The sequence below is a fragment of the Acinetobacter sp. PK01 genome (genome assembly GCF_022819285.1).
GTDB lineage: Bacteria > Pseudomonadota > Gammaproteobacteria > Pseudomonadales > Moraxellaceae > Acinetobacter > Acinetobacter tandoii.
Genome location: NZ_CP094643.1, coordinates 2,883,572 through 2,998,914, shown reverse-complemented (window position 1 = coordinate 2,998,914; position 115,343 = coordinate 2,883,572). Strand labels below are relative to the sequence as shown.

The window sequence follows — 115,343 nt, the reverse complement described above, 5'->3', positions numbered from 1 at the left end:
TGACCGCAACTTGTGTGCCTTGTGTGTTTTCTGTATTAAGCAACGGGTAATCTTCGGCAGGCAAAGTCCCCAATACAAAACGGCTGTTCCCCGATTTCAGAATACAGCGCTGATCTTCGGTAATTTGAATATCGATTAAGGCAGAACTTGGTAAAGATTTACAGATATCCATCAGTTTACGTGCAGGTACTGTCGTTTCACCCGCTTGTAAGCACGCACCTTCCATTAAATTGGTACTCGCAACCAATTCAACTTCTAAATCTGAACCTGTAATCGCCAAAGCATTTTGACTCACTTGTACTTTAACATTCGATAAAATGTTTAAGGTGTGGCGACGTTCCACCGCTCCTACTACATGTGAAAGAACATTAAGTAAACTTTCTTTGGCGATTTTTAAACGCACGATGCATTCCTCGAAAAAACTGAAGATGAAATATAAATAAATGTGTTTTTAGCAGTGTACTATGCGGCAGAATATACCGCATTGCAAGAATAGAATTTGATCAATATAGATTAGCTTTGCAGCAGGCGTTGCAAGTTTTTGTAATCCTCATTAAAGATCGGATCATCCTCTCTGAGGCTTTGTACTTTTTCACACGCATGCATGACAGTGCTGTGGTCACGACCACCAAATGCCATACCAATTTCAGGAAAACTGTCCCCAGTCAGTTCACGTGCCAAGCCCATTGCCAATTGACGAGGGCGTGCATAAATACGCGTCCGTTTAGGACCAATTAACTCTTTCAATGGAATACGGAAATATTCGCTTACCACACGTTGAATGTTTTCTGTACTGATGGTTCGAGCACGAATCGCCAATACATCTTTCAGTGACTCGCGCACCACATCAAGATCAATCGATGTACCTTTAAACCGTGAAATAGCGACGACTTTATTGAGTGCACCTTCTAACTCACGGACATTGGCAACCACTTGTTGTGCAATAAATAACGCACAATTACGTGGTAAATCTACGCCACTACTTTGAGCTTTCTTCAATAAAATCTCAATTCGCGTTTCAATATCAGGAGGTTCTACACCAACCGACAAGCCCCAAGAAAAACGCGAAACTAAACGGGCATCGAGTTCCGTCAATTCTTTAGGATAACGGTCCGAAGTTAAGATAATTTGCTTCGATTCATCCAGTAAGGCGTTAAATGTATAGAAAAACTCGACCAAACTGGCTTCTTTTCCAGCCAATAAGTGAATATCGTCCACCAGAAGTAAGTCTAAAGAACGACAGTTTTTCTTAAATTCTTCAACTTTGCCTTGTTGTAAGGAACTGACAAAATCTTGCACAAAGCTTTCAGCGGTCATATACATCACCCGTGCATTTGGCTTGGCTTGTAATAAAGCATTTCCTACCGCTTGCATTAAGTGAGTTTTACCTAAACCTGTCGGGCCATATAAAAACAAAGGGTTATGCTGAGAAGCCCCCAATTGAGTCAATACTTTACGGCAAGTTTCAGCGGCCATTTGGTTGGAACGACCTTCAACAAACAGTGAAAAAGTAAATAAGGGATTTAGCAATCGCTTTTTGTTTTTTAGCGACGAATCATCTTTTTCTTTCTTTGGCTTTACCGCTGGTACAGGGGTTGAAGTTTCCAAGGCTGCTGTTGTTGTAGCAGGTTGTTCACTTGGAGATAAAATTGCACCTGGGCGAGAATCCACCATGATTTCCACATGACGTACTCGTCCTTCTGACAATTGCTCTGCCAAAATAGTAATAAGTTCTAAATGATGTTCTTGAATATAACGCGTCCAATATGGATTAGGCGCATATAGTCGCAAAGTGTCTTCTAACTCTTCAGCAACTAAAGGGCGAATCCACATTGTAAAAACATTTCCAGAGAGCTCTTGTCGCAAGCGAGTTAAGCAGTCTGTCCAAAGCATGTGAAACCCCTATTCATCCATTTTTAAATTTAAAAACACCACTGTCCGCCAAAGCGGGTCGCCATTCTAACCAAGTTATCCACATCTGTCATGAAGAATTCTGCAAAATTTGCTCAAAAAAGAAATAAACAATCTAAATTTAAATTCAAAACCTCATGTGGATAAAAGTATTCGCAAACTATGGATAAAAATAATCACCAAGTTATCCACAATTGATTAAAATCTTAAAAACACAGATATCCACAGGCTTAAGTCTTGTTTTTATATATTAAAAATAGCTTTTCCACAAAAAAAGTGCCTCCTAATAAGAATAAATTTAAATTTTAAAATTTGAATTTATTTATTAAAGCTCACTTTCATTGGGGATAACTTGAGTAAAAGAATAAATTTAAATTTAAACCACCAATTGTCTATCAATGTGTGGATAAATTTGTGAATAATATTGTTTATAACTTATTTTCTATTATTTAACAACTTATTATGGTGTGAATACTTTTTAATTGAGTGAATAGAACAATTGAGCTATTTGTAGACAAGCTGATTTGGTTACAAGTTTATTTGGTCTGAATGAGTGTTTTTGATTGACAGCTCAAGCAATGAACACTAAAATCGCGGACCTTTATAGAAAGATCAATTTTTGGAGTTTCGATATGAAACGTACATTCCAACCATCTGAATTAAAGCGTAAACGCGTTCATGGTTTCCGTGCTCGTATGGCTACTAAAGCTGGTCGTCAAGTATTAGCTCGCCGTCGTGCAAAAGGTCGTCACAGCTTAACTGTTTAATCTGTTAACGCTTAAACGATTTTGGGTGTTATGACACTTTATGACTTCGGCGCAGAGCGGCGTCTTCGCTGTGCTGCCGATTATAAAGTTGTATTTGATGGTGCGCTTTTTAAAGTGCATCAACCCCATTTCTTGTTTCTTGCCACACATTCCAAGCAACCTAACAGTCGTTTGGGAATTGTTGTTGCCAAGAAAAAAGTGCGCCGTGCGCATGAAAGAAATAGAGTAAAACGACTTGCTCGCGAAAGCTTTCGCCTGCATCAAATGCAACTGGATGCCTTGGATATTGTTGTTATGCCTAAAGTTGGTATAGAAACAGTCGCCAATTCAGAATTGCATCAGCAATTACAATTTGCTTGGCAAAAGCTGCAACGCATTGCCAAAAAGCATTCAAAAATAGCTCCCTCCCCACAGAAGTAGAGAAAGCCAATGGTACGTGTGCTGCATTGGTTCATTCGATTCTATCAGATCGCGATTAGTCCTATGTTGGGACCACGCTGTCGTTATATACCTACATGTTCTCAATATTCATTGGAAGCAATCCATACGCATGGAGCTGTACGGGGTGTTTGGTTGGCTGCAAATCGTATTTGTCGATGTCATCCATGGGGCGGCTCAGGTTATGATCCTGTTCCTGCAAAAGCAATTCGTTTTATTTCATTTCAGCAAATCGATTCTCAAATGCATCTCGTTGCTGTACCCTTTCGTGGATGTTTATGGAATCAAAATCACTCTAACTTTTTGGGGTAATAGATATGCAACAATGGGCCAGGATTGCAATTCTAGGAGCCATGTTTGTCGTCGCATATTTGCTTATTTTGGCATGGCAAAAGGACTATGGTCATAATGAAACTCAACAACAGCCACAAAAAGCTGCTGTCGTTTCACATGAAGTCTCTGCTGACTTGCCAAATGGACAGACAGCTACGGCTGCTTCTGATGTGCCACAAGCAAATAGTACTGCTCAGCAAACTACAGAATCGACTGCGGCAGCAAGTCAACAGCTTATTTCAGTTCAAACTGACCTTTATCATCTTTGGATTAGTCCAAAAGGTGGTGATATTGTTCGTGTTGAATTACTCAATCATGATAAAAACAAAGATAGCGATGAACCGTTTGTTATGCTGGAAAGCGATGCCAAACGTACGTATGTTGCACAATCTGGTTTAATTGGTCTAAATGGACCTGACAGTAGTCGTAATGGTCGTCCTGTCTATGAAATTGAGAAATCTGCATATACTTTAGCTGATGCAAAAGCAGCGAAAGATAAAGACGGCAAGTCAGTTAAAGTACTTTCTGTTCCGATGGTCTTTAAAACGGCTGACGGTGTAGAAATTATTAAAACATTTACCTTCACTCAAGGTGAATATCCAGTTGTGGTCAATCACAAAGTGGTTAACCGCAGCGGTCAAAACTGGCAAGGCCAGATGTTTGGTCAGCTCAAACGCGATAATTCAGAAGATCCAGGAAAATCGGATCAAGGAATTTTCACTTTGGGTACCTTCTTGGGTGGTGCTTGGGGTACGCCTGAAGAACATTACAACAAGCTTAAATTTGCCAACTTTAACGATGAAAAGTTAAATGTTGAAGCAAAAGGCGGCTGGGTTGCAATGGTTCAGCATTACTTTGTCAGTGCTTGGATTCCAGGCGAGTTGAAGTTGACTCAGGCCAATGGTCAAGCTTATAGCGCTAAATTAGAATCGCGTAAATCGAGTGATGATATGAACATCCTCAGTTTTACTTCACCGACCATCAATGTACCTGCAGGTACTGTGGCAGAGGTTGACGCGACGTTCTATTCAGGTCCTAAAATTCAATCTGAATTGAAAGATTTGGCTGTAGGTTTAAATCAGACCGTTGATTATGGTTGGTTATGGCCAATCGCGAAATTATTGTTCCTAGGCTTACAATTCTTCCATAACTTGGTCGGGAACTGGGGCTGGTCAATCATTTTATTGACTGTATTGGTTAAACTCATTCTGTGGCCATTGTCGTCTAAGAGCTATCGCTCAATGGCGAAAATGCGTGTAATTGCACCAGAAATGCAGCGTATGAAAGAAGAATTCGGTGAAGACCGTATGCGCTTCTCTCAAGAAATGATGGCATTGTACAAGCGTGAGCAAGTCAATCCACTTTCAGGTTGTTTACCATTATTATTGCAAATGCCGATCTTCTTGGCTTTGTATTGGGTACTAATGGAAAGTGTGGAATTGCGCCATGCACCTTGGATGCTCTGGATTCAAGACTTATCAGCAATGGACCCGTGGTTTATCCTGCCATTATTGATGGGTGCGACCATGTTCATTCAGCAAATGTTGAACCCACAACCTGCTGATCCAATGCAGGCGAAAGTGTTCCGCATTATGCCAATTATGTTTACTGTATTTATGTTGTTCTTCCCTGCAGGCTTGGTTCTGTACTGGATTGTGAACAACACGATTACCATTACACAACAATGGTTTATTAATAAATCAGTAGAAAAAGCACGTAGCTCGAAAGAAGCCGCATAACGCAGCTTCTCACAGCAACTAGCTGATTAAATCCGCTTAAGATGGTAATCTTAGGCGGATTTTTCTTTGGGTTCGATTGGGACTAACGTCAGGTGAATTGTATGCAACATCAAACCACTATCGCAGCGATTGCTACTCCTCCAGGTCGTGGTGGTGTGGGAGTGATTCGTCTTTCTGGTCCACAAGCTTATGCAATTGCAGAACAGTTGACGCAAAATGCATTACCAAAAGCACGCATGGCTGGGTTCCGCCAGTTTCTTGATTTTGAAAATGAAGTACTGGATGAAGGTTTGGTAATTTTTTTCCCAAATCCAAACTCATTTACAGGTGAGGATGTAGTAGAGTTACAGGGACATGGTGGACCTGTGATTCAAAATGCTTTGCTCGCGCGGTGCTTAGAATTAGGTGCAACTGCTGCTAAGGCAGGTGAATTCTCCATGCGTGCCTTTGAAAATGGCAAACTGGATTTGGTCCAAGCCGAAGCGATTGCCGATTTGATTGATGCGACTTCGCAGGCCGCTGCACGTTCGGCTGTGCGTTCTTTGCAAGGTGCCTTTTCCCATAAAGTGAATACGGTGCTGGAAAAGTTGATTCATTTACGTCTACATGTGGAAGCCGCAATCGACTTTCCTGAGGAAGAAATTGATTTCTTGGCTGATGGTAAGATTTTAACTTTATTGGAAGATGTGCAGCACTCGGTTGCTGCGGTGCAACAATCTGCTCGCCAAGGGCAATTGCTGCGTGAAGGTTTGCAGGTAGTGATTGCAGGTAAACCGAACGCAGGTAAATCTTCCTTACTCAATGCATTAGCAGGCATTGAACGTGCGATTGTAACGGATATTGCAGGCACTACCCGTGATGTATTACATGAAAAAATTAGCTTGAATGGTTTGCCGATTACGTTAACCGATACCGCAGGATTGCGTGAAACGGGCGATGTGGTGGAAAAAGAAGGTATTCGCCGTGCGATTAAGGAAATTGAACAAGCTGATTTGCTGTTATTGGTCTATGACTTGAGTCAAGGCGAAGATCCTCTGCAATTGGCACGTGAATATTTTGAACACCATCTTGAGCCTAAGCGTCTAATGTTGATTGGGAATAAGTGTGATTTGACTGGTGCAACTGTTCAAATTGGCGATTTTCACGGTTTCCGTCATATTACGGTTTCAGCTAAACAGGAAACAGGTGTTCAATCGCTTATAGAAGCGATTACGGCGCATGCAGGCTTCCAGCCAGAGGAAGACACCTTTATTGCACGAACTCGTCATCTAGATGCAATGAAGCGCACTCAGCACTATCTTGCAGAAGCACATGAACAGTTGGTGGTGTTTCATGCAGGTGAATTGGTTGCCGAGTCATTACGCCTTGCTCAAAATGCTTTGGGAGAAATTACGGGTGAATTTAGTGCGGATGACTTGCTTGGGAAAATTTTCGGCTCATTCTGTATTGGAAAGTAATTTAGAACTTAAGTGTTGTTGAATAAGCTGCAATAAATTCTATTTATAAAATAAAAAGCATTCAGTTCACAATGACGGAATGCTTTTTATTGTTCTATGGGGTTTCATCATTTGACTTTACAATAAATCGAGTTGAAATAGCAGGAAAGTTTTTAATCTCGTAAAGGCATTTTCTATGAGATCATGCCCTCATCTATTTCTTTATTTTATATATCCTGAGTTACTTAAGCATTGGTTGTCTTGAGTTAAGCAAAGTCATTTTTTCGCAATGATTTGTGCCAGGACAATCCTTCCCTCTTGTAGGTTTTTTCCTTGATTCTGCGCCATGATTTTAAAATCAGCCCCCAGTAGTATGTGAAACCCCAGGGAGGGTAAGCCTTCCTTTTGTATCTTTTCAGCCAGAGACACAAACCATGTACGTGCACTTTCGGTTGTATCTAACCAGTCAGTAATTGTAAAACCTGCTTCTTGGAGTAGCTGACGTAGCTCATTTGGCTGTACCAGAAAGCTGGTATTTGCTGTGCGTGCCCATGGCACCGGAAAAAGGACAGGACCCGATGGGCCTGCAAGAACATCATAAATTGCTAGTGTGCCATCTGGTTTTAGCACCCGATACATTTCCTGATACAGACGAGCTTTATCCAAGATATTCATTGCCACATGTTCTGTCCAGACGACGTCAAAGGTCTGATCGGGAAATGGAAGTTGGGTCGCATCTCCTTGGTGATAATCAACTTGGTGCGCAAGACCAATCTTGGTAGAAAGCATTCTCGCAGCACGACAGTATTCTTCTGTGAGGTCAATGCCTGTGACGTGACAGCCGAATTCTTTTGCAAGACAACGCGAAGTTCCACCAATACCGCTACCGACATCCAGTACATGTTTTGTTGCATCAAGTCCAGCAGCATGGGCCAGCTCCAGAGTGGCTATCCGTCCTCGGATATGAAACTCATCAATCGGTGCCAGATCTTCGGGTGTTAGCTGGTTGATGTTCTTACCTGCTTTTTCCAGTGCGTTCAGGATGATGTCTCCCAAATCGGGACGTGTATAGTGCATTTGGATTGTTTGATTGACACGAGATTGCATAAATATGATCCTCCTCGTGTTGACTGTAAGTGATAGGACATATTGACTCTATGACTGAAGAAAGGTGTGAAAATATCTGTTTTATTCAGTATTTAATTGTGCTTATTTGATTATGCTAGTCGGGCGAGTATTCAATATGTTGTCATTAATTCGCGTTTTGTACCACAATCATAACAAATCACAAGATCTGAAAATAGGGACATACATCGTGCCACTGTATCTAATAGTTACCAGTCTCAGATTGCCATTGAGTCTAATGAAAAAAACAGTAAAGAAGATGTTGAGTGATATTAGCGGAACTTTAATACGTGAGTGATCGCTTTGTTGGTCGTTGCTGAATTTGTGATTGATTTTGATTACATCATAATGATGTACATTAAGCAGGCAGTTTGCAAAGTGTTAAGGCATGATTGTTGAATAATGAAAAAATTTATTCAAAGTGGTTTTAAATTTGGAGGTTATTTTTATTCTGCCAGAACAATAATGTGAAACATAGAAGTGCCATAGCCATACCAAAACCGCTCACTGCCAAATTTAAGCCCCATAGATCGGCACTGTAACCGACTGCAATAATCGGTACGATAGTCCCCAAATAACCTATAAACAAATATGTCGAAATGACCGCAGCACGATTGTGTGGGGTGGTCATTTGATGAATCAGACCAAAAGACCCCATGATACCCAAACCATGCCCCAAGCCAACGCCAATATCACTGATAAAAAACAAAAGACTCCAATGCGTTTGCATACAGATGGCTAAAAGTAAACAACTTCCCATCATCAGAATCAAACCATAATTTAAGCTACGTGCCGCGGGTAACGATTTGGCAAAAAACTGAACCAGTGCAGAAATAAACAGAATGCTGGAAATGGCCAGACCACTGACCAAAGGACCATGCCAAGGAATTAGGTCTTTGACAAAAGATGCTGACAGTGAAGCAAACAGACTGAATGCGCCAAAAGCACAAAATGCAGTTAAACCTGCAATAAAAAAATGAATACGTGCTGAGGCGACAGGAAGTTCCAAATGTGGTGCAATCGAAAAGGCTTGTGCTTGAAAAGTCGGTGGCTTTAAGCAAAAGAGACCGATCAAACAGAGCATTGCCCCCGCAATCACTGGGAGATAAGGTACCAGTAATGGCAATGCTGAAAATTGAGCAATTACACCACCAATCAAGGGGCCTAAAGCAAAGCCGATGACAGTAATAATGGAACTTATCTGAGGTGCATGAGGTTTATAACGGTCTGGAATAGTGAGCATTAGGCCTAACATGGCGGAAGTACTGATCAGTCCTGATGCAATCCCAATAATAAAACGTCCTAAGCCGAGCGAAATCGCTGTATGGGCAAAAGCAGAAAGGACTAATCCCGTAATGACAAATCCTAAACCGATTTGTAGCGTGCGCAAAAAACCAAAGCTGTTACTGGCGCGGCCGAAAAACAACAGTGTTGCTAAACAACCAAACATATAAGCAACGAAAATATAGGTAATCTGACTGGGCAATAAATGCCACAGTTCTTGATAAATCGGATACAGCGGGCTGGCTAAAGCTGTACCGATAGTTCCCATAATCAAGGCAAGGCTGACCATGATAAATGGACGCCAAGTTTGAGAGTTTGTCATGAAGCCAACCACAAATGAGTGCATATTGCCATGCTATAAAAAGCTAACAATGAGCAAAGAGAAGATGTTATTGGCAGTGTACTGGTGATGTGCTTCTGCGGTCAATTTATCTAATCTAATAAAAACTTAGCTATAACGTTTAAGTAACTTCATAAATTCAGCCAGTTCTTGTTCATTAACCTCTGCATGCTCCCCAATAACATGATGGCGTAGATGTGCTTCGATTAATTCGTTCATCAGACCGTTAACAGCACCTTTAATTGCAGCAGCTTGTTGTAATATTGCGATACATTCTGCATCGGGCTGCTGTAATGATTGTTCCACAGCATTCAATTGGCCTTGTAGACGCTTAACGCGGTTTAAAATCTTTTTATCCTGATGCAAATGGCCCACACGCTGCTCCAAAAATAAATATACTATGGGGGAGTATATTTAAAATGACCTAAAATGAATATTTTCCCATCTTCACGCAGTCACACCCATCAATTTGATGAAGGTAATCCGCTCGCACAAAAACGTATTTTACTGGCCACTATTCTAACTGCAGTCATGATGTTATTAGAAGTCATTGGCGGCTGGATTTTTAATTCGATGGCATTACTCGCCGATGGTTGGCACATGAGTTCGCATATGTTGGCATTGGGTCTGGCTTATTTTGCCTATCGCGCGGCTCGTCATTATGCCCAAGATCATCGTTTTAGCTTTGGTACGTGGAAAATTGAAATTTTAGCGGGATATAGCAGCGCAATTTTACTGTTAGTGGTTGCAATTTTTATGGCATTTCAGTCGGTAGAACGCCTGATTTATCCTGTGGATATTCAATATAATCAAGCAATTCCGATTGCAATTTTAGGTTTGGTCGTGAACTTGATTTGTGCATGGTTGTTACATGATGGTCACCATCACCATCACCATCACGAGCATGATTTGAATCAAAAAGCAGCTTTTTTACATGTGGTTGCCGATGCCGTGACTTCGGTCTTTGCGATTGTTGCTCTTTTTGCTGGGAAATACATGGGGTGGTCATTCCTTGATGCTTTATTAGGGATTTTAGGGGCAATTTTGGTCGCACGTTGGGCTGTGGGACTGATGCGGGACACGGCGAAAACCCTATTAGATGCAGAAATGAATCATCCTGTCGTGGAGGAAATCCGTGAGGTGATCCATGATTTGCCAGTTGTTGTTGAAGTGACCGATTTACATGTCTGGAAAGTCGCCAAAGGTAAGTTTGCCTGTATTTTGGCATTGAACAGCCCTTCTCCATTAACAGCGGATGAAGTGCGTGCCGCTTTATCAATTCATGAAGAAATTGTACATATCTCGGTAGAAATTAATTCATTTGATGTTGCCGTTTAAGTTCCACGTGAAACACTCAGGTATTTGTTTTACCAAATACCTGATAAAAATTATTAATCAGCATCATAATTCGGATTAAACTGATTCACTTTTATAACTTACGTGAACGAGCAGAATTCATGTTGAAAAGAACAATGGTTGCGATGCTGGCAGGTTTCATTTCTTGGTCTAGTTTTGCGAGTGTCGAGACTGTAAAAACCAATTTAGCCAAACAACATCCAGATTTGAAAATTGAGAATATTCAAAGCACGGAAATGCCAGGTATCTATAGTGGTTCTATGGATGGTCAAGTGGTTTATGTTGGAGAAAATGCCCAACATATTTTAGTGGGATCGATGATTCGGTTGAAAGATCAGCACAACCTGACCAAAGACTTAATTGTAAAACAGAACTCGGTTGATTGGAAAAAATTGCCATTACAAGATGCGGTGAAAACGGTGCGGGGTAATGGTAAACGCCAATTGGCGATCTTTTCTGACCCAAATTGCCCGTATTGTAAGCAACTTGAGGCTGAATTAAAAAAACTGGATAACGTGACCATTTATACTTTTATTTATCCAATCAAGCCACAATCGGTTGCGCCGTCTAAAGCGGTGTATTGTGAAAAAGATCAAAGTTATGCTTGGGAAAACTTGATTGCTAAAGGGATTGCTCCTACGGGTAATAAAAGCTGTGCCAATCCCATTGAGCGTAATTTGAAATTAGGTCAATCTCTTGGTGTAAATGGTACACCTACGTTGATTTTCTCGAATGGTTTTAAAGCGGCGGGTGGCTTCCCTGCCGAGCAAATTGAACTCATTTGGAAAGAGTTTGGTTTGTAATGAGATAGAAATTAATTTAAAAAAAAAGCCTTTTCATGGTTCACATGAACAGGCTTTTTTGTGCGAAAAATTAAGCGCGGGATTTTTTCATAATAAGATTATAAATAAACAAAATAATAATCGCGCCAATCACTGAGGCAATAAAGCCAGCAGCTACATTGTCGGCATACAACCCGAGCATGCGTCCACCGTAAGTTGCGAGTAAAGAACCTGCGATCCCTAACAGGGTGGTAACGAAGAAGCCTGCCTTATCATCGCCAGGATGAAGTGCACGGGCAATCAGACCTGCAATAAAACCTACCACAATTGCAACAATGAGTGACCACATAAGTATTCTCCTTGTTCTTGTTTTGAATCAATGATTTTGACGTACTGCTTATTATTTTGGAGAAAAGGGTTGGAATTAAACAGAAGATCTGCAAAAAACTGTGGTGTTTTTGTGTGAGGGATTTATAGCAAAAAGACATAAAAAAACCTTCTAAACCCCGAGCAATGCGGGAGATAGAAGGCTGAATATTGGGTTATTCGACGCTAAGCTTAGAGACCAATTTCACCAATAAAAGGAATATGGCGATATTTTTGATCGTAGTCGAGACCATAGCCGACAATAAATTTATCTTCGACTTCAAAGCCTAAGAATTTTACCTCTAAATCAATTTCACGGCGTGAAGGTTTGCTCACGAGTGTACACAATTCAATTGAGTTGGGTTCACGTGTTTGCAAGATTTCAAGCACTTTGCTTAAGGTATGCCCTGAGTCAATAATATCTTCAACAACAAGGACATCTTTACCACGAATTTCGCCATCTAAGTCTTTTAGAATGCGTACATCACGGCTTGAAACGGTTGATTTGCCATAGCTCGAAACTGTCATAAAGTCGAGTTCATGTGGTTTTTCAATTGTTCGGCATAAATCAGCCATAAAAATAACGGAACCACGTAATAAGCCTATTAAGACAAGTTCTTTATCACTTTGGGCATAGTGGGCATTAATTTTAGCACCAAGCTCTTGCACTTTTGCTTGGATCTCTTCAGCTGAAATCATTACGCTCATTTGAACGGTCATGGGCAGATACCTAAAAATCAAAAATAAAAAAGGCGTTGACCTGCAACACCTCAAAATATGCGTTTATTTTAATACATCTTCTATCGAGATGCATCTTTTGTTGTATGTTTTTTGCTCGCACCATGACTGTCGTGTCGAAGTATGATCGTGCCTGCAAGCAGCAGCAGGCACAGTTTTAACTTGGATATTGGAGGTGTAATGGCGTTATTTTGGTTGGACATACGCCGCTTGACCATATACATAAGTTGCGTGAATATTACGGTCATCCCCCATCGTCATGAGGGCAAATAAAGCATCTTCAATGCCTTTGGCATGTTGTTGACGCAATGCCTGCAAGGCAGTTGCTTGTAGGTCGAGTACGATAAAATCAGCTTCTTTGCCGATATCAAAATTACCTAATTGCTGTTCAAGGCTTAATGCTTTGGCCCCCCCTAACGTGGCGTGGTAAAGCGATTCAAAAGCAGACAGTTTGTTGCCTTGCAATTGCTGTACCTTATAGGCTTCATTTAGCGTCTGGAGTTGGTTGAAGGATGTTCCTGCACCAATATCGGTGCCCAAACCGACTTTCACTTGTTTTTCCCATGTCTTCTTCAAGGGGAATAAACCACTACCGAGAAACAGGTTGGAGGTTGGACAAAAAGCAATAGCTGAATCCGTGGCATGCATGCAATCCCATTCACTGTCTTCTAAATGCACGCAGTGAGCAAAGACCGAACGTGAACCTGTCAGTCCATAATGATGATAAACATCCAGATAACCTTGCTGTGCAGGGAATAATTCTTTGACCCATGCAATTTCATTCTTATTTTCACTTAAATGGGTATGTACATAGACATCTGGATATTCGGCTTTAAGTTGCCCAGCGAGTTGTAATTGTTCAGGTGTGGAGGTGGGTGCAAAACGAGGTGTAATTGCGTATAGCGCACGCCCCTGCCCGTGCCATTTTTCAATCAGTGCCTTAGAGTCTGTATAAGCACGTTCAGGCGTGTCGCATAAAGCTTCGGGTGCATGGCGGTCCATCATGACTTTGCCTGCAATGAGACGCATCTGGTGGCGTTGTGCAGCTTCAAACAGAGCATCTACCGATTCAGGATGCACGGTACAAAACACCAACGCTGTAGTTGTGCCATTTTTTAATAGTTCTTGCACAAAGAATTCAGCAATTTTTGCAGCATATTCAGGGTTTTGAAACTGCATTTCGGTAGGGAAAGTATAGGTGTTGAGCCATTCAAGCAGTTGCTCACCATAGGCACCCACCATTTCCGTCTGCGGAAAATGGATATGGGTATCAATAAAACCTGGCACAATCAACTTTTCAGGATAATGTTGGATTTCGACACCTTCTGGCAAATGTGCTGCTGCATCTTGCCAAGCACCAAACCATTGAATTTTTCCAGCTTCACTGATTAGCACGCCATCTTCTATATAACGTACTTGCTCGGCGATGTCCGCGGCTTGCGTAACTAAATTTTGGATATCTAAAAAACGACCACGAACGACGGTGGTCTGCAACAATGAAGACATGGAAAAACCCTATAACTTTTACTTTTTTCGGTTGATTGTACCTGAAAATGACCGACTAAACTGTATAACCTTTACGGCATCCTTCTTGGCTAAAATACAACGAGGAAGTTTTTTTGCAGCCGAAGTCCAAATGAAGTGAAGGGAAAAAGCCGTTTGAATTTTGAGTTTTGCAGAAGTCGAAAAGACAGATTCAGCGAACTGAATCTGTCTTCTTGAAAATCAATTCATCAGGCTTAAGCCGATGGATTTTCTTGTTTTTTATTGTGGCGAATTGACAGCCATGCGGTAATGCTTAAAACAATCACGATAAAACCGAGTGAAATCCAGATTGGCATATGGAAGACATCCAGCATCAACATCTTAAAGCCGATGAATAACAGGATAATCCCGAGACCATATGGGAGGTAATGCATCTTCGATGCAGCGCCAGAGAGCAAGAAGAACATGGCACGCAGACCTAAAATGGCCATCAGGTTTGCCGTTAACACAATAAACGGATCACTGGTCACTGCAAAGATGGCAGGAATCGAATCCACTGCAAAAATTACATCAGACGCTTCAACCAGTACCAACACCAAGAATAATGGGGTAAACCACAACACGCCATTTTGACGAACAAAGAATTTATCGCCTTGCAGTTGGGGTGTAATACGCAAATGCTTACGTAACCATTTCAATAATGCCATGTTCTCGATATCGGGTTCGTCATCCTGCCCTTTCAGGAACTTAAAGCCCGTGTAAACCAAGAACGCGCCGAACAGATATAGAATCCAAGAGAATTCTTGGACAAACCATGCACCAATAAAAATAAAGATGGTCCGCAGTACAATTGCACCGAGTACACCGTAGAGCAAAATTTTACGTTGTAATGCTGGTGGAATTGCAAAAGCCGCAAAAATCATGAGCCAAACAAAGACATTGTCAATCGCAAGGGATTTTTCCAGTAAATAACCCGCGATATATTCCATGGTTTTTTGGTTGGCAATTGCAACCCCCACAGTTTGTTGTAAATACAGCCAGAGACCGCCTGCGAATAACATCGCCACACTGACCCAAGCAATACTCCAATAGGCTGCGGTTTTAATGGCAACTTGTTGCCCTTGTTTTTGTTTAAATCCGAGAAAGTCGATCAACAGCATGATAATTACAATGCCGAAGAAGACCAAATACAGCCATAAATTGCCGATAGATTCCATAAAAATCCTCCACATCTGGCAATTGGCCACAAAAAAACCTTGACCTGTTGCCAGATGAAATAAACATCTGTGTCAACATGATCAAGGTCTTGCCTACATTACCTTGGGTAATGCTCAGATACCGACTTTTTTCAAAGTGTAATGACGATATTCTGACACGTCAGCACAGAGTACTGTAGCTGACGTCTGGAGGAGGCTACTCCCCTTGTTCAAATTCTGTATTGGATTGAATCCAAATGATGTGGCAAGAATCGCATATTTTATATAAAAGTGCAAATTTAACGCGAATGTGATCGATGTAAATTATGAGATGCCTGACCCGAAGTTGAAAGAAAAGTTTATTCTTTATCTTCGGTTTAAAGTTTAGGGTCTAAATGGAACTGTGTTGTCATATTGAGCGATCACTTTGGCCAATAACGAACCACAGAGCATTAATACGAAATAAATTAACATGCCACTACTCCTGTGCGTACCATCTGTTTAGCATAGAAATAAATAAGCGTGAGCTTCATCCCTTGAACTAGGGATTTCCTGCTTAAGGTGTAACCAGATTTTAAACTTTGGTCGAAAAATGGCTGTTTTTTCTACGGTGCTTATGGCATGTTAACTGCAATGCATCTACTTAGAGGAAAGCGCAGTATGCAATTTCAACACCATAATAATGCCGAAAAAGGTGAGTTTTTTCTAAATGATGCTGAGGGGCAACGTATTGCTGAAATTACCTATGTTTGGCGTGATGCATCTACGATTGTTGCTGACCATACTTGGGTAGATGATTGTTTACGTGGTCAAGGTGTGGCACGTCAGTTGTTGGATGTCTTGGTCGAATACGCACGCGAAAAACAGTTAAAAATTGTGCCAGTGTGTAGTTATGTTGATGTGATGTTTAAACGTGATCAAAGTTTGTTGGATGTGGCGGCTTAATATAGTCATCGTATTTTATTGTACTTTAAGGATTACAACTTAATGAGAACAACATGGTTGTGTTGCCTGAACAGTGTGTTTAAGACAGTTGAATTGAAGTAAATGAAGAAGCTTTTATCTCTTGTCTTATGTAGTTTGCTTTCCCCTTTAGTATTTGCCGAAGATTGTGCAAAACTTGAGGAAAAGGCAGGACAAAAAGAAGTCCAGATGATTCCCCGTTGGGGCATGAAAGTGATTGCCCCATCACGTGTCTATTTTCACTCTGCACCCAGTGATGCCTGTAAAATCAAGGATCTGTTCATTATAAAAAATGATTTTATTACCGCTTATAGCACTTATGATGATGGCAAAGAACAATGGGTTTCGATCATGTATATCAGCAAGCGTTTGGGTGACACAGTACAAGGTTGGGCAAAACTAAAAGACTTTGAATATACGGGCACGATGTCCGCTTTTTAGTTGGATAATCTTAAAAAAAACCGCAATCTAATGTGCGGTTTTTTTTCAGAGCTTTAAGCGTTTATTCTGCATTTAAAGCACGAATCAATTTTTGGTGTAAGCCACCAAACCCACCGTTGGACATAATCACCACGGCATCGCCCTCACCTGCTTCAGTCACCACGGTTTGAATAATATCTTCAAGGGAACGCGCCACAATCGCTTTGTTAGATGCTGCATCAATCACGGGTTGTAAGTCCCAATCCAAACCTTCAGGTTGATACCAAATCACTTCATCTGCCAGCCGTGCCGAATATGCCAGTCCATCTTTATGGCTACCCATACGCATGGTGTTTGAACGTGGTTCAATGATTGCCCAAAGTTTACGTTCACCTAAACGTTTACGTGCACCTTCCAGTGTGGTGTCAATTGCAGTTGGATGATGGGCAAAGTCATCGTAGACTTCAACGCCACGTACAGTCCCTAAGAGTTCCATACGACGCTTTACACCGCCGAAGTGAGACAGTGCTTCACATGCAGTTTCAATGCTTACACCCACGTGTTCAGCCGCAGCAATAGTAGCCAAAGCATTTGCCACCGAATGTTGCCCTGTCATGTTCCATTTCACTTCGCCTTTGACTACACCGTGTTGCAATACTTTAAAGTGTGAGCCATCTGCCGAAAGCTGTTCCGCAGACAGTGCCGCATCAGCATGCGCATCTAAAGATGTGCGTACCACAGGTGTCCAACAGCCCATTTCCAATACTTCATCAATGTTGCTTTCAGTAATTGGGGCAATAATGCGACCTTCACTTGGGATGGTACGGACTAAATGATGGAATTGTTTTTGAATGGCAGCCAAATCATCAAAAATGTCGGCATGGTCAAATTCAAGGTTGTTTAAAATGGCAGTTTTTGGATGGTAATGCACAAACTTGGAACGTTTGTCGAAAAATGCCGAATCGTATTCATCCGCTTCAACACAGAAATATTTTCCGCCACCTAAGCGAGCACTTTCAGAGAAACCTAAAGGCACACCGCCAATTAAAAAGCCTGGTTCTAAGCCTGCCTGATCCAATACCCATGCCAACATGGTGGTGGTGGTGGTTTTACCATGAGTCCCAGCAACTCCAAGGACATGTTTACCTTGCAAGACATGATCTGCAAGGAATTGTGGCCCTGAAATATAGGGTAAACCTTCATTGAGCATATATTCAACCGCGTCAATTCCGCGTTTCATGGCATTGCCGACAATGACTAAATCAGGGTGCGGTTGTAAATGGCTACGATCATAGCCTTGCATTAAAGTAATGCCTGCATTTTCCAGTTGAGTGGACATGGGCGGATAAACGTTCAGATCTGAACCTGTCACCTTATGTCCTAAATCTCGCGCTAATAACGCCAATGAACCCATAAAGGTGCCGCAAATACCCAAAATATGCAGATGCATTGATCTTTAACTCCACTGCTTTTTGACACAACACTTCATGATTGGTGTTGTTGTCAGAATTGATTCGATTTGACAGCAACGATATCAAGGCTCTTAGGGAAAAGATAGTTTTTCTTGTATCAATTTAGACAGTTCACTCATGACAAATTTCATCAAGATTAAAGTTGATAAAATTACCTAAAGAAAGCACTTTGACTTATACTTTTGAGCCTATTTTAGGTCTTAGTTGTGAATGTGGTGTAATGATGAATACCATGCTGATTCCGTTTGCATTGTTAGTAATATCCAATTGTTTTATGACATTGGCTTGGTACGGTCATCTAAAATTTTTACATGGTGCACCCTTGTGGCAAGCCATTTTATTTGGCTGGTTAATTGCTCTATTAGAATATGCTTTTATGATTCCTGCTACTCGTCTCTTGGCACAGGATGGTTGGTCTGTAGGACAAATGAAAATTACCCAAGAAGTCATGACTTTATTGGTTTTTGTCCCATTTATGATTTATCTGTTTAAACAACCATTTAAGTTAGATTATCTTTGGGCAGGCCTGTGTTTATTAGGTTGTGTGTATTTCGTATTTAGAAGTCAATAATTGCTTTCAGGGCTATTAAGGTTGTAGTGAGTGGTTTTCAGAGATGATGTAAAAAACTTACTGCAACCAGTTCGCTATAGAATGGTCTAAATATGACTTTGAGTGGCTGATTTTTTCATCAAGGGAATCATTTCCTTATTTTTATCGAAAAAAAACTAAAAATATCTCGCTCTAGCCCTGCTTAAGTTTTGGAGAGATGAAAAAGCAGTCTATAATATGGGGCTTCTGAACCATTTAAAGCTTGGCTCTCGTCGAGATTTATCCTCCTTCACTCTAGTCTCTGGAACATTAGCAATGAATGCGGCCGCAGCACAAGACGCTCAACCCCTCGTAGGAATTATCATGGGTTCTCAATCTGATTGGGCGACTCTCGAACACACTGCCAATATGCTTAAGCAACTTGGTGTCCCATTTGAAGCTGAAGTGGTTTCTGCACACCGTACCCCAGATCGTTTATTTGAATATGCTGAAACTGCACGTGATCGCGGAATTCAAGTGATTATTGCAGGCGCAGGCGGCGCAGCACATTTACCAGGTATGTGCGCGGCAAAAACCGACTTACCAGTCTTGGGTGTACCTGTAAAATCTTCTATTTTAAATGGTGTTGACTCACTGCTTTCAATTGTACAAATGCCAGCAGGTATTGCAGTGGGTACTTTAGCAATTGGCCCTGCGGGTGCAACCAATGCTGCAATTATGGCAGCACAGATTCTTGGTTTGACGCGTCCAGAGATTGCTGAAAATGTAGCAAATTTCCGTGCAGCACAAACGGAAAAAGTGGCAAGCAACAATATTCCGGGTCAAGCTTAAAACGGGACACAGTTATGAACAAAACCATCGGTATTTTTGGTGGTGGTCAGTTGGGTCGTATGATGGCGCAAGCTGCTTTACCACTCAATATTCAATGTACCTTCTATGAAGCAGATACAGACTGCCCTTCCGCAGCTTTAGGTCAGGTGATTTCAAGTCAGACTGAACAAGGTCTGCAACAGTTTATTCAAAGCGCAGACGTGTTTAGTCTGGAATTTGAAAATACGCCACTGGCAGATGTCGATCTTTTGACGCAAAGCAAAGCCATTCACCCACCACGTCAAGCTTTAGCGACTGCACAAAATCGTTTAATGGAAAAAGCCTTATTCGATCAATTGCAGATTCCTGTTGCGCCATATCAAGCCGTGGATTCTTTAGCAAGTTTACAACAAGCTGTTAAGACGCTAGGTTTACCATTGGTGCTGAAAACAGCTACTGGCGGTTATGATGGTAAAGGTCAATTTGTACTGCGTAGCGAAGATCAAATTGAGCAAGCATGGGCTGAATTGGGTCCAGCAAAAAGCTTGATTGCAGAAAGTTTTGTGACGTTCTTGCGTGAGGTTTCCATCATTGCGGTGCGTGGTCAAGATGGTGAAGTGAAAACTTGGCCTTTGGCTGAAAACCATCACCACAATGGCATCTTGTCGCATTCGATTGTTCCTGCGCCAAACAGTGTAGATTTACAACCAGCTGCACAAGACTACATCACACGTTTACTCAATCACCTGAACTATGTGGGTGTACTGACGTTGGAATTGTTTGTGACAGAACAAGGCCTATTTGCCAATGAAATGGCACCACGAGTACATAACTCAGGTCATTGGTCGATTGAAGGTGCAGTCTGCTCGCAATTTGAAAATCATATTCGTGCAGTTGCAGGCCTACCTTTAGGTTCAACCGAAGTGGTCCACCCTACTGTGATGATCAATATCATTGGACAATATCCAAAATCAGAACAGGTTTTGGCGTTAAATGGCGCACATCTGCATTTGTACAACAAAACAGAACGTGCAGGTCGTAAGATCGGTCACATCACGTTAATGCCAAATGACAGCACTCAATTGACCACTTTATGCCGTCAATTGGCGAAAATTTTGCCTGTGCCTTTAGCATTAAGCGAAGATATGACCATTTAAATCCTGAACTGTTTAGCAAAAAAGCGATCACTCTGTGGATCGCTTTTTTTATGTCAATGACTCAGGCATGCTACGCGACCTTGTATTGAAGCATTACCTTTTGTCGTAAATTTCAGCTTTTTGTTGTGTCTGAGTTGAATGAAAAATAAGCTATAAGCCGTAGTTTTTGGTTGTTAAAGAATAAGAAAATAGAAAAAACTTTGAATTCAAAACTGAGGTTGGGTGAAAGTTTTAAATTTAAACACAGAGTAAATCATCAATTGTGGATAAAATAATTTGAATTTAAAATTGATAAGCGGTTTTAAATTCATTTTTTTTAAATTTAAAAGAGCGAGTTATGAATTTAAATCGGCATTTTTGAATTCAAAAATCACAAGTAAAGGTCATGACTCATGCTGATTCTACTTAATTTGTTGGTGTGTGTTTTGAATTTAAAAGATACGGTTATGGATAACATCTTTTAAATTCAAATTTTTGGTTTTAAATTTAAAGTGGTGCTTTTGAATTTAAATTAAAGCGTGATTTGGGTTGTGGGTAACTATTTTTGAATTTAAAAGTGAAATATGAATTTAAAATTAAGAAAATGAATTCAAATTTTACGTTTCTTATCTGTCAATTTTGTACTGGAATGTTAAGGTAAGCGCATAATTTGAATTTAAAACGAAAGTGATGATGAAACGAATTAATTATTTTATTTTTGGATCCATTTTTTGGTTTACGGCACCATCCCATGCGGAATTGATTATTAATGGTCAGCCTACTTCCGTTTCGACTTATAATAATAACTTAACAAACCAAAGTGCTTACAGTGCCGAGAATAATTTTCAAGCTTGCTTGTCAAATTTGCGTAGTCAAGCACTTGCTGCAGGTGTCAGTGCGAGTACTTATGATCGTTATACCCAAAATTTAACGCCTGATTATAGCGTGATTGATAAGTTAAATTATCAACCTGAATTTTCTACACCCATTTGGGACTATTTGTCAGGTCTGGTCGATGATGAGCGAGTTGAAATGGGGCGACAAAAATTAGTCCAGCACCGTGAGGTTCTGAATCGCGTTGCCCAGACTTATGGTGTGCCTGCTGAAACGGTGGTGGCAGTCTGGGGCGTTGAAAGTAATTTTGGTAATATTTCAGGCAGTTATCCTTTATTACAGGCTCTCGGTACTTTAAGTTGTGAAGGCCGCCGCCAAAGTTATTTCCGTGGTGAGTTTTTTGCCACTATGCGTATTTTGCAGCGTGGTGATTTAAGAGAAGAACAACTACGCGGTTCGTGGGCAGGTGCATTTGGTCATACGCAGTTTATGCCATCGACTTATGAAGAATTAGCTGTCGATTTTGATGGTGATGGTCGCCGTGATTTGGTCTCGAGTACCTCAGATGCACTGGCTTCGACTGCTAATTTCCTGACCAAGCGAGGTTGGCAAACAGGCATGCCTTGGGGCTTTGAGGTAACGACACCCGCAAGCTTGTCTATTTCAGGTGAAGGGCGCCGTAATAAGAAAAGTTTATCTTACTGGATGAATCAAGGGCTGACACGTGCGGATGGTAGTGCCTTAATTCAGGGGAATCTGTCTGAAAGTACTCCAGCAGGATTAATGGCACCCGCTGGAGAAAACGGACCTAAATTCCTAGTTTTTAAGAACTTTGATGCTATTTATAGTTATAACGCAGCTGAAAGTTATGCTTTAGCGATTGCGCATTTATCGGATCGCTTACAGGGCAAAGGCAATTTCCGACAAGGTTGGCCAACCAATGATGCAGGTACATCTCGTTCAGAACGTCGTGAAATTCAGCAATATTTACTTAATCGTGGTTATGATATTGGTAAAGTAGATGGTTTGATTGGTGATAAAACCCGACAAGCGATTCGTGATGAACAGATTCGTATGGGTTTAAATCCGACTGGACGAGCAGGGCAACAGACTTTGCAGGCCTTTCGTAATGAAAATGCCAAATTAATGATGAAGTAAAACGGAAAGATGACGGTGCGGGTGTACCGTCATCACATTTTAGGTGCTTTATTCGACTTCAATTGGATCGAGTTTTACCGCTTCTAGAATATCAAAAATTACAGTAGTGACATCCTGACTTAAATCGCGGTTATTAAAAATTTCATGTGCGCTAATGGTGACATCTGTGTCGCTTGGCAGTAGACGTTGTTCTTCTTCAATCAGGTGTTGAATTGGCAGCAAAGTCTGCTTGATTTCTAAATGCAAGATATCCTGAAATTCAATATTTTCATCTTCCAGTTCAATTTCTTGCTCATTGAAATATGGCAGGATAATAGAGTGGAGATAAGGCTGAATTTCAATAATATCAAACAATTCCAAATCACGAGTTTGTTCAATTGTGCTGATATGATCATTCACTTCAATGAGAATATGGTAGTAACTCACATTGTTCTCCGCTCAGTTTGCTGTGTGGATGGTTCTATCACAATAGCATGAAATCCAATCTTTTGCTGCGCAAATCAAGCAAAAAGCCTTATAAAGTTTAAGGGTATTTTTCACAAGGTTATTGGCGTGCAGCCAATAACTGTAAATCTGCAGCTCTGAGCCTAAAATGCTGTAAATCTTGTTCTCCCAAAATAGGGTACATCAGGGCTTGAGAGTCATTATGGTGTGCCAGTCCTAGTGCATGGCCTAATTCATGTGCGATGGTTAGTCTCAGATCATCATTTCCATCAAATTGGTAGATTTCAATTTTATTGCCCATAAACACGCCTTTATGGAATTCACGTGCTGGGAAACGTCGTTGGGCTTGCACGATGTCCTTATTCAGCTGTTGAATACTCAAGTTGTGTTGATCGACCTGCTGATTAAAGTTTTGATTTTGTTGTTGAAAATAAGCAGCTTCTTGTTCGAACTGTGCAATTTTGTATTGTAGTTGAGCGAGTTGGTTACGTAAATTTTGTTGTTGTTCCGCGGACTGCGCTTGGGCTTGTTGGCTCTGTAAATAGCGATATTCGGCTTCCAGTTGTTGTTGTTGCTGTTCTAAACGATGTTGTGTGAAACCCAGTTGAGTTCTGGCGCGTTCGATATTGTCTGAAGAGCGATTGTTTTGATTTTTGCTCTTATCTAGTTTTTGTTGGATTCGTTTTAACGCATCTGCATCTTGCTGGCGCTGATCATAGATCAGTTCTATGCTGAGTTTGGCATGCGGATCATAAACAAACAGAGTTTGTTGCGTACCTTGATGCCAGATTTCAAGAGCTTCTTGGCTCAGTTGTATAACCTGTGCTTGAGTAAGACCAAAACGTGGATCTACATTGCCAATTTTAAAGCGTAGTCGTTGATCAAAGGGGTGCAGTAACCGATCTGACCAGGCGTTATAGCGTAATTGATAGTGTGCATGGCTTTGGTAGCTGAGCCAGAGTATCGCTAAGAAGAGTAGGATGAATCCAAGTCGATGCATAAATCATTTTTCTTTTTCATTTATGTGTAATGTAGCGAAAAGTGTGCGGTGTGGAAATATATGCTTCCTCTAAAAATAAAAAAAACCGCGCTTACGCGCGGTTTTTTTTAAAGAGACAAATTATTTTTTGTCATCTTTTACTTCAGTAAACTCTGCATCTACAACACCATCATCAGCTTTTTGTTGACCTGCATCGCCACCTTGGAATGCATTTGGATCAAAGCCTTCAGCACCACCAGCTTGTTGTGCTTGTTCATAAGCACGTTGAGTGATCGGCATCAAGATGTTTTGTAAAGCTTCAGTTTTCGCTTTGATATCTTCAACATCATTTTCTTTTGTTGCTGCTTCTAGCTCAGAAACGGCAGTGCTTACCGCTGTTTTTTCATCTTCAGTCACTTTGTCACCAAGATCTTTAACAGCTTTGTTCGAGCTTGAAATTAATGCATCAGCTTCGTTACGCGCTTTTGCAAGTTCTTCAAACTTACGATCTTCTTCAGCATTCGCTTCAGCATCTTTAATCATTGCTTCGATTTCAGCATCAGACAAACCTGAGTTCGCTTTAATCTGGATCGATTGCTCTTTACCAGTGCTCTTATCTTTAGCAGATACTTTCAAGATACCATCAGCATTGATGTCGAAAGATACTTCAATTTGTGGCACACCGCGTGGAGCAGGTGGAATGTCGCCTAATTGGAAGTTACCCAACAATTTGTTTTGTTGAGCCATCTTACGTTCACCTTGGTAAACAGAAATGTCTACAGCAGGCTGGTTGTCAGCAGCAGTAGAGAACACTTGTGATTTCTTCGCAGGAATCGTGGTGTTTTTCTCAATGATTGGTGTTAATACACCGCCCATTGTTTCAATACCTAAAGTTAACGGTGTTACGTCTAATAAAAGAACGTCAGTTTTGTCACCAGACAATACCGCGCCTTGAATCGCAGCACCAATTGCCACTGCTTCGTCAGGGTTCACGTCTTTACGTGGCTCACGACCAAAGAATTCTTGAACTTTCTGTTGAACCATTGGCATACGTGATTGACCACCCACCAAGATTACATCAGAGATGTCAGAAGTCGAAAGACCAGCATCTTTAAGCGCGATACGGCAAGGCTCAATTGTACGAGCAACTAAATCAGCAACTAAACCTTCAAGTTTCGCACGTGTTACATTGATCACTAAGTGTTTAGGACCAGTTGCATCAGCCGTGATGTATGGAAGGTTGATTTCAGTTGCATTTGATGAAGAAAGCTCAATTTTTGCTTTTTCAGCAGCTTCTTTCAAACGTTGTAACGCAAGTGGATCATTTTTCAAGTTCACACTTTGTTCTTTCTTGAATTCTTCAACCAAGAATTCAATTAACGCGTTATCAAAGTCTTCACCACCAAGGAAAGTATCACCATTTGTTGATAACACTTCGATTTGTTGGTCACCATCAAGGTCTGCGATTTCAATGATTGATACGTCAAAAGTACCACCACCTAAGTCGTAAACTGCAACTTTGCGGTCGCCTTCTTTTTTGTCCATACCGAACGCAAGTGCCGCAGCAGTTGGTTCGTTAATGATACGTTTAACGTCTAAACCAGCGATTTTACCCGCATCTTTAGTTGCTTGACGTTGAGCATCGTTAAAGTAAGCAGGAACAGTAATAACTGCTTCAGTAACTGTTTCACCTAAATAGTCTTCTGCAGTTTTCTTCATCTTTTTCAAGATTTCAGCAGAAACCTGTTGAGGCGCTAATTTTTTATCGTTTACTTCAACCCAAGCATCGCCATTGTCTGCTTTGATGATTTTGTAAGGTACAAGACCGATATCTTTTTGTACCGCCTGGTCTTCATAACGACGACCAATTAAACGCTTAATCGCGAATAATGTGTTTTTAGGGTTAGTCACTGCTTGACGTTTAGCAGATTGACCAACCAAGATTTCACCATCTTTATATGCAATGATTGATGGAGTTGTACGAGCGCCTTCGGCGTTCTCGATTACTTTAACTTTGTCGCCTTCAAGTACAGCAACGCATGAGTTTGTTGTACCTAAGTCAATACCAATGATTTTAGCCATTAGATCTGTTCCTCAAAAATTCTTGTGCAATGTTTTTGCTTGTTATCCGATATGAGAGCCGTTCAAAATTTTTCAAGTTATTTTTCTGAAAATTTTTCACAAACTCCCGTATTTATAGGGTTTATGCGCCTACCATCACCATAGCAGGGCGAAGTAAACGACCATTTAAGGTGTAACCTTTCTGTAAAACGGTGCCAATTTCGTTCGCTTTGGCATTTGGATCAATACCGACAGCTTGGTGTAAATCTGCATTGAAACCGCTTTGTGTATCTGCTTCAACCACACCAAATTTTTCAAGTGTTGTGAGTAAAGATTTCAAGGTAAGTTTTACGCCTTCAAGTACAGGGGTTTCTTCTTCACCTGCGGCTTGAATGGCACGTTCTAAATTGTCGACAGAGTCGAGTAATTCTTTGGCAAACTTTTCAAGCACAGTTTCCTTATGCTTTTCAGCTTCACGTTGAATACGCTCAACACTCTTTTGTGCTTCATAAACGGCATTTGCTGTACGGGCTTTTTCTAATTTCAAGCTTTCTTCAAGTTTGCCGATTTGCGCTTGTAAATCTTCAACGCTAAGCTCGTTTGCTTGCTCTACACCTTCAGCTTGAGTTTGTTCTGTCTGTTGCTCATTTTGAATGTCTTGAGCTTGCTCATTTTGCTCATTAGCCATTGATGATCTCCGTTGAAAAAAGTTCTTAAACATGTACAGTCCTTTGGTGTCAGTGTTCACTGGTTAAATCTGAACTGTCATGAGTGATGAAATTCATGATTAGTAAAAGAGGTCGGGGCAGGAAAGCAAAATTCAAGTTGCATACCTGATTAAATTTGCACTATTTCTATTTTTTCTCAGATAAATTGAAGTGTTGAATTACAAATGCGATGAATTCTTGCGTTTTTTTACTTAAATGGCGACGAGACGAATACACCACAGACAGTTGCATTTGTGGCAGGGCGTAGTCGGGCAGAATCTGATGTAGCCGATTTTGATTCAGCTCAGTTTGTACCAATGCGGTTGGTAACATGGCGATGCCTTGAGCCTGTTTGCACATCTCTAATAATGCATAGGCATCATTGCTTTTGATCACACTATGCAAGTTATAGTTTTGGGGGTGTTGATTCGGAGCGTTCAGCGTCCAAACTGAATGCATACTGTGATGGGTCAGGCAGGTATGTTGTAACAGCTGTTCAGGATGTTGAATCTCGGGCGCTTGAGCCAAATAATCGGGGTGTGCGCATAAAACAGAGTCAATCGGAAACAGCGGACGGGCAATTAAACCTTCAGCTATTTTAGGGCTAATCCGAAAGGCTAAATCGATTTGGGCATCAATTAAATCGAGTGTGTCTTCGGTAATCACAATATCAAATTGTACAAATGGAAATTGCTCACGAAAGCGTTGAATACATTCGGCTAAACCATTTTGTAGCAAAAACAACCCCGTGGTCAGTCGAATCATTCCTGTTTGTTGCTGATCTTGTGTCATATCCAACAGCAATTGCTGTTGTTGCAAAATATTTTCACAGTAATGCAGCGCCTGCTCGCCAGCAGCCGTAAGTGAGATTTTACGGGTATTGCGATGAAACAATCGGGTCGAAAAATGATTTTCCAGATGTTCAAGGTAGCGAGATACCATGGCGCGTGAAACATTGAGATGGTCTGCAGCTTTGGTCAGACTGCCTTGCTGGGCAATACAGACAAAGACTTGAATGGCTTTTAGGGTATCCATATTTATGTTTATTGTTGCGTATATTGTAACAGTTTATCTTAAGTTGAGCTGTTTATTTGTCATAAACTGAAATTTAAAGTATTCAAAATCAAATAAGAGATGAATACCATGCAAACCAAGTTTTATGCCCTTGCCTTAACTGCTTTAGCACTTAGCTCGACTGCCTATGCGCAAGACCTAAAAATTCACACCTATTTAGCTAAGCCTGAACATTTTGGCGTGACATCTACCCTTATTGAAGGGGATAAAGAAGTGATGTTGGTGAATGCTCAATTTTCTAAATCGGAAGCTTTACGTATCGCAGCAGAGATTTTAGACAGCGGTAAAACTTTAAAAACGATTTTTGTGAGTTATGGCGATCCTGACTTCTATTTTGGTTTGGATGTTTTTAAACAATATTTTCCAAACGTAAAAATCATTGCAACACCTGAAACCGTGCAACATATTCAGGCAACGCAAGCCCTGAAAGTGCAGTACTGGGGACCACAAATGGGCGTGAATGCACCCAGCAAAATTATTGTGCCAGAGGTATATACTCCCAAAACATTAACGCTCGAAGATGAAGTGATTGCAATTAAGGGGCAAAAGGAACTGACTTATTTATGGATTCCAAGTGCTAAAGCAGTGGTTGGTGGTATTCCTGTTTCATCAGGCATTCATCTTTGGATGGCAGATACACCAAGCTCGAAAGATCGTGCAGAAGTAGTTAAGACCTTAGAATCAATCAAAGCACTTCAACCTGAAGTTGTTATTCCTGCACATATGCAGGCAGGCGCTGCTGAAGGTTTAAATGCAGTGAACTTTTCCATAGATTATTTAAAACAGTATGAAAAAGCCGCGAAAAATAGCAAAAATTCTGCACAGTTAATTCAAAGCATGCAGCAACAATATCCAGATTTGGCAGAGTCCGGCAACCTAGCATTGGGCGCTAAAGTAGTGAAAAGTGAGATGAAATGGCCTTAAGCAGTTGAGAGTAAAAAACGATCAAGTTAAACGAAATTAAATATTTCACAAGCGCTACAGATTTTCTTAAGCTAGAGCTAAGTAATCGCTGCTGTAGTGTCTGGTAGGCATGTCGGAGTCTGTTTTTAAGCTTATTCAACCTTTGAATAAGCTTTTTTTTGTGAAATTGTTGAGAGTTATGACTTTTTATAGATTTAGTAGCATAGAAACGTTATGGGCAAGTTATTTTGTAAATACTTGGCAACAGCAGTAAGTTTTTTCATTTCAATATCTTTTAACAGAATCTGTTTTTTCAATTGTGTTTGGTTAGAACGATGTACTTTATACGATTAAAAATAATCACTTAATTGATTTTTTTATTCTCATAGAAAAAAGAAACGTCTCAATCAGCTTAATAAAACATTGCAGAATGCAACCAACAAATAAAAAACGCTCACCATATATGTGCGCAATTCATTGAAAAAAAATGAATGATGACTTGGCAAAACTAAAGATTGGTTTTTGTATTTTTTATTTGAAAAGGAACAATGTATGAAAAAAGTCGGTTTATTTTCTATTTCTATGTTAGCTATTTCAGTGCTTGCAGTGGGTTGTGCTTCAAAAGATCCTGTACAAGCGACTGAAACAGCTCAAATGTCGACTGGAGCAGAAGTGGGTGCACAAGGACAAGTTGGGATTGCTGCGCAAGCAGATGGATCTGCAAACATGAATGCTCCACAGGCTCAAATGAATGATATGCAGGGTCAACCACAATCGATTCAATAATAATGTTTATGTTGTTGAGTTGAAAAACAGCATATTTAGAGTAAAAGACAGTACTTGAATGAGGTGTACTGTCTGAATCAATAGATGCTCTTATTAATTAAGGATGTGTTAAAGAACCCAACTTTTCTATTGATGATTTTGACTTGAACTTGCAGAAACAATGTTAATGACAATATGCTTAAAGCAGATTAGCTTTGTTGCAAAAGCCATACTTTAAGGTTGAACATCTTTAGTAAAGTTTGACCGAAAAATAAAACAACAAGGAATGAGTCGTTTATGGGCATATCAATACAAAAAGTGATGGAACAAAATCAAGGGACAGCAGCGCGACTACTCGATAAGTTGCCTAACTTTGTACAGGAGAATATTGTCAAGGCTTTAGCCTATCCTTATCACTACCCCGAATTAGACTCTTTTCTTAAATGTCTGGTTGCTGTTCAATATAAACAAAATAAAACAGGCTTTATTTCTGCAGATGCACAGCACTCTCGTAAAGTCTTTGAATTGCAGAGCCAGCTTATTGCAGGAAAATCAACAGTCATTAAACAAGTCGAAGATTTACGCCTACCTTTGCAAAGTGGAACTATTTTTGCGCGTCACTATCATCCTGCACCCAATAAAAAACTTCCGATGTTAGTGTTCTATCATGGAGGAGGTTTTGTCGTTGGTAGTATCGATAGTTATGATGAAGTGTGTCGTCTATTGGCTGTACATGCGCATGTACAAGTGCTCAGTATTGATTATCCCTTAGCACCAGAAGCCTCACCGTATCAAATTGTACAAAGTTGTGAAGATGCCTTGGCATGGGTGTATCAAAATCGAAAACAACTCAAAATTTTAAAAAATCGTATAGCCGTTGCAGGCGACAGTGCAGGTGGCAATTTAAGTGCGGTGGTTGCGCAACGTAGTATAGGTAAAGCCTATGCACCGCAAGTCCAGTTTCTAATTTATCCAGCATTAGACTTTAAAAGTCGTCATCCTTCCTTTTTTGCTTATAAAGATGGTCTAGTCTTAACTGGAGACGATGTTGATACCGTGACCGCACATTATGCCACTCAGCATCAGGTTGCTTTGGATGATCCAATTATTTCCCCGACTTATGGTAGTTTAAGAAAATTAGCATCCGCCTTTGTTGTTACGGCAGGGCATGATGTACTGCACGATGAAGCCGAGATCTATGCCCATAAGCTACGACATCATGGTGTCTCCGTGGCTTATCATGATTATCCAAGTATGACTCATGGTTTCATTAACATGGTAGGCTTATCGCGGATTGCAAAGAAGAACTACATCGAAATGAGTAAGAAATTCAGAAAATTTTGGGATAAACACAGTTAAAGTAAGACATAAATAAAGTGTTTTAAATATTTGAATATCCATGCATAAATTTAAAACAATGATTTAGATCTTATAAATAAAAAGTTTAAAAGTATCTGAATTTAAAGAGTTGTGTTAAATATAACCAAATATAAAACAGCATTACAGGAACCCCCAACATGTTAAAACAGAGCCTCGCGTTATTGACTGCTGCTACATTCAGTGTGTGTACCTATGCAGCCAATACTCTGGTGGAAATGAAAACATCAATGGGAAATATTGAAATTGAGCTATTTAATGATAAGGCACCAGTTTCAGCCAAAAACTTTGAAGACTACGCAAAAGCAAATTTCTATAACGGCACTATTTTTCACCGTGTCATTCCTGGGTTTATGATTCAGGGCGGAGGAATGGATGCCAATATGGTCGAAAAGCCAACCAAGGCACCTATCAAAAACGAATCTTCAAATGGTTTAAAGAATACGCGTGGCACATTAGCGATGGCACGGACCAATAACCCAAACTCGGCTACCAGCCAATTCTTTATTAATGTCGTAGACAATGATTTTTTAAATAAAGGGTCTATGAATGCAGGTTATGCGGTCTTTGGTAAAGTGACGAAGGGAATGGATGTGGTCGATAAAATTGTAAAAGTACCGACTGCGAGCTATGGAATGCACCAAGATGTACCGAAACAACCTGTGAAAATTCTCAGTGTGAATATTAAGTAAGCAGGCACAGCTAAATCATTAAAAAAATAGCAGAAATATTTTTATTTGTATTTCTGCTTTATAATTAATGACTTATGTGGTTTTTGGTTTGTTGGTGAGCTAAAATGGTGCATAAAAATGCAACACTCAATAAAACAGCTAGTTAAAAGTGCTTGCACTGAAAATAAAACCGTATAGAATGCACCCCATACCGACGAGATAGACGGAAACGAACGAAGTGCGAAGCACTGAGTTGTTGAGTATATTGAGTCCAGCATCTAATACTGACGAGGTATTGGGTAGATCATTAAGAGATTATGAAGAACAACTTGTGTGGATTTTTACTGATTGATTGATCGAAATTATTTTCATTGATTGATGGTAGAAATTACTCGAAGTTTATTTGAGAAATTAATGTCAGAAAATTGATGAGCCAGATTTGGTGTTTAGAATAAAGCACTATTGATTTTAAACTGAAGAGTTTGATCATGGCTCAGATTGAACGCTGGCGGCAGGCTTAACACATGCAAGTCGAGCGGAGCGAGGGTGCTTGCACCTTAGCTTAGCGGCGGACGGGTGAGTAATGCTTAGGAATCTGCCTATTAGTGGGGGACAACATTCCGAAAGGAATGCTAATACCGCATACGCCCTACGGGGGAAAGCAGGGGATCTTCGGACCTTGCGCTAATAGATGAGCCTAAGTCGGATTAGCTAGTTGGTGGGGTAAAGGCCTACCAAGGCGACGATCTGTAGCGGGTCTGAGAGGATGATCCGCCACACTGGGACTGAGACACGGCCCAGACTCCTACGGGAGGCAGCAGTGGGGAATATTGGACAATGGGCGGAAGCCTGATCCAGCCATGCCGCGTGTGTGAAGAAGGCCTTTTGGTTGTAAAGCACTTTAAGCGAGGAGGAGGCTCTTAAGGTTAATACCCTTGATGAGTGGACGTTACTCGCAGAATAAGCACCGGCTAACTCTGTGCCAGCAGCCGCGGTAATACAGAGGGTGCGAGCGTTAATCGGATTTACTGGGCGTAAAGCGTGCGTAGGCGGCTGATTAAGTCGGATGTGAAATCCCTGAGCTTAACTTAGGAATTGCATTCGATACTGGTCAGCTAGAGTATGGGAGAGGATGGTAGAATTCCAGGTGTAGCGGTGAAATGCGTAGAGATCTGGAGGAATACCGATGGCGAAGGCAGCCATCTGGCCTAATACTGACGCTGAGGTACGAAAGCATGGGGAGCAAACAGGATTAGATACCCTGGTAGTCCATGCCGTAAACGATGTCTACTAGCCGTTGGGGCCTTTGAGGCTTTAGTGGCGCAGCTAACGCGATAAGTAGACCGCCTGGGGAGTACGGTCGCAAGACTAAAACTCAAATGAATTGACGGGGGCCCGCACAAGCGGTGGAGCATGTGGTTTAATTCGATGCAACGCGAAGAACCTTACCTGGTCTTGACATAGTAAGAACTTTCCAGAGATGGATTGGTGCCTTCGGGAACTTACATACAGGTGCTGCATGGCTGTCGTCAGCTCGTGTCGTGAGATGTTGGGTTAAGTCCCGCAACGAGCGCAACCCTTTTCCTTATTTGCCAGCACTTCGGGTGGGAACTTTAAGGATACTGCCAGTGACAAACTGGAGGAAGGCGGGGACGACGTCAAGTCATCATGGCCCTTACGACCAGGGCTACACACGTGCTACAATGGTCGGTACAAAGGGTTGCTACCTAGCGATAGGATGCTAATCTCAAAAAGCCGATCGTAGTCCGGATTGGAGTCTGCAACTCGACTCCATGAAGTCGGAATCGCTAGTAATCGCGGATCAGAATGCCGCGGTGAATACGTTCCCGGGCCTTGTACACACCGCCCGTCACACCATGGGAGTTTGTTGCACCAGAAGTAGCTAGCCTAACTGCAAAGAGGGCGGTTACCACGGTGTGGCCGATGACTGGGGTGAAGTCGTAACAAGGTAGCCGTAGGGGAACCTGCGGCTGGATCACCTCCTTAACGAAAGATTGACGATTGGTAAGAATCCACAACAAGTTGTTCTTCATGACGATGTATCTGAGGGTCTGTAGCTCAGTTGGTTAGAGCACACGCTTGATAAGCGTGGGGTCACAAGTTCAAGTCTTGTCAGACCCACCACTACTGACGAAGTACGGAAGATCAGAAACATTGACTTATTGATAAGCTGGGGACTTAGCTTAGTTGGTAGAGCGCCTGCTTTGCACGCAGGAGGTCAGGAGTTCGACTCTCCTAGTCTCCACCATCACATTGCATTGCAATGAGCTAAGAAACAAGCAAACGAAGTATTAGATTATAGAAATTAATAAGAAGTTAGCGTAATATGCGCGTCTTGTTAACTTCTGTGATTTATCACAGTTTACTGCAAGCTGACGAGGCTGTAGTTAATCATTAACAGATTAGAAAATTGAGTCTGAAATAAATTGTTCACTCAATGACGAAGAAAGAAGAAGTAATTCTTTGATCTAAGTTGATTGAGAACTAGCAAAAACACTGAATCAAGCGTTTTGGTATATGAATTTAGATTGAAGCTGTACAGTGCTTAAGTGCACAGACAACAAATCAGTAGCAATTAAGTTTGCAACGATAACACTCACTTGTATGTGTTAGCGACTGTTTGGGGTTGTATAGTCAAGTAATTAAGTGCATGTGGTGGATGCCTTGGCAGTCAGAGGCGATGAAAGACGTAATAGCCTGCGATAAGCTCCGGGGAGGCGGCAAATATCCTTTGATCCGGAGATTTCTGAATGGGGGAACCCACCTACTATAAGGTAGGTATTGCAACATGAATACATAGTGTTGCAAGGCGAACGAGGGGAAGTGAAACATCTCAGTACCCTTAGGAAAAGAAATCAATTGAGATTCCCTCAGTAGCGGCGAGCGAACGGGGAAAAGCCCATTAAGTCATGTAAGTTTTAGTGGAATGCTCTGGGAAGTGCAACCATAGTGGGTGATAGTCCTGTACACGAAAGGGCTTACATGATGATGTCGAGTAGGGCGAGGCACGTGAAACCTTGTCTGAATATGGGGGGACCATCCTCCAAGGCTAAATACTCCTGACTGACCGATAGTGAACCAGTACCGTGAGGGAAAGGCGAAAAGAACCCCTGTGAGGGGAGTGAAATAGATCCTGAAACCGCATGCATACAAGCAGTGGGAGCCGACTTGTTCGGTGACTGCGTACCTTTTGTATAATGGGTCAGCGACTTACATTCAGTAGCAAGGTTAACCGTATAGGGGAGCCGTAGAGAAATCGAGTCTTAATAGGGCGTTTAGTTGCTGGGTGTAGACCCGAAACCAGGCGATCTATCCATGAGCAGGTTGAAGGTTGGGTAACACTAACTGGAGGACCGAACCCACTGTCGTTGAAAAGCCAGGGGATGACTTGTGGATAGGGGTGAAAGGCTAATCAAGCCTGGTGATAGCTGGTTCTCCCCGAAAGCTATTTAGGTAGCGCCTCGGACGAATACCATAGGGGGTAGAGCACTGTTTCGGCTAGGGGGTCATCCCGACTTACCAAACCGATGCAAACTCCGAATACCTATGAGTACTATCCGGGAGACAGACTGCGGGTGCTAACGTCCGTAGTCAAGAGGAAAACAATCCAGACCGCCAGCTAAGGCCCCAAAATCATAGTTAAGTGGGAAACGATGTGGGAAGGCATAGACAGCTAGGAGGTTGGCTTAGAAGCAGCCACCCTTTAAAGAAAGCGTAATAGCTCACTAGTCGAGTCGGCCTGCGCGGAAGATGTAACGGGGCTAAAACTATGTGCCGAAGCTGCGGATTTGACATTAGTCAAGTGGTAGGGGAGCGTTCTGTAAGCCGATGAAGGTGTATTGAGAAGTATGCTGGAGGTATCAGAAGTGCGAATGCTGACGTGAGTAACGACAAAACGGGTGAAAAACCCGTTCGCTGAAAGACCAAGGGTTCCAGTCCAACGTTAATCGGGGCTGGGTGAGTCGACCCCTAAGGCGAGGCCGAGAGGCGTAGTCGATGGGAAATTGGTTAATATTCCAATACTTCTGTGTAATGCGATGAGAGGACGGAGAAGGTTAAGTCAGCCTGGCGTTGGTTGTCCAGGTGGAAGGTTGTAGGCATGTATCTTAGGCAAATCCGGGGTACTCTATGCTGAGAACTGATAGCAAGCTGTACTTGTACAGTGAAGTGGCTGATACCATGCTTCCAGGAAAAGTCTCTAAGCTTCAGTTACACAGGAATCGTACCCGAAACCGACACAGGTGGTCAGGTCGAGTAGACCAAAGCGCTTGAGAGAACTCTGCTGAAGGAACTAGGCAAAATGGTACCGTAACTTCGGGAGAAGGTACGCTGCTGACGGTGATGGGACTTGCTCCCTGAGCTATTGGCAGCCACAGAAACCAGGCCGCTGCAACTGTTTATTAAAAACATAGCACTCTGCAAACACGAAAGTGGACGTATAGGGTGTGATGCCTGCCCGGTGCTGGAAGGTTAATTGATGGGGTTAGCGTAAGCGAAGCTCTTGATCGAAGCCCCAGTAAACGGCGGCCGTAACTATAACGGTCCTAAGGTAGCGAAATTCCTTGTCGGGTAAGTTCCGACCTGCACGAATGGCATAATGATGGCGGCGCTGTCTCCAGCAGAGGCTCAGTGAAATCGAAATCGCTGTGAAGATGCAGTGTACCCGCGGCTAGACGGAAAGACCCCGTGAACCTTTACTGCAGCTTGACATTGAACTTTGACCTTACTTGTGTAGGATAGGTGGGAGGCTTTGAAGTTGGAACGCCAGTTCCAATGGAGCCGTCCTTGAAATACCACCCTGGTAATGTTGAGGTTCTAACTCTGTCCCGTTATCCGGGACGAGGACCATGTCTGGTGGGTAGTTTGACTGGGGCGGTCTCCTCCTAAAGAGTAACGGAGGAGTACGAAGGTGCGCTCAGCGTGGTCGGAAATCACGCGTAGAGTATAAAGGCAAAAGCGCGCTTAACTGCGAGACCCACAAGTCGAGCAGGTACGAAAGTAGGTCTTAGTGATCCGGTGGTTCTGTATGGAAGGGCCATCGCTCAACGGATAAAAGGTACTCTGGGGATAACAGGCTGATACCGCCCAAGAGTTCATATCGACGGCGGTGTTTGGCACCTCGATGTCGGCTCATCTCATCCTGGGGCTGAAGCAGGTCCCAAGGGTATGGCTGTTCGCCATTTAAAGAGGTACGCGAGCTGGGTTTAGAACGTCGTGAGACAGTTCGGTCCCTATCTACCGTGGGCGCTGGAAATTTGAGAGGATCTGCTCCTAGTACGAGAGGACCAGAGTGGACGAACCTCTGGTGTACCGGTTGTGACGCCAGTCGCATCGCCGGGTAGCTATGTTCGGAAGGGATAACCGCTGAAAGCATCTAAGCGGGAAGCCTACCTCAAGATAAGATTTCCCTAGGACTTTATGTCCTCTAAAGAGCCGTTGAAGACTACGACGTTGATAGGTTGGATGTGGAAGCATAGTGATATGTGAAGCTGACCAATACTAATTGCTCGTGAGGCTTGACTATACAACACCCAAGCAGTTGTATTTAAAGCTTATAATCGATTCATAAAAGATCAGTTAACCCTGATCTGAAACAAAAAACTTGATTTAGTGAAAGCTAGAACATAAAATTCGACTCAGTTAACTAATCCGTTAATAACTCATTTGGAAAAAACCTTGGCACATACAGAAATGTAAACTTAAGACCAAGCAAGTATCCATAAACAGTTGTGCTGGCGACAATAGCAAGAGTGAACCACCTGATCCCTTCCCGAACTCAGAAGTGAAACCTCTTAGCGCTGATGGTAGTGTGGGGTTACCCATGTGAGAGTAAGTCATCGCCAGCTCATTAATTCAAACACCCCCTTCTAATAAGAAGGGGGTGTTTTTTTATATGGAAAATAATGAATAGATGGATAAGATATAATTGGATAAATTACATAAGACGAATCTATAAGAATGAATTCAGTTAATATATTCGATTCACTGCCAAAAGATCTAAGCGTAGAAGTAAGTGAAGAGATTATTCATGCTTTAACCATAAGAATAGAGCGTATTGTTTCTAAAGGACATAGCTCTCCTGATAAAGGTTGGTATGATCAGGATGAGAATGAATGGGTCATGGTTGTTGAAGGGAAAGCAATACTAGAATTTGAGGGCGGTTCAAAACGTGAGTTGTCCACGGGCGATTACATCAATATTCCTGCACACGTTAAACACAAAGTGGTTCAGACGGATCCTAACCAAATCACCATCTGGCTTGCTATTTTTTATAAATCTTAAGAAATCACACAATAAATTGTTAATCAGATTCTTATCTGGTTGAAGTATATGATTGTCCTTGAATCTATATAGATGCTTCTAAAAATTTAAGCTTTAATAGAGGATTCGAAGGTTAAAATAAAAAGGTAAATCTAATGGAACTCAATTCTTTTACTCCTATTCCTGAAAATGATGATGAACTCCATCTCCCTGAACCTGTTTATTGGTCATCTTTAGGTGATTTTGAGCAAGTCGAACAGTTGTTATTAGATGGTGCTGATCCGAATCAGACAGATGAAGAGGGTTATAGTGCACTACAAGCTGCGGCGGAGAATGATCATTTAGATGTAGTTAAATTACTTGTGAGTAAGGGTGCAAGAATCGATTATCGCTCAGAATATACTGCACTTGAATTAGCTGAAATGGCTGAAAATAAAGATGTTATTGCGTATTTAAAAAGTTTGTAAATATAGCTTTGTGATAAAAGCCCATCTTAAGTTGGGCTTTTAAATACTTAAAATCAAAGTTTAAAGTGAATCTTTAAGTTTATCTTCATGCTGCTTCACTTGTTTTGCATATTTTTTCCCTTGGTGGCGCATTTTCCAACTCGATTCATAGCCTGTAGGTCCAACATTATAATAGGCAAGGGCTTTTTTCCAGCTCCCAGCAGATTCATTGTATTTGGCTAAAATATAGGTGCCACAATTGATATTATTGGCTTCTTCGAATAAATCACCAGGGCAAGTTTGTTGCCAATACATCGGCATAATTTGAGTTAATCCCACAGCACCAACGGGTGAAACTGCATAGTTACGATAACTCGACTCTTGTCGAATCATGGCAGCAATCAGTAAAGGATCGACCTGATGTAGTTCTGCACTTTGCACAATCATCGGTGCAACGCGGTTTGCTGTGGTTGAGTCAACGGCATATGCCTTTTGAATACCAGTAGATAGCTTTGCTGCACGTTTTTCTAAAGAGCCACCGCCTAAACCTGAACAGCCTGTGATCATGAAGATACTTAACGCAATAATGCCGAATTTCATTCCGGTTGATGGTTTCAATGTGGCTAAATGGTTTAGAGAGGGCACGTGCAACAAAATAAAATTCCTGATGTGATTAAAATATTTAAGATGTTAGGTAGTGCAATATAGGGAGTCAATACGAGTTATTTTAAGGAATAGAAGCATTCTGTAATGTTTACCCGATTTGGTTTATTTAGATTCTGAATTCTACTGTTGATATAAAAGAAAAGCCCAATCATCCTGACAGGGCTTTTCTGTATAAGGTTTGATGTAATCAACTCCTGTCAATTACAGCGCTTCCTGCAATCTTTGTTATTATTTAAAGAAACTTCCTGTTTCTCTATGTTTTTATAATAAAAGGAAATAAGGAATGTATATAGACGTAAAAATCGTTGTTCTCTGTAAGTAAAAACGTACACAAAGAATTTGAATATTGAGGTGCTTATGCAAAATAAAAAGTCTGTATGGTCAGTTCGAGCTGAGCAACCTGAAGATGTTGATCACATCGAAGACTTGACGATTAAGGCATTTGAATCGGCTATTTATAGCGATCATCATGAGCAATTTATCCTGCGTGCATTACGACAGTCAGGACAACTCAGTATTTCTCTAGTTGCCGAACTTGATGGGCAGATCATTGGACATGTTGCGATTTCTCCTGTGCGAATTTCATCAGGTAAAGAAGGTTGGTATGGTTTAGGCCCAGTTTCAGTTTTACCTGAATTTCAGAGGCAAGGCATTGGTCGAGATTTAATTGAAACTGCATTAGCCCAGTTAAAAAAGCAGCAGGCAAAAGGGTGTGTGGTGTTGGGAGAGCCTGATTATTATGCACGGTTTGGCTTTCGGCCCCTGAGTCTATTGGTATTGGAAGGGGTTCCTGCCGAGTATTTTCAGGCACTTACATTTGAAAATGAAATTCCACAAGGTAATGTTCAATATCATGCCAGTTTTAATGCCACGTCTTAACTGGATCGACGGAAAAATAAAAAAAAGCTGAATGTTTACATTCAGCTTTTTTTAGGGGCACTTCAGAAATTAGAAATGTGCATCTAAACCAATATAAGGACCTTTGAAGTCAAGTTTAATGTCATTACGGTTATAGTCATCTAAATCAACAGTGAAAATTCGGTAACCTGCTTTTACACCAACATCGACAAGCATGTTATCGATAAAGTTGTATTGAATTTCCGCCAAAGCATCGGTTAACTGCGCATCATCAAAGTTGCTATAGGTTAGCTCTGCTTTCGCACTTAAACCCGTAAATGGTAATTTACCACCGACTGTACCGTAAATAATCGGATAGGTTTCATCAATACTGGTACGTTGTCCTGCAAAATTGGTGATATCACCATTCAAAGTGGTCGCACCTGCACCAATATCCAGATCAACAACATTGTCTAAAATTTCGTAATAGAGAATGAAGTCAGCGTGATCAAGGTTAACTGCATAATTAGATTGCCCTGCAACACTTTTCTCTGTTTGAGTGTCTAAATTAACATAGCGTATTTTGGCATTTGGAATAATTGGAACTGGGTGTTCTAAAGCGACAGAAAATTGGACTGCACCTTCATTATCTAGTTTTTCCTTTGAAAAAGGGGCTGTATTGTTCATTTCGGCATGGCCATCATATGCCCAATAGCTGATATCGCCTTTAAGTGCGACTAAATCTGCTTGAGCTAAGCCACTCAAACCTACGCCTAATGCCAGTAATCCTGCTTGTGTTAATTTCATGCTTTTATCCTAAATTGCGTTGTGTGTTTGTGTTAAAAAATGCTTAAAACAAGAGCTATTTGGTTGTATTTCAGAGCATGATATAGCGATGCGAAAAAAGAAACAGTAGTCAAAGTGCTTTTTTACATAAAAGTGCAGATAATGATGAATCGGCTAGCAGCAGATTTCTGATTTAGGTATAAAAATGATTGTGAGTGACAAACATCTTTTTAGATTTTGAATTTTACTTTGGTTGAACTGAGCTAGAGTTTTGTGGGAGGTTTAACATAAAACTTAATTAAATCATAAATTTATTTTAAAATTTGGAGTTTAGTGTGTAATTATGATGCTAAACCACTGTACTCAACTAAAAAATTTTTAGATAGATAAAATGTAGGCACAAAATAATCAATAAATTAAGGGAATTTTCCAGTATTTTAAAAATCTTGCATTTTGGGCTTTGTTAATCTATTTTAAAAAATGTGATAAAAAAAGAGCTATATTTTGATCAATTGATTAAAAATAGAATACAAAAGGACGAACTTTCATCCAGAAATTACAGCAAAAAATAACAAAAGTGAGTATTGTTCAATGATTAAGAGGTGAAAACAATCCGAAAGACTTTAACCAAGATTTTGTGTGCATTTCATCTGTTTGCAATTTAGAACGAAACACCCAAAAGGTGGAAGCTAAATCAAACAACAAAAATATTTTTGAATGGTACTTTTTTGCTAGCCATATTAATCCGTATAACAAGCAGCAATAAAAGTTACCCCAAGATTTAGGTGTGTTTCATGGCAGATTCTCGTGAAAACTGGACGTCACGATCTGGTTTTATTATTGCAGCTGTTGGTTCGGCTGTTGGTTTAGGTAATATTTGGCGTTTCCCCTACGTTGCTTATGAAAACGGTGGCGGTGCGTTCCTTATTCCTTATTTACTTGCATTAATTACTGCAGGGTTACCACTGTTATTTTTAGACTATGCTGTCGGGCATCGTAGCAATAACTCTCCACCAAAAGCGTATCGCGCTTTATTTAAAGGAGGTGAAACGCTCGGTTGGTGGCAAGTTTGTGTGTGTATCATTATTGGCTTGTACTATGCCAGCGTACTCACTTGGGCAGGAAGTTACGTTTACTTCTCGATTGGTCAAGCCTGGGGCAATGATCCAGAAAGCTTCTTCTTCAATACTTATTTACAAACCACAAAGGCAACAGGCTTAGATTTACAGTTTGTTAGTCATTTGTTTTGGCCAATTGTAGGTATTTGGGCACTGACTCTGATCATCTTGTTTGGTGGTGTAAAGAAAGGGGTTGAACTGTCGAATAAAATCTTTATGCCTTTGTTATTCGTATTGTTCACTTTCTTGGTGATTCAAGCTTTACGTTTGCCAGGTGCAGCTCAAGGTTTAAATGCATTCTTTACCCCGAACTGGTCTGCAATGATGGACTATAAGGTATGGTTAGCAGCATACGGTCATACCTTCTTCTCACTTTCAGTGGGTTTCGGGATCATGGTGACTTATTCATCTTATCTAAAACCGAAAACCAACTTAACGGGTTCTGGATTGATTGTTGGTTTTGCCAATGCTTCAACAGAAATTTTAGCGGGTATTGGTATTTTTGCTGCATTGGGCTTTATGGCACATGCTGCGGGTACAGACGTTAAAGATGTCGTGAGTGGTGGTATTGGTCTTGCTTTCATTGCCTTCCCGAAAATTATTTCGAGCTTGGGTGCTGGTGCAGATTTATTTGGTTTTCTATTTTTCTCCTCGCTATTTGTAGCAGGTATTTCTTCTATGGTGAGTATTTTGGAAGTTCCAATTGCAGCCATGCAAGACAAATTAAAATGGAGCCGTCCAAAAGCTGTATCGATTATTGGTGGCGGTAGCGCGCTAGTTTCGATCTTTTTATTCTCTAGCGTAAATGCGATTAAGTTGGTAGATATCATTGACCACTTTATCAACAACATCGGGATTATCGGTGGTGCTTTAATATCAATTATCAGTATTGCATGGTTCAAGCGTTCTGCGCTGATTGAGCTCCGTGATCATGTGAACCGCATTTCAACCATTCAGTTGGGCAAGGGCTGGGACTTTACTTTAACAGTCATTACATCTTTCATCTTGTTAACGACTTTGACCATGACTATTTTTAATCTAGTTCAAAATGGTTATGATACTTATAGTATGAGCTTACAAGGCGTATTTGGATGGGGCAGTGTGATTTTCTGCGCTGTGGTTGCCGTTATCCTCAGTAAAATCAAAGATCGCTAGGAGAAGCAGAATGAATACTAAAGCTATCATAATGATGATTATCTCAATGGTATTTCTCTGGGGCGGGTTGGCATTGTCGATTCTCCATTTGATGAAAAACCCTGAAGAATTGGATGAAGTGCTGGACGAAGTGAAAGATCAGCACACGTTGTAAATAATTTGTTTCAGTAAATACCAAGTATATGCAAATGAAAGCCATTATCATTTAAGATAGTGGCTTTCTTATTTAGAGCATCACTTTATGGACACCTTATTACCGCATCAGGTGTGGGTTGCATTTGGCGTGACCTTGCTTGCAGGACTGGCGACAGTTCTGGGCGGTATTTTGGTTGTATTCTTTAAACAGCCGAGTTATCGCTTTCTCTCGTTTGGATTGGCATTTTCCGCAGGGGCGATGATTTATGTTTCTTTGACAGAAATTTTAAATAAATCCATTCATTCTTTTAGTCTGGCTTTTGATGATAAAACGGGCTATGCCTTTGGGACTTTATCATTATTGCTGGGTGTGATTTTAGTTTTAATTCTTGACCGTTGTATTCCCAACCCTCATGAAACCATTGAAAACCAAAGTGTGCAGGGCATTAATCAACAACAATTATTACGCACAGGATTGTTGACTTTATTCGCGATTACGGCACATAACTTGCCAGAGGGTTTAGCGACTTTTTTTGCGACTTTAGAAAGTCCAGCACTTGGGGCACCGCTTGCGGTAGCGATTGGTATTCATAATATTCCTGAAGGAATTGCGATTGCTTTGCCAGTCTATATGGCAACTCAGAAAAAAAGTGCAGCATTAATTGCCAGTTTGGTCTCGGGGCTTGCTGAACCTTTAGGTGCAATGCTTGGTTATTTTCTTTTGGCACCGTATTTAAGTTTTAGTGTATATGGCACCGTATTTGGCGTTATTGGTGGGGTGATGGTGTATTTGGCCTTAGATGAACTGCTCCCGACGGCCAAAAAATATGCGCAAGGGCATGAAACAGTCTATGGTTTAGTTACAGGCATGGCATGTTTGGCACTGAGTCTGGTGATGTTTAAGTATGTGAGTTAGCTGAGAGAGTGAAAAACAGAAACGAGCGTTTCTGTTTTCCTGAAAAGTTTTAGGCGGTTTTTTCGATTAAGCAATAATAAAAACCATCGCCATGCCCTATTTGTGGGAACAATTGGCGACCATGAATCTGCTCAATCCCCCAATCAGCATTAATTTTAATTTCTTTCGCATCAGTGTGTTTGGCAAAGAAATCGACCATTTGCTGTTCATTTTCTGCTTTTAAAATTGAACAGGTAATGTATAGCAATGTGCCGCCTACTTTGAGTTGCTGCCACATATTTTCAAGAATTTTCTTTTGTAGCTCAACTGTTTGGGCAATATCACTCGATTGACGCAGTAAACGAATATCTGGATGGCGGCGGATCACGCCAATGGCTGAACAAGGTGCGTCGAGGACGATACAATCTGCAAGTTCAGGTGATGTCCATTTCACAGCATCGGCTGTAATAATTTCTACAGACTCTTCGCTTAAAGCCAAACGTTCTAAGTTTTCAGCGACACGTTTTAGGCGTTTTTCATCTTGGTCGAGGGCGATCAGTTTTTTCGGCTGATATTTCTCTAAAATATGTGCTGTTTTGCCCCCAGGCGCTGCACAGGCATCAATCACAAATTTGCCATTTAAGTCGGGCAACAAGGTTGCACAGAGTTGTGCATGTTCATCCTGTACTGAAAAACCACCCGCTTCAAAACCAGGAAGGCTAGGCACATGAATACTCTCATCAAGCACAATCCCGACATTAGAAAGTTCACATGCATGTGCTTCAATGCCTTCATCTTCTAAGATTTCTAAATATTCGTCACGGCTGACCTGTAAGGTATTGACGCGCAAGGTTAGGGGGGCAACTTGTTTTAGTTCATAGCTGATTTCAGCCAGTTGCTCCCCCCAGTCTTTTTTCAAACGTTTGGATAACCAGCTTGGCAAATTCGATGCTTGTTCTAAAACATCGTAGAACTGTTCTGTTTCTCGGGTTGCACGACGCAAAATGGCGTTGACCACACCGCTTAAGCTTTCCATACCCAATTGTTTTGCTGCATCTACCGTTTCAGAAATAGCCGCATGCGCTGCAACGCGGGTACACAGCAATTGGTATAAACCTACGTATAAACAGGTTTCAACCACTTGATTTTCAAGTGGTTTAGACAGCAATGGTAACGTCACTTGTTTCAATGCGTGCCATTGGCGTAAACAACCAAGAACTAATTCATGGTACAAGGCACGGTCTTTGTCGGACACAATAGCCATGTGTTGTTGAAGCACCGATGCCAGTGATTGACCATTTTGGACAGCCAATAACGTTTTAACAACCTGAGCACGTAAGTTTAAAGTCTTACTTGAGGCGTGGGGAGATTGTTTCATTATAAAATTTGTCCAATATTCAGTTTTTGGGTTTGTAAAATTTGTACAGCATTCAGTGGCTTACCGCCTGGCCATTGTAAAGTTGTGAGTATGATGACGGTATGATTGGCACAGACAACATGTACACCGTGTTTATCAATCGCAATAATTTCACCCACTTGAGTCTTTTCTGTCGTTTCAGGTGATAAGACAGAATTCCAGACTCTTAAGTTATTTTGTTCATCGAGTGGAATAAATGCCACGGGCCAAGGGTTAAAAGCACGGATATTACGGTCAATGCTTATCGCATCTTGTGACCAATCAATTTGCGCTTCAGCTTTACTGAGTTTATGTGCATAGACCGTGAACGCTTCATCTTGTACCTCACGCTCAGCAAAATATTGCTGTAAGGTTTGTTCAGAGTGCAACACGGCAACAATTGCTTCTGCTCCTTGTAGCGCCAGTTTGTCATGCAATGAGGCTGAGGTATCGGTTGCTTCAATCGGACAGTAAGTCTTGTACATCATGTCGCCCGTATCTAGGCCTGCCGCCATTTTCATAATGGTCACACCCGTTTCAGCATCTCCTGTGGCAATTGCACGTTGAATTGGTGCAGCACCTCGCCAACGTGGTAACAATGAACCGTGAATATTCAGGCAGCCGTATTTAGGCGTATCGAGTACCACTTGGGGCAAGATGAGACCATAAGCGGCAACCACCATGACATCGGCATTTAAATCTTTTAATTGTTGTTGTGCAGCTAGGCCTTCCTCAGTGGAAGATTTGAAGTGTAAAGGTTGATATACGGGTAAATCATGTTCCAATGCCAACTGTTTGACTGCTGAAGCAGTCAGTTTTTGACCACGACCCGCTTTGCGGTCAGGTTGGGTGTATACCGCAACAATTTCATGTTCTGTTTTGAGTAACGCTGCCAAAGCACATGCAGCAAATTCAGGTGTACCGGCAAAGATGATTTTCACACATCAAATTCCATAGAAACTTTCGTCTATTATATGTCAAAAGCAACGCCAAGCCGAATCTACAATATGCGCGGTAACAATCACAGTATTGTTGAATATGCGATGCAAAAAATAGCAAGGGTATCGGTCTTTTAAAACTTTTGGTTATGCAAAATTAAAAAAATATTCATGAAAGTTTTGTATTTAATCTGCTGTGTTCGGTTTATAGTAGTTTCATTAAAGCTTTCTTTGAGATCATGTGTCGGAATATAGCCTGTGTTGTTTGAATGCAGGAAAGTTGAATGCTGGTTGTCTGTTAAACACTTCGCTGTAGTATGATGTTGCCTATATTTCGACTGATTCTAGATGATCCATCAGTCTTATTTAGCCAGAGTGAATCGCAGATTCATATCAAGCACAAACTTTGTTGGAAACGCAAATGCCTGATTATCGTTCAAAAACATCAACACATGGAAGAAATATGGCTGGCGCACGTGGTTTATGGCGTGCAACAGGTATGAAAGATGAAGATTTTGGCAAACCGATTATTGCGGTGGTCAACTCTTTTACTCAATTTGTGCCTGGTCATGTGCATCTTAAAGACTTAGGTCAACTTGTGGCACGTCAAATTGAAGCGTCAGGCGGTGTAGCAAAAGAATTTAATACCATTGCAGTCGATGATGGGATTGCGATGGGACACGATGGCATGTTGTATTCATTGCCTTCACGTGACTTAATTGCAGACTCTGTGGAATACATGGTCAATGCGCATTGTGCTGATGCCATGGTGTGTATTTCGAACTGTGACAAAATCACCCCAGGCATGTTGATGGCTTCTATGCGCCTGAACATTCCTGTGGTGTTTGTCTCTGGCGGGCCGATGGAAGCGGGTAAAGTCAAAATTCGTGGTAATGAACATGCGATTGACCTTGTCGATGCCATGATTGTCGCGGCAGATGACAGCTTCACTGATGAAGAAGTGGCTGAATATGAACGTTCAGCTTGTCCGACGTGTGGTTCATGTTCGGGTATGTTTACTGCAAACTCAATGAACTGTTTAACCGAAGCGTTGGGCCTATCGCTTCCAGGCAATGGTTCAACTTTGGCGACACATGCAAATCGTAAAAAATTATTCGAAAAAGCAGGTCAGTTGATTGTTGAACTGGCAAAACGCCATTATGAGCAAGAAGATTACAGCATTCTTCCACGTTCTATCGCGACCAAAGCAGCCTTTGAAAATGCCATGACCCTTGATATTTCAATGGGGGGGTCAACCAATACCGTTCTTCACTTATTGGCTGCTGCGAATGAAGCAGAAGTTGATTTTACTATGACTGACATCGACCGTTTATCACGTAAAGTGCCTGTTTTGTGTAAAGTTGCCCCTGCAAAACAAGATGTGCACATGGAAGATGTACACCGTGCAGGTGGTATCATGTCAATTTTGGGTGAATTAGACCGTGCAGGCTTGTTGGATACGTCTGTACCGACCGTGCATGAAAAAACCTTAAAAGATGCCTTGGATAAGTGGGACATCATCCGTACTGAAGATGAAGAAGTGTATCAATTCTTCCGTTCAGCACCGGGTGGTGTACCGACGCAAACTGCATTCTCACAAGACCGTTACTACTCTCGTTTAGATGGTGACCGTAACAACGGTGTTATTCGTAATGCTGAACATGCTTTCTCTCAAGATGGTGGTCTGGCGGTTCTTTACGGTAACATTGCCCTTGAAGGCTGTATTGTGAAAACAGCAGGTGTGGATGACTCCATCTTGAAATTCAACGGCACAGCACGTGTTTTTGAAAGTCAAGATGCTGCGGTAGAAGCGATTCTAGGTGGGAAAATTACCGCAGGTGATGTGGTGGTAATTCGTTACGAAGGCCCACGTGGTGGTCCGGGGATGCAAGAAATGTTGTATCCAACCAGTTATTTAAAATCGAAAGGTTTAGGTAAAGATTGTGCCTTACTTACCGATGGTCGTTTCTCAGGTGGATCATCTGGTCTTTCGATTGGTCACGTTTCGCCTGAAGCTGCTGAAGGTGGTGCGATTGGTTTGGTTGAAGATGGTGACCGTATCGAAATCGATATTCCAAACCGTACGATTCACTTGGCTGTGGACGAAGCAACGATGGCAGCACGCCGTCAAGCACAAGAAGCCAAAGGCTGGCAGCCTGCTGAGCCACGTCCGCGTAAAGTGTCTAAAGCCTTAAAAGCCTATGCGATGCATACCACCAGTGCCTCAAAAGGCGCAGTACGTGAAATTTAATTTGTAGTTTTTTACCGATTAGAAAGAGCACTCCATTTTGGGGTGCTTTTTTATTTAAAAGTTATTGGTTCAGCACAATGGGATCTTAAAGGTGTGGCTCAAATTGCGGTTTATAACCTTCGGTTCGACCTACTTTTGTTTCGGCAAAAGTAGGCAAAACCATTGGTCATCCGCAAAACCTGTTTATTTTCGGCATCTAAAAGAATATCTTGAAAAAACAGTCCATTTAATAGGCAACTACTTCGTCTTGCGCTGCAAATAAAAGCAATGCTTTTATTCTTGCTCAGGTTGCGGATGACGTTTCCGTGTATTCAACAACAGGATAGATTCAGGATAAAAATATTAAGACTATTAAGAGATTAGCGGTTATTGACTCGAAAGCCTCATTGTACTTTCATGTATCGCTTACTTTCTATAGACTAAAAATAGACAAAATTGCCAAGACCGTAGAGCAATACGAAGCCACCGCCAAGGAAAAATACAATGAGTAAAGAGAATATCCGCGAACATTCAGCCCCCGTTTATGAAGGCATTGAAAATGCGCCTGCACGTTCCATGATGCGTGCCACAGGCTTTAAAGATTCTGACTTTACTCGCCCTTTTGTGGGTATTGCTTCGACATGGGCCAATGTCACGCCGTGTAATATGCACATCGATGGTTTGGCACGTGAAGCCGAAAAAGGGGTCAATCAGGCAGGCGGAAAAGGCATTATTTTTAATACCATCACCATTTCAGATGGCATTTCTAACGGCACTGAAGGCATGAAGTATTCATTGTTGAGCCGTGAAATTATTGCAGACTCGATAGAAGCCGTGGTGGGTTGTCAGGCCTATGATGGGGTGATTGCGATCGGTGGTTGTGACAAAAACATGCCTGGCTGCATCATGGGGTTGGCGCGTTTAAACCGTCCGGGTTTGTTTGTTTATGGTGGGACAATCAAGCCGGGTGCAGGGCATACCGACATGATTTCTGTCTTTGAAGCTGTGGGTCAACACGCCAAAGGTGAAATCAGTGCGATTCAAGTCAAACAGATTGAAGAAGTCGCGCTACCGGGGCCGGGTTCCTGTGGCGGTATGTATACTGCAAACTCGATGGCCTCTGCGATTGAAGCTTTGGGTATGAGTTTACCTGGTTCATCAGCACAAGAAGCAGTTTCTGATGAGAAGCGGATCGACTGTCAAAAAGCAGGCGAAGCCGTAATGAATTTGCTGCGTTTAGATATTAAACCGCGCGATATCATGACCAAAGCCGCGTTTGAAAACTCAATTAAAGTGCTGATTGCCTTGGGCGGTTCGACCAATGGGGTGCTGCACTTACTGGCGATGGCACATACCGCTGGGGTTGAACTGAGTTTGGATGATTTTGTTCGTATCGGGCAAGATATTCCCGTAGTGGCAGATGTACGTCCTTCAGGTCAATATCTGATGTCAGAGCTGATTGCGATTGGAGGCATTCAACCACTGATGAAGCGGATGTTGGATGCTGGCATGCTCGATGGTTCATGTTTAACTGTGACAGGAAAGACCTTGGCGGAAAATTTAGCCGAGGTTGAAGACTACCCCGAAGGTCAACAGATTATCTTACCGTTTGATGCCCCGATTAAAAAAGACTCTCACTTGGTGGTGCTCAAGGGTAATTTGTCTCCAACAGGTGCTGTGGCTAAAATTACAGGCAAAGAAGGCTTGTATTTTGAAGGGCCAGCACGGGTCTTTGAAGGTGAAATTGGCGCCATGCGTGGCATTTTAGATGGTGAAGTTCAAGCAGGTGAGGTGGTGGTGATCCGTGGTGAAGGCCCTAAAGGCGGACCAGGTATGCCAGAAATGCTGAAACCGACTTCAGCAATTATTGGTAAAGGTCTGGGCAAATCTGTGGCGCTGATTACCGATGGTCGTTTTTCTGGAGGCAGTCATGGTTTTGTGATTGGGCATGTGACCCCTGAAGCCTATGAAGGTGGTCCAATTGGTCTTGTTCAGAATGGAGATCGTATCTCGATTAATGCCGAAACACGGGAAATGACTTGGCATGTTTCTGAACAAGAAATTGCTGCACGGCAAAACCGTTGGGTCAAGCCAAAACCGAATTATACCCACGGTGCGCTAGCGAAGTTTGCTAAACTGACCACCGGAGCCGAAAAGGGTGCAGTGACTGATTTAAATTTAGAACTGTAAGCTATCGGGAAGGATTGAACATTTTGTCTTGAATTATGTTACGTTTTGCTCAAGACTTATTGTATTTTAAGACATTCTGTTCACCATATTGGTCATTTTCTGCGGGTTGGAAACAACATCACTCGCTCTTTTTACATTAGAGGCAACTCATGTCACTGTTACGCCGTTGGTTTGATCCGATCCGATCGAGATGGTTTTATCAAAAACCAACTCGTCAAGAGGTATTGCCTACGGAGCATGGGCTCAATATTCATTTGCGTTTAGACGATGTTTATAGCTATTTGGCTGTGCAGCAGTTGCCACAATTAGAAGAAATTTTGAGTGATGAACTTAAACCTCTCAAAGTCATTATTTCCAGTCAAGCTCCCGAGCCACCGAATCAGATGTCGGCGCAAGAATGGCAACACTATTGTCTGAATGATGCGCAGATTTTATCGAAACAGCACCGATTCAGTTTCCACGAAACCCCTGAACAGCCGTCACAAGAAGCCTTGGCGCAGGCGGAAACTATTTTAAGAAATACTCCGCTACAAGGTCAGGATTTTCTCTATTTACTCGAAGATGTGTTTCATATGCTGTGGCAGAAGCAGTATGGCAAGTTGCGCACGTTATATGCCATGGCGAGTAAACATCATCAAGAACAGCACTTTCCAGAGCGGGTATTTAATGATGATGCCGTCCTTGCCAGTTATTTTGAATTTTCAGACCGTAAATATCATGCAGTAGATGATCTGCTGCGTCTAACCCGCCGTTTAAAGCAACAAAAATTACTGACAGGCAATCCGATTTTTCTCATCAATCATATTGAATGGCGCGAGCATTCAATTAGTGATGCAGAAGAACTAAATGAAATTCAAGCACTTGATCCAGAGTTAGATTTATATATTGCGTTAGAAGACCCAGTTTCATGGCTGTTATTGGCCTATATTAAAGAGGAATTGGCAGATTATTATAATATTCAGTTGACTGTGTACCCACTCAGTTATCATGGGCGAGACTGGTTTGACTGGAGCTTGGCAACCCGTTTATCTAAACGGACAGAAGTGGCATTTACCCCATTTTGTCGTCCGACTAAAGAAGCCACGTATGCGATGGCACAGTTGTATTATCGTGTGCCTGAAGAGCAGCGGATTGCAGCCATGCACCGTATTTTGCAAGCGGTATGGACCCAAGGCAAAGATTTGTCCTTTAAGGCGCACTATCAAGAGCTACAACGCGAGTTGGGCTTAGAGTTGCAGGAAGTAAAGCAAGAGGATATTCAAGCCAAGTTGAAAGAAAACGATGTCCTGTGTGAAATGAAGTCACAACCTGATTTTCCGGTACTCGAATTACGGATAGATGGGCAAAGTTATACCTTTAATAGCTTATATCGGGTCTGGATGATTGAAAGTATTTTCAGTAATGTGTTAGAAGAAAAATATAAAATTGAAAATGAAGCGGATTACTCCAGCTTAACACCAGAAGATAAAACTAATGCAGAAAGAGAAATGTGAGTCGCTCGAGCAAGTTCGAGATAAAATTGATCTGATTGATCAGCACCTGATTGAATTAATTACGACCCGACAGTTTTATGTCGATCAGGCGGTGCGTTTTAAGCGCACTGAACATGAAGTGCAATCGCCAGAGCGGGTTGAACAGGTGATTGCTAAAGTTCGTAAACAGGCGGCACAACAGGGCACTGATCCAGACTTAATTGAACAGATTTATCGGGAAATGATTCAGCATTTTATTCGCCGTGAGCTCAAAGAAATTCGCCCTTAAATCATTTTTTATTTAATTTTTCTTAAAATTTAAGCGTGCTAAATAGTGCGCTTAGGTTTATTTTGGGCTTAAAATTGAATAGTATATGTAATATTATAACATACCTATTCATTTGCTCATGTCTGCACTTTCTCAACGCCTACAGGCGATTGATGCGCTGCGAGGTCTAGTCATTTTAATTATGATGGTCGACCATGTGCGTGAAACCTTTTATTTACACCATCAAGTTCCCGATCCAATGCGTATTGAGGAAACGGAAGCCAGTTTGTTCTTTAGCCGAATTTTGGCACATTTGTGTGCTCCTGTTTTTGTGGTTTTGACGGGATTATCGGCGTATTTATATCAAGCGAAACACAACAGCTTGAGTATGACGCGAGAATTTTTGCTTAAACGTGGTTTATTTTTAGTGATACTCGAATTATTGGTGATCAATTTTGCATGGACAGGACAGTTCCCACCGCACGTGATTTATTTGCAAGTGATTTGGGCAATTGGTATCAGCATGATTGTTTTAGCACTGCTGATTGGGTTGCCACAGAGAATTTTGTGGTTGATTGCTGTATTGATTATTTTTGGGCATAACCTATTGGATCAGGTTTCTTTGCAACAAATGCCAATTTTACAGCCGATTTGGTTGATTTTACATGAGCGTGGTTGGATTGAATGGGGGGAATTCCTCAAACTTCGTACTTCTTATCCTGTACTGCCTTGGATTGGGGTAATTTTGCTGGGTTATTCTATTGGGGCAACTATTTTTCAAGCGCAGATGACGCCACAACGAAGAACGACATATTTATGGGTATTTGGCTGTGCCAGCATTGTTGGATTTGTAATCCTGAGAATGTTGAATGTATATGGTGATAGTGCATGGTTAGAGATGTCGACGCCACTGCAAACTTTAATGAGTTTTTTTAACCTGACCAAGTATCCGCCGTCCTTATTGTTTATTTTATGGAATGTTGGCTTGGGGCTGTTACTGCTTGTAGCATTGGAAAAAGTGCAACAGCAAGCATGGGTGCATCCCTTAATTATTTATGGTTCAGTACCGATGTTCTTTTATATTGTGCATTTATTTGTTTTAAAACTACTGTATGTGGTTGCCGTGGCGCTTTGGGGACAGAATTATGGCGACTATTTTGGGGTAAATCAGGTCTCCACCCTTTGGTGGATTGCGATTATCCTGTGCATCGTGCTTTATCCATTGATGTACTGGTTTTCTAAATTTAAGCATCAAAATAAGCAGATACCATTTTTAAAATATTTATAGTTGTCGGAATTAAATAAAAAAACCCTTCACAGATGAAGGGTTTTTTATATTGTAAAAGCAGGCTTTTACATGAATTTCACGCCTTGTTGACCCGCAGGAGTCACTTTGAAGATTTCCACTTCAAAGGTAATATTCTTACCTGCCAATGGATGGTTAAAATCTACTTCGGTAATGTCATCCCCGACAGTTTTAACGACGCCATATAGGCTTTGTTTAGCTTTATCTTCAAACTCGATCATGTGGCCTTCAATAGGGCGTTGCTCGAATTTTACCGTATCAAATGTCTGCACATTTTCAGGGTTCCATGGTCCAAACGCATCTTCTGGTGGAAGGCTGACGGTACGACGGTCACCTGCACGTAGACCAAACAAGGCTTTTTCAAAGCCTGGGAGTAAACTGCCATCGCCCATCACCAAGCTGACTGGTTCAGCGCGGCTACGGGTGTTGTCAATTTCTACACCATTTTCAATGGCAACGGAAAAATGAAGATCAACCTTCGAACCTTGTTCAATACGGGTTTCTTCATTCGGATTAATAATTTCATTCATGGTGTTGCGCATCCGCACGTTGAATTCTATGTTTTTCTAGGAAAAACGTATCTATAAGCAGCAAAATGGTGCCCAAAGTAATGGCACTGTCGGCAAGGTTAAATGCAGGGAAGTGACTATTATTGTAATAGACATGAATAAAATCGACCACGTAACCTAAGGTCACGCGATCAATTAAATTTCCTACAGCACCGCCTAAAATCAGCGCAATTGCCATGGGTAAAATCGTGACGTGCTTTGGCATACGCATTAACCAAAACACAAAAATCACTGAAACCAAAGCTGCAAGTGAGGTAAAGAAATAACGTTGCCAGCCGCCTGCATCGGACAAGAAACTAAAGGCTGCGCCATAGTTATGTAACAAAGTCCAATTTAAAAAAGGCAGTACAGGTACCGGATCTGCATAATTCAGGTGTGTAGACGCAATCCATTTCGTCCATTGATCTAACACAATCGCCAAAATGGATAACCCCACCCACAGCAAATTGTGTGGGTAGAATTGAAACAGGCCCGCTTTCTGTTGTGGATTAGGCATATTTTCTCTCTTCGCCTTGACCAGTAGGGAGGTTAATAATACAACGTGCACACAGACCTGGATGTTCGTGATGTGTATTCACATCAGGCAGCACATGCCAACAACGCGCACATTTTTCACCTTCCGCAGCTGAGACTTTCACACGTAAACCATCTAGATCGGCTTCTTGACCTTGAGTTGCATCAAAGGCATGAACTTGTACTTGAGACGTGATGAGGACGAAGCGAAGTTCATCGCCTAGGCGATCTAGTACCGCTTTCAAGCCTTCATTTGCCCATAATTCAACTTTGGCAGAGAGATTAGAACCTACCAGTTTTTCGTTTCGTGCAACTTCAATATGTTTGTTCACCGCAGATTTTACGGTAATCAAGGTTTGCCAATCTGCTTCAGACAACAAGTTTGCAGTCGATGATACAGGAATGTCGTACCATTCCGCAGTGAACACGTATTTCTCGGTTTGTTCTGGAATGAGTGGCCATGCTTCTTGCGCGGTAAAGCTCAAGATTGGTGACATCCAACGGACAAAAGCTTGCACCAAGTGATACAGTGCAGTTTGTGCCGAATGACGCGCTTGTGAGTCTGCTTTGGTGGTGTACTGACGGTCTTTGATGATGTCGAGGTAGAAACCACCCAAGTCGTTAATACAGAAGTTAGTCAAGGCATTGGTGACGATATGGAAGTTCATATCTTCATAGGCTTGCTGAATGGTTTTCTGTACATCCGCTGCACGTTGCAAGATGTATTGATCTAGTGCAATCAATTGATCGACAGGCAGGGCATCAGTTGATGGTTTGAAACCATTCAAGTTCGCCAATAAGAAACGCAGTGTGTTACGAATACGACGGTAACCGTCTGATGCACGGTTAAAGATTTCTTTACCTGCGGTCATTTCATAACGGTAATCGGCTGATGCAATCCAGAAACGTAAACCATCTGCACCCATATCTTTAATGATGTCTTGTGGGGTGATGATGTTGCCCAAAGACTTCGACATCTTACGACCTTTTTCATCCACCACGAAACCGTGGGTCAACAAGCCTTTGTACGGCGCACGTTGATTGATGGCAATAGAAGTCAATAATGAAGACTGGAACCAACCACGGTGCTGGTCTGAACCTTCAAGGTATAAATCAGCAGGATCAGTCAGTTCTTCGCGTTCACGTAGCACAGCATAGTGCGTTGTTCCTGAATCGAACCACACGTCTAAGGTGTCACGTACGCAGTTATATTGCTCTGCTTCCTCACCGATAAAGTCTTTGGCATCGCGGTTATACCATGCGTCAATGCCTTCTTGTTCGATCAGCAACGCGACTTCTTCGATTAATTCTGCTGTACGTGGGTGTAACTCGTTAGTGTCTTTATGTACAAAGAATGGGATTGGTACACCCCACGTACGCTGACGTGAGATACACCAGTCTGGACGACCTTCGATCATGGCTTGAATACGGTTTTTACCCCAATCCGGTACAAAGCTGATCTCGTTTTCAATGGCGTTCAATGCACCTTGGCGTAAACCTTTGGCATCCATGCTGATAAACCATTGTGGTGTCGCACGGAAGATAATTGGAGTTTTGTGGCGCCAGCAGTGTGGGTAGCTATGCTTGATTGGCTTGTGTGCCCACAGTTTGTCTGCTTCGCTTAACGCAGCAATGATTTGTGGGTTGGCTTTATAAATATGTTCGCCCGCAAAAATTGGAGAAGTTGGTAAGTAGACACCGTTTCCGCCAACTGGATTGTCAACTTTTAAGTTATAGAGTAAGCCAACTTTATAGTCGTCCACACCATGACCTGGGGCAGTATGCACCGCCCCCGTACCGCTGTCTGCGGTCACGTGTTCACCTAAAATTACAGGCACTTGGCGCTCTGCGATCAGTGGGTGTTGCAGGCGGACATGCTCAAGTTTATTGCCTGTGAACTCGGCCAAGACTTCAACGCTATTGAAACCATAACGCTCAGTGGCAGATTCAACTAAGTTTTTCGCCAAGATAAAGTTTTGCGGCTCTTTTTCTTCACCACGTGCTTTAACCAGTTGATATTCAAGTTCAGCATGTAAAGCAACGGCTTGGTTGGCAGGTAAAGTCCAAGGTGTCGTGGTCCAGATCACGATGTCTGTGCGGTCAGCAACTTCTACGCCTAGACGTGCAGAAAGGTCTGCCAAATCAACGACAGTAAAACCAACATCAATGGCATCTGATTTTTTGTCTTCATATTCAACTTCAGCTTCAGCCAATGCTGAACCACAGTCTAAACACCAGTTCACAGGTTTAAGACCAGGTTCGATGTGACCTGCTTTGGCAATTGCACCCACTGAACGTACGATGTCTGCTTCTTGTTTGAAGTTCATGGTCAAGTAAGGATTGTCCCAATCCCCAAATACACCCATACGTACAAAGTCTTTTTTCTGTAATTCAACTTGGGTGTAAGCATATTCGCGACACGCTTTACGGAAGGTTGAAGCATCGACTTTTACGCCGACCTTACCAACTTTTTCTTCCACTTTTAGTTCAATCGGTAGACCGTGACAGTCCCAACCTGGTACGTAAGGAGCATCAAAACCATCCATGACTCGGCTTTTAATAATAATGTCTTTTAAGACTTTATTGACCGCATGACCTAAATGGATTTGACCATTGGCATATGGAGGGCCGTCATGCAGGACATACTTTTTCTTGCCAATACGCGACGCACGAATCTGCTGATAAATGTTGTCGGCATACCACTCTTCTAACCATTTCGCTTCACGTACTGCAAGGTTTGCTTTCATTGCAAATTCAGTACCTGGGAGGTTGAGTGTGGCTTTATAATCCACTGCATTTTCAGGAGTTTGCTTATCGCTCATGCAAGATATCTTCCAATTTTATCAGGGTTTAGACTGACGCGTTTTACATAAAATTTTTCGGTGTTTAAAAGGGAAAAGTTGGGTTGTTATGGCGAAACTCAAGTAGTTTCTCCACATCATCATCAATTCCCGCTTTCAGTGCTTCCAGCGAAGGGTAGTTCTTTTCACCATGTAAGTAGTTTAAGAAAGTTACCCGCATTAACAAGCCATACAGATTAGCAGAAACATTAGGGAAATGTACTTCTAATCGCCATTCTGGATGCTCTTGTTTGATGGCCGGTCGGGTGCCGACATGCCCCGCACCAAACAAAGCCGTTTCCTGATAACCCAGAACTCCTTTTTGTTCAGGATTCTCTTGCACAACTTTGTCTTGTAAAGATGTAGTTTCACAAATCACATCGACGCCATATATGCCGTTTAAACAGGGTTTATGACGGTTGAGGCGCACATTAATCGTTGGAAAATCGAGGGTTCGTCCAATTTGGTCGCCATATTGCACACGACCTGTGATGCTATAAGGCCGTCCTAATAACTGTGCCGCGAGTGCTAAATTACCTTCTGCAAGGGTTTGACGAATACGGGTTGAACTGACACGTTCACCTTCAAGTGCAATGGTTTGTAAATTATGAACATCAAAACCGTAATTTTTCAGGAATTCACTATTGCCTTGACGGTTTTTGCCAAAGTGAAAGTCATCGCCCAAGATCAGGCTTTGTGCATTTAGTTGGTCTTTTAAAATACTGGCAAATGCTTCTGCGCTTAAGCTACGGAAGGTATTGTCGAACTTGGCAACGGCAATATAGTCCACTCCCAATTCAGTTAAATATTCCACTTTTTCACGGAGTGAGCTAATGCGTGGTGGTGCTTCATAACCTTGAAAAAATTCTAAAGGCTGTGGCTCAAAAATCATGACTAAAGATTTGAGTTGTTGTTGTGCAGCAACCTGTTTCAGTTGCTGAATCATCGCTTGATGTCCTAAATGGACGCCGTCAAAATTACCAATGGTCACAGCAGTTAGAGGTAATTGAAAGTCTGGCGCTAAAGCATTCAGGCGGAGCAGCTTCATGGGCTAATCAATAAATGAAAAATAATCAGGCTTATATATTGCCATATTCTTGAGCATTCGTCTTGTTGTTGTGTTTTTACCCAGAAAAATTTATTGATCTATTATTTTTATATCATAAAAACTGATTTTAAAAATGAATAATAATCAATTTTACTTATTTTTAGTGTGTTGTAATATCAATATAACTTCTTAATTTGGGTTGACGCCGTATGAACAAGCCCTTTCATCAGTTGCCACAATGGCATGATGTGATCCGTCAGTTCACACCGAACTGGTTTACCGTCTGTATGGGTACCGGCATTTTGTCGATTATATTGGCAGAATTTAGTGCTGTTCATCCTATGTTTTGGCAATTCGGTGCAGGATTGTGGTTGTTGAATGGGCTGATTTTTACTTTATTTAGCAGTTTATATGCTTTGCGTTGGTTGCTGTACCCGCAGGAAGCCAAACAGATTTTTGCCCATCCCAGTATGAGTTTATTTTTAGGGACCATTCCAATGGCATTGGCGACGCTGATTAATGGTGCCTTGAAATATGGGGTAGTGCTGTATGGTACAGCCATAATTGGTATTGCAGAGTGGGTGTGGTATCTCGACGTATTGATGGCTGTGATGGTGGCGTTTGTGGTGCCATTTTGTATGTTCAGTTGTCAGCGCCACCAATTACAACAGATGACTGCAGTCTGGTTACTTCCGATAGTTGCCTGTGAAGTGGCAGCAGCTTCGGGTGCAGTGTTGTTACAGCATTTGCCAGTAACTCCTCATGCGGTGGGTATTTTATTTGGCAGCTATATTTTGTGGGGCATTTCAGTTTTTCCTGCCATGCTGATTTTGGGCATTTTATTTTTACGATTGGCCTTGCACCAATTGCCAAGTCAGGAATTAGCCATGACAGGCTGGTTGGCGGTCGGGCCGATTGGCACAGGTGCATTGGCATTATTACTTTTGGGTGAGCAGGCTACACGCTTACTACATGCAACACATTTCATCGGACTGGGTGAGTTTCTCCATCAGGCAGGGTTTTTGAGCAGTTTGTTGCTACTTGGTTTTGGAGTGTGGTGGTTAGGAATAGCGATCATGATTACCCTGAAACACGCAGGTTCACATTTGGTTTTTAATTTAGGCTGGTGGGGCATGACTTTCCCATTGGGCGTATTCAGTTTGGCAACGTTACAGCTTGCCCAACAATTGCAGCTTCATTGGTTACTGAATATAGGCTATGGCTTGGCAATCTTGTTGATGCTGTTATGGGGATTGGTTATGAGCAAAACTGTGGCTGGGTTTTATGCAGGACGACTTTTCTTTTCACCGTGTTTAAACCTCTATCTGCAACAAAAATAAAGTTGCACAGCACGGGCTAAAAAACTCATTGAGAGATAGAGGATGACAGAATTTGCACACAGTGTGGTTTTGATTTTTAATAGCACCGTTCTGATTTTGAGTAGATGCGATGAAATCCTCTTTGGCGCTGATTATGGCTTTACCAAATGAATCGAAAGGTTTATTTGAACAAGCTCAGATTGATGTGCATTACAGTGGCATTGGCAAGGTCAATGCAGCATTTAAAGCTTTTGAGGTGATTCAGGCGACAGGCTGTAAAACTTTATTAAACCTTGGTAGTGCAGGCAGTTCTTACTTTGAGCGTCATGCTTTGGTCGAAGTCACCAGCTTCGTACAACGCGATATGGATGTTTCACCGCTCGGCTTTGAAGTCGGGGTGACGCCGATGGATCAGGATCATCCTGGGGCAATTGACTTAGAACCTTTTTTTTCCCATTTACCGAAAGGTGTATGTGGTACAGGGGATAGCTTTGAGACAGGTCAGCCAAAAGTCCCATGTAATTTAGTCGACATGGAAGGTTATGCGATGGCCAAAGTGTGTAAAAAACTGGGTGTGCGTTTAATTTCGATAAAATATATCACCGATGGTGCAGACGACAGTGCACATCTCGACTGGGAAGAAAATTTAATGCTTGGGGCGAAAAAGTTATTGTCTTTATATCAGTCTATTACGACTTAATTGGCTCGGCGACCATAGATGGCTATGGTCGTATGCCAAAATCAATATAGGGCTTAGTTGTGTTGCTCACGCGGTAGAATACCGTAGAGCATCATATGGACGGTATGTTGAATGACGCGTTGTTGCATACTGCGGTTGCGTAAGGTTTTACCGGTCACCATTTCCATTTGAGTCGCAAAGTCGGCATAGTTTTGTGTCACTGCCCAGATATTGAGAATGAGCAATTCAGGATCAATATCTGCTGAAATTTTCCCTTGTTCTTGCCACATGCTAATGACCTTAGCTTTGCGTTTGACCAGTTTTTTTAGTGGACCTTTTAAGATCTCTAAAATATGCGGTGCACCTTGGATAATTTCTAAGGCAAATAAACGTGATGCTTTCGGCTGAGTGCGCGACAGTTCAATTTTCTGCATTAAATAATTGGTAATTGCTTCCGTCGGTTCAAGCTCTGCTTCTAGTATTTGCAGTGGCGCTAACCATTTTTGTAAAACGGTCGTCAGCACTTCCACATACAGTGCTTCTTTATTTTCATAATAGTAAAAAATGTTCGACTTATGCATTTCTGCAAGTTGAGCAATTTCATCTAAACTAGCCCCGTTAAATCCATATAAGGAAAAAACATCAAGTGCGGCATTCAGCAATTGATGGCGCTTTTGAGTACTCTTTTTTTGTTCCATTCGTAGCTTTAAAAAATTCAGGGAAGGTCAAATTGTACGGCAAATCATCAGATTTGTGCATCAACAAATCAGGTAATTTGATGAAATCGCGTATTTTACGGATAAAAAAACACTGCTCGATTTCATATTCATTCCATTAAAAAAAACAAAAGGATAACTAAAGACCAAAATGCATCAATTTGGATCATTTTTTATTTTAAATGTGACAGTTTGATGACAGGTCGGCGCATGCCTTCGATCGCATCAACTTCGAGTTTTTACGCCAAGCTTGGGGTTAAGCTTGGCGCAAAAAAATCATTTAAGTGGCGAGAACGGCATTCAAGACTTGCTGTTCAAGTTCAGCGAAATGTAGATTTTTTTCACGTGGGCGGGGTAAGTTAACCTGAAATTGACGGGCAATATGGCCTTTGTCGAGTAGAATAATACGATCGGCCAGTTGTACGGCCTCACTAACGTCATGGGTCACTAAAACGGCAGTAAAACCCTGTTCTCGCCATAGCTTTTCAATTAGATTCTGCATTTCTAGCCGAGTTAAGGCATCGAGAGCACCAAGCGGTTCATCTAATAACAACACGCGAGGTTGATGAGAGAGTGCGCGTGCGAGTGCGGTGCGTTGGCGCTGTCCGCCTGAAAGTTGTGCAGGCCAGAGCGGCGCTTTTTCCTTTAAACCAACTTTTTCTAATAATGCAGTGGCTTGAGCATGTGCGTCTTTATGGAGACCAAGCTGTACATTCTGTTCAATACTACGCCAAGGTAGCAGACGTGGGTCCTGAAACATAACCCGAATGTCGTCACTGGTAATGCCTTCACGCAAATGGCGTGCCGATTTAAATTTAATTTCGCCGTAACTCGGTTGTTCTAAGTCCGCAATCAGTCTTAATAAGGTACTTTTGCCACAACCACTCCGTCCAACAATGGCAAGAAACTCTCCAGGTTGAATATGGAGATCTAAATCTTCAAGAACTTTGACATCACCATAAAACTTATAGAGTTGTTCAATCAGAATTTCTGCGCCAATTACGGCATTTGGTTGGATATCTGATTGTGGTGACGGTGGGTGCTGAATCTGTTCAGCAACATGCTGACCAATACTGAGATCTGTCATCTTCGGCTCCTTATTTTTGATAGCCTGGGTGCCAGCGCAATAAGTATTTTTCTAAACTGACTGCTAGCACATCTGCCAGTTTACCTAATAGGGCATAGAGTAAGATGCCGACCAGAACCACATCGGTCTGTAAAAATTCACGTGCATTCATCGTCATATAGCCAATGCCCGCTTGGGCAGAAATAGTTTCCGCGACAATGAGTAAGACCCAAACTAAGCCAAGAGCAAAGCGTAAGCCGACTAAAATGGAGGGCATCGCCCCAGGTAAAATAATATTTTTATACAGTTCCCATCGGCTGAGACCGTAGCTTTTTCCCATTTCAATTAGTTGGGGATCGACCGAACGAATGCCGTGGTAGGTGTTGATATAAATTGGGAAAAATACCCCAACCGCCACCAAAAACAGTTTTGCAGTTTCATCAATGCCAAACCAGAGAATCACCAATGGAATCAAGGCGAGGGCAGGGATATTGCGGATCATCTGCAAGGTGGTATCGAGTAGGGTTGAGGCTGTTTTGGATGAGCCGTTGAGTAAGCCCAACAACAACCCTAAGCCACCACCGATAGCCAGCCCTAATAAGGCACGTCCTGCACTGACTTTGACATGATGCCAAAGCTCACCACTAATGAGTAAATGCCAGAATGCACTGACCACTGCTGTAGGTGCAGGTAAAATGCGACTCTGTAGCAAACCTGTACTGGATGCAATTTGCCAGATCAGAATCAGTAAAAAAGGGAACAACCAAGGCAGCAAACGCTGCCCAAAGTTTGTTCCACGTGAAACTTTCTGTTTTGGGAAAGTTTCAGTCGCAGTTATTTTGGACATTAGGCAGGCTCCTTAATTGGACGTGAAACCGTGGTCTGATTCGGCACATAATTGTTGGCGACAATTTCTCCAAAAGGTCCAGTCAAATTGGGTTGCGTCAATTTTTTGCGCGTTTCAAGTGGCAAGAGTGGGAAAACCAATTCAGCAAAACGAATAGATTCTTCCAAGTGCGGATAGCCAGAAAAAATAAAGGTGCTGATGCCCAAATCTGCATATTCCTGAATTCGATCTGCCACAGTTTGTGGGTCACCTACCAAAGCTGTACCTGCTCCGCCACGTACCAGTCCAACCCCTGCCCATAAGTTTGGTGATACTTCAAGTTTGCTACGATCACCATTATGCAGTTCAGCCATACGACGCTGTCCCACAGAGTCCATTTGCTTAAACTTTTGTTGTGCCGCAGCAATGGTCGCATCATCGACATATTGAATCAGCTCATCGGCCGCTTTCCAGGCTTCTTCGTTGGTTTCACGCACAATGACGTGCAGACGAATACCGTAGTTAAGTTGACGTCCTTTTGCTGCGGCTTTCGCGCGGACATTTTCAATTTTTTCTTTGACTGCTGCGGGTGGTTCACCCCAAGTTAAATAGGTATCTACCTGTTCGGTTGCTAGTTCAACCGCCGCTTCTGAAGAACCACCAAACCATAAAGGTGGGTAGGGCTGTTGCACAGGTGGATAGAGTAGTTTGGCATCATCAACTTTTAAGTGTTCTCCATGAAAACTGAAAGATTCGCCTGTGTGTGAACGGGTCAGAATCTCACGCCAGATTTGGGTGTATTCGCTGGCAGTTTCATAACGCGAAGCATGGTCTTCATAAATGCCATCACCTTTAAGCTCTTGTTCGTCACCACCCGTCACCAGATTTAACAAGACACGACCATTGGATAAACGATCAAATGTGGCAGCCATACGCGCAGCTAATGCAGGTGTGGTCACGCCTGGGCGTAGTGCCACGAGAAACTTCAGATTCTTGGTTGCATCAATCAAACTGGCTGCGGTAATCCATGGATCTTCACATGACCGTCCCGTTGGGATCAGCACACCTTCATAGCCTAAATTGTCCACTGCAACTGCAATTTGCTTCATATAAGCATGATCGACTTGGCGTGCGCCTTTGCTGGTTCCTAAATAACGACTGTCACCATGGGTGGGAATAAACCAGAAAATTTTCATTATCAATATCCTTACAATTTCTACAGATTAGTGGGTTTTAGGTGCTGCCCAAACGGTGGTTTGAACTTGAATGTTTTTCGGAATCAATTGAACCTGTTGGAACAGATCTGCGATTTGTTGCTGCGCTTGTACCACTTCAGGGGTTAGGGTCTGAATTGGCGATGGTTTCAGGCGCTTATCAATTACACGTTGGGCAATTGAAGTCTGTAAACCTGTACTTTGGGTATAGACGGTTAAGGCTTGCGGCTGATTTTTTAATACCCATTGATCGGCCTGATTCAAGCCATGTAAAAACTGTGCAGTCGCTTGAGGATGTGCCGCGATGAATTTTGGGTTACCAATATAAAAGGAGTAGGTTTTTGGGAAAGCGGTCCCATCAATCAGCACTTTGGCATGTGCATCTTGCTCCGCCGCGCTGAGGTAGGGTTCCCAAATGGCCCAAGCATCAATCGACTGTTTGTCAAAGGCCGCGCGTGCATCGGCAGGTGGTAACCAAATCGGTTGAATGTCTTGCCAACTTAAGCCAGCTTTTTGCAAAACTTTGGCGAGTAACTCATGCGCACTTGAACCTTTCTGTACCGCAATGCGTTTGCCTTTTAGCTCTTGAATGGACTGTATACCGCTACTTTTGGGAATCAGTAATGCCTGAGAGTTGGCAGGTACTAGCTCATAACCGACATAACTTAAGTCTTTACCTGCTGCTTGAGCAAAAATGGGAGGAGTATTGCCTACGGCACCAAAATCAACAGCGCCTACAGCTAGAGCTTCTAACATTTGTGGACCCGCAGGGAACTCTTTCCATTCAATTTTGGCGTGAGGAAATTCCTGTTCAAACAACTTTTGCTGACGTGCTACCAACAAATTTAGGGAAGATTTTTGGTAGCCAATAGAAAGTGTATCTACCGATTCAGCTTTATTTTGGGTGGCAGCTTGGGTCTGACTCGATTCAGATTTTTGGCAAGCACTCAGCGCAAGGCTCAGTGCAGTAATGCCAACGAAAGTTATTGTTTTAAGGGCGTTCATTTTTGCTATTCCTCATTATTATGGTGTCGCTTTTAAGAGCGCAGTTTGAATGTCAATTTTGTTTGGAATCAGCTTTTGTTGATAAAAAGCGTCTGCGACAAATTGCTGTTGTTTTGCCACTTCTTCAGAAATAGGTTGAACTCCAAATCCCATGCGAGAAATCGAACGGTTTAAGACTTCGACGGGCAAACCAGTCGGTTGTTGTAACAACTGAGCAGCCTGTTGCTGATGCTGTGATACCCAAGTGGTGGTCTGATTTAATTCATTGACCACTGTTTTTAAAATGTCAGGATGTTGTTGTGCAAATTTGCGATCTGCTAAGTAAAACTGATGGTTGTTGACTAGATTTTTACCTGTAGCGAGTACACGTGCCCCAAGCTGTTGCTCGGCTGCGGCAAAGAACGGGTCCCAAATGACCCATGCATCGACTGCACCGCGTTCAAAAGCGGCACGAGCATCCGCAGGTGGTAGGTACACCACTTCAATATCAGAGAGTTTGAGCTGGTTGGCTTCAAGGACTTTTAACAATAAATAATGTACGTTGGAGCCTTTGTTTAGCACTACACGTTTACCTTTCAAATCTTGAATGGTTTTAAGGTTCGAGGTTTTTGGCACAATCAGTGCTTCAGCTTGTGGTGCGGGTGGTTGATTGGCGAGGTAAACTAAATTCGAGTTGGCAGCTTGGGCAAAAATAGGTGGTGCTTCACCTGCTTCACCCAACGCTACACTGCCCACATTTAGCCCTTCCAGTAATTGTGGACCTGCTGGAAACTCAACCCATTTCACCTGTACGCCTTGTGCTGCCAAAGCTTGCTCTAAAGTGCCACGTGCTTTCACAATCGGTAAGATGCCGTACTTTTGAAAACCAATATTTAACGTCGTGGTTTCCACTTTTTTGGGTGTACAGCCCGCCATGAGCATGCTGCCAGCCACAACAGTCAAAAGAATCCATGGACGTGTTGAAGTAAAATATGGCTTGCTCATGTTCGATGTGCTCCGCAATGAAGAAATGTTGATATAAGGTTGAGCAGATACGCTATAGCGCTTTCTTTTGCGAAAAAAATAAAAAAACAGGGATTGGTCATGAAAAAAAAAGATAAATAAAAAAATGCAAAACTTAGCGTTAAAGTTGATTTAGAGGAAAAATAGAATATCAATTTGTATTTATTTAATTTATTGAAAATATTAGATTTATTTTGTAATTAAGCTATCTGTATAAGTTTATGCTGGAGCGGAATATAGCTTTCAGCCTGAATTAGCACGTTGGACGATATACATTGCATAAATGCTGCTAAGGTGATGGCACATGAACAGGTGAATGCGCGGGGGCAAAGATCAATCTTAGATAGACTTTACCTCGCCTTTTGAGAGCTAGGTAAAGTCATTGTGATTCAAGTGAAATGTTCTTGAAAATGGGTAAAGCGACTTAAATCCGCTTTTTGAACACCAAAGAATTGCGCTGATAGTTATACAACGCCTGACGTGCATTGGGTAAATCATCGACATTGGCGGTTTCAAAGCCATGCTCTAAAAACCAGTGCGCTGTTCGTGTGGTCAGGACGAATAACTGTTGTATACCCATACTGCGGGCTTTGCCTTCCAAATAGTGCAGAATTTGGCTACCACGATTGGATTTTCGGTAGCTTGGGTGCACAGCTACGCAGGCAATTTCAGCACTACGTAATTCATGTTCTTGAGCAGGAATCGGATACAGGGCTGCACAGGCCAGAATCATGCCATCACGTTCAATCACTGCAAATTGTTCAATTTCCGTTTCCAGTCGTTCCCGTGAACGGTAAACCAGAATTCCTTCTTCTTCGAGTGGTCGCAGCAAATTGATCAGTCCACCGACATCTTGAATATTCGCCATGCGTACATCTTCATAATGTGCATCTGTGACCATCGTGCCTGAACCATCACGAGTAAATAACTCTTCAAGTAAAGCCCCATCATAGGTATAAGAAATCAGATGCACACGATGCACGCCTTTGAGTGAGGCATTTTGTGCACTGCGGAGTTGCTGTGCCAGTTCAGAATTAGTGTCTTGTGATTGTGAAATGTATTGATCTAGACCTTGAGGGGTAATTTCGCGTTGTAACTGGCCTTGGGCATTGAGCAGACCATGCTGTTTGCCAAGGAAAATCAATTTATCTGCTTTGAGGCTAATGGCAGTTTTGGTCGCCACTTCTTCGGCAGGTAAGTTAAAGACTTCGCCCGTTGTGGAATATCCCACTGGGCCGAGCATCACAATATTGTGTTGTTGCAGATGTTTTTGAATGGCATCGGTGTCGACACTGCGGACTTCTCCTGTCAGTTGAAAATCAATGCCATCGCGGATTCCATACGGTTTAGCAGTAATAAAATTACCTGAAACGACATCAATGCGCGCGCCATACATCGGCGAATTAGCCAAACCCATAGACAATAACGCTTCAATTTGTAGGCGAACCGAACCTACGGCATTCATCACACAGCCCAGAGATTCTCGGGTGGTGATGCGACGGTGTTGATGAAATGGTGTACTGAGCCCACTGCTTTTTAAATTCTGATTAATTTGTTGACGCGCGCCATGTACCAGAATCAGTCGAATACCCAATGAATTGAGCAAGGCAATATCGTGAATGATATGTTGGAAGTTTTCATGCTGAACGGCTTCACCATCAAACATAATGACAAAGGTTTTGTTACGGTGTGCGTTGATGTAGGGTGCAGAATGTCGAAACCAGTGCACATATTGTAAGGTTGTGCTTTGTGAAACATCGTTCGAATTCGCTTGCATGCCTATCTCAAAAAAGCCGATCAATAGTAGATTCTAATCAAAAAAATGACAGGCGAACAATCTTAGATAAAAAAACACCTTAACTTTGGTTAAGGTGTCGACGGAGGGGAAGGAATTTATATGGACTCTAAGTATTAGTTCAAAATACGAATAATGCGGTTGTTGCGTTCGTTCACCAGCACGTAATCGCCATTAATTTTGTACCATTGTTGATAACGGGCAGGTTTGTGTAAGCGTTTTGCATCACGATAATCCACGGCATAACGTGAAGAATCATAACCACGAGGTAGTGTTTGACCTACACGCCAATCGCGGCTTGGATTAATACGTTGATAGCGCTGATCTTGCCAACGACCATCTTCTTTGTGCCAATCATGATGTTGTTCTGCGTAGCGGCGCTCATCGTAACGATGTTCATAAGCTGGAGCAGCAATCGCAGATGCGGTCACCGCAGTATCCAAGGTAAAAATTACAGCAGAAACCAATTTATTCATGATGTACCTCAATGTCTGTTTATGTCTTTCGATGAGATTAAGGTAACGAACAACAGCAGAGAAACAATGAGAGCACTATTATGCAAATGTGAATTTAATGAAGAAAAAAAGAAGATTGTAAACAGCATCTAAGCGTTTAAGCACAAGCCTTTCAGCACAGTGAATCGAAGCGTTTTAAAAATACAGCTATAAAAAAACCAGTCTAACGTGATGTAAGACTGGCGAAAATAGAACCGTTAAGTTGAGTATTTAATCATTCACGATCCGTAAAATATCATTACTGCCCGAATCGATTAAAATATAGTCATTGTTGATTTTGTACCATTGTTGATTACGTGCGGGCTTAGGGAGACTATGGTCTTTATAATCAACTTTATAGCCGTTACCACGATAATGCTGTGGCATGACATAACCCGTTTGCCATTGATGCTGCTGTAAACGTTTTACCCCACGTTCTTCACGCATGCGGCGTTTATCTTGCATGCGTTCATCATCTTGATCAAAATCACGAAAGTCGCGCCCTTTACCTTGATTACTACGTGGATGGTCATCGCCACGATGATCAAAGTGGGGTGCAGCAGAACTCAGGCTGCTTGCCATCAATGCACTGAAAGAAATGGTCAATATCGCCATCGTCTTTTTCATGTTGACCCCTCGTTATAGATGTATTCATTTCACAGTTCTTAATGTACGAAAAAAATGCAGAGAAACTGTGAAGGAATTGGATTAATTCTTTAAAAAAATAGATAAATTAAGAATATTATCCATGAAATCATCTATTTTGGAAATCTTTCTGCGTGGTCAATTTTATCTGTGCTGTCGATATACGGGGCAACAACAGTGCAAATTTTCAGTGGCAGGCATCTTTATACTGAGTCAGTTAATGCTCTAGTTCCACTGTTCAGTCCAGTGTTGTAAATAGTCGACCGCCTGAATGACGCTCGGTGCTTGTTGTTCATCCTCCAAGGCGTGTATGAACGTTTCAGGTAGTTGCAGGGATTGGATTGAACGGATCAATTTAGCTTTGTGTTGTAAATCGGTCATGAAAATTATCTCCTAAATCAGTGGCTAAGCCGATACAGAGAGTTTAAGAGAGATGTTTTGATTTATAAAACCGAATATATTTATTAAATTGATAAAATAAAACGATTATTGAGCTGTAAAAAAATCCTTTGCCGAAAGCAAAGGATTTTTAGTTTAGACTTAAACGGTCAAGAGATTAATCTTGAGCATCAATGCTTTGTCCACTGAGGTGCAGACTATCATCGCCCATTAAATATAAGTACGCTGGCATAATCGATTCTGGCGTTGCCAAAGTTTTTGGGTCTTCATCTGGATAGGCTTTGGCGCGCATCGCTGTACGTGTTGCACCAGGGTTAATACAATTAAAGCGGACATTGGGATGCTGATTTTCTTTGGCAAACAATTGACTTACCGCTTCAATGGCGACTTTAGACACCGAATAAGCTCCCCATTTTTCTCGAACCTGACGTCCAACTCCAGAACTTGCAAACACGACAGAGGCATGCTCAGATCTTTGCAGCAGAGGTAATAGTTCTTGGGTCAAAATGAAGGGTGCACGCAGGTTAACAGCCATGACATCATCCCATACATCAATCGGATAATGTTCAAGCTCGGTACGTTCACCTAAAATGCCTGCATTGTGCAAAATGCCATCCAGACGACCAAACTGTTTTTCTAAAGTGTCGTACAACAATTCATAATCGCGCGGTGAAGCACTAGACAATTGCAGCGGCAAAATTGCAGGTTGTGGCGCACCCAAACTTTCAATTTCATCATAAATGACTTCTAGTTTGTTTAAGGTACGACCATGCAAGACTACAGTTGCTCCATGTAAGGCATAACTGAGTGCAGCCGCACGACCAATGCCATCACCAGCCCCAGTAATTAAAATGATGCGATCTTTAAGTAGATCAGGGCGAGGCTGATATTCAGAATATTTCATGGTCACCTCCTTCTTATTTTTACTTCATCAAGTTTATGTATTTATAGCACTGTTGAGCGTGAGTTTTTGTTGAATCACGTGTTGTAATTCGGTCACAGTATTCACAATACAATTCGCCTGCCATGCCGCGAGGTCATCTTTGTGCGCCAATGGTAAATAACCATACGCCGCCAAGATGGTATACATCTGAGCGTTGCGACCTGCATCGATATCACGCGGATGATCACCGACATAAATACATTGTTCTGCAGGCAGTTGCAATTGTTGTGCTGCGAGATACATCGGTTCAGGATCAGGCTTAGTTTTACTGACATCTTCAGGACAAACCAATACTGCACAACGTTCGGTCAGATTCAGCGCAGTCAGTAAAGACTCGCTGAGTCCGCGAGGCTTGTTGGTGACAATCCCCCAAGGAATATTCTGCTGTTCCAATTGTTCCAATAAGGGATACATGCCTGCGAACAGGTCGGTGTCTACTGCAATCTCAGCGCCGTACAAGTCTAGAAAGCGTTGACGGTGTGCCAGAAAAATAGGGTCATCGACTTCAAGTTCTGGATAGACCAGTTTGACCATCGCCCGAGCACCTTCAGACACTTGAGTACGAATCAGTTCGGCATCAACTAGTGCACGACCTTCTTCACGGCACATGTCTTGAATAATGCGAATAAAGTCCGCAGCGGTATCAATTAAGGTACCATCTAAATCGAACAGAACGGCTTTCATTCTGCACCTGCTTTTACAGTGTAGACCATGTAGTTCACATCGACATTCGGCGCCAACCAGTAGCGTTTCGTCAGCGGATTATAATGTAATCCTGTCATGTCTTTCAGGTTAAGTCCTGCTTGACGAATATCATGCGCCAATTCCGATGGCTTAATAAATTTATGATAATCATGTGTGCCTTTGGCCAACATTCTTAAAATATATTCTGCACCAATAATCGCGAATAAATAGGCCTTAGGATTACGGTTAATGGTCGAGAAAAAGACATGCCCACCAGGCTTTACTAGTGTTTGGCAGGCTTGAATAATGGAAGCAGGGTCTGGCACGTGTTCCAGCATTTCCATACAGGTCACCACGTCGTATTGACCTGCTTGTTCTTTGGCTAATTCTTCAACTGGAATTTGGCGATATTCGATATTTTGTACGCCTTCTTGTTCTGCATGAATTCGTGCGACATTGAGTGGTGCCACACCCATATCAATGCCCAGCACATTTGCACCACGGCGTGCCATGCTTTCTGCCAAGATGCCGCCGCCACAGCCAACATCAAGCACTTTTTTCCCCGCAAGACCATTGGCATGTTCATCAATCCAATTGAGGCGTAGCGGGTTAATTTGATGGAGTGGTCGGAATTCAGAATGCTGATCCCACCATATAGCAGCGAAGGCTTCAAATTTGGCAATTTCTTGCGGATCAACATTTAATTGCGACATTTGCGCCACCTCAATCAAGTTGTTTTGGTATAAAGATCAATATGGCTAGTGTAGCGTTAATTCTAAAAAAAGCGATAAAAGCAGTAAAAAAGTTCACAGAAGGAAAACGAAATCGACTAAATTGTTTTATAGTTTTCGCATAAGCTCATCATAATGATTTAGAGGACAACAAACGCAATGAAAAAATTCCTTTTGGGTAGCCTTGCAACGGTCGTATTTGCATTTTCTGGTAGTGTTATGGCAGCGAATTTTGTTGCAGGCAAGGACTACACCGTAGTCGCCAACCCAGGCAAAGTTGAAGTGCCAGGAAAAATCGAAGTGCGTGAATTCTTTTGGTATGGTTGCCCACATTGCTTTAAGTTAGAACCGCATATGCAGACTTGGCTAAAAAATATTCCAAAAGATGTGCGTTTTGTGCGTACTCCAGCTGCAATGAACCCAGTGTGGGAACAAGGTGCACGTGGTTACTATGTTTCTGAAGCCTTGGGTGTGCGTCAGAAGACTCATTTACCTTTGTTCCATGCGATCCATGTGAATGGTCAGCAAATTTTTGATCAGCAATCTCAGGCGAAATTCTTTACTAAATATGGTGTACCTGAAGCTAAATTTAACAGCATGTTTAACTCATTCATGATTACCTCTAAAGTCGCACAAGCCAATCAACTGGCAAAACAGTATCAGTTAACAGGTGTACCTGCGGTCGTGGTGAATGGTAAATATGTGGTACAAGGTGAAGATGCCAAAGTGACCCAAGTCGTGAGCTACTTGGTTGAGAAAGAGCGTAAAGCCAAATAATTTGTGAAGTGTTAAAAAAAACCTGCAATGATGCAGGTTTTTTTATGAGAGCTTTTCGAGGTTAAGGATAGGCAAAAGCCTTTATTTCTTATAAATGATTCCTCGAAAGAGCAGTTCAATTTGTTGAATGGTTTGAGCTTTAAAATGCTGACGTTGTTGTAGCTGCTGCTGATTGTCTGTTGCGACCATGAAATTAATCCAAGACATAGCCCAATTGAAAGATGAATTAATCAGTAAGTTGGACAATACCTGAAGGTCATTCAAGGCATAAGTTGGTTCGACTTCACTCAACTCATCAGTTAAATCTTCAATAAGATATTCAATTTCTCGGGCAATGGCATAACGCAATAAAGCATTGCCTCCCCAACGTTCTGCACTAATAAAAATCCACCATTCGGGATGCTGTTGTACCGCGGTAAAGAATTGATCCAAACGGGGCTCGATATTCCTAGGTTGTTGCAGTAAGGAGGCTAATTTGAGTTCATGCAAGACTCGTTTATGCTGTAGGGCAATCTGGTCAATTAATTCTAAACCAAGCTGATTTTTATCTAAGAAATGGCGGTAGAACGCGGTTGGCACTAAACCGACATGGCGAGTAATTTCGCGTAGGCTCATACTGCTAAAAGACATTCCTGATGAACTTAAACTTAAGACGGCATCTAATAGTGCTTGGCGGCTTTGTTGTTTACGTTCATCTCGTATCGACATAAGGACTCTCGAATGGCTTTGCTGGAGTTTAACAAATTTTTTGACCAGAAAAACAGCAGTAATTCGGTGCTAAAAGCGGTGTCATGTTATTGCCTTGAGTTTTTTCATGACAGGGTTGTGGATATACCATTTGATGAGATTGCATCTGCTATACTTGTGCGCAACGAATTTCTGGCAATATTAAAGGCGAATTATGCGTATCGACCAACGTACTCTAGATCAATTACGTGATGTAAAAATTACCCGCAATTACACACGTTATGCTGAAGGTTCTGTGCTGGTTGAATTTGGCCATACCAAAGTGCTATGTACCGCCAGTATTGATAATTCTGTACCGCGCTTTTTGAAAGGCAAAGGACAAGGTTGGGTAACCGCAGAATACGGAATGTTGCCACGTTCAACGCATACCCGTAGTGACCGTGAAGCGGCGCGTGGTAAACAATCTGGACGTACTCAAGAAATCCAGCGTTTGATTGGCCGTAGTTTACGTGCCATGGTGGACCTGAAAAAACTGGGTGAAAACACCATTACTATCGACTGCGATGTGATTCAAGCTGATGGTGGCACACGTACTGCTGCAATTACAGGTGCAGCAGTTGCATTAGTGGATGCCATGAATGTTTTGCTTGAACAAAAGAAAATTAAGCATGATCCATTAAAAGGTTTGGTCGCAGCTATTTCTGTCGGTATCTTCAAGGATGAGGTCTTATTGGACTTGTGTTATGAAGAAGATTCAAATTGTCAGACCGACTTGAATGTTGTCATGACGCAAGCAGGCGAGTTTATTGAAATTCAAGGTACTGCGGAAGATAAACCATTTACCCGTGCTCAAACCAATGCGATGTTAGAAATGGCTGAACAAGGTATTCAAGCCTTGATCCAGAAGCAGCAAGAAGCTTTGGGCTGGTAATACGTTTGATCATTCGAAAATAAAAAAAGCACCCAGATGGGTGCTTTTTTATTACAAAACCTAATCAAATCAAGCTCAATCCATAACATGCACTTAATTTTATACCCATGATCGCGATGTAAACTCCATGCCATTCATTTTATTGGAGCATGGATTTATGGCTCAATTTTTTATCCTATTTTGTGCAGTGGTGACCTTTGCACTCATGGCGTGTGATCCGCGTCCGACTGAATTAAAACAAACAGCTTCTGCTTGGGATCAAACGGTTCATCCCTCACAACAAGATCAGCAAACGTCAAAAGATTCAACAGCATCATAAAAACTTACGATGCCTTTTGAGTCAGTAGTTGATAACTATGATTCTTTCCATTCAACACATCCATATTTAAATCTTTGTATTGGTTTAACAACTGTGGATGCGGATATTTACATTCAGGTTTTAGCTCTACCCCAGTTTGATGAATGGCACTATAACAGGCGTTTACAGCTTGGATAAATTGGTAATAAGGGGGCAGAGGCAATTGAGCTGCTGTCAGCACCTTAGGAGCAAGAAAATGTGCTGCAATATTTTTTTGCTGGAAAATACTGCGATCAATTGGGTAGTTACTCCAGACAGCGAGAGGTGTGCTGAAAAACTTCACATCTTTCTTTTCTGCTTTTTCTTGCGCGGAAGCGAAGAAGTGGAAGTCATCATAGACCTGACCTAAATTCGGCAAATGATCGCCAAAGAAAATCACAATGGTTGGGCGTTCCTGTTGTTTTAAATCTTGCAGCAACTTTTCAACATGTTGATCCGCACGTTGTAAGCCAGTCAGATAGGTATTCAGTTGACGTTTGGAACTTTCACTCAATTCTGGCTGATTAATGTTGAAATGATCCTTACCATAGCGATCATCATTATAGTTAAAGTGATTTTCGACGGTAATGGCATAGATAAATTGCGGTTGCTCAGTGTGTTTCAGTTGGTTGCGAATCGATTGATAGAGTAAATCATCGTTTGCCCAACCTGCCTGATTGATATATTTGGCACGATCTTGTGCACTGGTCATGTTTTCCAACGAAGTAAAGCGATTGAAACCTAAGTTTTGATAAACCGTGTTGCGATTGTAAAAAAACTTACCACTATTGTGCATGGCAATGGTGTCATAACCCAAACTATTCAAATAAGTAGCTAAAGAATAAGTAGGGCGTTTCAGTTTGGACACATACATCAATTCATTATGATTTAAATAGATATTCAAACTGGTCAGGACTTCAAATTCCACATTGGCAGTACCGCCACCAAAACTTGGTGAAAGTAAACTCGAAGTTTGATAGCGATCGAGTGTTGGGGTGATGTTTTGGGGAATGCTTTTACCCAATTGACGTGCATCCCAATGTGCCTCACTCATGATCATGATGATATTGGGCTGTTGCTCAGGCCTAAGCACAGGCATGGTTGTGCTATAAGGGGTATATAGGGCTTTGATGGTCACTTCTGGAATATTTTCGGTATTAAACAATCGAGTATTTAGGCTATCCATCGACTTTGAAAAAAAGAAGGGAATAAAACCAATTTTTTGAATGGTGAGATGATCACCAATCCAATCGCCTTTGGTATTAGGAAAGGCTTGTCGGTATTTACATAGCCAGCCAAGTTGGTTTTGTTGACATAACTGGCTAAAGTTATTGCTGAAATTTGCGCTAATTAAAACGCCCAAACTACAAAGGGATAATAATGCGTTCGACAAAAACAACCGCTTTTTCTCAAGTTGTTCTTTACGGTAGAGAAAGACCATGAGGGCGATACATACAGCAACTCCTGAGAGTACTGAAAATTTAAGTAACCAAGGTGCTACAACAAAGGTTTCTTTAATCAATAAGAAATCGCTAGGCACCAAACTGGCCGATAAGTATTTTTCTTTTTGTGTATTGATAAAAATCATCAATAAAAAAATGAACTGACTAAAAAAAATGGTAATAAAGGTTTTTCTGAACAACAAGTAAATAAAGGAAATCAGGGCATAATTAATCAGCACCGATATGACGATTTTTGCGCCATTCAGCTGAAAATATTGCTCAGGATTATTCAGGATACGAGGAAGGGCAGGATAAAGGCAGAAAAAAGCCACAGACACGAGGGCCATCAGCAAAAATAGAATTTGCTGTTTCCAGATATTCATAACACATGTTGAGGGAGGAGAAAGGCAGTTCGGGATTATAGAACTTTCAAGATTATTTTCAATGCACTTTATATAGATTTAAAATTGGTGATCAGCCTGAACAGTGATCACCAAAATCGGATCAATCATTAGCCATTAAAACGCATCGATAAATCAATTGCTTTGACATCTTTGGTCAGTACACCCATTGAAATATAGTCAACGCCAGTCGTGGCAACTTGGCGTAAATTATCAATGGTGATGTTACCCGATGCTTCTAATTTGCAACGACCTGCGACATGTTGAACAGCATCAATCATTTGTTGCTGACTAAAATTATCCAGCATCACAATGTCCGCCTTGGCTTCAAGCGCTTGATTGAGTTCATCCCAAGTTTCAACTTCAACTTCAACAGGTTTGCCCGGTGCAATCTGATGGGCTTTGGCAATTGCTTCGGCAATACCACCTGCTGCCATAATATGATTTTCTTTAATTAAGAATGCATCAAATAAGCCTAAGCGATGATTTTGCCCACCGCCTACTGCAACGGCATATTTCTGCGCAATACGTAACCCTGGCAGGGTTTTGCGAGTATCGAGCAATTTGGTGTTTAAACCATCAAGCTGTTTGACATAATCAGCAGTTTTGGTCGCGACAGCCGATAAGGTTTGAACAAAGTTCAGCGCAGGACGCTCAACCGTAAGTAAGCTGCGTGCAGAACCTGCGAGTTTTAAAAACGCTTCATTGGCTGCAACTTGTTCGCCGTCTTGTTTTAACCAAGTCACCTGAACTGAAGCATCAAATGCCTGAATCAATGCATTTACCCATGGTTGACCAGCGAGAATCATGTCTTCACGACTAATGATGGTCGCAGTCGCTTGCTCATCTTCAGGGGTTAATAAGGCCGTAATATCCCCATCGCCAATGTCTTCTTGGAGTGCTTGTTGAATATTGATTTGAATTGATTGTTCAAGCAGCGTTGGAGAAATGCTCATAGTCTTTCCGTGTCTTTTTAACCCATGAAAATTGCGCGTTATCTTAACATTGTTCTTTATAGTTTATGCCGTAGATTTGAGATTTTATGATGAAAGTTTTAGCATGGTGGAGTTATAAATAAAGCTTCAATATAGTTAGGAATGGATTATGCAGCAGCTCTCCTCTTTTCAGGTTGTCGATGGTCAACTCATCGGTGCGAAGCAAATTCCATCGCCGAATTTTAATCAGCGACCAGCAGAGGCAAAAATTGAATTGGTGGTGATTCACAACATTAGCTTGCCACCGTCGCAGTTTGGGGGAGGCTATATCCAGCAATTTTTCCAGAACCAGTTGGATGCAACACTACACCCTTATTTTGAAACCATTCAAGAGCTGAAGGTTTCAGCGCATCTGCTGATTCTGCGTACAGGCGAGGTGCTGCAATTTGTGAATTTAGCACAACGGGCTTGGCATGCTGGACGTTCATCCTATTTGGGGCAACAGGAATGTAACGATTATTCTATCGGAATTGAACTTGAAGGCAGTGATGACTGTGCTTTTGAAAGTCTGCAATATCAGGTTTTGGCGCAAGTCGTGGTGAGTCTGCAACAGGCTTATCCAGCGATAAAACAGCATGTGGCTGGTCACTCTGATATTGCACCAGGGCGTAAAACGGACCCAGGTCCTTACTTTGATTGGGTGAAGTTCAGAAGCTTGGTACATCAGATTAAGAATGCAAAATAAAAAGACATTTCCGTTGAGTTTAATCATTTAACAACGAATTTTTTTCACAAGTTTCATTACAATAGCGACTAATTTTTTTATTGGGTGGATACGATGGCGCTTTGGCGGTCGACCTTTATTGTCAGTGCAATGACCATGTTGTCTCGCGTACTCGGATTGGTCCGCGATATCGTCTTGCTCAATGTCTTTGGTGCAGGGAAGGATTTCGATACATTTGTGGTTGCGTTCCGTATCCCCAATTTCTTTCGGCGCTTATTTGCAGAAGGGGCATTTTCACAAGCCTTTATTCCTGTACTAACTGAATATAAAACCAGTAAGGCACATGCAGAAGTCCAGATTCTGATTAGCCGTGTGTTTGGCGGCTTGCTGACGATCATGACCTTGCTGACCTTTATTGCGATGGTGGCTGCACCAGCAATTTTGTATATCTATGCACCTGGTTTCCATGCCGATCCAGAGAAGTTTGATCTTGCGGTCAGCATGTTCCGCCTGACGATTCCATATTTAATGTTCATGTCTCTGACCGCCTTTGCCAGTAGCATTTTGAACAGTTATGGTTCATTCGCTTCGCCAGCATTTTCGCCAGTCCTGCTTAATGTGGCAATGATTGCAGGAGCATGGTGGCTTACACCGTATATGGCTGAACCGATTATGGCCTTGGGGTGGTCAGTTGTCGTGGCGGGGGTATTACAGCTTGCGATTCAGATTCCAGAACTTTGGCGCAAAAATTTATTAATTCCACCGAAGGTTGATTTTAAGCACGAAGGTGTTGACCGCATCATGAAGCTGATGCTGCCAGCGTTGTTCGGTGTTTCAGTCACTCAGATTAATTTATTGCTGAATACCATTTGGGCATCCTTTATGCAGGATGGTTCGGTGTCATGGCTGTATAGTGCGGAACGTATGACAGAATTACCGTTGGGGCTGATTGGTGTGGCGATTGGGACGGTTATTTTACCGTCGTTGTCGGCACGACATGCGGAGCAAGATCAACATAAATTCCGTGGCATGATGGATTGGGCTGCCAAGGTTATTGTGTTGGTTGGGCTTCCTGCCAGTATTGCTTTGTTTATGCTTTCGACACCAATTATTCAAGCCTTGTTCCAGCGGGGTGAGTTCACTGTAGAAGATACACAAATGACAGCGCTGGCTTTACAGTGTATGAGTGCAGGTGTTATTGCTTTTATGCTGATTAAGGTTTTTGCACCCGGTTTTTATGCTCAGCAAGATACCAAAACCCCAGTACGCGTGGGTTTAATGGCGGTAGCAGCAAATGCCATTTTAAACGTGGTATTTATTGGTTTCTTTAAATTGATAGATTGGCATGCTGAACACATGGCGTTGGCAATGGCCTCATCTGGCTCAGCCTTAGTCAATGCGGGGATGTTGTACTTCTACTTGCATAAACGCCATATTTTCCGTTTTGGCCCACATTGGAAAAAGCTGTTTTTACAATATGCTGTGGCCAACATTGTCATGATTGCTGCCTTGGCATATGGTTTAACTTGGTATGATGGCACTATGTCACAATGGATGCGTGTTGCAGAAGTGATTGGCCTATGTGTAGTGGGCGTTATAGCTTACCTGATCGGATTAATTGTAATGGGTTTTCGTCCGCGCGATTTACGTCCATAAAGATCATTTTTGATCGAGACAGAAATCAAAGCATTCGCTGTTTTTAAAGGTTATCTATAGTCAAAAAAGGGACTGATATCAGTCCCTTTTTTTCAAGGCAGTACTTGTAATAATTCGACATCAAAAATTAAGGTACTGTTTGGCTCGATAATATCGCCTGAACCGATCTGACCATAAGCGAGATGAGCAGGAATAAAGAAGCGATATTTTGCCCCTTCCTTCATTAATTGTAAGCCTTCGGTCCAGCCTTGAATAACTTGATTGACTTGGAATTCGGCAGGATGTTGACGTGCAATCGAACTATCGAAAACAGTACCATCAATCAGGCGACCTTCATAATCGACTTTAACTTTTGAGCTGACTTTAGGTGTTTTTCCAGTACCGGCTTGAATCACTTGATATTGTAATCCTGACGCAGTGGTTTGTACGCCTGATTTTTTGGCATTTTCTGCAAGAAAGGCTGCGCCGATTCTATTATTTTCTTCAGCTTTCTTTCTTAATTCAATCAACTGTTGGGCTTCTGCCTGTTTTTTATATTGGGTTAAGACGCGCGCCATTTCTTCATCGGTCAATGAAGCTTCTTTGCCTTGAGCAGCTTCTCTGAGCCCTTGAATGAATGCTTCAAGATTTAAATCTTTCAACGATTCGGCATTGGTGCGACCCATTAAATAGCCAAAGCTATACCCAATTTGTTCTGTGCTTGGACTGCTGGTGGTAATAGGTTTCGCGAAAGTTGCTGCACTGAATAACAGTGTAGATGCCAAAAGTATGTGTATTTTCATTCAATCGTCCTAAAGTCTTTTTCGTGTCGGAATATTCAAAATTCCATGGAATATTGACGACAGTACTTTATATTTTTTCTGCGTTAAATTTGAATGGGGTGAGGATTAAAAATCATATGGAGTAGATCAAATCTATTCGATTTAATGCCCACGTTTTATGCAAAATTTAATCTCTAAAGTCAAAGAAGGAGAGCTCAGCTCTCCTTAATTTCTTACTTTACTTTAATTAATTCAACATCAAAAATTAGTGTGCTATTGGCTGGAATCGTGCCTGGCACACCTTGTTCGCCGTAGCCCAATTTAGCAGGAATAAATAAAGTGGCTTTACCACCTTCCTTCATCAATTGTAAGCCTTCAGTCCAACCAGGAATCACTTGATTAAGTGGGAACTCAATTGGCTCTCCACGTTGAATGGAGCTATCAAATACTTTGCCATCAACCAATTTACCAGTGTAGTGAACTGTCACGACAGAGTCAGCCGATGGCTGCTTGCCTGTACCTTCTTGAGTAATAATATATTGCAATCCAGAAGCGGTCGTTTTTACCCCTGGCTTTTTGGCATTCTCTGTCAGGAAGCTGTCACTTGCGCTCTGTGCATTTTTGGCTTGATCTGCTTGTTTCTTTTGCATTTCTTGTTGGAATTGCTGATAAGCTTGCTGCAATTCTTGTTCCGTGTATGCAGGTTGTGTACGAGCATGACCTTCACGTACGCCTGTTACAAAGCTGTTGATATCAAGTTCAGGAGGTGTTTGATGTGCGACTTCATAACCTAAAGCATAACTAATTTTTTCAACAGCAGAAGCATTTTTAGAGGCTTTTGATGTGATGGCTTCAGGGTGTTTGGTTGCATAATAAACTGGAACAAGTGCAGCACCGCCTAAAATTACAGCAACAGCGATGGGTAAGGCTTTACTCATAGGGTTTTCCAAAATTCATTGTAGTAATCAAAAATTTGCCGCTATTTTAGCAAACTTTTTAATGCTTAGATGGTATTTCAACCGATTCTATATTCGGATATTACTATATGCCTGTATAGGTCAAGAAGCTATAACAGGCTGATTACCTAAAACATTTTTTATACAAATAAAAAAAGGACCAACATGATGCTGATCCTTTTAAATAAAAAATGATTGTTAAGTATTAATCATCTTTCGCATTTTTATAGGCATAGGCATAGTTATAGCCATAACTTGTGCCAGCTGTACGTTGAATATCATTCAAGATAATACCTGTCACTTTAACGCTGGCCTGTTCAAAGCGGTTAACAACCAATTCAAGCTCTTTAATTTGTGTCTTACCATAACGCGCAATAACAAGATTAACACCAGCATATTGAGAAATGATAATACCATCGGTAACCGCCAAAATAGGTGGCGTATCGATAATGATATGGTCAAATTGAGTAGACAAGTTTTCCAATAAACTTTTAAAGCGTTCAGTGCTGAGCAACTCAGATGGATTTGCGGGACTCTTGCCTCGAGTAATCACCGATAAATTTTCAACTTCTGTTATTTTGAGAATTTTCTCTAACGGATGTTGACCATTGAGATATTCAGCGAGCCCTGCTTGGTTATCTTGATGGAAGTACTTATGTAAATAACCACGGCGTAAGTCTGCATCAATTAATAGTACACGTTTATTGCTTTGCGCCAAAATAACCGCGAGGTTGGTTGAGACAAATGATTTACCAAGTTCTGGTGCAGGACCTGAAATCATAATAATGTTATTACGCGCATTATTGAGGGCGAAATGAATTGCAGTACGCATACTACGTAAGCTTTCAATCGCAATATCATCACTATTTTTGACAGCAAGAATCGGGATACTTTTCTTCTTCTTGATAATATTAATACGACTTTCTTGCACAGGTGAGCGTGGCACAGTCGCATAGACAGGCAGATCCAGTTCAGTCTCAATTTGACCAGAATCTTTAATTCCTGTGCGCAGCATATTTCGTATTAATGCGACTAATACACCAATAAACCCGCCGACAAAAATCGATAGCAAGAGAACTAACAATTTTTTAGGTTTAATTGGCTCAATTGGCAAGACTGCGGTATCAACAATACGCACATTACCAATTTCACCAGCTTTGGCAATACGTAACTGTTGATAAGAGTTTAACAATGTAGTGTAGAGTTGCTGTTTAACTTCAACTTCACGATATAACTGTAAATAACGACGTTGTAGGTCGGGTAATTGTTTCAGCGTTGCATTCAGCTCTTTAATTTTACTGTTAATTGCAGCCAGTTGAGCACCGATTTGTTGCATTGCTGGGTGTTCAGCAGTGTATTTTTCTGAAAGTTCAGCCTGCTTCTGTTCCAGTTCAATTTTTTGAGTTTCAAGGCTAATGCTTTGAGTGAGATAAAGTTCAGATTCCTTCGTGACATCAACGGTGTTGTACTGTTCGCGGAATTTGTTGAACTCACGTTCAGCAACATCCAGTTGCTGTTTTAACTCGGGTAATTGTTCATCAAGGAACTTTAAAGTTTGTGCTGTTTCAGCAGAACGACGCTCAATGTTTTGTTTGCTATAAGCAAGCAAAATAGAATTCAGAACTTTGGTAATGTGCTCTTTATCAGCTCCCTGATAATTAAGCCCAAGTACGCCTGTAAGTTTGCCTTTTTCTGCCACAGAATAATTCTGCAGAACCGTATCCACAGCGGCTGGTAAAGACATTTTCTGAACATTGTAGCTTGAACTCAATGGATCACGACTAAAAATGCCAATATTCCAAGTTCCAATAGATGAACGACTTTGGTTGATCTGATTCAATGTCCCTTTAAAAACGACTTCATCCGTCTTTTGATCGGTCAGGGTAAATTGCTTATCCTCAAAACTCAAAAGTAGCGGTTTGTCGAGATATTCAGCAGGGACATCAAATTTTCGAACCTGAAATGACTGTTCATTATTGTAAAAAGTAACAGCCTGCGGTAAATACTCAGTCTGGAAGGTATCTTGATTCAACAAACGATGAAAGGCAGTGTCATCTGTTGATGAAATACTAAAATCTAAATGCAGTTGTTGAATGACTTGTCCTAAAACCAAACGCGATCTTAGAATTTCTATTTCAGCTTGAGCAGGGGACTTCTGATCGACCATTGACGATAAGTCACCCAATAAAGCTGCAGTACCAGCCCCTTTGCTATCTTCAACTTGTATCAGTGCATCAACCGCATAAATGTCTTGAGTTGTTCTTAAATAGAGTAATGCACACACTAAACTTAGGATGGTACATAATGCAATCAGTTTCCATTGATCAATTAACGAAAAGAACAGCTCTTTTAAATCAATTGTGTCTTCTGTATTGGTATTTTGGCTCATAATTGTGCTATCAATGGGTTAAATATGTTTCTTCCAGTCACTTATACAGTTTTGTATAAGCTGACAGGTATCATCAAAAACGGCTTGCTCGTGCTGGTAAGGATCGGGGACATTTTTTCCTTGCCAATGGCCAAGTCGAAAGGTTTTTCCTTTGGAAAACGGCCATGTTTGCTCAATATGTTTTTGCTGATTTTGACTCATGACTAAAATTAAGTCGGATTTTTTTATTAATTCTGCATTTAGTTTTTTGGCGACATGTGCCTGCATATCAATGCCATGTCTTTGCATACATAAGATGGCTTTATCATCGGCATTATGACCAATTAAACCAGAGATTCCAGCCGATTCAACATGAAGTTGAGGAAATTCCTGTTTTAAAAAATATTCAGCCATTGGACTACGACAAATATTTCCAATACAGACCACGAGAATATTTTGAATATGCATTATTGCCCCAAACGATCAATATTATATAAAGCATTAGAGAAAGGTAGAATTTGGGTCACAATACGTTGCCAACGCGCCAAGCCAGTTGAGTCAACATAAACAATATCATTGCGGCGCATTTTAAACTGATTAGCTAAACCAAAATCCCCTAAACTTAACAAATTCATATGATAAAGTTCGGTTTGCTGCGTTTGCGGATCACTACGCAACACATAAATACGACTTGCACTGGCAGTATTGGGGTTTAAACCAAGGCTTTCCCCTAAGACATCACTTAAGCTCATGCCCTGATCACGCATTAATAAGGATTGATTCTTTCCAGACTCACCCATGACGTAAATTTTCTGGTTTTCTTTTGAATTTACATAAAGTGTATCATTGGGTTGAATTAAAAGATTATGTAGTGAATAACCCGCTTTCTCTAAATCAATACTATTTAATTGATAAGTGCGACCTTGGCGAACCAACGTAATCGAAGTGTTATCACCAAATTGTGTGTTTATTCCACCCGCTAAACCAAGTGCGGTATAAACACTTACAGGTTGATCGCTCAGGAAGAATTGTCCACCTTTCATCACGTTGCCTTGGACAGAGTAACGCTGTCCTTGGTAAGACAGGACACGAGCAATCACGTCAGGGGTTTTTAAATAGCGCGACAGTTGACTACGTAATTCCTGATTGACTTGGGTAAGTGATTTCCCTGCTGCTTTGTAGCGTCCAATAATCGGAAATTGAATATAGCCTGCTTGATCAATTTGGAAGCCATTGGCTTGGATAGATTGCTCATTGCTTACAGTATTAACAGGTGGTGTGATTTCAGGATAAGCCCATAAATAGATAGATAAAATATCACCAGGGTTAAGTTTATAGTTCAGTTGAGAGTGGCGAAATAAGCTAGAAATATCTTGTATATCAGTATTTTGAGTTTGCTGTAAATGGCGTAAAGTATTTTGATTTAACTGGATAACATTCACAGAGCTTCCAAGCTCGGTTTGATAGATTCCTTGTTCAGGTAAATCATATGTTTGTAGGCCGGGCGCTAAAGCACAACCGACAGTGCTAAGTGTGAACCCTAAAAGGCCAATATATTGTAGAAATTTCACTCTGAACCCTATTATAAAAATATTTCAATCTTTGGATGAGATGAAGTGTATCTAATTTAAAATGCCTTAACTATAACAAATTGTATAACTTGTTTGTAAACATTTACGTTATTGGCATTGGTATTTCTGGTATATTAGGGTGGTCTCGAAAGGGCATATCATATGTATATATTAACAAGCACGACAAGGCAGACAGATGTTGCAGCTTTCTGATTTAAAAATAGCAATTATTGGTTTAGGTTACGTGGGTTTGCCGTTGGCGGTAGAGTTTGGGAAAAAATATCCAGTTATAGGCTTTGATATTAATCAACATCGTATTGATGAGTTGAGAAGCGGACAAGACCATACTTTAGAAGTTTCTACTGAGGAGCTTCAAAATTCGGAACAGTTAGACTTTAGTGCAGATTTGGATGATCTTAAAAAAAGTAACTTTTTTATCGTAACTGTTCCAACTCCAGTAGATCAGGTTAACCGTCCAGATTTGACTCCATTAAAAAAAGCAAGCGAGACAGTCGGATATGCCTTAAAAAAGGGAGATATTGTTGTTTATGAATCGACAGTTTTTCCTGGCGCTACAGAGGAAGTTTGCATACCAATTTTGGAAAAAGTTTCTGGTTTAAAATTTAACCAGGATTTTTTTGCAGGTTATAGTCCAGAACGAATTAATCCTGGCGATAAAGTTAATACTTTAACAAAAATTAAAAAAATAACGAGCGGTAGTACTGCAGAAGTAACCAATATCGTAGACGCAGTGTACGCAAGTATTATTACCGCTGGTACGCATAAGGCATCAAGCATTAAGGTTGCAGAAGCTGCAAAAGTCATTGAAAACACACAACGTGATTTAAATATTGCACTTGTTAATGAACTTTCGGTAATTTTTGACCGCATCGGCATCGACACTTTAGATGTTTTAGAAGCCGCAGGTAGCAAATGGAACTTTTTACCTTTCCGTCCAGGTTTAGTCGGTGGACACTGTATTGGTGTAGACCCTTATTACTTGACTCATAAAGCAGAAGAAGTTGGCTACCATCCACAAGTCATTCTTGCAGGTCGTCGTATTAATGACAATATGGCACGTTATGTTGCTCGTAATACGATTAAGCTAATGCTTCAAAATGGCATTGATGTGCCTCGTGCAAAAGTTGGTGTCCTCGGAGTAACTTTTAAAGAAAATTGTCCTGATATCCGGAATAGCAAAGTAGCGGATCTTATTAAAGAGTTAGAGCTCTGGGGAGCACAGGTAGTAGTGGCAGACCCATGGGCAGATGCAGATGAAGTTAGACATGAATATGGTATTGAGCTTGGACAAGTGGATGCCCAAAATCCTGTAGATAGTGTCATTGTTGCCGTAGGTCATAACGAGTTTCGTTCACTTTCTGCTAATGAATTACGCAGTTATGTAAAGTGTGAAAAGCCTGTGTTAGCTGATGTCAAGAGTCTTTTTGATCGTACAGAAATGTTAGATGCAGGCTTTACTGTATTCCGCCTCTAATTTTAGCTTATTATTAAATTGAAGTTTAAAACATGAAAAAATTTGCACTTATTGGTGCTGCTGGTTATATCGCACCACGTCATTTAAAAGCTATTAAAGAAACTGGTAATACCTTAGCCGTGGCTATGGATGTAAATGACTCTGTGGGTATCATGGATAGTCATTTTCCAGAAGCAGAATTTTTTACTGAGTTTGAGGAATTTGAGGCTTATGTAGAAGATCAAAAATTAAAAGGTGAAAAGCTAGATTACGTAGCGATCTGCTCACCAAACTATCTACACGCCCCACATATGAAATATGCTTTGAAAAATGGCATCGAAGTTATTTGTGAAAAACCATTGGTGCTAAATTCAGAAGACTTAAATATGTTATCTGAATATGAAAAACAGTATGGTGCCAAGGTAAACTCAATTTTACAATTACGTTTACATCCTTCAATCATTGCATTGCGTGATAAAGTTCAAGCTGCACCAGTCGACAAAGTATTTGATGTTGATCTTACCTATCTGACGTCTCGCGGTAAGTGGTATTTAAAATCATGGAAAGGATTGGATCAAAAGTCAGGTGGCGTAGCAACTAATATTGGTGTGCATTTCTACGACATGCTGCATTTTATTTTTGGCAAAATTGTTAAAAATGAAGTGCATTTTCGTGATGAAAAAACTGCCTCTGGTTATTTAGAATATGAACGTGCACGCGTACGTTGGTTCTTGTCAATTGATGCAAATAACCTTCCAGAAAATGCTGTGCAAGGTGAAAAGCTAACTTATCGTAGTATTACCATTGAAAATGAAGAGCTTGAGTTTTCAGGCGGCTTTACCGATTTACATACACAGAGTTACCAACGTGTATTAGAAGGTAAAGGTTATGGTGTTGAAGAAAATCGTGCAGCGATCGAAACAGTTGAAGTAATTCGTGTTTCTCCTGTTGTTGAAAACCCATTAAATCCGCATCCACTATTGGCAAAGGTGAAAAAAGCATGAGCTTTTATCAACATGAAACTGCCATAGTCGATGATGGCGCCCAAATTGGTGATAATTCGCGTGTTTGGCATTTTGTTCATGTCTGCGGCGGAGCCAAAATTGGTAAAGGTGTATCCTTAGGTCAAAATGTATTTGTTGGTAACCGTGTCGTGATTGGTGACCATTGTAAAGTCCAAAATAATGTATCGGTTTACGATAATGTATTTTTGGAAGAGGGTGTGTTTTGTGGGCCAAGCATGGTCTTTACAAATGTGTATAACCCACGTTCCCTTATTGAGCGTAAAGATCAATATCGTGACACTGTAGTTAAAAAAGGTGCCACGCTAGGCGCAAATTGTACCATCGTTTGTGGTGTCACGATTGGTGCTTATGCTTTTGTTGGGGCTGGTGCTGTAGTAAATAAAGATGTTCCTGCTTATGCCCTAATGGTGGGTGTACCTGCTAAACAAATTGGCTGGATGAGTGAGTTTGGTGAACAGCTTGATTTGCCTTTGCAGGGACAAGCTCAAGTAACCTGTTCTCATACTGGAGCAGTTTATCAACTCGATGGAACGACACTGACAAAGCAGGGTTAATATGATTGACTTTATTGATTTAAAAGCACAGCAAAATCGAATTAAAGATAAAATTGATGCGGGCATTCAAAACGTATTGGCACATGGTCAATATATTTTAGGCCCAGAAGTAACTGAGTTAGAAGAAAAACTTGCTGCCTATGTGGGTGCTAAACATTGTATTACTTGCGCCAATGGAACAGATGCCTTGCAAATTGCACAAATGGCATTTGGTATTGGGCTGGGTGATGAAGTGATTACTCCAGGCTTCACTTATATTGCTACTGCCGAAACAGTCGCACTCTTAGGTGCAAAACCTATATATGTTGATGTAAATCCGAAGACTTATAATTTAGATGTTGAAAAATTAGAAGCTGCAATTACACCTCGGACCAAGGCTATTATTCCTGTAAGTTTATATGGACAATGTGCAGACTTTGATGCAATCAATACAATTGCGGAAAAATATGGTATCCCTGTGATTGAAGATGCTGCGCAAAGTTTCGGTGCGACTTATAAAGGTCGTAAAAGCTGTAACCTAAGTACAGTTGCTTGTACTAGTTTCTTTCCAAGTAAACCATTAGGTTGCTATGGAGATGGCGGTGCTATTTTTACCAATGATGATGAGCTTGGTAAAGTAATCCGTCAGATTGCGCGACATGGTCAAGATAAGCGATACCACCATATTCGTGTTGGTGTGAATAGCCGTTTAGATACAATTCAGGCTGCAATTTTATTACCAAAATTGGAAATTTTGGATGATGAGATGCAAGCGCGTCAAAGAGTGGCAGAGCTTTATAATCAGTTATTTAATGATGTAGGTATTAATACTACACCATATATTGAACCATATAATACCAGTGCATGGGCACAGTATACGATTCAAGTAGAAAATCGCTCAGAAGTTCAAGAAGAATTAAAAGCTCAGGGTATTCCTACGGCTGTCCATTATCCAATTCCACTTAATAAGCAACCTGCTGTAGCTGATAAAGATGTTGTTCTATCTGTAGGTGATGCTATTGCTGAAAGAGTCATGAGTTTACCAATGCACCCTTATTTAACTATTGAAGCACAAGAAAAAATTGTTCAGGCTTTAGGTTGAATTGGTAGTGAAAGGCCTTGTTGAAAAAGTTAATGCAAAATTAAATGCACAGGGAGGCTTTTTAAAAGCTGTATCAGTCCTTGTTGGTGGTACAGCTTTTGCTCAGGGTTTAGCTGTTTTAGCCTTGCCTTTATTAACACGATTATATAACCCAACAGAGTTTTCTATATTTGCAGTTTATACTTCTATACTAGGTATTCTAACTGTTGCTAGCTGTTTACGTTTTGAAATTGCTATACCAATACCTACTGATGATAAAGAAGCTGTTGCCTTAACAGTATTGGCACTAATAAGCAATTTTTTTATATCAATTTTAGTGGGGCTTATAATCTGGTGGTTTCATGCGGATATTATTGGTTTATTAAACAAACCAGACTTTGAGCAATTAATTTGGTTAATACCTATAGGAGTTTTTTTTTCCGGAATATACACCGCTCTTCAGTATTGGGGAACTCGGAAAAAAAGCTTTACTCTAATAGCGAAAACACGTGTAGTACAATCCGCAAGTGGTGTTTCTACACAGCTTATTATGGGAACAATGGGGTATTCAGCTATAGGTTTAGTACTTGGTCAAATTATTAAGATCTCTGCCGGAATTCGAAAATTAGGTATAAATTTTTGGAATGAAACAGGTATTTTATTAAGGGGTTTAGATACTAAATATTTGTGCTTGGTTTTCAAAAAAAATGATCAGTTTCCAAAATATTCAACATTAGATTCATTAGCAAACTCTGCTGGAGTTCAACTTCCTATAATTATTATTGCCTCACTTGCATTAGGACCGGAGGCAGGTTATTTAATGATCGCAATGCAGGTCATGGCAATACCTCTACAATTAATAGGTGGAGCTGTTTCACAAGTTTATTTTGCTCATGCACCTGCGGCTGTTCAAGAGAAAAATATTACTCAGTACACTATAAATATACTTGAAAGTTTATTTAAATATGGTTTTGGATGTTTAATTTTTATAGGTATTGTTAGTCCTATCTTAGCTAAATATATATTTGGTCATGAATGGGAGAAGGTGGGTTTAATTATAAGCTGGATGATACCATGGTTCGGTTTTCAGTTAATATCTTCACCTATATCAATGATTATGTATATTATTGGTCGGCAAAAGCAAATGCTTTTATTAACCTTCATGGGCTTTATCTTGCGGATAGGTATATTATATGGTCAGTTTTATTTAGACTCGACATATTTGTTGGAAGCATATGCTGTCTCAGGAGGAGTGTTTTATGGTGTTTGTTATATAGTTTTTTCGAATGCAGCAGGTCTTGGAGTTAAAGATCATATTTTATTGGTAAAGAAGGTTGGTTTTTTATTATTGTTTGTAGCTTTGCTGGGAGTTTTAGTGAATATATTCTTAAGAATGGTGGGTCTATGAAAAATTTATCTAAAAAACTAATCTATTTTATATTACCTTGTGCTCGTCTATTTTTAATTTTATTTTTTGATAAAAAATATTTAGAAGGACGATATTTTTATAAAAATTTAAATGGCTATTTTTGGGCTTTAAAATCCATTTGGATGAAAAATATACTTAGATTGGGGCGGCCTATGCCCTTTCCCACAGCTTTAACATGTTTAATATCAAATCCTTCAAATATTCATTTCCATCCGGATGATCTGAATAATTTCCAATCGCCAGGAACATATTTTCAAAATTTTAATGGACATATTTATATCGGTCGAGGAACTTACATAGCCCCAAATGTTGGAATAATTACAGCTAATCATGAACTAACAGATCTAGATGCGCATACAGATGGGAGTGATGTAATTATTGGTGAAAAATGCTGGATCGGAATGAATAGTGTAATTCTACCAGGTGTTGAACTTGGTAACGGTACCGTGGTTGCAGCAGGTGCTGTTGTAACGAAAAGCTTTTCGCAAGGTAATATCATACTTGCTGGTGTGCCTGCTAGAGTAATAAAGGAAATTAAATAATGATGAAAATTATAATAACATTTGATAGAAAACATCAGTGTATCAAGGCTTTTGTGCTATGAAAAAGTTACTAATTGTTGGATTACCTTTTTTCCCGCATAAATATCATTATTTATTAGATTCATATAAGGATATAGACGTTAATGCTAAGGTACTGTTAAATGCCGATAGAAATAATAATGATTCCTCTATTAATCAAGAATTTTATTATGCAGGAACAAATAAATTTAAACGAATATGTACTTATTTAACTGTATTATATAAGTTTCGTCCGAAAAATATTGATTGTTATGATTATTCTATATTGTCAATCTTTTATATATTAGTTGCTAGATTGCTAGGTATTAACGTTAGATTTTGGCTTATTGGTGGGGAGCTTGTTGGTGACAAACAAGATACAAATAATAATTCTTTATTTTTAAGCCTTATTATTAAGGCGAAGATGTACTTGTCAAGGCTTTGCTTGTCATTCGCAAATACTATTTATGCAAAAGAACACCATCATATAAGAACAATAAAAGATATAAATCCTAAGTTATTAGATAAAGTTGAAAAAATATATAATTGCGTTCCAGTCTTAGAAATTAACCCTGCCCTAGTTAATAAAGAAAAGAAAATTTTTTTATACGCTAATGCTGTAATTGAGGGTAGACATGTTATGTCTTTAGTACAGGCTTTGGCTGATTTAAGAGATAATCATGTGGACTATTCAGCTGCTATATATGGGTTTAACTCCATTTCTAATAATGTTTATGCTCCACGAGGTACCCCATACTCTGAAAAAACATTGAAACTATATAATGAATTAAAATTAAATGATTTTGTTGATGTTTATGGCTTCGTTAAAAATATTAAAGATATAATGAAAGATTATAAATTTTTTATTTTGCCTGCAGATGTAATATTAGCTAATTATGCCTTGCTCGAAGCAATGTCTTTTGGTCTTGTGCCTATTATTTATCCAGGTGATGGTTATGAAGTTATAATAGAAGACGGTGTGAATGGTATTGTTGCTACGGATTTTGATTTAGCTAAAGCTATGATGCGTGCACTATCCCTTTCTCAAACTGAGTATGTAAAGATGTCTGATGCTGCTCATCGTAAGATTAAAAAAGACTTCTCACTTGATTTATGGAAAGAAAAACTTTCTAAACATCTATATTAGTTATTGAGCTTGATACATTATGAAGATCCTATCAGTATTTGGTACCCGTCCAGAAGCTATTAAAATGGCTCCGTTAGTTAAAGCATTAGCTGCAGATAATTATTTTGAATCTCGAGTTGCTGTAACTGCCCAGCACCGAGAAATGCTTGATCAAGTTTTAAAGCTGTTTGAAATTCAGCCTGATTATGATTTAAATTTAATGAGAGCTGGACAAGATTTATATGATGTTACAGCGGGTGCTTTGCTAGGGCTTCGTGATGTTCTTAAAGATTTTCGCCCAGATTTAATTTTAGTACATGGAGATACAACAACTACTTTATCAGCATCCTTAGCTGCTTTTTATCAGCAAATTCCAGTTGGACATGTAGAAGCTGGTTTACGTACAGGCAATATGTATTCACCATGGCCAGAAGAGGCAAATCGCGTATTAACGGGACGATTAGCTGCACTGCATTTTGCTCCTACAGAGCGAAATCAAAAAGCTTTATTACGTGAAGATATATCTTTAGAAAAAATTAAAATTACAGGAAATACTGTAATAGATGCTTTGCAATGGGTAGTAAAGAAAATAGAAAACTCTAGTGAAATGAAGATCTCTATTCGTTCAATTCTAGAACAGGCAGGTCTAAAAGACACAATTATAGATAAACGCTATGTTCTAATTACTGGTCATCGTCGAGAAAATTTTGGAGAAGGGTTCGAGAATATTTGTAAAGCTTTATCTTCACTTGCTAAGGTCAACCCTGAAACTCATTTTATTTATCCAGTTCATCTTAATCCGAATGTACAAGAACCTGTGAAACGATTATTAGGTGGTTTGAATAATGTTCATCTCATTGCTCCATTAAGTTATGAACCTTTTGTTTATCTGATGCAACATGCTTATTTAGTACTTACAGATAGTGGGGGAGTACAAGAAGAGGCACCAGGACTTGGTAAGCCAGTTTTAGTTATGCGTGATACAACTGAGCGTCCAGAAGCTGTTGATGCTGGTACAGTAAAATTGGTGGGAACACATTATCAGGCCATTACTTTGGCTGTGCAAGAATTATTAGATGATCCTAAAATTTATCAGCAAATGTCTCGTGCAAATAATCCATACGGAGATGGTTTTGCGAGTCAGAGAATAATTGATTTTATTAAGGAAAATTTTTAATGGTGCCTTATTTTACCTTATTATTTGCTATCATGTTTGGTACCCTATTTGATGGCAAAAAAATAGATAAAATTTTCTTCTTTATTTTAAGCTTATGGATGTTGATATTCTCTGCTTTTAGGATAGGAGGAACAGGTAGAGGTGACTATGACGCTTATTTACGGCTATATTCAGCAACAGATACTTTTGAAAAGGTAATAGATCCTGAGATACATGCAGAAATTGGTTTTCGGCTACTTTCTTTTTTAGGTCATTCTTTGGGTTTTGGTGAGCAATACATTATTATTGCTATGGCCACCTTAGCATTAATCCCAGTTACATATATAATTTATAAATACTCACCTTATAAAATCTTATCTTTATTAATTTGGATGCCATATTTTTTAGCAATGAATATGCAAACAAGCCGTACTTCTGTTGCAGCAGCTTTTGGTTTGCTTTTTATGATTCTTTACTATAAAAAAAGATGGCTTATAGCATTGTTAGCTTTAGGTATTGCCGCTTCATTCCACTCTTCAGCTTTAATATTGGTTTTAGTATTTTTAGCTAGAGTGAGCTTGAAAAAATTATTTTATGCCACAATTATTGCTTTTGCAATGTTAGTCTTTGTTTCTCCTTTTGAAATTTTGCTAAAAATATTCGAAATTTTACATTTAACTAGATTGTCAGATTTTCTATTAAGCTATCTTGCTTCAGATGATTATGGATACCCTATGGCTATATATGATCCTCGTATTATATTAGCTATGGGAGTGGTCTTTTTGATCTTTAAGTCTCAACAGCATATTCCTAAATATTTTAATATGTATTATTGCAAATTATATATAATTGGTGCCTTGCTGATGGTTATTTTTTCACATGTTGTAATTATGGCTTGGCGTGTTAGTTATTTATTTTTGCTTATAAGTGTAGTTACTATTCCATGGTTAGCTAAAGTATACAACCTTTTAATAGAAAAAAATCTGGGATCAAAAAGGGTAATGTCTTCGGTGTTTATTTTGCTCTATTTTTTATATACCGCATCTTTAATTTTAAAAGCTCAACCTTATGAATTTTTTTGGTAGAAAATAAAGATGAAAAAAATTTTATTAATAGATACAACTTGGCCAATTAATTCTAGAACTGAGAGATTTAAAAATTCCTTTAAGAAATACTTTAAAGTTATTGTAGTCGCTTGGAATCGTGGTTCAGTAGACTTCAAAGATAAATTAGAAGGAACTTATATTTTAGATACAAATATAGGTTATGGAAATCAATTAAAAAAATTATTAAAACTTCCTCTTTTTTTTATTCATATCTATTCCGTTTGTACGAAAGAAAAGCCTGATGTTTTTTTTGCAAGTCACTGGGATTCATTAATTTGTGCCGTGATGTTAAAGTTCATTTGGAATTGGAAAGTAAAGATAATCTATGACTGCTTAGATTTACCCACTTTGTCAAATAATGTAATTAGAAAAATAATTATTTATATTGAGAAAATATGTTTAAAGTTCGTAAACTTAACTATTTTTGCTTCACGACATTTTAAACCTCTCTATTCAAAAAAAATAAAGTCTTATGTCTTTGAAAATTATCCATCGACTGAATTGCTTAATAGTACATCAACTGAACCAGATTGGATAAAGCGTTATGATGATAAAATTCCAAAAGGTTCTAAAAATGTAGCATGGATTGGAGTAATTCGATATATTGATATTATTGAAAATATATTATTAGCAATACAAGGTACAGATATTTTTTTCTTTGTTTTTGGAGATGGTCCAGATCTAGATAAATTAGTAAAAGCAGTTAGTTTTTATAAGTTAGAAGATCAGGTCTTCTTTTTTGGAAGATATAAGCCTTCTGATCTTAAATATATTTACGAAAAGTCTGATTTGGTTTGGGCTGCTTATCCTACAAATGATTTCAATGCTGTTTATGCAATTTCTAATAAGTATTTTGAATGTTCTTTCTTTGAAAAAAGAATAGTTTTATCTAAGAAGACAAAAATGGCTGAGGATTTACAAGATAATTGTAGTGTTATTATTGTTGATGAATACTCACCAAGTGATGTTAAAGAGAAATTACAGTTTCATACCAAAGTTTCCTTTAATAAATATATTAAATATGAAAATGACATGACTTGGGAAGATCAAGAGGATAAGCTTATTGATTCTATAAAAAAGGTATTGTAATTTTTTAATTAAATGGGGTTTATTGGGTTTAAATTCCATTTAAGTTTGCTTCCTAGGTTTTATATGAGTGCTATACACCATTATTTATGTTTATCAGGATATTAATTAATGAAATTTTCTGTACTAATTTCTATTTATTTTAAAGAGAAGCCAGATCACTTTAATGCGTGTATGGAAAGTATTTGGAATAATCAAACAGTGAAACCTTCTGAAATTATCATGGTAGAAGATGGCCCATTAACTCCTGAGTTAGACCTAATAATTAAATATTGGGAAGAGAAGTTAAGAAATATTTTAAAAGTTACTAAACTTGCTGAAAATGTAGGTACAGGAAAAGCAAAAAACATTGGTCTAAAGCAATGTACTAATGAAATAGTGTGTGTTGTGGATACTGATGATATCAGTGTTCCGGATCGTTTTGAGAAGCAAATTAAAATTTTATCAAATGATTCAGAATTAGCAATTTTAGGAGGGCAGATTATAGAGTTTATTGATGATATCTCTTCACCTTCTGGTATGAGAAATGTTCCATTAACAAATTTAGAACTTCGTCAATATGCAAAAAAGCAAAGTCCATTTAACAATATGACAATTGCTTATAGAAAAACCAAGATTTTAGAGGTTGGTGGATATCAACATCATTTATGGATGGAAGACTACAATCTCTTTTTGCGTGTGATTGCTAGAGGGTATAAGGTCCAGAACCTACAAGATGTATTAGTCTATGCTCGTATCGATAACGGCATGCATGGACGACGTAAAGGTTTCCAATATATTAAAAGTGAAAAACAGTTACTAGATTTAAAAAAACAACTCAAAATTCAGTCTCCGTTTTATGCTACTATCTACTTCATTGTACGGTCTACGTTTAGACTTATGCCAGCGAATCTGCTAGGTAAAATTTATAATACGTTTTTACGTAAGAAAGTTGAAAAAACAGAGTAAGATAGCAATGAAAAGACTGGTTGATATCGTTATATCATTAATTGCACTAACATTATTGTCTCCAATTTTCCTCATTGTTTGTTATAAAGTACGAAAAAATTTGGGGTCGCCAATTTTCTTTTACCAAGAACGTCCTGGTAAAAATGGCAAACTTTTCAAAATGATCAAATTCCGCTCTATGAAGGATGCCTTTGATCAGCATGGTAATCCTTTACCTGATGAAAAACGTATTACACCATTTGGGCAAAAATTGCGTTCAACATCTTTAGATGAAATGCCACAGCTCATTAATGTATTAAAAGGTGACATGAGCGTTGTTGGTCCACGACCAATGTTAAAAGAGTTTGTGGAACTTTATTCACCAGAACAGGCACGTCGCCTAGAAGTTCGACCAGGCATGACAGGACTTGCGCAAGTCAGTGGCCGTAATGAACTTGATTATGAAGAACGCTTTAAGTGTGATGTATGGTATGTCGATCACCATAATACTTTAGTTGATTTTAAAATTATGTTTAGAACGGTTGCAGTGATGGCCAAGCGTGAAGGGATTAACGCCCCAGGTCATGTAGGTCCATCCTTATTTCAAGGCAACGCACCAAAAAAATCTGAAGATCAAGTAAAGTCTTAAATTTCATAGTGTTTTGAGTTCAATTCCATGATTAAAAAAGCAATCTTGCCTGTTGCTGGTTTAGGCACGCGTTTTTTACCTGCAAGTAAGTCTATTCCTAAAGAAATGGTCACAGTGGTTGACCGTCCAGCAATTGAATACGTTGTGCGTGAGGCGGTTCAGGCTGGAATTGAACAAATTATTTTAGTCACACACTCATCCAAAGCATCTATCGAAAACTATTTTGATCGAAATTTTGAACTTGAAACGACACTAGCACAGAAAAATAAAACTGATCTCTTAAAAGAAATTACTGAAATTTTACCTGCGCATGTGAGTGTTGTGAGTGTACGTCAGCCACAACCATTAGGTTTAGGTCATGCTGTGCTTTGTGCCAAAAGTATTATTGGTGACGAGGATTTTGCAGTTTTATTGCCAGACGTTTTGGTCAAAGAAAAATCGGATCAAAATGATCTTGCCTGCATGATTCAGCGTTATGAAGCTGCTCAAGCTGCACAAATTATGGTTGAAGCAGTTCCTGAGTACATGGTGGATCAATATGGTATTGTGGATGTAGCTAAATCTCCTGCAGAAGGTGAAAGTATTGCCATGCAGGGCATTGTAGAAAAACCTGTTGTAGGGGCGGCTCCTTCGAATTTATCAGTGGTGGGACGTTATATTCTGCCTGCAAAAATTATGCAGTTGTTGGAACAAACCCCCAAAGGGGCAGGCAATGAAATCCAGTTAACAGATGCCATTGCTATGTTGCAGACCACTGATGTTGTTGAAGCCTATCGCATGAAAGGTGAAACGTTTGACTGTGGCAGTAAACTTGGCTACTTAAAGGCTGTTTTACATTATGGTATTGCTCATCCAAAATTAGGACATGAGTTTAAGCAGTTGATTGCCGAATTGAATGTCGAATAAAAATAAGCTTTGTAGGTGAATCATGAAAGTTGCGATATTAGGTGCGACACTGAATGCTGGTGTCATGGCAGTATTGTTATCCGAATATGGCAATCAAGTGTATTGGTGCAGTCATAAAAATAATGAGCATTCCCATCAGAAAAGGGTTCAGTATTTAGACGAAGAAGTCAATTTTCGTCTCAATCGACAGCATAAACTTGGGCATCTGCTTTATTGTTCTGTCGTTGAACTCCCTTTAGATGTCGATGTTTATTTCTTTTGTTATAGCCCAACTGAGATTGGATTAGCGGTTCAGGCTCTTAAAGCATTGGCTATGAAACCGATTATTCATCCAAGATTGATGATTAATGCTGCAACTTTTGGATTAAATGGTACAAACAAGCTTAGCGAGATTTCGCCTCAAGATTACTGGGTCTACTTACCAGATGTGATTCAGGAAGGTAATGCCATCAATAGTGTACTTCATCTGAAGCAGATTATTGTGGGGGTGGAAGAAGAACAGGCTAAAACTTTGGTTGAAGAATTATTACGACCGATGTTTAGTACAACTAATCAATATTTGTTCATGCCGATTCTAGACGCAGAATTTACTAAACTGAGTATTTCAGGCATGTTGGCGACTCGGATAAGTTATATCAATGATTTGGCGATGGTGGCTGAAAAGTTGGGCATTGATATTGCCAATGTTAAACAGGGGATGGGGGCAGATACGCGAATAGGCTCGGCTTATTTAGCACCTGGAGCCGGTTTTGGTGGCGAAAATTTTTCTCACGATATTTTGACATTATCCAGTGAAGTTTCGAAAAGTGGTGCAAAAAGCCGTCTGTTGCAGCAAGTCTTGGAGATCAATGAGCAGCAAAAAGAAATTTTATTTCGTAAACTCTGGAATTATTACCATTCGGATTTAAAAAATAAAATTGTTGCAATTTGGGGAGCATCATTCAAAGAAAACACCTCGAGTATTCATAATTCCCCAATTCATGCCATGCTGAATGCACTCTGGGCGCAAGGTGCCAAGGTGAAACTGCATGATCCACAAGCGCTGAAAGAAATATATCAACAGTATGGTCATCGTGAAGATTTAATTTTGTGTACAGATGCTTATGATGCAGTTCAAGATGCGGATGCCTTATGTGTGATCACCGCATGGAAAGAATATTTTAGTCCTAATTATAAAAAACTACAGCAATTGATGCGTCATCCACTTATTCTAGATGGACGTAATATTTATGATCCTCTATATGTTAAAGCGCAGGGTTTTGCATATGAGGGAGTTGGTCGAATATGAGAGAAAATATCGAAAATTTTCCTAAGCAAGCATTTCCTTCTACTGAACAAAAACTACATCAGTTAGCGGAAGAAATGCAGTCGATTCATTTAAACCAGCTTTTTGCAGAACAAGTACAACGCTTTGAAAACTTCAGTCTGTATTGTGAAGATTTACTTTTCGATTTTAGTAAGCACCGTGTCAATTTGCCTGTGATAAAGGCATTGCTCTTATTAGCAGAAGCAAAACAATTAAAAGCTTGGATCAGTCGGTTATTCTCCGTTGAGGCTATTAATTACACAGAGCAACGTGCAGCCATGCATTGGGCTTTACGCTTGCCTCAAGATTCCGAAGTTTTCCCAGAATTATCTCAGCAAGTGCATGAACAATTAGATCGGATGTTTAATTTGGTCGAAAAAATTCATGCAGGGCAATATCGTGGCGTGACGGGTGAAGTCATTCAAGATGTGGTAAACATTGGGGTAGGTGGCTCAGATTTGGGACCTTTGATGGTTTCTCATGCCTTATCAGATTTTAAAGTCCAAACAGCGAAACCCTTAAATGTACATTTTGTTTCGACGATGGATGGCAGCCAGCTTTCAGAGCTCTTGCATCAGTTAAGACCTGAAACTACCTTGTTTATTATTTCCTCCAAATCATTTGGAACGATTGATACCTTGTCGAATGCTGAAACAGTTCGCCTATGGTTAGAGAAAACTTTAGGGCAACGTGATTGTGTTCTAAAAAGTCATTTTATTGGTGTATCGACTAAACCTGACAAAATGACGGCTTGGGGAATTCATCCAGATCACCAGTTTTTATTATGGGACTGGGTCGGGGGGCGTTATTCGCTTTGGTCTTGTATTGGGCTACCGATTGCTTTGCAAATTGGGGTTGAAGGCTTTAAAGCATTGTTGTCAGGTGCGCATTTGATCGATCAGCATTTTCAAAATGCACCATTTGAGCAAAATATTCCTGTGCTGATGGGGTTATTGGGGGTATGGAATACCAACTATCTGAACATGCAAACCCATGCCGTTCTTCCTTATGATGGTCGATTAAAATATTTTGCTGCGTATTTACAACAGCTTGAGATGGAATCTAACGGTAAGTCTTTACAACGTGATCATCAAAAAGTTGAATCTTCGACTTGCCCGATCGTGTGGGGGGAGGTAGGTCCAAACGCACAGCATGCGTTTTATCAGTTGTTACATCAAGGTACACATGCGGTCAGTTGTGATTTTATCGCACCCGTACAGCGCTATAATGCCAAGCAATTTACTTATGTTGAAAATGCAGAAGCCTTAATTGAGCAACATCATTTGGCACTTTCTAACTGTCTAGCTCAATCTAGATTATTGGCCTTTGGCAATCGAGCATTGTGCGAGAATGAGGTAGAAAATCTGCCTGAATATAAAAAATATGAGGGAAATCAGCCAAGCACGACAATATTGGTGAATGAGTTGAATCCAAAAACTTTAGGTATGCTCATTGCACTCTATGAACATAAAGTGTTTGTGCAATCGGTGATTTGGAATATTAATCCCTTTGATCAATGGGGCGTGGAAAAAGGCAAAGAGATTGCCAATCAATTATTGCCCGTACTGAATGGTCAGCAAACGGATATTGCACAGTTTGATGCTTCGACTCAGGGTTTACTGAAAGCTTTATTAGGCAATACGCATGACTAAAATTTTAGTCACAGGTAAAGTGGCTTAATTGATTCTCATATTTATTGAGGATCGTTTAATATTCTGCCTAAGTGAGAAAGAACGAGCATGATGCTCGTTCTTTCTATGAATGGATTTTGAAAATAAATTAAACTTTTTTCGAGCTCTTATAATGATAAGCATAGTTATAACCATAATGTGAATCTACAGTACGTTGAATATCGTTGATGATAATCCCCGTAATTTTGGTATTGGCCTGTTCAAACCGATGAATAACAAGATCTAACTCTTTCATTTGGGTCTTCGCATAACGTGCAATCACAAGATTCACACCTGCATATTGTGAAATGATAATACTATCTGTCACCGCCAAAATGGGTGGTGTATCGATAATAATATGATCGAATTGACCAGAGAGCTGTTCGAGTAGATTTTTAAAGCCATCCATGCTCAATAACTCTGAAGGGTTTGCTGGGCTTTCACCACATGTAATGAACGATAGATTTTCAACTTCTGTATGTTTGATAATCTTTTCAAGAGGCTGCTGACCCTTTAAAAAGTCTGCTAAACCTGCTTGATTATCTTGATTGAAATATTGGTGTAAATGCCCACGACGCAGGTTAGCATCAATCAACAATATACGCTTATTGGTTTGCGCTAGAATAACTGCGAGGTTAGTGGCAATAAAGGATTTACCTAGTTCTGGTGCTGGACTAGAAATCATAATTATATTGTTAGGTGCATGATTGAGCGCAAATTGAATAGCGGTACGCATGCTGCGTAAGCTTTCAATCGCAATATCATCACTATTTTTAATTGCAAGAATAGGAATATGTTTCTTCTTTTCAAGCAGTTTACTATGGCTTTCTTGTGCAGGTGAATGCGGAACAGTTGCATACACAGGCAGATTTAATACATTTTCAATTTGAGACGCATCTTTAATGCCTGTACGTAGCATATTGCGTAGAAAGGCTAAAAGTGTACCGAAGAAAGCACCTAAGAAAATAGATAAAAGTAAAATCTGTAATTTTTTAGGTGAAATTGGTTTAATTGGTTTGATTGCAGTATCGACAATACGAACATTGCCAATTTCACCTGCTTTGGAAATTCGCAGTTGTTGGTAAGAATTTAATAAGTTGGTATAGAGTTGTTGTTTAACTTCGACTTCACGGTACAACTGTAAATAGCGGCGTTGCAAGTCAGGTAATTGTTTAAGAGTTGTATTGAGTTCATTAATTTTATTGTTAATTGCTTCAAGTTGAGCATTAACTTGTTTCATTTCAGGGTGTGCAGCTGTGTACTTCTGTGCCAATTCAGCACGTGTTTGTTGCAGGGCGATTTTCTGAGTTTCAAGGTTAATACTTTGTGTAAGATAAAGCTCAGACTCTCTGGTAACATCAACCGTATTGTATTGCTCACGGAATTTGTTAAATTCACGTTCTGCAACATCAAGTTGTTGTTTTAGCTCAGGTAGTTGCTCATCTAAGAACTTCAGTGTCTGTGCGGTTTCTGCAGAACGACGTTCAATATTTTGTTGGCTATATGAGGCTAAAATAGCATTCAGTACTTTGATAATATGCTCTTTATCTGTGCCTTGATAGTTTAGCCCTAGAATACCAGTGAGCCTGCCTTTTTCTGCAACTGAGTAATTGGTGAGGATATTATCTATTGCGGCAGGTAAAGATTTTTTCTGAATGAGATAGGTATCATTGAGTTGATCTTGAGTGTGAATCGTAATATTCCATACGCCATCAGCAGTACGAATGCTATTCGGTTGATTGACCTTGGCTGTAAGCAAAATTTGCTCAGTTTTGGGATCTGTTAAACTGAATTGATGATCTGTGAAGCGGAGTTCAAGGCTTTGATCTTCGTAGTTTTCTGGGGCTTTAAATTGTGTTATTTCGAATGCTTTCTCGTTATCTTTAAACAAGACAGATTGAGTGCTGTACTGGGTTTTATAAATGTGTGGAGAGAGTAAACGACCGAAAAATGTGTTTTCTGTACCAGAGACTTGTAAGTCTAGATTGAGATGTTGAATTACATTCCCGAGTACTAAGTGAGATTTTAGAATCTCGATTTCAGCTTGAGCTGGTGAGTTTTGGTCTACCATGGAAGATAAATTACCGAGTAAGGCAGCGGTACCAGCCCCTTTACTGTCTTCCACCTGAATTAAAGCGCTCACAGCATAAGTGTTAGGTGTAGCTCTTAAATAAAGCAGTGCACACCCCAAGCTTAAGATGGTGCATAACGCAATCAGTTTCCATTGAGCGATGAGTGAAAAAAATAGTTCTTTTAAATCACTTGTTTCTACTTTATTGGTATTTTGGCTCATAATTTTATTATCTATGGGTTAAATTTATTGTTTCCAGTCATTTATACAGGTTTATATAAGTTGACAGGTGTCATCAAAAACGGCTCGACCATGCTGGTAAGGATTGGAAATATTCTTACCTTATCAGTAACTCAAACGAAATATTTTCCCTTTGAGAAACGGCTATGCTTGTCCAATATGCAATTGAAGAAATTTCTGCTTGGAAACGTATTTTGCCATTGGACAAGGACAAATATTTCCAATACAGCCCATAAGAATATTTTGAATATGTATTAGTTAGTTCCCAATCGATCAATATTATACAAAGCATTAGAGAACGGTAAAATTTGGGTAATGATACGTTGCCAACGGGCTAAGCCTGTAGCGTCAACATAAACAATATCATTGCTACGCATTCTAAATTGATTGGCTAAACCGAAATTACCGAGACTCATTAAATTCATATGATACAGTTCAGTTTGTTGATGCTTCGGGTCACTACGGAGTACATAAATTCGTTTAGCACTTGCAGTATTTGAATCAATGCCCAAGCTTTCTCCCAGAACATCACTTAAGGTCATGCCTTGATCACGCATGGGCAAAGCTTGATTCCTGCCAGACTCACCCATGACATAAATCTTCTGGTCCTCTTTAGAATTTACATAAAGTGTATCATTGGGTTGGATGAGCAAATTGTGTAAAGAATAACCGGACTTTTCGAGTTGAATACTATTCAACTTGTAAGTTCGACCTTGGCGTACCAATGTAATAGAGGTGTTATCGCCATATTGAGTATTAATTCCACCAGCCATACTAAGAGCGGTATAAACACTGACAGGTTGATCACTCAGAAAGAATTGGCCGCCTCTCATCACGTTGCCTTGGACTGAATAACGCTGGCCTTGATAAGATAAGACACGCGCAATCACATCAGGTGTTTTTAAATAATGAGAGAGTTGACTACGCAACTCTTGATTCACTTGAGGGAGTGATTTTCCTGCGGCTTTATAGCGGCCAATCATTGGAAATTGAATATAGCCGCTTTGATCAATTTGATAACCATTGGCTTGAATCGATTGTTCGCTGGAAACATTACTCGCTGCAGGGGTAATTTCAGGATAAGCCCACAAGTAAATGGATAGAATATCGCCTGGACTCAACTTGTATGAGAGTTGGGCATGACGAAATAAGCTAGAATAATCTTGCAGATCGCTATCTGAAGTTTGATTTAAGTCACGTAAAGTATTTTGGTTGAGTTGAATGACATGCACTGTACTACCAAGTTCAGTTTGATAGACACCTTGTTCAGGTAAATTATAAGTTTGAAGGCCTGGTGCTAGAGCACAACCGACAGTGCTGAGTGTGAACCCTAAGAGGCCAATATATTGTAGTAATTTCACTCTGTACCCCTATAAACTATTATAAATATATTTCAATCGGGGGTGATTGAGATTGTTTAATAAATATACTAATACATCAAATTATCCTGTGCAATTATAATTTTTGATAATAGTGCAAGCTTAACTACAGTCCAGTAGTAAAGATGTGGTGTCAACAAGACTTAGTAATTGTATATATGATACAAGCAGGATATGATGGAAAAAGATTGAAATTTTCTGATCGATAATAATTACAGTCTTGTACTTAGTGACAGCATTTTATTGATTGTATGATTTCTTTAATATAATTAAAAATGCATTAGATAAAGTTATATAAAGTTTGATCAAATATCGATTAATTATGAATTAAATGCTAGTAAGGTAATATAAGGAATTCACAGGCAAGCATATTAAAATAAAAAACTTATCGCAATCATAGGCCAGTTTATTTGGTTTTGCAAAAATTAGATGAAGCAATTTTTATATGTTTTAATATTTAAAAGTTGATTATAAATTATGTCTAAAAATAAAAAAATTTTAAATAATACATTGGCTTTATACATTAGGCTTTTGATTACAGTCGTACTGAACTTATATGCAACTAGAATATTATTAAAAAATCTTGGAATAGAGGATTTTGGACTATATGGAGCAATAGCAGGCGTTATTGCATTAATTTCATTTTTTCAGACTGCATTATCAAATGCAACAAATCGTTTCCTAAATATAGAGGTGGGAAAGGGTGATATACCCTATATTCAAAAAATATTTTCTACAGCTTTTTTCCTACATATTTTTATTGCATTGCTTTTTTGTATTTTAATTGAAATATTTGGTACTTTTATAATTAGTTCATTTGTAAAATTACCTGCTGAAAAAATAAATATTTCTATGCAAGTTTTTCATTTATCAATAATATCTCTATTTATTTTAGTTATTACTATTCCATTTGAATCTATATTAATGGCGAAAGAGAAATTTGGAATATATGCTTTGATTTCTATACTTGATGTAACTTTGAAATTACTATTGTCTTATATTTTAATATTTTTTACTCATGATAAACTTTTATATTATGCAACAGGTTTTATTTGTATAGTTTTTTTGACAAGATTAACTTATGTAATTTATAGTCAATTAAATATCGTTGAAGCAAGGATTAAATTTTATATAGATAATAATTTTCTTAAAAAAATAATAAATTTTATTGGTTGGGAGTTGTATTTAAATTTTTGCGTGGTTTTTAAAGTTGAGGGAATAATGCTCTTGATGAATAACTTTTTTGGTTTGATAGCAGTGGCAAGTATAAAGATAAGTTATCAAATTAATGCAGCGTTATATAGCTTATCTAGTAATCTATCGGTTGCAGTTAAACCTCAATTAATGCGTAGTTATGCTGATTATGATATTGATAGAATGAATATGTTAACATTTTATTCGGCAAAATATTCTTATTATTTTATGTTGATATTTTGTGCCCCCATTATATTTAATATTGATTATATTTTAAAGTTTTGGCTGGGATCTCCGCCTGCTTATACTGAAGTCATTACTATTTTTGTACTAACTTCTAGTTTAATTGAGGTACTTTTTTATCCAATTGTTATGTTAATTCATGCTACTGGTAATTTGAAAAAATTTAGCATTTTAACTGGTACTCTCATTCTATCATCAGTTCCATTGGTTTATTTTTTATTTAAATTTGGTGTTAACTATTATTACGCTTATATTATTTATGTCATTAATACTGCATTAGCTTCATTTTTAAACTTATGGATAGTAAAAAAACTGATCACTGATTTTGATCTATCTAAATTTTTAAGGAAGGTTTTAGTTAATATAATGATTACTACCGTTACAATTATTTTAGCCCTCAAGGTGATAGCTGAATTTGTTGTTTTAAGTGATTTTGTTGGATTTTTGACCGTTTTTGTGTTAGAAACTTTAGTAGTAATTTCGCTAATATATGGTTTGGGTATCGAAAAAACGCATAAGGATTTGATAAAAAATTATTTAAAATCAAAGATAAAGTGATATTTTGGTAGTAACTGATATTAAAATTGATAAGCTTGGATTAATTCTATAGTTTTCTTGAATCGTTGATGTTTTAGCTGGTTGATTGTCCTATAAAACATCATTTTTTAATACTGGATAATAAGGATTTCTAATAAAAACTAGCATTAAATAGCTCGAATAAATATTAAACTGTTGTTGAATTTGAACATAAAGAGACTGATTTTGCAGTTGCAATATAACAATAGCAAAATCCTGAATATATAAAACCCCTGTCAGGAATGCAAATCAGATTAATACCGAAAATTTTAAAATGTATGGGTAGGAATCTTTAGTGATTAGAGTTTTACATATAGTTGGTCAAATGGATCGTGCTGGTGCAGAAACTATGCTTATGAATCTATATCGTCATATTGATCGCACCCAAGTTCAATTTGACTTTATTAAATTTACGACTCAACAAGGTGATTATGATGATGAAATTCAAGAATTGGGTGGCAGAATTTTTCCAATTCTTGCCGAGAATCCAATTGAACGTATGTTTAAGCTAACAAGTTTTTTAAAGCAACATTCTGAATATCGAATTGTACATGCACATATGTTGCTAAGTAATGCTTTTCATCTGTTAGCAGCAAAAAGGGCTGGTATTCAGCATCGAATTTCACATTCGCATAATACAAGTAATGGTAAATTTGGAGTTCTAGCTTTTTTATATGAAAAATTTGCAATATATTTAAATAAAAGACTATCAACAAAAAAAATAGCTTGTGGTAAAGAAGCAGCGGAATATTTATTTGGGACAACAGAAAATGTTTGGTTATTAAATAATGCTATTGATTTAAAATTATATAGACAAATAGCAGAAAAAAATAAGAATTATTGGAAAAGCATTAAACATGATATTCAAGGGTTGAAAATTATTCAAGTTGGCCGGTTAAGTGAGGTAAAGAACCATAGATTGTCGTTAGAAATTGCTAGAAAATTAAAGGAGCAAGATATTGCTTTTACATTTTTGATTGTAGGTCAAGGTCCTTTAGAGAATTCTATTAGACAAATGATACAAGATTACACTTTAGATAAAAATGTGTATTTATTAGGTATTAGAGATGATATACCAAACTTAATGGCTGGTGCTGATGTCATGTTAATGCCATCATTACATGAAGGATTTCCAGTAGTGTTGGTGGAAAGTCAAGCAATTGGTTTAAAGTCTATAATATCCTCTAAGATATCAAAAGAAGTTGATCTGGGTGTAAACTTAATTGATTTTAAAGACTTAAATAACATTGAAGGATGGATTAAAGCGTTTGAATATATAAATCCAGTAAGTACTCAGTTTGGTAGTGATGTCGAAGTGCTTGCTAAGAAGGGTTTTGATATAAAACAAAAATCCGTCGAACTTTTAGCCCTGTATAATAATATGGATAGTATTTCTAATGATATTAATTGATAATACTGCTTTTTTAAATTTATACAATTTAATTTATTTATGTACAGCCTGTTTGGTCTTGGCTTCTGCTTTGTCTTATGAAATTAAGAAGGATGTTTTACTACAGAATAAATTAGGTCAATATTTAGTTTTTTTACCTTTAATTTTTTTAATATTCCTCGTGGGTCTGAGGGAATATGATGTAGGTGCTGATACAGTTAGTTATTTTGATATACTTTGGAATGAAACATCTGAGTTGAATTTTAGTGATGGTATTTTATTCGGTCTAGTTGCTTCGACTCTAAGATATTTCAATTTGGGTTATACTTATTTTCTTTTATTAATATCCTTCTTATTTTATACAGTTACTTACAAAGCATTAAAGAACTATACTGAAAAATTTGAATCAAATCTTCTTATTACTTTCTTTGCATGCATTTCATTTTTCTTTTATTTAAGTATGAGTATTAATGTGATCAGGCAAGGTGTATCATTAGCCTTTCTGTTATTAGCTTATTCTTTATGGGTTGGTAAGAAAAATAATATTATAATTTTATTGTGTATATTTTTATCATTAGCTTTTCATTTGACCTCAATTATACCAATTTTAATATTTTTTTGTTCTGTTATCATGAGTAAAATTAGAGCTTTTAATTTACTAATTCTTATCTATTTATTTTCTATAATTTTATCTTACTTTAATTATGGTTTTTTAAACTTTTCATCAGTGTTTTTAGATTTTTTAGGTGAAGATAGACATGCAGACTATTTTTCGGATGAAGTTTCTGATTACATCATAGGTTTTAGGCCGCAGTTTGTAATATTTAATACTTTTTTTCTACTTGTATCTCTGTATGTTAAAAATAAGTTAACTGATATCGATTTATCTTATCAATATAATATTCTTGTTTCTTATTATATTATTGCAAGTGTTATATTTTTTATGGCATTTCAACTGCCATTTTCTGATCGTTGGGGATTGTTTTCATGGTGTGTTATTCCATTACTAATTTCACCATTATTTTATTCACCTTTTGTTAAGGAAAAAATAAAAATTCATTATGTTTTAATTTTGATTCTAATTTACATTGGTTTTTATTTCTATGATAAATGAGTCTGAAAATACACCTACTATTAGTGTGGGTATTCCATTTTATAATGCTGAAAAGTTCTTGGCTTTTGCCATTCAGTCTGTACTTTGTCAATCATATACAAATTGGGAGTTAATTCTTGTAGATGATGGATCCACGGATAATTCCTTGAAGATTGCTAAAGAGTTTGCAGGTAGTGATCGAAGGATTAAAGTACTCTGTGATGGTGAAAATAAAAAACTACCCAATCGTCTAAATCAATTAATAAAGGAATCTGAAGGTAAATTTATAGCAAGGATGGATGCGGATGATATTATGCATCCCAGTCGCTTGGAAGTACAATTAAAATATCTTTTAGAAAATGATCAAGTTGATCTTGTTTCTACGGGTTTGGTCTCTATAGATGATCAGAATAGAGTCTGTGGATTCAGAAGTGTCAATTCACTTATTACTGAAATATCTAAACCTTTTAAGTTTCATATAGCTCATCCAACTGTAATGGCTAGAAAAGAATGGTATATAAGAAATTTATATAGTTTAGACTATCCTCGTGCTGAAGATTTTGAGCTGTGGTGTCGTGCATATGGTAAAAATGATTTAAAAATAGCAATTCTTCCTGATTTACTTCTTTTTTATCGTGAATTTGGAAATATCTCTATCGATAATCTTTTGAAAACATGTTCAGATGAACATAAAATAAGAAATTATTATCAAATGAATAATAAAATTTATAATTTTATCTATTTTAATTTGAAATATCTTTTTATTTATACAATTGGTTTTTTGGGCTTGGGACAGAATCTTTCGAAGAGAAGAAATCGGGTTTTATCTGATGATGATGCAAAGGAAATGCAAGAAGTATTAAATTTGGTTGTGAATAGAAAGTAGGAGCTTATATAAAGTTAATTTGGTAGATAAGCTACTTCCATAATCACAATCAGATGTAAATTAATAAAAGTAGTTTGATTGTAGCAAGATATTATTGAAGAGCTATTCATCAATATATTTTTTGATGGATAACCTGAGTCTAAAAATTATTGTGCTAGTCATTGATGAGTTTACAATCAGCCCCGAATCAGTCACTAGAATTTTAGTGCTTTGACTTACAAAGCTTACAGCACGTCGAACCTAACGCTAGGTAAGGGGTAAATCAGTTTAGTCTGGTATCGAAATTCAATGCTTTTTAATGCATATATTAGAAATTTTAATTTTTTACAAAGAGTTGCTAACTTTGCTCAAAGTTGTATGGGGTGTATGTTCATTTACCATTCTGAATAAATTTGAAAAATTTAGATAGACTTTATGACTAAGTCATATTTTGGATGTGGTTACTTGGTTGAACTTTAATTTTTAAAACTTTTTGCAACAAAATAGAGAATTATTTAAAAGACACAGATCAAAAAAAGGATTTTAATTAGAGATGTAAAAGAGGCAATTGGAACACATTATTAGAAAAATGTTCTATGTTTGTCACTTAAATACGGAAAGAATAATTTTTTAAAAAAACTAAAAAAGCTGAAAAATTATGAGTACGATAGTGTTTATTGGCACGATAGCATCTAGCATTTATGATTTTCGTGCAGATTTAATCCGTAGCCTCTTAAAGCAGGGGCATCAAATCTATGCTTTTACATCTCAATACAATGCAGAAGATATAAATAAAATAGAACAACTAGGTGCTATTCCAGTTACATATACTTTAAACCGTGGTGGATTAAATCCACTGGCAGATATTGTCGCAACTTATCAACTTTTTAAAAAAATAAAGCATATAAATCCTGATGTGGTCTTTTCATATTTTTCTAAGCCAGTCATTTTTGGGACTCTAGCTGCGAAACTAGCAAAAGTACCTTGTGTAATCGGTATGCTTGAGGGGCTAGGTTACACTTTTACAGAGCAGCCAGAGGGTCTAAGCCATAAAATTAAATTTATCCGATACATTCAAGTTTTTCTCTACAAAATCGCATTGCCAATGCTGGATCAACTTATTTTCTTAAACCCAGATGATCCTAAAGATTTATTGGAAACATATTCTATAAAAGTAAAAAAAGTAGTGATCCTAGGCGGAATAGGTTTAAATTTACAAGAATATCCATATCAACCCGTTGATGATATTTCACTTCCTATTAAATTTTTATTCATTGGTCGGTTGCTTAAAGAAAAAGGAATACATGAGTTTGTTCAAGCCGCTAAATTGGTGAAAAAACAATATCCTAAAACACAGTTTACGATTCTTGGACAAATAGATACTTTTAATATTGGAGCACTGCAACAATCAGAATTAGATGATTTGATTGCTTCCAATGTTGTGCATTATTTAGGCTGGGTGAATAATGTAAAAGACTGGATTACGAATAGTCATGTATTTGTGTTGCCCTCTTATCGTGAGGGTGTACCTCGCAGCACACAAGAAGCAATGGCAATAGGCCGTGCAATTATTACTACAGATGTCCCAGGTTGCCGAGAAACTGTAATCCAAAATCGAAATGGCTTCATTATTCCAAGGTGGGATTCCAAAGCTTTAGCTGAAAATATGATTTATTTCATTGAGAATCCTAAACAAATCAGATTTATGGGAGATGAAAGCCACAAAATCGCACTCGATAAATTTGATGTTGAACAAGTAAATCAACGATTACAAAATATTTTAGGAGTCTGAAAATGATAAAACGCTTCCTAGATATTGTGATTGCTTCTTTTGCGCTCACTTTACTATCGCCATTATATTTATATGTTGCATATAAGGTGAAAAAGAATTTAGGCGCTCCTGTCTTGTTCCGTCAGGTTCGTCCAGGGTTACATGGCAAACCTTTTGAAATGATTAAATTTAGAAGTATGCATGATGCTATTGATGTCCAAGGGAACCCTTTACCTGAAATTGAACGTTTAACTCCTTTTGGCAAAAAATTGCGATCTACAAGTTTGGATGAAATACCAGAATTATGGAACGTGATTAAAGGTGAAATGAGTATTGTAGGTCCACGTCCTTTATTGATGGAATATTTACCTCTTTATAGTAAAGAACAAGCCAAACGTCATCATGTGCGCCCCGGCATGACAGGTCATGCACAAGTGAATGGCCGTAATGCCATTAGTTGGGATGAAAAATTGAAGCTTGATATTTGGTATGTTGAAAATCAATCCATTTGGCTGGATTTCAAAATTATGCTGAAAACGATCAAAGTTGTTCTAATTAAAGAAAATGTAAATGATGAATCAGGTCACTCTATGCCTAAATTTACAGGGGATAAACAGGGTGATGAAAATGGATTCTAATGTGAACTGCTCTTTAGTCGATGTTGATGATGAATGGGACACTGCAGTAAAGAAATTTAATTTTGATATCTATCATTTAAGTGGATGGCTTAAATCTTCAGCAGTAATAGATGATGGTCAGGCTAAAGGCTTAATGATTAAGTTTGGTTATAATGAGTTACTTTTTCCTTTAATTATTAGGAGAATAGATAGTATATTTTGGGATGCTACCTCGCCATATGGTTATGGTGGTCCATTAGGAGATAGTGTATTAACAAATCAAGAGATTGATCAGTTATTACAAAATGCAATTAATTTTTTAAAGGAACAGAATTGTGTTTCTTGGTTTATTCGACTACATCCAATTTTAAATATTGGATGGAATAGTAAATTTGGCACTATCGTTGAGCATGGGCCAACATTATCTTCAGATTTGAGTAAAACAGAAGAAGAACATTGGTCTGAAACTCAACAGAGACATCAACGAGGCATTAAAAAGGCATTAAAACAGTCTATATATACAAAGATTGAAGAATTCAATGAAAATAATGCTTTAATCTTTTCTAAAATTTACCTTGAAACTATGAAGCATGTAAATGCATCAGACTTTTATTTATTTGATGATTTATATTTCATAGCGTTAGCAAAAAATCTAAAAGGCAGAATTTTATTAATTACTGCTTATGATAATGAAACACCGATTGCTGCTTCAATCTTTACGTATTGCCAAGAAAGTAAAATTATCCAATATCATTTAGGCGGTACTCTTGATGCTTATCGAAATTTACAGCCTGCTAAGCTGATTGCACATATTGCAAGAGCCTGGGGGCGTGAAAAGAGATACCGTATTTTGCATCTTGGCGGAGGTTTAGGGGCAAGTTTGGATTCATTATATGAGTATAAAAAAGGATTCAGTTCAAATGAGCACGTATTTAAAACGCATCGTATTGTCGTGAACTCTGATATTTATCTCAAATTGTTAAATAAAAATGGCAGGGTTGGACAGTTAACAGAATACTTTCCGCTTTATCGGAAACCAAATGGGAAATAATGTCATGATTAAATCTAAAAATGTGTCGCTTAGACCAATTGAGTTACACGATGATATTTTATTGCAAAAATTGATGAATGATCCTTTTGTGGCTGGAAGTGTAACAGGATGGTCATTTCCTGTATCTCTGTTTTCCCAAAATAATTGGATTCAGTCAAATACAAATAGTTCAAATTATCGCTTAATTATTGTAGATAATGAAACGAATGAAGCAATTGGTATCACGGGGTTATGGGAGATTGATTGGCATAATCAGTCAGCGAATATGCCAATAAAAATCTTGCCAGAAAAAAATAAAAAAGGCTTTGGGACAGAAGTCATTATGTTGACCATGGCGTGGGCATTTTACAATGTCGGACTCAGACGTTTATATGGTCCAGTTTTAGACTTCAATGGGCCAAGTATGGGTGCTTATGTTAAAAAATGTGGTTGGAAGATTGAAGGTCGACAACGTGAAGCGATTTTTCGTAAGGGAGAATGGCATGATGTATACGATATAGCAATTCTTAAGCATGAATTTGATGCTCTACCTAATGTAGCTGAGTTTATCCATGCGGTATGTCCTGTAGATACCACACCGAATATCAATTCCCAAGATTATATTTAGGGAAAAAAATGATGCTAAATACTACATTTGAACCATGGCCAAGCTTCACAGTAGAAGAAGCAGATGCTGTTAAAGATCTGCTACTTTCAAATAAAGTGAATTATTGGACTGGAAAAGAATGTCGCGAGTTTGAGAAAGAATTTGCGCAATTTTCTCAAACCAAATATGCCGTAGCATTAACAAATGGTACGGTAGCACTTGATGTTGCTTTAAAAGCTTTAAATATTGGTGTTGGTGATGATGTAATTGTTACATCTAGAACATTTCTTGCATCTGCCAGTTGTATTGTTACAGCAGGAGCTAATCCTATTTTTGCAGATGTTGAGCTAGATTCTCAGAATATTTCTCGAAAGACCATTGAGGCGGTATTAACTTCGAATACCAAAGCCATTATTTGTGTACATTTAGCGGGCTGGATGTGTGATATGGATCCAATCA

At 39.8% G+C, this 115,343-nt stretch carries 105 protein-coding genes, 2 tRNA genes, 3 rRNA genes and 1 pseudogene (2 of these 111 running past the window's edge); 64 read left to right on the top strand and 47 right to left on the bottom strand.

What is annotated here, in order from left to right; genetic code table 11:
• Both dnaN and dnaA read right to left on the bottom strand, forming a co-directional pair.
• Positions 1–403, bottom strand: partial view of a DNA polymerase III subunit beta gene (gene dnaN, locus MP622_RS14165; protein ID WP_016168945.1) — the beginning only. It extends 746 nt beyond the left edge of the window; 403 of the gene's 1,149 nt are visible here — the first part of the coding sequence; its start codon is at positions 401–403; its stop codon lies beyond the left edge, outside the window.
• Between the two features lie 110 nt (positions 404–513).
• Positions 514–1,893: a chromosomal replication initiator protein DnaA gene (gene dnaA / locus MP622_RS14160; protein WP_131324504.1), complete on the bottom strand. Its 1,380-nt coding sequence runs from the start codon at positions 1,891–1,893 to the stop codon at positions 514–516.
• A gap of 650 nt (positions 1,894–2,543) precedes the next feature.
• On the opposite strand from dnaA, the gene rpmH reads away from it, so the two are divergent.
• The 5 genes from rpmH to mnmE all read left to right on the top strand — a co-directional run bounded on the left by rpmH (position 2,544) and on the right by mnmE (position 6,645).
• On the top strand, positions 2,544–2,678 hold the full coding sequence (gene rpmH, locus MP622_RS14155) for a 50S ribosomal protein L34 (protein ID WP_000831329.1): 135 nt from the start codon (positions 2,544–2,546) through the stop codon (positions 2,676–2,678).
• A 30-nt stretch (positions 2,679–2,708) separates the two neighbouring features.
• Positions 2,709–3,098, top strand: coding sequence for a ribonuclease P protein component (gene rnpA, locus MP622_RS14150; RefSeq protein WP_044739553.1), 390 nt, complete (start codon positions 2,709–2,711; stop codon positions 3,096–3,098).
• Between the two features lie 9 nt (positions 3,099–3,107).
• Positions 3,108–3,428: a membrane protein insertion efficiency factor YidD gene (gene yidD, locus MP622_RS14145; protein ID WP_016168948.1), complete on the top strand. Its 321-nt coding sequence runs from the start codon at positions 3,108–3,110 to the stop codon at positions 3,426–3,428.
• Between the two features lie 5 nt (positions 3,429–3,433).
• Positions 3,434–5,188 carry a membrane protein insertase YidC gene (yidC, locus tag MP622_RS14140; RefSeq protein WP_044739552.1) on the top strand — a complete coding sequence of 585 codons (1,755 nt, stop codon included), beginning with the start codon at positions 3,434–3,436 and terminating at the stop codon, positions 5,186–5,188.
• A gap of 101 nt (positions 5,189–5,289) precedes the next feature.
• Positions 5,290–6,645 (top strand): tRNA uridine-5-carboxymethylaminomethyl(34) synthesis GTPase MnmE, encoded by a 1,356-nt coding sequence (mnmE, locus tag MP622_RS14135; RefSeq protein WP_243791486.1) that lies wholly within the window; start codon positions 5,290–5,292, stop codon positions 6,643–6,645.
• A gap of 255 nt (positions 6,646–6,900) precedes the next feature.
• Here the strand turns inward: mnmE and MP622_RS14130 are convergent, their stop codons facing one another.
• From MP622_RS14130 to MP622_RS14120, 3 genes are all read right to left on the bottom strand, one after another.
• Complete coding sequence (locus tag MP622_RS14130; RefSeq protein WP_044739550.1) at positions 6,901–7,731, bottom strand: class I SAM-dependent methyltransferase; 831 nt, start codon at positions 7,729–7,731, stop codon at positions 6,901–6,903.
• 445 nt (positions 7,732–8,176) lie between these two features.
• Positions 8,177–9,355 (bottom strand): MFS transporter, encoded by a 1,179-nt coding sequence (locus MP622_RS14125; RefSeq protein WP_243791484.1) that lies wholly within the window; start codon positions 9,353–9,355, stop codon positions 8,177–8,179.
• A gap of 126 nt (positions 9,356–9,481) precedes the next feature.
• Positions 9,482–9,748 carry a metal/formaldehyde-sensitive transcriptional repressor gene (locus MP622_RS14120; protein ID WP_044739548.1) on the bottom strand — a complete coding sequence of 89 codons (267 nt, stop codon included), beginning with the start codon at positions 9,746–9,748 and terminating at the stop codon, positions 9,482–9,484.
• Between the two features lie 54 nt (positions 9,749–9,802).
• On the opposite strand from MP622_RS14120, the gene dmeF reads away from it, so the two are divergent.
• Positions 9,803–10,711 (top strand): CDF family Co(II)/Ni(II) efflux transporter DmeF, encoded by a 909-nt coding sequence (dmeF, locus tag MP622_RS14115; protein ID WP_243791482.1) that lies wholly within the window; start codon positions 9,803–9,805, stop codon positions 10,709–10,711.
• Between the two features lie 119 nt (positions 10,712–10,830).
• Positions 10,831–11,532 carry a DsbC family protein gene (locus tag MP622_RS14110; protein WP_016168955.1) on the top strand — a complete coding sequence of 234 codons (702 nt, stop codon included), beginning with the start codon at positions 10,831–10,833 and terminating at the stop codon, positions 11,530–11,532.
• Positions 11,533–11,602: 70 nt separating this feature from the next.
• Here MP622_RS14110 and MP622_RS14105 read toward each other — a convergent pair whose 3' ends face one another.
• From MP622_RS14105 to MP622_RS14090, 4 genes are all read right to left on the bottom strand, one after another.
• Positions 11,603–11,860, bottom strand: coding sequence for a GlsB/YeaQ/YmgE family stress response membrane protein (locus MP622_RS14105; RefSeq protein WP_104441294.1), 258 nt, complete (start codon positions 11,858–11,860; stop codon positions 11,603–11,605).
• 209 nt (positions 11,861–12,069) lie between these two features.
• Positions 12,070–12,597 (bottom strand): hypoxanthine phosphoribosyltransferase, encoded by a 528-nt coding sequence (hpt, locus tag MP622_RS14100; RefSeq protein ID WP_016168957.1) that lies wholly within the window; start codon positions 12,595–12,597, stop codon positions 12,070–12,072.
• A 204-nt stretch (positions 12,598–12,801) separates the two neighbouring features.
• On the bottom strand, positions 12,802–14,121 hold the full coding sequence (gene guaD, locus MP622_RS14095) for a guanine deaminase (protein WP_104441292.1): 1,320 nt from the start codon (positions 14,119–14,121) through the stop codon (positions 12,802–12,804).
• A 233-nt stretch (positions 14,122–14,354) separates the two neighbouring features.
• Positions 14,355–15,317, bottom strand: a complete 963-nt coding sequence (locus MP622_RS14090; protein ID WP_243791480.1) for a TerC family protein — start codon at positions 15,315–15,317, stop codon at positions 14,355–14,357.
• A gap of 639 nt (positions 15,318–15,956) precedes the next feature.
• Between MP622_RS14090 and MP622_RS14085 the strand changes: the two genes are divergently transcribed.
• Positions 15,957–16,241: a GNAT family N-acetyltransferase gene (locus MP622_RS14085; RefSeq protein WP_016168960.1), complete on the top strand. Its 285-nt coding sequence runs from the start codon at positions 15,957–15,959 to the stop codon at positions 16,239–16,241.
• Between the two features lie 102 nt (positions 16,242–16,343).
• Positions 16,344–16,700, top strand: coding sequence for a hypothetical protein (locus MP622_RS14080; RefSeq protein ID WP_243791478.1), 357 nt, complete (start codon positions 16,344–16,346; stop codon positions 16,698–16,700).
• A gap of 61 nt (positions 16,701–16,761) precedes the next feature.
• Here the strand turns inward: MP622_RS14080 and mpl are convergent, their stop codons facing one another.
• Positions 16,762–18,129 (bottom strand): UDP-N-acetylmuramate:L-alanyl-gamma-D-glutamyl-meso-diaminopimelate ligase, encoded by a 1,368-nt coding sequence (gene mpl / locus MP622_RS14075; RefSeq protein ID WP_243791477.1) that lies wholly within the window; start codon positions 18,127–18,129, stop codon positions 16,762–16,764.
• Positions 18,130–18,383: 254 nt separating this feature from the next.
• Between mpl and MP622_RS14070 the strand changes: the two genes are divergently transcribed.
• The 4 genes from MP622_RS14070 to MP622_RS14055 all read left to right on the top strand — a co-directional run bounded on the left by MP622_RS14070 (position 18,384) and on the right by MP622_RS14055 (position 22,639).
• Positions 18,384–18,722, top strand: a complete 339-nt coding sequence (locus MP622_RS14070; protein WP_026441189.1) for a DMT family protein — start codon at positions 18,384–18,386, stop codon at positions 18,720–18,722.
• Positions 18,723–19,016: 294 nt separating this feature from the next.
• Complete coding sequence (gene purE, locus MP622_RS14065; protein WP_026441188.1) at positions 19,017–19,532, top strand: 5-(carboxyamino)imidazole ribonucleotide mutase; 516 nt, start codon at positions 19,017–19,019, stop codon at positions 19,530–19,532.
• A 14-nt stretch (positions 19,533–19,546) separates the two neighbouring features.
• Positions 19,547–20,668, top strand: coding sequence for a 5-(carboxyamino)imidazole ribonucleotide synthase (locus tag MP622_RS14060; protein WP_243791475.1), 1,122 nt, complete (start codon positions 19,547–19,549; stop codon positions 20,666–20,668).
• A gap of 672 nt (positions 20,669–21,340) precedes the next feature.
• Positions 21,341–22,639: a lytic murein transglycosylase gene (locus tag MP622_RS14055; RefSeq protein WP_243791474.1), complete on the top strand. Its 1,299-nt coding sequence runs from the start codon at positions 21,341–21,343 to the stop codon at positions 22,637–22,639.
• Positions 22,640–22,687: 48 nt separating this feature from the next.
• On the opposite strand, the gene MP622_RS14050 is transcribed toward MP622_RS14055, so the two are convergent.
• The 5 genes from MP622_RS14050 to MP622_RS14030 form a co-directional block, all read right to left on the bottom strand.
• Positions 22,688–23,065, bottom strand: coding sequence for a hypothetical protein (locus tag MP622_RS14050; protein ID WP_016168967.1), 378 nt, complete (start codon positions 23,063–23,065; stop codon positions 22,688–22,690).
• A 118-nt stretch (positions 23,066–23,183) separates the two neighbouring features.
• Positions 23,184–24,083 (bottom strand): matrixin family metalloprotease, encoded by a 900-nt coding sequence (locus MP622_RS14045; protein ID WP_243791472.1) that lies wholly within the window; start codon positions 24,081–24,083, stop codon positions 23,184–23,186.
• Positions 24,084–24,203: 120 nt separating this feature from the next.
• Entirely contained in the window at positions 24,204–26,144 is a 1,941-nt protein-coding gene (dnaK, locus tag MP622_RS14040) for a molecular chaperone DnaK (protein WP_243791470.1), read from the bottom strand.
• A 121-nt stretch (positions 26,145–26,265) separates the two neighbouring features.
• Entirely contained in the window at positions 26,266–26,811 is a 546-nt protein-coding gene (gene grpE, locus MP622_RS14035) for a nucleotide exchange factor GrpE (protein ID WP_243791468.1), read from the bottom strand.
• A gap of 166 nt (positions 26,812–26,977) precedes the next feature.
• A complete protein-coding gene (locus MP622_RS14030) occupies positions 26,978–27,865 on the bottom strand; it encodes a LysR family transcriptional regulator (RefSeq protein ID WP_016168971.1) in 888 nt (295 codons plus the stop codon).
• A gap of 108 nt (positions 27,866–27,973) precedes the next feature.
• Between MP622_RS14030 and MP622_RS14025 the strand changes: the two genes are divergently transcribed.
• From MP622_RS14025 to MP622_RS13975, 11 genes are all read left to right on the top strand, one after another.
• On the top strand, positions 27,974–28,828 hold the full coding sequence (locus MP622_RS14025; RefSeq protein WP_044739539.1) for an MBL fold metallo-hydrolase: 855 nt from the start codon (positions 27,974–27,976) through the stop codon (positions 28,826–28,828).
• 531 nt (positions 28,829–29,359) lie between these two features.
• Positions 29,360–29,593 carry a hypothetical protein gene (locus tag MP622_RS14020; protein WP_044739538.1) on the top strand — a complete coding sequence of 78 codons (234 nt, stop codon included), beginning with the start codon at positions 29,360–29,362 and terminating at the stop codon, positions 29,591–29,593.
• Between the two features lie 276 nt (positions 29,594–29,869).
• A complete protein-coding gene (locus tag MP622_RS14015) occupies positions 29,870–30,931 on the top strand; it encodes an alpha/beta hydrolase (RefSeq protein WP_044739537.1) in 1,062 nt (353 codons plus the stop codon).
• A gap of 158 nt (positions 30,932–31,089) precedes the next feature.
• Positions 31,090–31,641, top strand: coding sequence for a peptidylprolyl isomerase (locus MP622_RS14010; protein ID WP_044739536.1), 552 nt, complete (start codon positions 31,090–31,092; stop codon positions 31,639–31,641).
• Between the two features lie 449 nt (positions 31,642–32,090).
• Positions 32,091–33,627: ribosomal RNA gene (locus tag MP622_RS14005) — 16S ribosomal RNA — on the top strand.
• Positions 33,628–33,688: 61 nt separating this feature from the next.
• Positions 33,689–33,765: transfer RNA gene (locus tag MP622_RS14000), tRNA-Ile, on the top strand.
• 48 nt (positions 33,766–33,813) lie between these two features.
• Positions 33,814–33,889 (top strand) — tRNA-Ala (locus MP622_RS13995).
• A gap of 384 nt (positions 33,890–34,273) precedes the next feature.
• Positions 34,274–37,165, top strand: a 23S ribosomal RNA gene (locus MP622_RS13990).
• Positions 37,166–37,372: 207 nt separating this feature from the next.
• Positions 37,373–37,487 (top strand): 5S ribosomal RNA (rrf, locus tag MP622_RS13985).
• Together the 16S, 23S and 5S rRNA genes with 2 tRNA genes alongside form the textbook arrangement of a ribosomal RNA operon.
• Before the next feature lie 112 nt (positions 37,488–37,599).
• Positions 37,600–37,923: a cupin domain-containing protein gene (locus MP622_RS13980; protein ID WP_243791467.1), complete on the top strand. Its 324-nt coding sequence runs from the start codon at positions 37,600–37,602 to the stop codon at positions 37,921–37,923.
• 134 nt (positions 37,924–38,057) lie between these two features.
• Positions 38,058–38,369, top strand: coding sequence for an ankyrin repeat domain-containing protein (locus MP622_RS13975; protein ID WP_243791465.1), 312 nt, complete (start codon positions 38,058–38,060; stop codon positions 38,367–38,369).
• A 60-nt stretch (positions 38,370–38,429) separates the two neighbouring features.
• On the opposite strand, the gene MP622_RS13970 is transcribed toward MP622_RS13975, so the two are convergent.
• Entirely contained in the window at positions 38,430–38,948 is a 519-nt protein-coding gene (locus MP622_RS13970) for a transglycosylase SLT domain-containing protein (protein ID WP_243793543.1), read from the bottom strand.
• A 423-nt stretch (positions 38,949–39,371) separates the two neighbouring features.
• On the opposite strand from MP622_RS13970, the gene MP622_RS13965 reads away from it, so the two are divergent.
• Positions 39,372–39,893, top strand: a complete 522-nt coding sequence (locus tag MP622_RS13965) for an N-acetyltransferase (RefSeq protein WP_044739786.1) — start codon at positions 39,372–39,374, stop codon at positions 39,891–39,893.
• Between the two features lie 69 nt (positions 39,894–39,962).
• Here the strand turns inward: MP622_RS13965 and MP622_RS13960 are convergent, their stop codons facing one another.
• A complete protein-coding gene (locus MP622_RS13960; protein WP_243791464.1) occupies positions 39,963–40,658 on the bottom strand; it encodes a TIGR04219 family outer membrane beta-barrel protein in 696 nt (231 codons plus the stop codon).
• 773 nt (positions 40,659–41,431) lie between these two features.
• Here MP622_RS13960 and MP622_RS13955 point away from each other — a divergent pair.
• From MP622_RS13955 to zupT, 3 genes are all read left to right on the top strand, one after another.
• Positions 41,432–42,910: a sodium-dependent transporter gene (locus MP622_RS13955; RefSeq protein ID WP_016165723.1), complete on the top strand. Its 1,479-nt coding sequence runs from the start codon at positions 41,432–41,434 to the stop codon at positions 42,908–42,910.
• A gap of 10 nt (positions 42,911–42,920) precedes the next feature.
• On the top strand, positions 42,921–43,064 hold the full coding sequence (locus tag MP622_RS13950) for a methionine/alanine import family NSS transporter small subunit (protein WP_016165722.1): 144 nt from the start codon (positions 42,921–42,923) through the stop codon (positions 43,062–43,064).
• 87 nt (positions 43,065–43,151) lie between these two features.
• Positions 43,152–43,961 carry a zinc transporter ZupT gene (gene zupT / locus MP622_RS13945; RefSeq protein WP_243791462.1) on the top strand — a complete coding sequence of 270 codons (810 nt, stop codon included), beginning with the start codon at positions 43,152–43,154 and terminating at the stop codon, positions 43,959–43,961.
• Positions 43,962–44,010: 49 nt separating this feature from the next.
• On the opposite strand, the gene rsmB is transcribed toward zupT, so the two are convergent.
• Positions 44,011–45,318: a 16S rRNA (cytosine(967)-C(5))-methyltransferase RsmB gene (rsmB, locus tag MP622_RS13940; RefSeq protein WP_243791460.1), complete on the bottom strand. Its 1,308-nt coding sequence runs from the start codon at positions 45,316–45,318 to the stop codon at positions 44,011–44,013.
• Positions 45,318–46,277: a methionyl-tRNA formyltransferase gene (gene fmt, locus MP622_RS13935; protein ID WP_243791458.1), complete on the bottom strand. Its 960-nt coding sequence runs from the start codon at positions 46,275–46,277 to the stop codon at positions 45,318–45,320. The genes rsmB and fmt overlap by 1 nt, the downstream gene beginning before the upstream one ends.
• Before the next feature lie 418 nt (positions 46,278–46,695).
• On the opposite strand from fmt, the gene ilvD (MP622_RS13930) reads away from it, so the two are divergent.
• The 5 genes from ilvD (MP622_RS13930) to MP622_RS13910 all read left to right on the top strand — a co-directional run bounded on the left by ilvD (MP622_RS13930) (position 46,696) and on the right by MP622_RS13910 (position 53,722).
• Positions 46,696–48,525, top strand: coding sequence for a dihydroxy-acid dehydratase (gene ilvD / locus MP622_RS13930; RefSeq protein ID WP_243791456.1), 1,830 nt, complete (start codon positions 46,696–46,698; stop codon positions 48,523–48,525).
• 483 nt (positions 48,526–49,008) lie between these two features.
• On the top strand, positions 49,009–50,694 hold the full coding sequence (gene ilvD, locus MP622_RS13925; RefSeq protein WP_243791455.1) for a dihydroxy-acid dehydratase: 1,686 nt from the start codon (positions 49,009–49,011) through the stop codon (positions 50,692–50,694).
• A gap of 149 nt (positions 50,695–50,843) precedes the next feature.
• Positions 50,844–52,187: a hypothetical protein gene (locus tag MP622_RS13920; RefSeq protein WP_243791453.1), complete on the top strand. Its 1,344-nt coding sequence runs from the start codon at positions 50,844–50,846 to the stop codon at positions 52,185–52,187.
• Positions 52,168–52,455, top strand: a complete 288-nt coding sequence (locus MP622_RS13915; protein WP_243791451.1) for a chorismate mutase — start codon at positions 52,168–52,170, stop codon at positions 52,453–52,455. Before MP622_RS13920 ends, MP622_RS13915 begins: the two co-directional genes overlap by 20 nt.
• A 118-nt stretch (positions 52,456–52,573) precedes the next feature.
• The gene (locus MP622_RS13910) at positions 52,574–53,722 is read left to right on the top strand and encodes a heparan-alpha-glucosaminide N-acetyltransferase domain-containing protein (protein WP_243791449.1); all 1,149 of its coding nucleotides are present in this window, start codon (positions 52,574–52,576) and stop codon (positions 53,720–53,722) included.
• Positions 53,723–53,787: 65 nt separating this feature from the next.
• Here the strand turns inward: MP622_RS13910 and MP622_RS13905 are convergent, their stop codons facing one another.
• From MP622_RS13905 to ribF, 4 genes are all read right to left on the bottom strand, one after another.
• Positions 53,788–54,270 (bottom strand): peptidylprolyl isomerase, encoded by a 483-nt coding sequence (locus MP622_RS13905; protein WP_016165713.1) that lies wholly within the window; start codon positions 54,268–54,270, stop codon positions 53,788–53,790.
• Complete coding sequence (gene lspA / locus MP622_RS13900; RefSeq protein WP_044739776.1) at positions 54,263–54,805, bottom strand: signal peptidase II; 543 nt, start codon at positions 54,803–54,805, stop codon at positions 54,263–54,265. Before lspA ends, MP622_RS13905 begins: the two co-directional genes overlap by 8 nt.
• The gene (gene ileS, locus MP622_RS13895; protein ID WP_243791448.1) at positions 54,798–57,644 is read right to left on the bottom strand and encodes an isoleucine--tRNA ligase; all 2,847 of its coding nucleotides are present in this window, start codon (positions 57,642–57,644) and stop codon (positions 54,798–54,800) included. Before ileS ends, lspA begins: the two co-directional genes overlap by 8 nt.
• Positions 57,645–57,708: 64 nt before the next feature.
• On the bottom strand, positions 57,709–58,710 hold the full coding sequence (gene ribF / locus MP622_RS13890) for a bifunctional riboflavin kinase/FAD synthetase (protein ID WP_016165710.1): 1,002 nt from the start codon (positions 58,708–58,710) through the stop codon (positions 57,709–57,711).
• Between the two features lie 209 nt (positions 58,711–58,919).
• Here ribF and MP622_RS13885 point away from each other — a divergent pair, with 209 nt between their 5' ends.
• Together MP622_RS13885 and MP622_RS13880 are read left to right on the top strand one after the other, a co-directional pair.
• Positions 58,920–60,050 (top strand): TDT family transporter, encoded by a 1,131-nt coding sequence (locus MP622_RS13885; RefSeq protein ID WP_016165709.1) that lies wholly within the window; start codon positions 58,920–58,922, stop codon positions 60,048–60,050.
• Positions 60,051–60,159: 109 nt separating this feature from the next.
• Entirely contained in the window at positions 60,160–60,729 is a 570-nt protein-coding gene (locus tag MP622_RS13880; RefSeq protein WP_044739772.1) for a 5'-nucleosidase, read from the top strand.
• 53 nt (positions 60,730–60,782) lie between these two features.
• On the opposite strand, the gene MP622_RS13875 is transcribed toward MP622_RS13880, so the two are convergent.
• From MP622_RS13875 to ubiG, 13 genes are all read right to left on the bottom strand, one after another.
• Positions 60,783–61,406 (bottom strand): TetR/AcrR family transcriptional regulator, encoded by a 624-nt coding sequence (locus MP622_RS13875; RefSeq protein WP_044739771.1) that lies wholly within the window; start codon positions 61,404–61,406, stop codon positions 60,783–60,785.
• Between the two features lie 298 nt (positions 61,407–61,704).
• On the bottom strand, positions 61,705–62,511 hold the full coding sequence (locus MP622_RS13870) for an ATP-binding cassette domain-containing protein (protein WP_044739770.1): 807 nt from the start codon (positions 62,509–62,511) through the stop codon (positions 61,705–61,707).
• 10 nt (positions 62,512–62,521) lie between these two features.
• Complete coding sequence (gene ssuC / locus MP622_RS13865) at positions 62,522–63,337, bottom strand: aliphatic sulfonate ABC transporter permease SsuC (RefSeq protein ID WP_044739769.1); 816 nt, start codon at positions 63,335–63,337, stop codon at positions 62,522–62,524.
• The gene (ssuD, locus tag MP622_RS13860; protein ID WP_243791446.1) at positions 63,337–64,512 is read right to left on the bottom strand and encodes an FMNH2-dependent alkanesulfonate monooxygenase; all 1,176 of its coding nucleotides are present in this window, start codon (positions 64,510–64,512) and stop codon (positions 63,337–63,339) included. The genes ssuC and ssuD overlap by 1 nt, the downstream gene beginning before the upstream one ends.
• 27 nt (positions 64,513–64,539) lie before the next feature.
• On the bottom strand, positions 64,540–65,535 hold the full coding sequence (locus MP622_RS13855) for an aliphatic sulfonate ABC transporter substrate-binding protein (protein ID WP_044739767.1): 996 nt from the start codon (positions 65,533–65,535) through the stop codon (positions 64,540–64,542).
• An 18-nt stretch (positions 65,536–65,553) separates the two neighbouring features.
• Positions 65,554–66,519 (bottom strand): sulfonate ABC transporter substrate-binding protein, encoded by a 966-nt coding sequence (locus MP622_RS13850; RefSeq protein ID WP_016165702.1) that lies wholly within the window; start codon positions 66,517–66,519, stop codon positions 65,554–65,556.
• A gap of 442 nt (positions 66,520–66,961) precedes the next feature.
• Entirely contained in the window at positions 66,962–68,314 is a 1,353-nt protein-coding gene (gene argA, locus MP622_RS13845; RefSeq protein WP_016165701.1) for an amino-acid N-acetyltransferase, read from the bottom strand.
• Positions 68,315–68,448: 134 nt separating this feature from the next.
• Entirely contained in the window at positions 68,449–68,808 is a 360-nt protein-coding gene (locus MP622_RS13840; protein ID WP_243791444.1) for an RcnB family protein, read from the bottom strand.
• 249 nt (positions 68,809–69,057) lie between these two features.
• Entirely contained in the window at positions 69,058–69,453 is a 396-nt protein-coding gene (locus tag MP622_RS13835) for an RcnB family protein (RefSeq protein WP_016165699.1), read from the bottom strand.
• 243 nt (positions 69,454–69,696) lie between these two features.
• Positions 69,697–69,852, bottom strand: a complete 156-nt coding sequence (locus MP622_RS13830) for a hypothetical protein (RefSeq protein WP_016165698.1) — start codon at positions 69,850–69,852, stop codon at positions 69,697–69,699.
• A 175-nt stretch (positions 69,853–70,027) separates the two neighbouring features.
• Positions 70,028–70,774, bottom strand: coding sequence for a YciK family oxidoreductase (locus MP622_RS13825; protein WP_016165697.1), 747 nt, complete (start codon positions 70,772–70,774; stop codon positions 70,028–70,030).
• 33 nt (positions 70,775–70,807) lie between these two features.
• Positions 70,808–71,497, bottom strand: a complete 690-nt coding sequence (locus tag MP622_RS13820; RefSeq protein WP_243791442.1) for an HAD-IA family hydrolase — start codon at positions 71,495–71,497, stop codon at positions 70,808–70,810.
• Entirely contained in the window at positions 71,494–72,210 is a 717-nt protein-coding gene (ubiG, locus tag MP622_RS13815) for a bifunctional 2-polyprenyl-6-hydroxyphenol methylase/3-demethylubiquinol 3-O-methyltransferase UbiG (protein ID WP_016165695.1), read from the bottom strand. Before ubiG ends, MP622_RS13820 begins: the two co-directional genes overlap by 4 nt.
• Before the next feature lie 177 nt (positions 72,211–72,387).
• On the opposite strand from ubiG, the gene MP622_RS13810 reads away from it, so the two are divergent.
• Positions 72,388–73,005 (top strand): thiol:disulfide interchange protein DsbA/DsbL, encoded by a 618-nt coding sequence (locus MP622_RS13810; RefSeq protein WP_243791441.1) that lies wholly within the window; start codon positions 72,388–72,390, stop codon positions 73,003–73,005.
• Positions 73,006–73,086: 81 nt separating this feature from the next.
• Here MP622_RS13810 and MP622_RS13805 read toward each other — a convergent pair whose 3' ends face one another.
• Positions 73,087–73,713: a TetR family transcriptional regulator gene (locus tag MP622_RS13805; protein ID WP_243791439.1), complete on the bottom strand. Its 627-nt coding sequence runs from the start codon at positions 73,711–73,713 to the stop codon at positions 73,087–73,089.
• Between the two features lie 193 nt (positions 73,714–73,906).
• Here MP622_RS13805 and rph point away from each other — a divergent pair, with 193 nt between their 5' ends.
• Both rph and MP622_RS13795 read left to right on the top strand, forming a co-directional pair.
• A complete protein-coding gene (gene rph, locus MP622_RS13800) occupies positions 73,907–74,623 on the top strand; it encodes a ribonuclease PH (protein WP_016165692.1) in 717 nt (238 codons plus the stop codon).
• 157 nt (positions 74,624–74,780) lie between these two features.
• Entirely contained in the window at positions 74,781–74,942 is a 162-nt protein-coding gene (locus MP622_RS13795; protein WP_171284955.1) for a hypothetical protein, read from the top strand.
• A gap of 4 nt (positions 74,943–74,946) precedes the next feature.
• Here MP622_RS13795 and MP622_RS13790 read toward each other — a convergent pair whose 3' ends face one another.
• Positions 74,947–76,785: an LTA synthase family protein gene (locus tag MP622_RS13790; RefSeq protein WP_243791438.1), complete on the bottom strand. Its 1,839-nt coding sequence runs from the start codon at positions 76,783–76,785 to the stop codon at positions 74,947–74,949.
• A 128-nt stretch (positions 76,786–76,913) separates the two neighbouring features.
• Positions 76,914–77,759: a carboxylating nicotinate-nucleotide diphosphorylase gene (gene nadC / locus MP622_RS13785; RefSeq protein ID WP_243791436.1), complete on the bottom strand. Its 846-nt coding sequence runs from the start codon at positions 77,757–77,759 to the stop codon at positions 76,914–76,916.
• A gap of 148 nt (positions 77,760–77,907) precedes the next feature.
• Between nadC and ampD the strand changes: the two genes are divergently transcribed.
• Together ampD and murJ are read left to right on the top strand one after the other, a co-directional pair.
• Positions 77,908–78,483, top strand: a complete 576-nt coding sequence (ampD, locus tag MP622_RS13780; protein WP_044739759.1) for a 1,6-anhydro-N-acetylmuramyl-L-alanine amidase AmpD — start codon at positions 77,908–77,910, stop codon at positions 78,481–78,483.
• A gap of 84 nt (positions 78,484–78,567) precedes the next feature.
• A complete protein-coding gene (murJ, locus tag MP622_RS13775; RefSeq protein WP_171069562.1) occupies positions 78,568–80,118 on the top strand; it encodes a murein biosynthesis integral membrane protein MurJ in 1,551 nt (516 codons plus the stop codon).
• A 92-nt stretch (positions 80,119–80,210) separates the two neighbouring features.
• On the opposite strand, the gene MP622_RS13770 is transcribed toward murJ, so the two are convergent.
• The 5 genes from MP622_RS13770 to MP622_RS13750 form a co-directional block, all read right to left on the bottom strand.
• On the bottom strand, positions 80,211–80,900 hold the full coding sequence (locus MP622_RS13770) for an FKBP-type peptidyl-prolyl cis-trans isomerase (RefSeq protein WP_243791434.1): 690 nt from the start codon (positions 80,898–80,900) through the stop codon (positions 80,211–80,213).
• 212 nt (positions 80,901–81,112) lie between these two features.
• Positions 81,113–81,817 carry an FKBP-type peptidyl-prolyl cis-trans isomerase gene (locus MP622_RS13765; RefSeq protein WP_104441276.1) on the bottom strand — a complete coding sequence of 235 codons (705 nt, stop codon included), beginning with the start codon at positions 81,815–81,817 and terminating at the stop codon, positions 81,113–81,115.
• A 223-nt stretch (positions 81,818–82,040) separates the two neighbouring features.
• On the bottom strand, positions 82,041–84,224 hold the full coding sequence (locus tag MP622_RS13760; protein WP_243791432.1) for a polysaccharide biosynthesis tyrosine autokinase: 2,184 nt from the start codon (positions 84,222–84,224) through the stop codon (positions 82,041–82,043).
• A gap of 18 nt (positions 84,225–84,242) precedes the next feature.
• On the bottom strand, positions 84,243–84,671 hold the full coding sequence (locus MP622_RS13755; protein ID WP_016165683.1) for a low molecular weight protein-tyrosine-phosphatase: 429 nt from the start codon (positions 84,669–84,671) through the stop codon (positions 84,243–84,245).
• A complete protein-coding gene (locus MP622_RS13750; RefSeq protein ID WP_243791430.1) occupies positions 84,671–85,774 on the bottom strand; it encodes a polysaccharide biosynthesis/export family protein in 1,104 nt (367 codons plus the stop codon). The genes MP622_RS13755 and MP622_RS13750 overlap by 1 nt, the downstream gene beginning before the upstream one ends.
• Positions 85,775–85,973: 199 nt before the next feature.
• Here MP622_RS13750 and tviB point away from each other — a divergent pair, with 199 nt between their 5' ends.
• The 15 genes from tviB to pgi all read left to right on the top strand — a co-directional run bounded on the left by tviB (position 85,974) and on the right by pgi (position 101,790).
• Entirely contained in the window at positions 85,974–87,269 is a 1,296-nt protein-coding gene (gene tviB, locus MP622_RS13745; protein ID WP_243793539.1) for a Vi polysaccharide biosynthesis UDP-N-acetylglucosamine C-6 dehydrogenase TviB, read from the top strand.
• Positions 87,270–87,301: 32 nt separating this feature from the next.
• Positions 87,302–88,252 carry a Gfo/Idh/MocA family oxidoreductase gene (locus tag MP622_RS13740; RefSeq protein WP_151505129.1) on the top strand — a complete coding sequence of 317 codons (951 nt, stop codon included), beginning with the start codon at positions 87,302–87,304 and terminating at the stop codon, positions 88,250–88,252.
• The gene (gene wbpD / locus MP622_RS13735; RefSeq protein ID WP_243791428.1) at positions 88,249–88,827 is read left to right on the top strand and encodes an acyltransferase; all 579 of its coding nucleotides are present in this window, start codon (positions 88,249–88,251) and stop codon (positions 88,825–88,827) included. The genes MP622_RS13740 and wbpD overlap by 4 nt, the downstream gene beginning before the upstream one ends.
• Before the next feature lies 1 nt (position 88,828).
• Positions 88,829–89,908 (top strand): DegT/DnrJ/EryC1/StrS family aminotransferase, encoded by a 1,080-nt coding sequence (locus tag MP622_RS13730; RefSeq protein WP_243791426.1) that lies wholly within the window; start codon positions 88,829–88,831, stop codon positions 89,906–89,908.
• Between the two features lie 7 nt (positions 89,909–89,915).
• On the top strand, positions 89,916–91,295 hold the full coding sequence (locus MP622_RS13725; RefSeq protein WP_243791424.1) for an oligosaccharide flippase family protein: 1,380 nt from the start codon (positions 89,916–89,918) through the stop codon (positions 91,293–91,295).
• On the top strand, positions 91,292–91,858 hold the full coding sequence (locus tag MP622_RS13720; protein WP_243791423.1) for an acyltransferase: 567 nt from the start codon (positions 91,292–91,294) through the stop codon (positions 91,856–91,858). Before MP622_RS13725 ends, MP622_RS13720 begins: the two co-directional genes overlap by 4 nt.
• Positions 91,859–91,916: 58 nt before the next feature.
• On the top strand, positions 91,917–93,023 hold the full coding sequence (locus tag MP622_RS13715; protein WP_243791421.1) for a glycosyltransferase: 1,107 nt from the start codon (positions 91,917–91,919) through the stop codon (positions 93,021–93,023).
• A 19-nt stretch (positions 93,024–93,042) separates the two neighbouring features.
• A complete protein-coding gene (gene wecB / locus MP622_RS13710; RefSeq protein WP_243791419.1) occupies positions 93,043–94,179 on the top strand; it encodes a UDP-N-acetylglucosamine 2-epimerase (non-hydrolyzing) in 1,137 nt (378 codons plus the stop codon).
• On the top strand, positions 94,179–95,243 hold the full coding sequence (locus MP622_RS13705; RefSeq protein ID WP_243791418.1) for an EpsG family protein: 1,065 nt from the start codon (positions 94,179–94,181) through the stop codon (positions 95,241–95,243). The genes wecB and MP622_RS13705 overlap by 1 nt, the downstream gene beginning before the upstream one ends.
• A gap of 9 nt (positions 95,244–95,252) precedes the next feature.
• Positions 95,253–96,353 carry a glycosyltransferase gene (locus MP622_RS13700; RefSeq protein ID WP_243791416.1) on the top strand — a complete coding sequence of 367 codons (1,101 nt, stop codon included), beginning with the start codon at positions 95,253–95,255 and terminating at the stop codon, positions 96,351–96,353.
• Positions 96,354–96,461: 108 nt separating this feature from the next.
• On the top strand, positions 96,462–97,298 hold the full coding sequence (locus tag MP622_RS13695) for a glycosyltransferase (RefSeq protein ID WP_243791415.1): 837 nt from the start codon (positions 96,462–96,464) through the stop codon (positions 97,296–97,298).
• 7 nt (positions 97,299–97,305) lie between these two features.
• The gene (locus MP622_RS13690) at positions 97,306–97,926 is read left to right on the top strand and encodes a sugar transferase (RefSeq protein WP_243791413.1); all 621 of its coding nucleotides are present in this window, start codon (positions 97,306–97,308) and stop codon (positions 97,924–97,926) included.
• Positions 97,927–97,953: 27 nt separating this feature from the next.
• Positions 97,954–98,832, top strand: coding sequence for a UTP--glucose-1-phosphate uridylyltransferase GalU (gene galU, locus MP622_RS13685; RefSeq protein ID WP_243791411.1), 879 nt, complete (start codon positions 97,954–97,956; stop codon positions 98,830–98,832).
• 22 nt (positions 98,833–98,854) lie between these two features.
• Complete coding sequence (locus tag MP622_RS13680; protein WP_243791409.1) at positions 98,855–100,120, top strand: nucleotide sugar dehydrogenase; 1,266 nt, start codon at positions 98,855–98,857, stop codon at positions 100,118–100,120.
• On the top strand, positions 100,117–101,790 hold the full coding sequence (pgi, locus tag MP622_RS13675; RefSeq protein WP_243791407.1) for a glucose-6-phosphate isomerase: 1,674 nt from the start codon (positions 100,117–100,119) through the stop codon (positions 101,788–101,790). Before MP622_RS13680 ends, pgi begins: the two co-directional genes overlap by 4 nt.
• A gap of 127 nt (positions 101,791–101,917) precedes the next feature.
• Here pgi and MP622_RS13670 read toward each other — a convergent pair whose 3' ends face one another.
• From MP622_RS13670 to MP622_RS13660, 3 genes and pseudogenes are all read right to left on the bottom strand, one after another.
• A complete protein-coding gene (locus MP622_RS13670) occupies positions 101,918–104,101 on the bottom strand; it encodes a polysaccharide biosynthesis tyrosine autokinase (protein WP_243791406.1) in 2,184 nt (727 codons plus the stop codon).
• A gap of 51 nt (positions 104,102–104,152) precedes the next feature.
• Positions 104,153–104,374: pseudogene (locus MP622_RS13665) on the bottom strand (hypothetical protein).
• Positions 104,374–105,480: a polysaccharide biosynthesis/export family protein gene (locus tag MP622_RS13660; protein WP_243791404.1), complete on the bottom strand. Its 1,107-nt coding sequence runs from the start codon at positions 105,478–105,480 to the stop codon at positions 104,374–104,376. The pseudogene MP622_RS13665 and the gene MP622_RS13660 overlap by 1 nt, the downstream one beginning before the upstream one ends.
• 495 nt (positions 105,481–105,975) lie before the next feature.
• On the opposite strand from MP622_RS13660, the gene MP622_RS13655 reads away from it, so the two are divergent.
• The 9 genes from MP622_RS13655 to MP622_RS13615 all read left to right on the top strand — a co-directional run.
• Positions 105,976–107,493 carry an MATE family efflux transporter gene (locus MP622_RS13655; protein WP_243791402.1) on the top strand — a complete coding sequence of 506 codons (1,518 nt, stop codon included), beginning with the start codon at positions 105,976–105,978 and terminating at the stop codon, positions 107,491–107,493.
• A gap of 313 nt (positions 107,494–107,806) precedes the next feature.
• Positions 107,807–108,922, top strand: a complete 1,116-nt coding sequence (locus MP622_RS13650; protein WP_243791400.1) for a glycosyltransferase — start codon at positions 107,807–107,809, stop codon at positions 108,920–108,922.
• Entirely contained in the window at positions 108,909–110,015 is a 1,107-nt protein-coding gene (locus tag MP622_RS13645; protein ID WP_044739736.1) for an EpsG family protein, read from the top strand. Before MP622_RS13650 ends, MP622_RS13645 begins: the two co-directional genes overlap by 14 nt.
• Complete coding sequence (locus MP622_RS13640) at positions 110,005–110,880, top strand: glycosyltransferase family 2 protein (protein WP_243791398.1); 876 nt, start codon at positions 110,005–110,007, stop codon at positions 110,878–110,880. Before MP622_RS13645 ends, MP622_RS13640 begins: the two co-directional genes overlap by 11 nt.
• 637 nt (positions 110,881–111,517) lie before the next feature.
• Positions 111,518–112,651, top strand: a complete 1,134-nt coding sequence (locus MP622_RS13635) for a glycosyltransferase family 4 protein (RefSeq protein WP_243791396.1) — start codon at positions 111,518–111,520, stop codon at positions 112,649–112,651.
• 2 nt (positions 112,652–112,653) lie between these two features.
• Positions 112,654–113,268: a sugar transferase gene (locus tag MP622_RS13630; protein ID WP_243791394.1), complete on the top strand. Its 615-nt coding sequence runs from the start codon at positions 112,654–112,656 to the stop codon at positions 113,266–113,268.
• Entirely contained in the window at positions 113,258–114,298 is a 1,041-nt protein-coding gene (locus MP622_RS13625; RefSeq protein ID WP_243791392.1) for a GNAT family N-acetyltransferase, read from the top strand. The genes MP622_RS13630 and MP622_RS13625 overlap by 11 nt, the downstream gene beginning before the upstream one ends.
• Positions 114,299–114,302: 4 nt before the next feature.
• Positions 114,303–114,905 carry a GNAT family protein gene (locus tag MP622_RS13620; protein WP_151505155.1) on the top strand — a complete coding sequence of 201 codons (603 nt, stop codon included), beginning with the start codon at positions 114,303–114,305 and terminating at the stop codon, positions 114,903–114,905.
• An 11-nt stretch (positions 114,906–114,916) separates the two neighbouring features.
• Positions 114,917–115,343 carry the start of a DegT/DnrJ/EryC1/StrS aminotransferase family protein gene (locus MP622_RS13615; protein ID WP_243793537.1) on the top strand. It continues 758 nt past the right edge of the window, so only the first 427 of its 1,185 coding nucleotides appear in the window; its start codon is at positions 114,917–114,919; its stop codon lies off the right edge, out of view.

Bases quoted from the DNA above. Each gene is read 5' to 3' on its own strand.
- dnaA (WP_131324504.1), bottom strand. From the start codon at position 1,893: ATGCTTTGGACAGACTGCTTAACTCGCTTGCGACAAGAGCTCTCTGGA.
- rpmH (WP_000831329.1), top strand. From the start codon at position 2,544: ATGAAACGTACATTCCAACCATCTGAATTAAAGCGTAAACGCGTTCAT.
- rnpA (WP_044739553.1), top strand. From the start codon at position 2,709: ATGACACTTTATGACTTCGGCGCAGAGCGGCGTCTTCGCTGTGCTGCC.
- yidD (WP_016168948.1), top strand. From the start codon at position 3,108: ATGGTACGTGTGCTGCATTGGTTCATTCGATTCTATCAGATCGCGATT.
- yidC (WP_044739552.1), top strand. From the start codon at position 3,434: ATGCAACAATGGGCCAGGATTGCAATTCTAGGAGCCATGTTTGTCGTC.
- mnmE (WP_243791486.1), top strand. From the start codon at position 5,290: ATGCAACATCAAACCACTATCGCAGCGATTGCTACTCCTCCAGGTCGT.
- MP622_RS14130 (WP_044739550.1), bottom strand. From the start codon at position 7,731: ATGCAATCTCGTGTCAATCAAACAATCCAAATGCACTATACACGTCCC.
- MP622_RS14125 (WP_243791484.1), bottom strand. From the start codon at position 9,355: ATGACAAACTCTCAAACTTGGCGTCCATTTATCATGGTCAGCCTTGCC.
- dmeF (WP_243791482.1), top strand. From the start codon at position 9,803: ATGAATATTTTCCCATCTTCACGCAGTCACACCCATCAATTTGATGAA.
- MP622_RS14110 (WP_016168955.1), top strand. From the start codon at position 10,831: ATGTTGAAAAGAACAATGGTTGCGATGCTGGCAGGTTTCATTTCTTGG.
- MP622_RS14105 (WP_104441294.1), bottom strand. From the start codon at position 11,860: ATGTGGTCACTCATTGTTGCAATTGTGGTAGGTTTTATTGCAGGTCTG.
- hpt (WP_016168957.1), bottom strand. From the start codon at position 12,597: ATGACCGTTCAAATGAGCGTAATGATTTCAGCTGAAGAGATCCAAGCA.
- guaD (WP_104441292.1), bottom strand. From the start codon at position 14,121: ATGTCTTCATTGTTGCAGACCACCGTCGTTCGTGGTCGTTTTTTAGAT.
- MP622_RS14090 (WP_243791480.1), bottom strand. From the start codon at position 15,317: ATGGAATCTATCGGCAATTTATGGCTGTATTTGGTCTTCTTCGGCATT.
- MP622_RS14085 (WP_016168960.1), top strand. From the start codon at position 15,957: ATGCAATTTCAACACCATAATAATGCCGAAAAAGGTGAGTTTTTTCTA.
- MP622_RS14080 (WP_243791478.1), top strand. From the start codon at position 16,344: ATGAAGAAGCTTTTATCTCTTGTCTTATGTAGTTTGCTTTCCCCTTTA.
- mpl (WP_243791477.1), bottom strand. From the start codon at position 18,129: ATGCATCTGCATATTTTGGGTATTTGCGGCACCTTTATGGGTTCATTG.
- MP622_RS14070 (WP_026441189.1), top strand. From the start codon at position 18,384: ATGCTGATTCCGTTTGCATTGTTAGTAATATCCAATTGTTTTATGACA.
- purE (WP_026441188.1), top strand. From the start codon at position 19,017: ATGAATGCGGCCGCAGCACAAGACGCTCAACCCCTCGTAGGAATTATC.
- MP622_RS14060 (WP_243791475.1), top strand. From the start codon at position 19,547: ATGAACAAAACCATCGGTATTTTTGGTGGTGGTCAGTTGGGTCGTATG.
- MP622_RS14055 (WP_243791474.1), top strand. From the start codon at position 21,341: ATGAAACGAATTAATTATTTTATTTTTGGATCCATTTTTTGGTTTACG.
- MP622_RS14045 (WP_243791472.1), bottom strand. From the start codon at position 24,083: ATGCATCGACTTGGATTCATCCTACTCTTCTTAGCGATACTCTGGCTC.
- dnaK (WP_243791470.1), bottom strand. From the start codon at position 26,144: ATGGCTAAAATCATTGGTATTGACTTAGGTACAACAAACTCATGCGTT.
- grpE (WP_243791468.1), bottom strand. From the start codon at position 26,811: ATGGCTAATGAGCAAAATGAGCAAGCTCAAGACATTCAAAATGAGCAA.
- MP622_RS14030 (WP_016168971.1), bottom strand. From the start codon at position 27,865: ATGGATACCCTAAAAGCCATTCAAGTCTTTGTCTGTATTGCCCAGCAA.
- MP622_RS14025 (WP_044739539.1), top strand. From the start codon at position 27,974: ATGCAAACCAAGTTTTATGCCCTTGCCTTAACTGCTTTAGCACTTAGC.
- MP622_RS14020 (WP_044739538.1), top strand. From the start codon at position 29,360: ATGAAAAAAGTCGGTTTATTTTCTATTTCTATGTTAGCTATTTCAGTG.
- MP622_RS14015 (WP_044739537.1), top strand. From the start codon at position 29,870: ATGGGCATATCAATACAAAAAGTGATGGAACAAAATCAAGGGACAGCA.
- MP622_RS14010 (WP_044739536.1), top strand. From the start codon at position 31,090: ATGTTAAAACAGAGCCTCGCGTTATTGACTGCTGCTACATTCAGTGTG.
- MP622_RS13980 (WP_243791467.1), top strand. From the start codon at position 37,600: ATGAATTCAGTTAATATATTCGATTCACTGCCAAAAGATCTAAGCGTA.
- MP622_RS13975 (WP_243791465.1), top strand. From the start codon at position 38,058: ATGGAACTCAATTCTTTTACTCCTATTCCTGAAAATGATGATGAACTC.
- MP622_RS13970 (WP_243793543.1), bottom strand. From the start codon at position 38,948: ATGAAATTCGGCATTATTGCGTTAAGTATCTTCATGATCACAGGCTGT.
- MP622_RS13965 (WP_044739786.1), top strand. From the start codon at position 39,372: ATGCAAAATAAAAAGTCTGTATGGTCAGTTCGAGCTGAGCAACCTGAA.
- MP622_RS13960 (WP_243791464.1), bottom strand. From the start codon at position 40,658: ATGAAATTAACACAAGCAGGATTACTGGCATTAGGCGTAGGTTTGAGT.
- MP622_RS13955 (WP_016165723.1), top strand. From the start codon at position 41,432: ATGGCAGATTCTCGTGAAAACTGGACGTCACGATCTGGTTTTATTATT.
- MP622_RS13950 (WP_016165722.1), top strand. From the start codon at position 42,921: ATGAATACTAAAGCTATCATAATGATGATTATCTCAATGGTATTTCTC.
- zupT (WP_243791462.1), top strand. From the start codon at position 43,152: ATGGACACCTTATTACCGCATCAGGTGTGGGTTGCATTTGGCGTGACC.
- rsmB (WP_243791460.1), bottom strand. From the start codon at position 45,318: ATGAAACAATCTCCCCACGCCTCAAGTAAGACTTTAAACTTACGTGCT.
- ilvD (WP_243791456.1), top strand. From the start codon at position 46,696: ATGCCTGATTATCGTTCAAAAACATCAACACATGGAAGAAATATGGCT.
- ilvD (WP_243791455.1), top strand. From the start codon at position 49,009: ATGAGTAAAGAGAATATCCGCGAACATTCAGCCCCCGTTTATGAAGGC.
- MP622_RS13920 (WP_243791453.1), top strand. From the start codon at position 50,844: ATGTCACTGTTACGCCGTTGGTTTGATCCGATCCGATCGAGATGGTTT.
- MP622_RS13915 (WP_243791451.1), top strand. From the start codon at position 52,168: ATGCAGAAAGAGAAATGTGAGTCGCTCGAGCAAGTTCGAGATAAAATT.
- MP622_RS13910 (WP_243791449.1), top strand. From the start codon at position 52,574: ATGTCTGCACTTTCTCAACGCCTACAGGCGATTGATGCGCTGCGAGGT.
- MP622_RS13905 (WP_016165713.1), bottom strand. From the start codon at position 54,270: ATGAATGAAATTATTAATCCGAATGAAGAAACCCGTATTGAACAAGGT.
- lspA (WP_044739776.1), bottom strand. From the start codon at position 54,805: ATGCCTAATCCACAACAGAAAGCGGGCCTGTTTCAATTCTACCCACAC.
- ileS (WP_243791448.1), bottom strand. From the start codon at position 57,644: ATGAGCGATAAGCAAACTCCTGAAAATGCAGTGGATTATAAAGCCACA.
- ribF (WP_016165710.1), bottom strand. From the start codon at position 58,710: ATGAAGCTGCTCCGCCTGAATGCTTTAGCGCCAGACTTTCAATTACCT.
- MP622_RS13885 (WP_016165709.1), top strand. From the start codon at position 58,920: ATGAACAAGCCCTTTCATCAGTTGCCACAATGGCATGATGTGATCCGT.
- MP622_RS13880 (WP_044739772.1), top strand. From the start codon at position 60,160: ATGAAATCCTCTTTGGCGCTGATTATGGCTTTACCAAATGAATCGAAA.
- MP622_RS13875 (WP_044739771.1), bottom strand. From the start codon at position 61,406: ATGGAACAAAAAAAGAGTACTCAAAAGCGCCATCAATTGCTGAATGCC.
- MP622_RS13870 (WP_044739770.1), bottom strand. From the start codon at position 62,511: ATGACAGATCTCAGTATTGGTCAGCATGTTGCTGAACAGATTCAGCAC.
- ssuC (WP_044739769.1), bottom strand. From the start codon at position 63,337: ATGTCCAAAATAACTGCGACTGAAACTTTCCCAAAACAGAAAGTTTCA.
- ssuD (WP_243791446.1), bottom strand. From the start codon at position 64,512: ATGAAAATTTTCTGGTTTATTCCCACCCATGGTGACAGTCGTTATTTA.
- MP622_RS13855 (WP_044739767.1), bottom strand. From the start codon at position 65,535: ATGAACGCCCTTAAAACAATAACTTTCGTTGGCATTACTGCACTGAGC.
- MP622_RS13850 (WP_016165702.1), bottom strand. From the start codon at position 66,519: ATGAGCAAGCCATATTTTACTTCAACACGTCCATGGATTCTTTTGACT.
- argA (WP_016165701.1), bottom strand. From the start codon at position 68,314: ATGCAAGCGAATTCGAACGATGTTTCACAAAGCACAACCTTACAATAT.
- MP622_RS13840 (WP_243791444.1), bottom strand. From the start codon at position 68,808: ATGAATAAATTGGTTTCTGCTGTAATTTTTACCTTGGATACTGCGGTG.
- MP622_RS13835 (WP_016165699.1), bottom strand. From the start codon at position 69,453: ATGAAAAAGACGATGGCGATATTGACCATTTCTTTCAGTGCATTGATG.
- MP622_RS13830 (WP_016165698.1), bottom strand. From the start codon at position 69,852: ATGACCGATTTACAACACAAAGCTAAATTGATCCGTTCAATCCAATCC.
- MP622_RS13825 (WP_016165697.1), bottom strand. From the start codon at position 70,774: ATGAAATATTCTGAATATCAGCCTCGCCCTGATCTACTTAAAGATCGC.
- MP622_RS13820 (WP_243791442.1), bottom strand. From the start codon at position 71,497: ATGAAAGCCGTTCTGTTCGATTTAGATGGTACCTTAATTGATACCGCT.
- ubiG (WP_016165695.1), bottom strand. From the start codon at position 72,210: ATGTCGCAATTAAATGTTGATCCGCAAGAAATTGCCAAATTTGAAGCC.
- MP622_RS13810 (WP_243791441.1), top strand. From the start codon at position 72,388: ATGAAAAAATTCCTTTTGGGTAGCCTTGCAACGGTCGTATTTGCATTT.
- MP622_RS13805 (WP_243791439.1), bottom strand. From the start codon at position 73,713: ATGTCGATACGAGATGAACGTAAACAACAAAGCCGCCAAGCACTATTA.
- rph (WP_016165692.1), top strand. From the start codon at position 73,907: ATGCGTATCGACCAACGTACTCTAGATCAATTACGTGATGTAAAAATT.
- MP622_RS13795 (WP_171284955.1), top strand. From the start codon at position 74,781: ATGGCTCAATTTTTTATCCTATTTTGTGCAGTGGTGACCTTTGCACTC.
- MP622_RS13790 (WP_243791438.1), bottom strand. From the start codon at position 76,785: ATGAATATCTGGAAACAGCAAATTCTATTTTTGCTGATGGCCCTCGTG.
- nadC (WP_243791436.1), bottom strand. From the start codon at position 77,759: ATGAGCATTTCTCCAACGCTGCTTGAACAATCAATTCAAATCAATATT.
- ampD (WP_044739759.1), top strand. From the start codon at position 77,908: ATGCAGCAGCTCTCCTCTTTTCAGGTTGTCGATGGTCAACTCATCGGT.
- MP622_RS13770 (WP_243791434.1), bottom strand. From the start codon at position 80,900: ATGAAAATACACATACTTTTGGCATCTACACTGTTATTCAGTGCAGCA.
- MP622_RS13765 (WP_104441276.1), bottom strand. From the start codon at position 81,817: ATGAGTAAAGCCTTACCCATCGCTGTTGCTGTAATTTTAGGCGGTGCT.
- MP622_RS13760 (WP_243791432.1), bottom strand. From the start codon at position 84,224: ATGAGCCAAAATACCAATACAGAAGACACAATTGATTTAAAAGAGCTG.
- MP622_RS13755 (WP_016165683.1), bottom strand. From the start codon at position 84,671: ATGCATATTCAAAATATTCTCGTGGTCTGTATTGGAAATATTTGTCGT.
- MP622_RS13740 (WP_151505129.1), top strand. From the start codon at position 87,302: ATGAAAAAATTTGCACTTATTGGTGCTGCTGGTTATATCGCACCACGT.
- wbpD (WP_243791428.1), top strand. From the start codon at position 88,249: ATGAGCTTTTATCAACATGAAACTGCCATAGTCGATGATGGCGCCCAA.
- MP622_RS13730 (WP_243791426.1), top strand. From the start codon at position 88,829: ATGATTGACTTTATTGATTTAAAAGCACAGCAAAATCGAATTAAAGAT.
- MP622_RS13720 (WP_243791423.1), top strand. From the start codon at position 91,292: ATGAAAAATTTATCTAAAAAACTAATCTATTTTATATTACCTTGTGCT.
- MP622_RS13715 (WP_243791421.1), top strand. From the start codon at position 91,917: ATGAAAAAGTTACTAATTGTTGGATTACCTTTTTTCCCGCATAAATAT.
- wecB (WP_243791419.1), top strand. From the start codon at position 93,043: ATGAAGATCCTATCAGTATTTGGTACCCGTCCAGAAGCTATTAAAATG.
- MP622_RS13705 (WP_243791418.1), top strand. From the start codon at position 94,179: ATGGTGCCTTATTTTACCTTATTATTTGCTATCATGTTTGGTACCCTA.
- MP622_RS13700 (WP_243791416.1), top strand. From the start codon at position 95,253: ATGAAAAAAATTTTATTAATAGATACAACTTGGCCAATTAATTCTAGA.
- MP622_RS13695 (WP_243791415.1), top strand. From the start codon at position 96,462: ATGAAATTTTCTGTACTAATTTCTATTTATTTTAAAGAGAAGCCAGAT.
- MP622_RS13690 (WP_243791413.1), top strand. From the start codon at position 97,306: ATGAAAAGACTGGTTGATATCGTTATATCATTAATTGCACTAACATTA.
- galU (WP_243791411.1), top strand. From the start codon at position 97,954: ATGATTAAAAAAGCAATCTTGCCTGTTGCTGGTTTAGGCACGCGTTTT.
- MP622_RS13680 (WP_243791409.1), top strand. From the start codon at position 98,855: ATGAAAGTTGCGATATTAGGTGCGACACTGAATGCTGGTGTCATGGCA.
- pgi (WP_243791407.1), top strand. From the start codon at position 100,117: ATGAGAGAAAATATCGAAAATTTTCCTAAGCAAGCATTTCCTTCTACT.
- MP622_RS13670 (WP_243791406.1), bottom strand. From the start codon at position 104,101: ATGAGCCAAAATACCAATAAAGTAGAAACAAGTGATTTAAAAGAACTA.
- MP622_RS13655 (WP_243791402.1), top strand. From the start codon at position 105,976: ATGTCTAAAAATAAAAAAATTTTAAATAATACATTGGCTTTATACATT.
- MP622_RS13645 (WP_044739736.1), top strand. From the start codon at position 108,909: ATGATATTAATTGATAATACTGCTTTTTTAAATTTATACAATTTAATT.
- MP622_RS13640 (WP_243791398.1), top strand. From the start codon at position 110,005: ATGATAAATGAGTCTGAAAATACACCTACTATTAGTGTGGGTATTCCA.
- MP622_RS13635 (WP_243791396.1), top strand. From the start codon at position 111,518: ATGAGTACGATAGTGTTTATTGGCACGATAGCATCTAGCATTTATGAT.
- MP622_RS13630 (WP_243791394.1), top strand. From the start codon at position 112,654: ATGATAAAACGCTTCCTAGATATTGTGATTGCTTCTTTTGCGCTCACT.
- MP622_RS13625 (WP_243791392.1), top strand. From the start codon at position 113,258: ATGGATTCTAATGTGAACTGCTCTTTAGTCGATGTTGATGATGAATGG.
- MP622_RS13620 (WP_151505155.1), top strand. From the start codon at position 114,303: ATGATTAAATCTAAAAATGTGTCGCTTAGACCAATTGAGTTACACGAT.